This is a genomic window from Ruegeria sp. AD2(2025), assembly GCF_056542385.1.
The window spans coordinates 281,927-393,647 of the sequence record NZ_JBQFZS010000001.1 but is presented as its reverse complement, the minus strand read 5'-3'; the positions used below and the strand labels follow the sequence as shown (position 1 = coordinate 393,647).

General features: G+C 61.5%; 111 protein-coding genes and 2 tRNA genes (2 of these 113 cut by a window edge). 56 read left to right on the top strand and 57 right to left on the bottom strand.

Annotated elements, in window-relative coordinates:
* The 6 genes in view from ACR1XV_RS01900 to ACR1XV_RS01875 are tightly spaced (at most 54 nt apart) and all read left to right on the top strand, a layout consistent with a single transcriptional unit that may run on beyond the window.
* A protein-coding gene (locus tag ACR1XV_RS01900; RefSeq protein ID WP_480528587.1) for an acyl-CoA dehydrogenase C-terminal domain-containing protein crosses the window boundary here: on the top strand, window positions 1-404 show its final stretch. 1,378 nt of this gene lie to the left of the window's left edge; the window shows 404 of its 1,782 coding nt (coding positions 1,379-1,782); its start codon lies off the left edge, out of view; the stop codon is at window positions 402-404.
* Window positions 405-458: 54 nt separating this feature from the next.
* The gene (locus ACR1XV_RS01895; protein ID WP_480528585.1) at window positions 459-671 is read left to right on the top strand and encodes a hypothetical protein; all 213 of its coding nucleotides are present in this window, start codon (window positions 459-461) and stop codon (window positions 669-671) included.
* 31 nt (window positions 672-702) lie between these two features.
* The gene (locus ACR1XV_RS01890; protein ID WP_480528584.1) at window positions 703-1,341 is read left to right on the top strand and encodes a glutathione S-transferase family protein; all 639 of its coding nucleotides are present in this window, start codon (window positions 703-705) and stop codon (window positions 1,339-1,341) included.
* Between the two features lie 10 nt (window positions 1,342-1,351).
* Window positions 1,352-2,563: an acetyl-CoA C-acetyltransferase gene (locus ACR1XV_RS01885; RefSeq protein ID WP_480528582.1), complete on the top strand. Its 1,212-nt coding sequence runs from the start codon at window positions 1,352-1,354 to the stop codon at window positions 2,561-2,563.
* Window positions 2,563-3,051, top strand: a complete 489-nt coding sequence (locus tag ACR1XV_RS01880) for a cupin domain-containing protein (RefSeq protein ID WP_480528581.1) — start codon at window positions 2,563-2,565, stop codon at window positions 3,049-3,051. Before ACR1XV_RS01885 ends, ACR1XV_RS01880 begins: the two co-directional genes overlap by 1 nt.
* Window positions 3,044-5,245 (top strand): 3-hydroxyacyl-CoA dehydrogenase NAD-binding domain-containing protein, encoded by a 2,202-nt coding sequence (locus tag ACR1XV_RS01875; protein WP_480528580.1) that lies wholly within the window; start codon window positions 3,044-3,046, stop codon window positions 5,243-5,245. Before ACR1XV_RS01880 ends, ACR1XV_RS01875 begins: the two co-directional genes overlap by 8 nt.
* A gap of 46 nt (window positions 5,246-5,291) precedes the next feature.
* Here the strand turns inward: ACR1XV_RS01875 and ACR1XV_RS01870 are convergent, their stop codons facing one another.
* Window positions 5,292-5,987, bottom strand: a complete 696-nt coding sequence (locus tag ACR1XV_RS01870; RefSeq protein WP_480528579.1) for a Hint domain-containing protein — start codon at window positions 5,985-5,987, stop codon at window positions 5,292-5,294.
* A gap of 410 nt (window positions 5,988-6,397) precedes the next feature.
* Between ACR1XV_RS01870 and ACR1XV_RS01865 the strand changes: the two genes are divergently transcribed.
* Window positions 6,398-7,411 carry a hypothetical protein gene (locus tag ACR1XV_RS01865; protein ID WP_480528578.1) on the top strand — a complete coding sequence of 338 codons (1,014 nt, stop codon included), beginning with the start codon at window positions 6,398-6,400 and terminating at the stop codon, window positions 7,409-7,411.
* Between the two features lie 3 nt (window positions 7,412-7,414).
* Here ACR1XV_RS01865 and upp read toward each other — a convergent pair whose 3' ends face one another.
* From upp to ACR1XV_RS01830, 7 genes are all read right to left on the bottom strand, one after another.
* Entirely contained in the window at window positions 7,415-8,047 is a 633-nt protein-coding gene (gene upp / locus ACR1XV_RS01860; protein WP_480528577.1) for a uracil phosphoribosyltransferase, read from the bottom strand.
* Complete coding sequence (locus ACR1XV_RS01855) at window positions 8,044-9,030, bottom strand: adenosine deaminase (protein WP_480528576.1); 987 nt, start codon at window positions 9,028-9,030, stop codon at window positions 8,044-8,046. Before ACR1XV_RS01855 ends, upp begins: the two co-directional genes overlap by 4 nt.
* A complete protein-coding gene (locus tag ACR1XV_RS01850) occupies window positions 9,027-10,238 on the bottom strand; it encodes a phosphopentomutase (protein ID WP_480528575.1) in 1,212 nt (403 codons plus the stop codon). Before ACR1XV_RS01850 ends, ACR1XV_RS01855 begins: the two co-directional genes overlap by 4 nt.
* Window positions 10,235-11,542 carry a thymidine phosphorylase gene (locus ACR1XV_RS01845; RefSeq protein ID WP_480528574.1) on the bottom strand — a complete coding sequence of 436 codons (1,308 nt, stop codon included), beginning with the start codon at window positions 11,540-11,542 and terminating at the stop codon, window positions 10,235-10,237. Before ACR1XV_RS01845 ends, ACR1XV_RS01850 begins: the two co-directional genes overlap by 4 nt.
* On the bottom strand, window positions 11,543-11,959 hold the full coding sequence (locus ACR1XV_RS01840; RefSeq protein ID WP_480528573.1) for a cytidine deaminase: 417 nt from the start codon (window positions 11,957-11,959) through the stop codon (window positions 11,543-11,545). It abuts the gene before it with no gap.
* Between the two features lie 74 nt (window positions 11,960-12,033).
* Entirely contained in the window at window positions 12,034-13,131 is a 1,098-nt protein-coding gene (locus ACR1XV_RS01835; RefSeq protein ID WP_480528572.1) for a cupin domain-containing protein, read from the bottom strand.
* The gene (locus ACR1XV_RS01830) at window positions 13,100-13,798 is read right to left on the bottom strand and encodes a hypothetical protein (protein WP_480528571.1); all 699 of its coding nucleotides are present in this window, start codon (window positions 13,796-13,798) and stop codon (window positions 13,100-13,102) included. Before ACR1XV_RS01830 ends, ACR1XV_RS01835 begins: the two co-directional genes overlap by 32 nt.
* Before the next feature lie 175 nt (window positions 13,799-13,973).
* Here ACR1XV_RS01830 and ACR1XV_RS01825 point away from each other — a divergent pair, with 175 nt between their 5' ends.
* The 3 genes from ACR1XV_RS01825 (at window position 13,974) to ACR1XV_RS01815 (ending at window position 20,030) form a co-directional block, all read left to right on the top strand.
* On the top strand, window positions 13,974-16,247 hold the full coding sequence (locus ACR1XV_RS01825; RefSeq protein WP_480528570.1) for an NADP-dependent malic enzyme: 2,274 nt from the start codon (window positions 13,974-13,976) through the stop codon (window positions 16,245-16,247).
* 293 nt (window positions 16,248-16,540) lie between these two features.
* A complete protein-coding gene (gene prpE, locus ACR1XV_RS01820) occupies window positions 16,541-18,430 on the top strand; it encodes a propionate-CoA ligase PrpE (protein ID WP_480528569.1) in 1,890 nt (629 codons plus the stop codon).
* Between the two features lie 160 nt (window positions 18,431-18,590).
* Window positions 18,591-20,030: an amidase family protein gene (locus ACR1XV_RS01815; protein WP_480528568.1), complete on the top strand. Its 1,440-nt coding sequence runs from the start codon at window positions 18,591-18,593 to the stop codon at window positions 20,028-20,030.
* 253 nt (window positions 20,031-20,283) lie between these two features.
* Here ACR1XV_RS01815 and ACR1XV_RS01810 read toward each other — a convergent pair whose 3' ends face one another.
* The gene (locus ACR1XV_RS01810) at window positions 20,284-21,045 is read right to left on the bottom strand and encodes an NAD kinase (protein WP_480528567.1); all 762 of its coding nucleotides are present in this window, start codon (window positions 21,043-21,045) and stop codon (window positions 20,284-20,286) included.
* A 168-nt stretch (window positions 21,046-21,213) separates the two neighbouring features.
* On the opposite strand from ACR1XV_RS01810, the gene glyA reads away from it, so the two are divergent.
* On the top strand, window positions 21,214-22,509 hold the full coding sequence (gene glyA / locus ACR1XV_RS01805; RefSeq protein WP_480528566.1) for a serine hydroxymethyltransferase: 1,296 nt from the start codon (window positions 21,214-21,216) through the stop codon (window positions 22,507-22,509).
* Window positions 22,510-22,574: 65 nt separating this feature from the next.
* On the opposite strand, the gene ACR1XV_RS01800 is transcribed toward glyA, so the two are convergent.
* Window positions 22,575-22,949 carry a hypothetical protein gene (locus ACR1XV_RS01800; protein ID WP_480528565.1) on the bottom strand — a complete coding sequence of 125 codons (375 nt, stop codon included), beginning with the start codon at window positions 22,947-22,949 and terminating at the stop codon, window positions 22,575-22,577.
* A 47-nt stretch (window positions 22,950-22,996) separates the two neighbouring features.
* On the opposite strand from ACR1XV_RS01800, the gene ACR1XV_RS01795 reads away from it, so the two are divergent.
* A complete protein-coding gene (locus ACR1XV_RS01795; RefSeq protein WP_480528564.1) occupies window positions 22,997-23,797 on the top strand; it encodes an alpha/beta fold hydrolase in 801 nt (266 codons plus the stop codon).
* Here ACR1XV_RS01795 and ACR1XV_RS01790 read toward each other — a convergent pair whose 3' ends face one another.
* From ACR1XV_RS01790 to ACR1XV_RS01765, 6 genes are all read right to left on the bottom strand, one after another.
* Window positions 23,798-23,983 (bottom strand): hypothetical protein, encoded by a 186-nt coding sequence (locus ACR1XV_RS01790; protein WP_480528563.1) that lies wholly within the window; start codon window positions 23,981-23,983, stop codon window positions 23,798-23,800.
* Window positions 23,984-24,068: 85 nt separating this feature from the next.
* Window positions 24,069-24,461: a rhodanese-like domain-containing protein gene (locus ACR1XV_RS01785; protein WP_480528562.1), complete on the bottom strand. Its 393-nt coding sequence runs from the start codon at window positions 24,459-24,461 to the stop codon at window positions 24,069-24,071.
* A gap of 87 nt (window positions 24,462-24,548) precedes the next feature.
* Window positions 24,549-25,892, bottom strand: coding sequence for an HlyD family type I secretion periplasmic adaptor subunit (locus tag ACR1XV_RS01780; RefSeq protein WP_480528561.1), 1,344 nt, complete (start codon window positions 25,890-25,892; stop codon window positions 24,549-24,551).
* A 3-nt stretch (window positions 25,893-25,895) separates the two neighbouring features.
* Complete coding sequence (locus ACR1XV_RS01775) at window positions 25,896-28,205, bottom strand: type I secretion system permease/ATPase (RefSeq protein ID WP_480528560.1); 2,310 nt, start codon at window positions 28,203-28,205, stop codon at window positions 25,896-25,898.
* Between the two features lie 37 nt (window positions 28,206-28,242).
* Window positions 28,243-30,186: a type I secretion protein gene (locus ACR1XV_RS01770; protein WP_480528559.1), complete on the bottom strand. Its 1,944-nt coding sequence runs from the start codon at window positions 30,184-30,186 to the stop codon at window positions 28,243-28,245.
* A gap of 131 nt (window positions 30,187-30,317) precedes the next feature.
* On the bottom strand, window positions 30,318-32,747 hold the full coding sequence (locus ACR1XV_RS01765) for a beta strand repeat-containing protein (protein ID WP_480528558.1): 2,430 nt from the start codon (window positions 32,745-32,747) through the stop codon (window positions 30,318-30,320).
* A gap of 614 nt (window positions 32,748-33,361) precedes the next feature.
* On the opposite strand from ACR1XV_RS01765, the gene ACR1XV_RS01760 reads away from it, so the two are divergent.
* The gene (locus ACR1XV_RS01760) at window positions 33,362-34,123 is read left to right on the top strand and encodes a helix-turn-helix transcriptional regulator (RefSeq protein WP_480528556.1); all 762 of its coding nucleotides are present in this window, start codon (window positions 33,362-33,364) and stop codon (window positions 34,121-34,123) included.
* Window positions 34,116-34,613, top strand: coding sequence for a hypothetical protein (locus ACR1XV_RS01755; protein ID WP_480528555.1), 498 nt, complete (start codon window positions 34,116-34,118; stop codon window positions 34,611-34,613). The genes ACR1XV_RS01760 and ACR1XV_RS01755 overlap by 8 nt, the downstream gene beginning before the upstream one ends.
* A gap of 17 nt (window positions 34,614-34,630) precedes the next feature.
* On the opposite strand, the gene ACR1XV_RS01750 is transcribed toward ACR1XV_RS01755, so the two are convergent.
* Window positions 34,631-34,716, bottom strand: a tRNA-Leu gene (locus tag ACR1XV_RS01750).
* Between the two features lie 178 nt (window positions 34,717-34,894).
* Between ACR1XV_RS01750 and ACR1XV_RS01745 the strand changes: the two genes are divergently transcribed.
* The 9 genes from ACR1XV_RS01745 to ACR1XV_RS01705 all read left to right on the top strand — a co-directional run bounded on the left by ACR1XV_RS01745 (window position 34,895) and on the right by ACR1XV_RS01705 (window position 45,448).
* Window positions 34,895-35,926 (top strand): pyridoxal-phosphate dependent enzyme, encoded by a 1,032-nt coding sequence (locus ACR1XV_RS01745; RefSeq protein ID WP_480528554.1) that lies wholly within the window; start codon window positions 34,895-34,897, stop codon window positions 35,924-35,926.
* The gene (locus ACR1XV_RS01740) at window positions 35,923-37,068 is read left to right on the top strand and encodes a M24 family metallopeptidase (RefSeq protein ID WP_480528553.1); all 1,146 of its coding nucleotides are present in this window, start codon (window positions 35,923-35,925) and stop codon (window positions 37,066-37,068) included. Before ACR1XV_RS01745 ends, ACR1XV_RS01740 begins: the two co-directional genes overlap by 4 nt.
* Window positions 37,065-37,778 carry a maleate cis-trans isomerase family protein gene (locus ACR1XV_RS01735; protein WP_480528552.1) on the top strand — a complete coding sequence of 238 codons (714 nt, stop codon included), beginning with the start codon at window positions 37,065-37,067 and terminating at the stop codon, window positions 37,776-37,778. The genes ACR1XV_RS01740 and ACR1XV_RS01735 overlap by 4 nt, the downstream gene beginning before the upstream one ends.
* Window positions 37,779-37,910: 132 nt before the next feature.
* Entirely contained in the window at window positions 37,911-39,011 is a 1,101-nt protein-coding gene (locus tag ACR1XV_RS01730; protein WP_480528551.1) for an ABC transporter ATP-binding protein, read from the top strand.
* Window positions 39,012-39,113: 102 nt separating this feature from the next.
* Window positions 39,114-40,205, top strand: a complete 1,092-nt coding sequence (locus ACR1XV_RS01725) for an extracellular solute-binding protein (RefSeq protein ID WP_480528550.1) — start codon at window positions 39,114-39,116, stop codon at window positions 40,203-40,205.
* Between the two features lie 70 nt (window positions 40,206-40,275).
* Complete coding sequence (locus tag ACR1XV_RS01720) at window positions 40,276-41,550, top strand: ABC transporter permease (RefSeq protein WP_480528549.1); 1,275 nt, start codon at window positions 40,276-40,278, stop codon at window positions 41,548-41,550.
* Window positions 41,551-41,555: 5 nt separating this feature from the next.
* A complete protein-coding gene (locus ACR1XV_RS01715; RefSeq protein ID WP_480528548.1) occupies window positions 41,556-42,767 on the top strand; it encodes an ABC transporter permease in 1,212 nt (403 codons plus the stop codon).
* Window positions 42,768-42,927: 160 nt separating this feature from the next.
* Window positions 42,928-44,139 carry an aminopeptidase P family protein gene (locus tag ACR1XV_RS01710; protein ID WP_480528547.1) on the top strand — a complete coding sequence of 404 codons (1,212 nt, stop codon included), beginning with the start codon at window positions 42,928-42,930 and terminating at the stop codon, window positions 44,137-44,139.
* Window positions 44,140-44,269: 130 nt separating this feature from the next.
* Window positions 44,270-45,448, top strand: coding sequence for a S41 family peptidase (locus ACR1XV_RS01705; RefSeq protein ID WP_480528546.1), 1,179 nt, complete (start codon window positions 44,270-44,272; stop codon window positions 45,446-45,448).
* Between the two features lie 19 nt (window positions 45,449-45,467).
* Here ACR1XV_RS01705 and speB read toward each other — a convergent pair whose 3' ends face one another.
* Both speB and ACR1XV_RS01695 read right to left on the bottom strand, forming a co-directional pair.
* Entirely contained in the window at window positions 45,468-46,439 is a 972-nt protein-coding gene (speB, locus tag ACR1XV_RS01700) for an agmatinase (protein ID WP_480528545.1), read from the bottom strand.
* A gap of 87 nt (window positions 46,440-46,526) precedes the next feature.
* Window positions 46,527-47,603 carry a glycosyltransferase family 61 protein gene (locus tag ACR1XV_RS01695; RefSeq protein ID WP_480528544.1) on the bottom strand — a complete coding sequence of 359 codons (1,077 nt, stop codon included), beginning with the start codon at window positions 47,601-47,603 and terminating at the stop codon, window positions 46,527-46,529.
* 357 nt (window positions 47,604-47,960) lie between these two features.
* On the opposite strand from ACR1XV_RS01695, the gene ACR1XV_RS01690 reads away from it, so the two are divergent.
* Entirely contained in the window at window positions 47,961-49,025 is a 1,065-nt protein-coding gene (locus ACR1XV_RS01690) for a glycosyltransferase family 61 protein (protein ID WP_480528542.1), read from the top strand.
* 134 nt (window positions 49,026-49,159) lie between these two features.
* On the opposite strand, the gene ACR1XV_RS01685 is transcribed toward ACR1XV_RS01690, so the two are convergent.
* Window positions 49,160-49,235, bottom strand: a tRNA-Thr gene (locus ACR1XV_RS01685).
* Between the two features lie 179 nt (window positions 49,236-49,414).
* Here ACR1XV_RS01685 and ACR1XV_RS01680 point away from each other — a divergent pair.
* Window positions 49,415-50,290 carry a hypothetical protein gene (locus ACR1XV_RS01680; RefSeq protein ID WP_480528541.1) on the top strand — a complete coding sequence of 292 codons (876 nt, stop codon included), beginning with the start codon at window positions 49,415-49,417 and terminating at the stop codon, window positions 50,288-50,290.
* Between the two features lie 9 nt (window positions 50,291-50,299).
* Here ACR1XV_RS01680 and ACR1XV_RS01675 read toward each other — a convergent pair whose 3' ends face one another.
* A complete protein-coding gene (locus tag ACR1XV_RS01675) occupies window positions 50,300-50,566 on the bottom strand; it encodes a DUF2312 domain-containing protein (protein WP_480528539.1) in 267 nt (88 codons plus the stop codon).
* Between the two features lie 165 nt (window positions 50,567-50,731).
* Between ACR1XV_RS01675 and ACR1XV_RS01670 the strand changes: the two genes are divergently transcribed.
* On the top strand, window positions 50,732-50,950 hold the full coding sequence (locus ACR1XV_RS01670; RefSeq protein WP_480528538.1) for a hypothetical protein: 219 nt from the start codon (window positions 50,732-50,734) through the stop codon (window positions 50,948-50,950).
* 8 nt (window positions 50,951-50,958) lie between these two features.
* On the opposite strand, the gene ACR1XV_RS01665 is transcribed toward ACR1XV_RS01670, so the two are convergent.
* Window positions 50,959-51,174, bottom strand: coding sequence for a hypothetical protein (locus ACR1XV_RS01665; RefSeq protein WP_480528537.1), 216 nt, complete (start codon window positions 51,172-51,174; stop codon window positions 50,959-50,961).
* 242 nt (window positions 51,175-51,416) lie between these two features.
* On the opposite strand from ACR1XV_RS01665, the gene ACR1XV_RS01660 reads away from it, so the two are divergent.
* Genes ACR1XV_RS01660 through ACR1XV_RS01645 form a run of 4 tightly spaced genes read left to right on the top strand, consistent with a single transcriptional unit; the run spans window position 51,417 to window position 53,603 of the window.
* Window positions 51,417-52,280 carry an MBL fold metallo-hydrolase gene (locus tag ACR1XV_RS01660; RefSeq protein ID WP_480528536.1) on the top strand — a complete coding sequence of 288 codons (864 nt, stop codon included), beginning with the start codon at window positions 51,417-51,419 and terminating at the stop codon, window positions 52,278-52,280.
* A 25-nt stretch (window positions 52,281-52,305) separates the two neighbouring features.
* Entirely contained in the window at window positions 52,306-52,734 is a 429-nt protein-coding gene (locus ACR1XV_RS01655; protein WP_480528535.1) for a YeeE/YedE family protein, read from the top strand.
* Window positions 52,734-53,165, top strand: coding sequence for a DUF6691 family protein (locus ACR1XV_RS01650; RefSeq protein ID WP_480528534.1), 432 nt, complete (start codon window positions 52,734-52,736; stop codon window positions 53,163-53,165). Before ACR1XV_RS01655 ends, ACR1XV_RS01650 begins: the two co-directional genes overlap by 1 nt.
* Before the next feature lie 9 nt (window positions 53,166-53,174).
* On the top strand, window positions 53,175-53,603 hold the full coding sequence (locus ACR1XV_RS01645) for a protein tyrosine phosphatase family protein (protein ID WP_480528533.1): 429 nt from the start codon (window positions 53,175-53,177) through the stop codon (window positions 53,601-53,603).
* A gap of 5 nt (window positions 53,604-53,608) precedes the next feature.
* On the opposite strand, the gene ACR1XV_RS01640 is transcribed toward ACR1XV_RS01645, so the two are convergent.
* The 5 genes from ACR1XV_RS01640 to ACR1XV_RS01620 form a co-directional block, all read right to left on the bottom strand.
* Window positions 53,609-54,700: a FliM/FliN family flagellar motor C-terminal domain-containing protein gene (locus tag ACR1XV_RS01640; protein WP_480528531.1), complete on the bottom strand. Its 1,092-nt coding sequence runs from the start codon at window positions 54,698-54,700 to the stop codon at window positions 53,609-53,611.
* Between the two features lie 77 nt (window positions 54,701-54,777).
* Window positions 54,778-57,459, bottom strand: coding sequence for an ATP-binding protein (locus tag ACR1XV_RS01635; RefSeq protein WP_480528530.1), 2,682 nt, complete (start codon window positions 57,457-57,459; stop codon window positions 54,778-54,780).
* Complete coding sequence (locus ACR1XV_RS01630; protein ID WP_480528529.1) at window positions 57,447-57,767, bottom strand: hypothetical protein; 321 nt, start codon at window positions 57,765-57,767, stop codon at window positions 57,447-57,449. The genes ACR1XV_RS01635 and ACR1XV_RS01630 overlap by 13 nt, the downstream gene beginning before the upstream one ends.
* Window positions 57,764-58,144 carry a response regulator transcription factor gene (locus ACR1XV_RS01625; protein ID WP_480528527.1) on the bottom strand — a complete coding sequence of 127 codons (381 nt, stop codon included), beginning with the start codon at window positions 58,142-58,144 and terminating at the stop codon, window positions 57,764-57,766. Before ACR1XV_RS01625 ends, ACR1XV_RS01630 begins: the two co-directional genes overlap by 4 nt.
* Window positions 58,145-58,222: 78 nt before the next feature.
* Window positions 58,223-59,518, bottom strand: a complete 1,296-nt coding sequence (locus tag ACR1XV_RS01620; protein ID WP_480528526.1) for a short-chain fatty acyl-CoA regulator family protein — start codon at window positions 59,516-59,518, stop codon at window positions 58,223-58,225.
* 165 nt (window positions 59,519-59,683) lie between these two features.
* Between ACR1XV_RS01620 and ACR1XV_RS01615 the strand changes: the two genes are divergently transcribed.
* The 4 genes from ACR1XV_RS01615 to aat all read left to right on the top strand — a co-directional run bounded on the left by ACR1XV_RS01615 (window position 59,684) and on the right by aat (window position 62,905).
* Window positions 59,684-60,220 (top strand): helix-turn-helix transcriptional regulator, encoded by a 537-nt coding sequence (locus tag ACR1XV_RS01615; RefSeq protein WP_480528525.1) that lies wholly within the window; start codon window positions 59,684-59,686, stop codon window positions 60,218-60,220.
* A gap of 150 nt (window positions 60,221-60,370) precedes the next feature.
* Entirely contained in the window at window positions 60,371-60,865 is a 495-nt protein-coding gene (accB, locus tag ACR1XV_RS01610) for an acetyl-CoA carboxylase biotin carboxyl carrier protein (protein WP_480528524.1), read from the top strand.
* A gap of 9 nt (window positions 60,866-60,874) precedes the next feature.
* Window positions 60,875-62,224, top strand: a complete 1,350-nt coding sequence (accC, locus tag ACR1XV_RS01605) for an acetyl-CoA carboxylase biotin carboxylase subunit (RefSeq protein ID WP_480528523.1) — start codon at window positions 60,875-60,877, stop codon at window positions 62,222-62,224.
* 48 nt (window positions 62,225-62,272) lie between these two features.
* Window positions 62,273-62,905 (top strand): leucyl/phenylalanyl-tRNA--protein transferase, encoded by a 633-nt coding sequence (aat, locus tag ACR1XV_RS01600; RefSeq protein WP_480528522.1) that lies wholly within the window; start codon window positions 62,273-62,275, stop codon window positions 62,903-62,905.
* On the opposite strand, the gene ACR1XV_RS01595 is transcribed toward aat, so the two are convergent.
* From ACR1XV_RS01595 to ACR1XV_RS01570, 6 genes are all read right to left on the bottom strand, one after another.
* Window positions 62,869-63,228, bottom strand: coding sequence for a DUF2155 domain-containing protein (locus ACR1XV_RS01595; RefSeq protein ID WP_480528521.1), 360 nt, complete (start codon window positions 63,226-63,228; stop codon window positions 62,869-62,871). The genes aat and ACR1XV_RS01595 overlap by 37 nt on opposite strands.
* On the bottom strand, window positions 63,225-63,677 hold the full coding sequence (gene mlaD / locus ACR1XV_RS01590; RefSeq protein ID WP_480528520.1) for an outer membrane lipid asymmetry maintenance protein MlaD: 453 nt from the start codon (window positions 63,675-63,677) through the stop codon (window positions 63,225-63,227). Before mlaD ends, ACR1XV_RS01595 begins: the two co-directional genes overlap by 4 nt.
* 11 nt (window positions 63,678-63,688) lie before the next feature.
* Complete coding sequence (locus tag ACR1XV_RS01585) at window positions 63,689-64,072, bottom strand: NADH:ubiquinone oxidoreductase subunit NDUFA12 (RefSeq protein ID WP_480528519.1); 384 nt, start codon at window positions 64,070-64,072, stop codon at window positions 63,689-63,691.
* Window positions 64,073-64,151: 79 nt separating this feature from the next.
* Window positions 64,152-64,514, bottom strand: coding sequence for a RidA family protein (locus ACR1XV_RS01580; RefSeq protein WP_480528518.1), 363 nt, complete (start codon window positions 64,512-64,514; stop codon window positions 64,152-64,154).
* Window positions 64,515-64,718: 204 nt separating this feature from the next.
* Window positions 64,719-65,987: an ATP-dependent Clp protease ATP-binding subunit ClpX gene (clpX, locus tag ACR1XV_RS01575; protein ID WP_480528517.1), complete on the bottom strand. Its 1,269-nt coding sequence runs from the start codon at window positions 65,985-65,987 to the stop codon at window positions 64,719-64,721.
* A 135-nt stretch (window positions 65,988-66,122) separates the two neighbouring features.
* Window positions 66,123-66,755, bottom strand: a complete 633-nt coding sequence (locus ACR1XV_RS01570) for an ATP-dependent Clp protease proteolytic subunit (RefSeq protein ID WP_480528516.1) — start codon at window positions 66,753-66,755, stop codon at window positions 66,123-66,125.
* Window positions 66,756-67,051: 296 nt separating this feature from the next.
* Between ACR1XV_RS01570 and ACR1XV_RS01565 the strand changes: the two genes are divergently transcribed.
* Entirely contained in the window at window positions 67,052-67,393 is a 342-nt protein-coding gene (locus ACR1XV_RS01565) for an ArsR/SmtB family transcription factor (protein WP_480528515.1), read from the top strand.
* A gap of 6 nt (window positions 67,394-67,399) precedes the next feature.
* Here ACR1XV_RS01565 and ACR1XV_RS01560 read toward each other — a convergent pair whose 3' ends face one another.
* Complete coding sequence (locus ACR1XV_RS01560) at window positions 67,400-68,464, bottom strand: zinc ABC transporter substrate-binding protein (RefSeq protein ID WP_480528514.1); 1,065 nt, start codon at window positions 68,462-68,464, stop codon at window positions 67,400-67,402.
* 93 nt (window positions 68,465-68,557) lie between these two features.
* Between ACR1XV_RS01560 and ACR1XV_RS01555 the strand changes: the two genes are divergently transcribed.
* From ACR1XV_RS01555 to ACR1XV_RS01535, 5 genes are all read left to right on the top strand, one after another.
* Window positions 68,558-69,037: a Fur family transcriptional regulator gene (locus tag ACR1XV_RS01555; RefSeq protein WP_480528513.1), complete on the top strand. Its 480-nt coding sequence runs from the start codon at window positions 68,558-68,560 to the stop codon at window positions 69,035-69,037.
* A gap of 26 nt (window positions 69,038-69,063) precedes the next feature.
* Window positions 69,064-69,777, top strand: a complete 714-nt coding sequence (locus tag ACR1XV_RS01550) for a metal ABC transporter ATP-binding protein (protein WP_480529279.1) — start codon at window positions 69,064-69,066, stop codon at window positions 69,775-69,777.
* Window positions 69,777-70,580, top strand: a complete 804-nt coding sequence (locus ACR1XV_RS01545; RefSeq protein WP_480528512.1) for an iron chelate uptake ABC transporter family permease subunit — start codon at window positions 69,777-69,779, stop codon at window positions 70,578-70,580. The genes ACR1XV_RS01550 and ACR1XV_RS01545 overlap by 1 nt, the downstream gene beginning before the upstream one ends.
* 64 nt (window positions 70,581-70,644) lie before the next feature.
* On the top strand, window positions 70,645-70,782 hold the full coding sequence (locus ACR1XV_RS01540; protein ID WP_480528511.1) for an entericidin A/B family lipoprotein: 138 nt from the start codon (window positions 70,645-70,647) through the stop codon (window positions 70,780-70,782).
* A gap of 827 nt (window positions 70,783-71,609) precedes the next feature.
* Window positions 71,610-72,038, top strand: coding sequence for a type II toxin-antitoxin system Phd/YefM family antitoxin (locus ACR1XV_RS01535; RefSeq protein WP_480528510.1), 429 nt, complete (start codon window positions 71,610-71,612; stop codon window positions 72,036-72,038).
* Window positions 72,039-72,121: 83 nt separating this feature from the next.
* On the opposite strand, the gene ACR1XV_RS01530 is transcribed toward ACR1XV_RS01535, so the two are convergent.
* From ACR1XV_RS01530 to ACR1XV_RS01515, 4 genes are all read right to left on the bottom strand, one after another.
* Window positions 72,122-72,574, bottom strand: coding sequence for a hypothetical protein (locus ACR1XV_RS01530; RefSeq protein WP_480517861.1), 453 nt, complete (start codon window positions 72,572-72,574; stop codon window positions 72,122-72,124).
* Between the two features lie 454 nt (window positions 72,575-73,028).
* A complete protein-coding gene (locus ACR1XV_RS01525; RefSeq protein ID WP_480528509.1) occupies window positions 73,029-73,658 on the bottom strand; it encodes a hypothetical protein in 630 nt (209 codons plus the stop codon).
* 191 nt (window positions 73,659-73,849) lie between these two features.
* Window positions 73,850-75,649, bottom strand: coding sequence for a translation elongation factor 4 (gene lepA, locus ACR1XV_RS01520; protein ID WP_170782809.1), 1,800 nt, complete (start codon window positions 75,647-75,649; stop codon window positions 73,850-73,852).
* Window positions 75,650-75,709: 60 nt separating this feature from the next.
* Window positions 75,710-76,555: a DUF1963 domain-containing protein gene (locus ACR1XV_RS01515; RefSeq protein WP_480528508.1), complete on the bottom strand. Its 846-nt coding sequence runs from the start codon at window positions 76,553-76,555 to the stop codon at window positions 75,710-75,712.
* Between the two features lie 199 nt (window positions 76,556-76,754).
* Between ACR1XV_RS01515 and ACR1XV_RS01510 the strand changes: the two genes are divergently transcribed.
* From ACR1XV_RS01510 to ACR1XV_RS01500, 3 genes are all read left to right on the top strand, one after another.
* Complete coding sequence (locus ACR1XV_RS01510; RefSeq protein WP_480528507.1) at window positions 76,755-77,063, top strand: hypothetical protein; 309 nt, start codon at window positions 76,755-76,757, stop codon at window positions 77,061-77,063.
* Between the two features lie 66 nt (window positions 77,064-77,129).
* Window positions 77,130-78,071: a LysR family transcriptional regulator gene (locus ACR1XV_RS01505; protein WP_480529278.1), complete on the top strand. Its 942-nt coding sequence runs from the start codon at window positions 77,130-77,132 to the stop codon at window positions 78,069-78,071.
* Between the two features lie 254 nt (window positions 78,072-78,325).
* Window positions 78,326-78,805 (top strand): hypothetical protein, encoded by a 480-nt coding sequence (locus ACR1XV_RS01500; protein WP_480528506.1) that lies wholly within the window; start codon window positions 78,326-78,328, stop codon window positions 78,803-78,805.
* 122 nt (window positions 78,806-78,927) lie between these two features.
* Here ACR1XV_RS01500 and ACR1XV_RS01495 read toward each other — a convergent pair whose 3' ends face one another.
* Entirely contained in the window at window positions 78,928-79,377 is a 450-nt protein-coding gene (locus tag ACR1XV_RS01495) for a low molecular weight protein-tyrosine-phosphatase (protein WP_480528505.1), read from the bottom strand.
* 28 nt (window positions 79,378-79,405) lie between these two features.
* Between ACR1XV_RS01495 and ACR1XV_RS01490 the strand changes: the two genes are divergently transcribed.
* Window positions 79,406-80,110 (top strand): NAD-dependent deacylase, encoded by a 705-nt coding sequence (locus ACR1XV_RS01490; protein WP_480529277.1) that lies wholly within the window; start codon window positions 79,406-79,408, stop codon window positions 80,108-80,110.
* Between the two features lie 60 nt (window positions 80,111-80,170).
* Window positions 80,171-80,779, top strand: coding sequence for an HdeD family acid-resistance protein (locus ACR1XV_RS01485; RefSeq protein WP_480528504.1), 609 nt, complete (start codon window positions 80,171-80,173; stop codon window positions 80,777-80,779).
* Between the two features lie 68 nt (window positions 80,780-80,847).
* On the opposite strand, the gene ACR1XV_RS01480 is transcribed toward ACR1XV_RS01485, so the two are convergent.
* The 6 genes from ACR1XV_RS01480 to meaB form a co-directional block, all read right to left on the bottom strand.
* On the bottom strand, window positions 80,848-81,312 hold the full coding sequence (locus ACR1XV_RS01480; protein ID WP_480528503.1) for a copper chaperone PCu(A)C: 465 nt from the start codon (window positions 81,310-81,312) through the stop codon (window positions 80,848-80,850).
* Window positions 81,313-81,357: 45 nt separating this feature from the next.
* The gene (locus ACR1XV_RS01475; RefSeq protein ID WP_480528502.1) at window positions 81,358-81,720 is read right to left on the bottom strand and encodes a hypothetical protein; all 363 of its coding nucleotides are present in this window, start codon (window positions 81,718-81,720) and stop codon (window positions 81,358-81,360) included.
* Window positions 81,721-81,780: 60 nt separating this feature from the next.
* The gene (locus ACR1XV_RS01470) at window positions 81,781-81,924 is read right to left on the bottom strand and encodes a hypothetical protein (RefSeq protein ID WP_480528501.1); all 144 of its coding nucleotides are present in this window, start codon (window positions 81,922-81,924) and stop codon (window positions 81,781-81,783) included.
* A gap of 180 nt (window positions 81,925-82,104) precedes the next feature.
* Window positions 82,105-82,392, bottom strand: coding sequence for a 50S ribosomal protein L28 (gene rpmB, locus ACR1XV_RS01465; RefSeq protein WP_008756960.1), 288 nt, complete (start codon window positions 82,390-82,392; stop codon window positions 82,105-82,107).
* A 119-nt stretch (window positions 82,393-82,511) separates the two neighbouring features.
* A complete protein-coding gene (locus tag ACR1XV_RS01460) occupies window positions 82,512-83,705 on the bottom strand; it encodes a Hint domain-containing protein (protein WP_480528500.1) in 1,194 nt (397 codons plus the stop codon).
* Window positions 83,706-83,821: 116 nt separating this feature from the next.
* On the bottom strand, window positions 83,822-84,805 hold the full coding sequence (gene meaB, locus ACR1XV_RS01455) for a methylmalonyl Co-A mutase-associated GTPase MeaB (protein WP_480528499.1): 984 nt from the start codon (window positions 84,803-84,805) through the stop codon (window positions 83,822-83,824).
* Window positions 84,806-84,923: 118 nt separating this feature from the next.
* Here meaB and hrpB point away from each other — a divergent pair, with 118 nt between their 5' ends.
* From hrpB to ACR1XV_RS01440, 3 genes are all read left to right on the top strand, one after another.
* A complete protein-coding gene (gene hrpB, locus ACR1XV_RS01450; protein ID WP_480528498.1) occupies window positions 84,924-87,359 on the top strand; it encodes an ATP-dependent helicase HrpB in 2,436 nt (811 codons plus the stop codon).
* Between the two features lie 191 nt (window positions 87,360-87,550).
* The gene (locus tag ACR1XV_RS01445) at window positions 87,551-88,009 is read left to right on the top strand and encodes an NUDIX hydrolase (protein WP_480528497.1); all 459 of its coding nucleotides are present in this window, start codon (window positions 87,551-87,553) and stop codon (window positions 88,007-88,009) included.
* 90 nt (window positions 88,010-88,099) lie between these two features.
* Window positions 88,100-89,578, top strand: a complete 1,479-nt coding sequence (locus ACR1XV_RS01440) for an inorganic phosphate transporter (RefSeq protein ID WP_480528496.1) — start codon at window positions 88,100-88,102, stop codon at window positions 89,576-89,578.
* Window positions 89,579-89,638: 60 nt separating this feature from the next.
* Here ACR1XV_RS01440 and ACR1XV_RS01435 read toward each other — a convergent pair whose 3' ends face one another.
* Both ACR1XV_RS01435 and ACR1XV_RS01430 read right to left on the bottom strand, forming a co-directional pair.
* A complete protein-coding gene (locus tag ACR1XV_RS01435; protein WP_480528495.1) occupies window positions 89,639-90,613 on the bottom strand; it encodes a 2-dehydropantoate 2-reductase in 975 nt (324 codons plus the stop codon).
* A 63-nt stretch (window positions 90,614-90,676) separates the two neighbouring features.
* Window positions 90,677-91,642 carry a pirin family protein gene (locus tag ACR1XV_RS01430; RefSeq protein WP_480528494.1) on the bottom strand — a complete coding sequence of 322 codons (966 nt, stop codon included), beginning with the start codon at window positions 91,640-91,642 and terminating at the stop codon, window positions 90,677-90,679.
* Window positions 91,643-91,898: 256 nt separating this feature from the next.
* On the opposite strand from ACR1XV_RS01430, the gene ACR1XV_RS01425 reads away from it, so the two are divergent.
* Window positions 91,899-92,387 carry a peptidase associated/transthyretin-like domain-containing protein gene (locus ACR1XV_RS01425; RefSeq protein ID WP_480528493.1) on the top strand — a complete coding sequence of 163 codons (489 nt, stop codon included), beginning with the start codon at window positions 91,899-91,901 and terminating at the stop codon, window positions 92,385-92,387.
* A gap of 9 nt (window positions 92,388-92,396) precedes the next feature.
* On the top strand, window positions 92,397-92,990 hold the full coding sequence (locus ACR1XV_RS01420) for a ferric reductase-like transmembrane domain-containing protein (protein WP_480529276.1): 594 nt from the start codon (window positions 92,397-92,399) through the stop codon (window positions 92,988-92,990).
* Window positions 92,991-93,014: 24 nt separating this feature from the next.
* On the opposite strand, the gene ACR1XV_RS01415 is transcribed toward ACR1XV_RS01420, so the two are convergent.
* The 3 genes from ACR1XV_RS01415 to ACR1XV_RS01405 all read right to left on the bottom strand — a co-directional run bounded on the left by ACR1XV_RS01415 (window position 93,015) and on the right by ACR1XV_RS01405 (window position 95,564).
* Entirely contained in the window at window positions 93,015-93,362 is a 348-nt protein-coding gene (locus tag ACR1XV_RS01415; RefSeq protein WP_480528492.1) for a 5-carboxymethyl-2-hydroxymuconate Delta-isomerase, read from the bottom strand.
* Between the two features lie 12 nt (window positions 93,363-93,374).
* Window positions 93,375-94,301 (bottom strand): ornithine carbamoyltransferase, encoded by a 927-nt coding sequence (gene argF / locus ACR1XV_RS01410; protein ID WP_480528491.1) that lies wholly within the window; start codon window positions 94,299-94,301, stop codon window positions 93,375-93,377.
* A 75-nt stretch (window positions 94,302-94,376) separates the two neighbouring features.
* Window positions 94,377-95,564 (bottom strand): acetylornithine transaminase, encoded by a 1,188-nt coding sequence (locus ACR1XV_RS01405; protein WP_480528490.1) that lies wholly within the window; start codon window positions 95,562-95,564, stop codon window positions 94,377-94,379.
* Between the two features lie 288 nt (window positions 95,565-95,852).
* On the opposite strand from ACR1XV_RS01405, the gene ACR1XV_RS01400 reads away from it, so the two are divergent.
* Window positions 95,853-96,737 carry a DMT family transporter gene (locus tag ACR1XV_RS01400; protein ID WP_480529275.1) on the top strand — a complete coding sequence of 295 codons (885 nt, stop codon included), beginning with the start codon at window positions 95,853-95,855 and terminating at the stop codon, window positions 96,735-96,737.
* An 8-nt stretch (window positions 96,738-96,745) separates the two neighbouring features.
* Here ACR1XV_RS01400 and ACR1XV_RS01395 read toward each other — a convergent pair whose 3' ends face one another.
* The 3 genes from ACR1XV_RS01395 to ACR1XV_RS01385 all read right to left on the bottom strand — a co-directional run bounded on the left by ACR1XV_RS01395 (window position 96,746) and on the right by ACR1XV_RS01385 (window position 99,188).
* Complete coding sequence (locus ACR1XV_RS01395; RefSeq protein WP_480528489.1) at window positions 96,746-97,165, bottom strand: NusA N-terminal domain-containing protein; 420 nt, start codon at window positions 97,163-97,165, stop codon at window positions 96,746-96,748.
* Window positions 97,162-98,265: a Hint domain-containing protein gene (locus tag ACR1XV_RS01390; protein ID WP_480528488.1), complete on the bottom strand. Its 1,104-nt coding sequence runs from the start codon at window positions 98,263-98,265 to the stop codon at window positions 97,162-97,164. The genes ACR1XV_RS01395 and ACR1XV_RS01390 overlap by 4 nt, the downstream gene beginning before the upstream one ends.
* A gap of 119 nt (window positions 98,266-98,384) precedes the next feature.
* Entirely contained in the window at window positions 98,385-99,188 is an 804-nt protein-coding gene (locus ACR1XV_RS01385; protein WP_480528487.1) for an ABC transporter permease, read from the bottom strand.
* Window positions 99,189-99,313: 125 nt separating this feature from the next.
* Here ACR1XV_RS01385 and ACR1XV_RS01380 point away from each other — a divergent pair, with 125 nt between their 5' ends.
* Entirely contained in the window at window positions 99,314-99,874 is a 561-nt protein-coding gene (locus ACR1XV_RS01380; protein ID WP_480529274.1) for a GcrA family cell cycle regulator, read from the top strand.
* Window positions 99,875-100,677: 803 nt separating this feature from the next.
* On the opposite strand, the gene ACR1XV_RS01375 is transcribed toward ACR1XV_RS01380, so the two are convergent.
* Both ACR1XV_RS01375 and ACR1XV_RS01370 read right to left on the bottom strand, forming a co-directional pair.
* Entirely contained in the window at window positions 100,678-101,754 is a 1,077-nt protein-coding gene (locus ACR1XV_RS01375; RefSeq protein ID WP_480528485.1) for a DUF2235 domain-containing protein, read from the bottom strand.
* Window positions 101,732-104,023: a xanthine dehydrogenase family protein molybdopterin-binding subunit gene (locus tag ACR1XV_RS01370; protein WP_480528484.1), complete on the bottom strand. Its 2,292-nt coding sequence runs from the start codon at window positions 104,021-104,023 to the stop codon at window positions 101,732-101,734. Before ACR1XV_RS01370 ends, ACR1XV_RS01375 begins: the two co-directional genes overlap by 23 nt.
* 156 nt (window positions 104,024-104,179) lie before the next feature.
* Here ACR1XV_RS01370 and ACR1XV_RS01365 point away from each other — a divergent pair, with 156 nt between their 5' ends.
* From ACR1XV_RS01365 to ACR1XV_RS01350, 4 genes are all read left to right on the top strand, one after another.
* The gene (locus ACR1XV_RS01365; protein ID WP_480528483.1) at window positions 104,180-105,067 is read left to right on the top strand and encodes a phytanoyl-CoA dioxygenase family protein; all 888 of its coding nucleotides are present in this window, start codon (window positions 104,180-104,182) and stop codon (window positions 105,065-105,067) included.
* A gap of 83 nt (window positions 105,068-105,150) precedes the next feature.
* Window positions 105,151-108,204: a valine--tRNA ligase gene (locus tag ACR1XV_RS01360; protein WP_480528482.1), complete on the top strand. Its 3,054-nt coding sequence runs from the start codon at window positions 105,151-105,153 to the stop codon at window positions 108,202-108,204.
* 143 nt (window positions 108,205-108,347) lie between these two features.
* Window positions 108,348-109,511, top strand: a complete 1,164-nt coding sequence (locus tag ACR1XV_RS01355) for a benzoate/H(+) symporter BenE family transporter (protein ID WP_480528481.1) — start codon at window positions 108,348-108,350, stop codon at window positions 109,509-109,511.
* Window positions 109,512-109,550: 39 nt separating this feature from the next.
* Window positions 109,551-109,883 carry a DnaJ family domain-containing protein gene (locus ACR1XV_RS01350; RefSeq protein WP_480528479.1) on the top strand — a complete coding sequence of 111 codons (333 nt, stop codon included), beginning with the start codon at window positions 109,551-109,553 and terminating at the stop codon, window positions 109,881-109,883.
* Here the strand turns inward: ACR1XV_RS01350 and ACR1XV_RS01345 are convergent, their stop codons facing one another.
* Window positions 109,884-110,666, bottom strand: coding sequence for a crotonase/enoyl-CoA hydratase family protein (locus tag ACR1XV_RS01345; protein ID WP_480528478.1), 783 nt, complete (start codon window positions 110,664-110,666; stop codon window positions 109,884-109,886).
* A 66-nt stretch (window positions 110,667-110,732) separates the two neighbouring features.
* A protein-coding gene (locus ACR1XV_RS01340) for an SMP-30/gluconolactonase/LRE family protein (protein ID WP_480528477.1) crosses the window boundary here: on the bottom strand, window positions 110,733-111,721 show its 3' portion. 82 nt of this gene lie beyond the right edge of the window; the window shows 989 of its 1,071 coding nt (coding positions 83-1,071); the start codon falls outside the window, past its right edge; the stop codon is at window positions 110,733-110,735.

Genomic DNA, 111,721 nt, shown 5'->3' with positions numbered 1-111,721 from the left:
CGTTCTTCGAGATGGTCAAAACCTTCTGCAAAGAGAACGGCGGCAAGGATGAGAGCTATGACAAGGCCTTTATCGAACCACTGAAAGCCGCGTCGAAAGATCTGCAGGCCGCGGGCATGTACTTCATGCAGGAAGGCATGAAGAACCCCAACAACGCGCTGTCGGGTTCCTATGACTTCATGCACATGTTCGGTCACGTTTGTTTGGGCCTGATGTGGGCGCAGATGGCCAAGGCCGCACAAGACGCGCTGGACGGCGGTGCCTCGGACAAAGAGTTCTACGAGACCAAGATCAACACCGGGCGCTTCTACATGGCCCGTCGCCTGCCCGCGACCGCCTTGCATCTGGCCCGCATCCAGACCGGCGCGGACACGGTAATGGCACTGGACGCGGCGAACTTCTGATCTCAAAGTCTGGGTTCGGGCCAGACGGCCCGGGCCTGCCCCAGAGGAGACACGATGCCCAAACGCTTTCGCATGACCCGCCGTTTTCCGGTTGCCATGACCGAGGACGGATATCGCAAACTCCGCGGGTTTGCCCGCGAGGCAGGGTTGGACGAAGGCGAGGCGCTGTCGTTTCTCTTCGAAAACTTCAACAGCGTGATTGATCATGACAACCTGACGCACAGGCTCCGCATCTTCAATTCCGAGTTGGAAGCCAGAAAGCGCTAAACGCACAATACGCCTTGGGAGGGGCGCGCACATGACCATCAAACTGCATTGCTTCGGAGAAAGCGGAAACAGCTACAAGGCAGCGCTGGCGCTTGAGATGTCGGGGTTGGACTGGGAACCGGTCTTTGTCGATTTCTTTAACGGTGCAACACGCACGCCGGAATACCGCAGCGAAGTGAACGAGATGGGTGAGGCTCCCGTCATGATCGACGGCGATTTCCGCACCAGCCAATCCGGCGCGATCCAGGCCTATGTAACCGAGAAATCCGGAAAGTTCGGCGGCAAAGATCGGGATGAGAATTATGAGATTTTCAGATGGGTCCTGTGGGATAACCACAAGCTCAGCTCGGTCGCGGGCCTGACCCGGTTTCTGGTCAACTTCCTGCCCGAGCAGCACCGCAACCCCGATGTTATCGCCTTCAACCAGGGCCGCTTGAAGGCTGCCTACCAAACGCTGAACGCGCACCTTGAGGGCCGCGACTGGATCGTGGGCGACGGCGTGACCAACGCAGATATCAGTTGTTGCGGATACCTGTATTACCCCGAGCCATTCGGCTTTGATCGCGCCGACTGGCCCAATATCGACGCCTGGCTGACGCGCCTCAGCGAACAACCCGGCTGGAAACACCCCTATGACCTGATGCCCGGCAACCCGTCGGATCGCGCTTGAGGAGACCCCAATGACCGAAGCCTATATCTATGACGCCCTGCGTACGCCGCGCGGCAAGGGCCGCAAGGATGGCAGCCTGCACGAGGTGACCTCGGTGCGCCTTTCCGCCCTGACCCTGAACGCGATGAAAGAGCGCAATAATCTGGAAGGCCACGCCGTTGAGGATGTGATCTGGGGCAACGTCACCCAAGTCATGGAGCAAGGCGGCTGTCTCGCGCGCTCGGCTGTTTTGGCGTCCGATCTGGATCAATCGATCCCCGGTCTGGCGATCAACCGGTTCTGTGCAAGCGGAATGGAGGCCGTGAACCTCGCTGCAAACCAAGTCAGGGGTGGTGCAGGCGAAGCCTATATCGCGGGTGGTGTCGAGATGATGGGCCGCGTGGCCATGGGCAGCGACGGTGCCGCGATTGCGGTGGACCCGACGCTGGCAATGGAGACCTATTTTGTGCCGCAGGGTATCTCGGCGGATATTATCGCAACCGAGTATGGCTTCAGCCGCGATGACGCGGATGCCTTGGCTGTTGAATCGCAAAAACGCGCGGCAGCTGCATGGGAAGACAACCGGTTCGAAAAGTCGGTGATCTCGGTCAAGGATCAGAACGGGCTGACCATCCTGGACCGCGATGAATACATGCGCCCCGGCACCGACATGCAGTCTCTGGGTGCTTTGAACCCGTCCTTCGCCATGATGGGCGAACAGATGCCCGGTTTCGACAAGGTGGCGCTGCTGAAATACCCGCATCTTGAGCGGATCAATCACATCCACCATGCGGGCAACAGCTCGGGCATCGTGGATGGGGCCGCCGCGGTTCTGATCGGCAACAAGGAGTTTGGCGAGAAATACGGCCTGAAGCCGCGCGCGCGCATCAAGGCGACCGCCAAGATCGGCACCGATCCGACCATCATGCTGACCGGACCGGTTCCTGTGACCGAGAAGATCCTCGCCGACAATGGCATGAAGATCAGCGATCTGGACCTGTTTGAGGTGAACGAAGCCTTCGCCTCGGTCGTGCTGCGCTTCCAGCAGGCGTTCGACGTCGATCCGGCGCTGGTAAACGTCAACGGCGGCTCGATCGCGATGGGGCACCCTCTGGGCGCAACCGGCGCGATGATCATCGGCACCCTGCTGGATGAGCTTGAGCGTCAGGACAAAGAAACCGGTCTGGCCACGCTGTGCATCGCGTCCGGCATGGGTGCGGCAACGATTATCGAGCGTGTCTGATGCCCAAGATTGATCTTTCCAAAATCCCGTTCCGAAACGGGTCCGGCTATCCCGGCAAACTGGCGCACGCTGGCGATGACCGTTACGTGCAACCCTTGGGCGACGCGAACGGTCTGACGCAATTCGGGGTCAATATCGTGCGGCTGGAGCCAAACGGCCTGTCCTCGCTGCGACACTACCACATGGAGCAGGACGAATTCGCCATCATGCTCAGCGGCGAATGCACCCTGATCGACGATGATGGAGAGCACCAGATGCTGCCCGGCGATTGTGCTGCGTGGCCCGCTGGTGAGGCCAATGGCCATCACCTTGTCAATAGAACCGACGCGCCCGCGACATTCCTTGTGGTGGGCACGCGAACCCCGACCGAGACCGGCTATTACAGCGACATAGACATGATGGTGAAGTTCGACCCCGACGGTTTTGCTTTCACCCGCAAGGATGGCAGTCCTTTGACGGCTGACCAGATTGGAGAAGACAATGACTGACTTCACTCTGACCAAAGACGCAGATGGCGTCGCCTTCATCACCTGGGACGCCCAGGGCAAATCCATGAACGTGCTGACCCGCGAGGCCTTTCAGGAGGTCAGCCAACTGATCGATCAGGCCCTGAACGATGATGAGATCAAGGGGATCGTCATCACCAGTGGCAAAGAAGGCTCGTTCGCAGGCGGCATGGACCTGAACACGCTGGCGACGATCCGTCAGGAAGCAGGGGATGAACCGGCGCAGGCGCTGTTCGACTTTGTCATGGGCGGCCACCACATCCTGCGCAAGCTGGAACTGGCGGGGATGGACCCCAAGACCCAAAAGGGCGGCAAGCCCGTGGCATGCGCCATCAACGGCACCTGCGCGGGGATCGGAACCGAGATCGCGCTGGCCTGTCACCACCGGGTCATGACCAGTAATCCGAAATCCAAGATCGGCCTGCCCGAGATCATGGTCGGCATCTTCCCCGGCGGCGGCGGCACCATGCGTTACAGCCGTATGGTGGGTGCGATGGCGGCAGCTCCGGTGTTGCTGGAAGGCAAGATGATGGACCCGAAGAAGGCCAAAGGCGCGCAGCTGATCGACGCGGTGGAGGATGATCCGGTTGCTGCTGCGAAGGAATGGGTTCTAAACGCCAAAGACGCCGATCTGGTCAAACCGTGGGACGCCAAGGGCTACAAAATGCCCGGCGGTGCACCCTACCACCCAGCCGGATTCATGACCTTCGTAGGCGCCAGCGCGATGGTGAACGGCAAGACCCAAGGGGCCTTCCCGGCGGCCAAGGCCCTGCTGAGCGCGATCTACGAAGGCGCACTGGTCGACTTCGACACCGCTCTGCGGATCGAGGCGCGGTGGTTTACCAATGTCCTGATGAACCCCTCCTCGTCCGCCATGATCCGGTCGCTGTTCCTGAACAAGGAAGCGTTGGAGAAAGGCGCGGTGCGGCCCAAGGATGTGCCTGATCAGCGGGTCAAGAAGATCGGTGTTCTGGGCGCGGGCATGATGGGGGCCGGTATCGCCTTGGTTTCGGCGCAGGCCGGGATGGAGGTGGTTCTGATCGACCGTGATCAGGCCGCCGCCGACAAGGGCAAGGCTTATTCCGAGACCTACATGGACAAGGGCATCAAACGCGGCAAAGCGACGGCCGAGAAGAAAGAGGCCCTGCTGGCACAGATCACCGCGACCCCCGATCTGGAGCATCTGAAAGGTTGCGATCTGATCATCGAGGCCGTGTTCGAAGACCCCGGCGTCAAGGCTGAGATGACCAGACGCGTCGAGGCGATCATCCCCGAGGATTGCATCTTTGCCTCGAACACCTCGACCTTGCCGATCACCGATCTGGCCAAGGCGAGCGTGCGGCCTGAACAGTTCATTGGCATCCACTTCTTCTCTCCAGTCGAGAAGATGTTCCTGGTCGAGATCATCAAAGGCAAGGAAACCGGTGATCGCGCCGTCGCCAAGGCGCTGGATTATGTGCGCCAGATCCGGAAGACGCCGATCGTGGTCAATGATGCGCGCTTCTTCTACGCCAACCGCTGCATCATTCCTTACATCAACGAAGGTGCGCGCATGATCACCGAGGGCGTCAGCCCCATCCTGATCGACAACGCCGCGCGTCAGCTTGGCTTCCCGGTGGGTCCGATCCAGTTGACGGATGAAACCTCGATCGATCTGGGGGCCAAGATCGCGCGCGCGACCAAGGCGGCGATGGGGAATGCCTATCCTGAAAGCCCCTCGGACGATCTGATCTTCTGGATGGAGGAACAGGGCCGTCTGGGTCGCAAGGCCAATGCCGGTTTCTTCGACTATGACGAGAAGGGCAAGCGCGTCGAATACTGGAAGGGGCTGCAGGACCAGTATCCGCTGGCCGAAGATCAGCCCGACCTGATCGAGGTGCAGGAACGTCTGATGTTCGCGCAGGTTCTGGAAGCGGTCCGAGCGCTGGAGGAAGGTGTTCTGGAAGACATCCGCGAAGGCGACGTGGGCGCGATCCTGGGCTGGGGCTTTGCGCCTTGGTCCGGTGGTCCGCTGAGCTGGCTCGATATCATCGGCACACCCTACGCCGCCGAACGGTGCGATCAACTGGCCGCAGCCTATGGCGAGCGTTTCACCTGCCCGCCGTTGCTGCGCGAGATGGCCGAAAGAGGCCAAAGCTTCTATGGCCGGTTCAACCCCGAAGCGCGGGCCGCATAAACACATTGATACAGGCGCATGACACCATGCGCCTGTACACCTAAAGTCAGGCCATCCATTCAGGCCGCAGAAACAGCACGGGTGCGTTCGGACGCCCCGGTCGGCCCGGTCGGCGTATCCCCGACGGGGGCCGGATCGGAAAGATCGGTTCCTGCGGAATAGGTGCGGGCAACGCACCCAACGGGTTGGCAAAAGGCGAAATATCGCCCTTGATTGCAACCGCATCGATCAGCAGGCTGGCATCCTCGGCATCGGCGACCTCATAGACGCTGGTCCGCCCCACCGCTCCGATCATCCGCCCCGAGGGGCAATAGGCCTGAAACCCGCCTTCGATGAAAACCACCTCATCCTCATCGAAGAACAGCGACGTTACATCGAATGTCTGCGCCGGTGCCTGCGACTGCAGACGCCCCACACCGCTGAGCATCCGGGCGGGCACGATCGAGATCCCCTCGACCCCCAGCCCCAGCTTGCCCTGATCCAGCGCCATGCCCTGTTCCGGCATCAGCCAGACGGGCCGCCCGTTGTAGGCCGCGCGTGACGGGACAAGCACCGGCAGGTGCTCGGCCCGCCGCTCGTCCCCCGGCACCACGATGCGGTCGACGCAAACGCGCCGCACCTCCCGAAATCCATGATCCAGCGTCCGTACCAGATCACCCGCAACCAGCGTTTCGACCGGCTTCCAGCCGCCGGTGGTTGCAACCTTGGTTCCATGCAGCAAACCACCGCGGCGCGCTGACACAGACTTCCCCGAAAAGGCCTCTTGGCCTCTGTCTTCACGTTTCGAATACCCCGAAACACTCACTACTTCCAACACGTGCCGTCCCCCTTTTGGCACCTTCAAACAAACAGAAGGGTCCAACCGTTGTGCCTTACGAGGACTTAGTTTCGCCACATTTGAGGCCAAATCGGGCCAATTTCGCCGCATTTAACGCTCAATCCGCAAACAAACTCACGCGCCAGATCAGCTTTGAGCGCGCTACGGAAACGATCATCATCAAATTCATTAACAAAACCGGCAGCGAATCCCGGCGGCCCGGCCTTGATAGGCGGCCCGCGCCAAATTCGCCCCGCCAGACGGTTAGAGGTTTGCGCCACGGGAATTCAGCATGTTAAGCTTGCCGCAAAATAATATTCGAGCAGCCTTACCCGATGACCGCACTCAAACAGTACCAGCGGATCGAAGCCACCGGTCTGTGGCGCGCCACGCCCGACGAGCAGCGGCGCGAGGTTGTGGTGTCGATTGGCGAGGCCACGCTGACCATCTCGGACTTCAATGACCGGGCGCTGACCCATTGGTCTCTTGCTGCGCTGGAACGGCAAAACCCCGGCGCATATCCCGCGATCTTCAACCCCGATGGCGACCCCGGCGAGACGCTCGAGCTGCCGGAATCCGAGACCACGATGATCGACGCCATCGACCGGCTGCAACGCGCCATCGATCGGTCGCGCCCGCATCCCGGGCGTCTGCGCTGGCTCAGCGTTGCAGGCGTTGTCCTGGCTGTTGTCGTCCTGCTGCTGCTGTGGCTGCCCAGCGCATTGCAGCGCCATGTTGTCGCCGTCGTCCCCGAAATCAAGCGGCAAGAGATCGGCGACACGATCCTGCACCGGATCGAGCGGGTGTCGGGCAAGGCCTGCACCTCGACAGATGCGCAGGACTCGCTGGACCGGCTGGCGCGCAGAACGGGCGTGCGGCAGATCGTGATCCTGCCCGCTGGTTTGCCCGACAGCCTAAGCCTGCCGGGCGGCACCGTCCTGCTGAACCGGGCGTTGGTCGAGGATCACGAGGACCCCGCCGTCGCAGCGGGTTACGTGATCGCAGCGCGGGCACGAGCAGCGCAGCGCGATCCGCTTGATGACCTGCTGGACCGGACCGGCCCCACCGCCGCCTTCCGCCTGCTGACCACCGGCGAACTGACGCCGGACATCGTGGATGCCTATACCGAAGAGGTGCTGTCCCAACCGCGCCCTGCGATCACCGATGGCGACCTGCTGGCGATGTTCGCGCAAGCCGCCCTGCCCTCGACCCCCTATGCCTATGCGCAGGACATAACGGGCGAGACGGTTCTGGGCCTGATCGAGGCCGACCCGATGGCGGGCCGGACCCTCGAACACGTCTTGCCGGACCGCGACTGGGTTCGGCTGCAGAATATCTGCGGGCAATAGTGCTTATTTGGTGCCAAACATCCGGTCTCCGGCATCGCCGAGGCCGGGCATGATATACCCCTTCGAGTTCAGCTCACGGTCCAGCGCCGCCGTGACGATATGCACATCCGGATGCGCCTCTTTCATCCGCGCCACGCCTTCAGGTGCAGCCAGCAGGCAGAGGAACCGGATATCCACCGCGCCCGCCTGTTTCAGCAGATCAATCGCCGCGGCCGAGCTGTTGCCGGTGGCCAGCATCGGATCAACGGCAATCACCAGCCGATCCTTCAGCCCCTCGGGGGCCTTGAAGTAATACTGAACCGGTTTCAGCGTCTCTTCATCGCGGTAAAGCCCGACAAAGCCCACACGGGCCGAGGGGATCAGTTCCAGCACCCCGTCCAGCATCCCGTTCCCGGCCCGCAGGATCGACACCAGCGCCAGTTTCTTGCCCGCCAGAATGGGCGCGTCCATCTCCTCCATCGGGGTTTCGATGTGGCGGGTGGTCAGCGGCATCTCGCTCGTGACCTCATAGGCCAGCAGCAGCGTGATCTCACGCAAAAGCTGCCGGAACACGGCGGTCGAGGTGCCCTTGTCCCGCATGAGCGTCAGTTTGTGCTGCACCAGCGGGTGGTCGACGACGGTCAGATGTTCGCTCATGAGTTCTCCAGTCTTTTCTTGACCCGCGCGCGGGTGTCTTCATCACAGAATGCCGCGTTCAGGGCGTTCTGGTTCAATTCGGCAAAGTCTTCGGCCTCCCAGCCGAAGGCTGCGGCCAACATCTCATATTCGCGGCGCATTGTGGTGTGGAAAAACGGCGGGTCATCGGTTGAGACGGTGACCTTTACGCCCGCATCGCGCAGCTTGGCAATCGGATGGGCGGCAAAGTCGGGGAACAGACCCAGCACCACGTTCGAACCCGGACAAACCTCAAGCGTTACATCCCTATCGATGACTTCGCGGATCAGATCGGGGTCTTCAATGGCGCGCACGCCGTGCCCGACCCGTTCGACCCCCAGATCACGAATGGCATCCCGCACACTGTCCGGCCCACCGAATTCTCCGGCATGGGTGGTAAGGCGCAATCCGGCCTCGCGGGCACAATCAAAGGCCCATGCGAAATCGCCTTGCGTATGGACGCCTTCGTTGCCGCCCATGCCAAAGCCGGTGATCCAGTCGCCAGCCGTCTCAGCGGCACAAAAGGCGCTGCGCTTGGCCTGCTCGGGGCCGAAATGGCGCACGCAGGTCACGACCCCGCGCAGGGTGATGTCGAACTTGCGCTCGGCCTCGTCCGCAGCATCCTGAACGGCGGTCAGATAGTCCCGCCACGCATGCAGATCGCCACCGCCGCAGAAGTCGGGGCTGAGGAAGGTCTCGGAGTAGACCACGCCATTCGACGCGCTTTCTTCGAGGATCGCCAGCGTCAGGCGGCGGAAATCTTCGGGCGACTTCAGCACTTCGCAGGCCGCCTCATAGACGCTGAGGAAATGAGCGAAATCGCGGAAGTCGTAGGAGCCATCGGGCTTGAATATCCCGCTGAGATCCACTTTCTTTTCATGCGCCAGCTGGCGGATAAAAGCGGGCGGGGCCGCGCCTTCGTGATGCAAGTGCAGTTCGATCTTGGGCAGGTCGGCAACGGTCATAGAAAGCTCCGCCCCGGTCCTTGCGCGGGGATGTTCAGATGGTGCGCGATACTGGCAGCGACATCGGCAAAATTGATCTGGCCGATCTCGCCAGCACCCTGCCCGGCCACCAGCACCGGCACCTGTTCGCGCGTGTGATCGGTCCCGGTCCAACTGGGGTCATTGCCGTGATCTGCGGTCAACAGCATCAGGTCCCCTGGGCGCAGCTTTTGCAGGATCACCCCGATCTCACGGTCGAACCATTCCAGCGCGCGGGCATAGCCGCTGATATCGCGGCGGTGACCATAAAGGCTGTCGAATTCGACGAAATTGGCAAAGGTCAGGCTCCCTTCTTCGGCCTCATTCACCAGATCGGAGAGATGCCGCATCAGGTCTGCATCCGAACCTTTGCGCAGCGTATCAATCCCCTGCAACGAGAAGATGTCGCCGATCTTGCCCACCGCATGAACGCGATGGCCAGCGTCCTGCGCCCAGTTCGTCAGCACCGGCGCGGGCGGCAGGATGGCGAAATCCTTGCGGTTGGTGGTGCGGGTAAACCCATCCTCAGCCGATCCCACGAAGGGCCGCGCAATCACGCGCCCCACTTTCATCTCATGCAATTGCGGCGCAAGCGTTCGGCACATCTCCAGCAGCCGGTCGAGGCCAAAGCTCTCTTCATGCGCGGCAATCTGGAATACGCTGTCGGCAGAGGTATAGCAGATCGGCCAGCCGGTGCGCATATGCTCGGCTCCGAGGTCGGCGATGATGGCAGTGCCCGATGCGTGACAATCGCCGAGGATTCCGTCGGTTCCTGCAGCCTCGGCAGCGGCCCGGCTGAGATCATCGGGGAATGCGGGCTTGGTGTCTGGGAAATAGTGCCAGTCCCACGGCACTGGCAAACCCGCCAGTTCCCAATGGCCCGAGGGCGTGTCCTTGCCCGGCGAGTATTCCCGCGCACAGCCCCAGAGACCCGTTGGCGTGGCGTCCAGCCCCGGTGTTTCATCGCCCGAGGCCAGCCGCACCGCAGCCCCCAATCCCAGCGCATCGAGATTGGGTAAATGCAAAGGGCCCGAACGCCCGTCCTCGGCGCGTCCCTCAGCGCAGGCCTGCGCGATATGGGCCACCGTGTTCGCGCCGGTATCCGGTGCGGTGCCGTTGAAGAACTGATCGGCATCCGGTGCGCCGCCGATACCGACCGAGTCCATCACCACAAGGACAGCGCGGCTCATGCGCTGATCCTTTCATGCACATGCGGCGGCTGGTCCACGGGCGTATCGCTGATCGTCACGGCGTTCAGCACCGCCTGCGACGCCTGCCGCGCTGCGTCTTCGCGTGCGGCATGGACCACGGCCAGCGGTGCGCCTTTCTGGACCTTCTCGCCCAACCGTAAGATGCCGGACAATCCGACCGCCGGGTCAATCTCATCGCTTTCGACCTGACGCCCGCCGCCCAGCGCAACCACGGCAAGGCCCAGCGCTTCGCCATCAATGGCCGCGATATAGCCATCGTGTGGCGCGGGTACTTCCTGAATCACGTTGGCCTCGGGCAGGAACCGCGCCCATGTGTCGACGAAATGCACCGGACCGCCGACAGCGGCCATCATCCGGCCAAACCGTTCTGCGGCGCGGCCGTCACGGATTACTTCGGCGATCTGCGCCGTGCCCTCTTCAACCGAGGCGCACATTCCTGCATCCGCCATCAACACCCCGCCCAGTTCGGCAGAGATATGGGCCAGAGGCGAGTCCTGTCCGCTGGTCATGACCTGCATCACCTCGGCCACTTCCAGCGCATTGCCCAGCGCCGGGGCAAGCGGTTGGTTCATATCGGTGATCACCGCCGAGGTCTTGCACCCTGCCGCATTGGCCGTCTCGGTCAGCGCCTGCGCCAGCCTGCGCGCATCGTCGAGCGTTTTCATGAACGCACCGCTGCCCACCTTGACGTCCAGCACCAACGCATCGGGACTGGCCGCCAGTTTCTTGGACAGGATCGACGCCGTGATCAGATCGAGGCTTTCCACCGTCGCCGTCACATCGCGTATCGCATAGAGCCGCTTATCCGCAGGCGCGATCTGCCCCGTGGCCCCCACGATCGCGGCGCCTGTGTCTTTCAGGACCTGCGTCAGACGGCTTTGACCGATCTGGGTTGTCACGCCGGGAATAGCCTCAAGCTTGTCCAGCGTGCCGCCGGTATGGCCCAACCCGCGCCCCGAGATCATCGGCACATAGGCCCCGCATTCCGCCAGCGCAGGGGCCAGAACGAGGCTGACGCAATCCCCGACCCCGCCGGTGGAATGCTTGTCGATCACCGGGCCGTCCAGATCCCAGCGCAGCACCTCACCACTGTCGCGCATGGCACGGGTCAGGTCAGCCCGCCCCTGCGCGCCCAGCCCGCCCATGCAGACAGCCATGGCAAAAGCCCCCGCCTGCGCATCACTGACGCCTCCGTCCGCAAGGCCCTGCGCGAACCAGTGCAGTTCCTCGCCCGAGGGCACCTCGGACCGGCGCAGCTTGGCAATGATCGAGCGGGCGTCCATTCAGTTGCCTTCCATATGCGCTGCCCCAAAGGCACCGGGCAGCAGATCAGCAATCGTGGTGCGGGTTTCGACGCCGTCGACAGTTGCCATCGTGACCACAACATCGCCTTTGCCGAATTCGGCCAGTTTCTGGCGGCAGCCGCCACATGGCGGCACCGGCTGTGGGCTGCTGGCGACCACGTAGACCTCGGTCAGTTCGGTCTCGCCTGCGGCGACCATAGCGGCTATGGCCCCGGCCTCGGCACAGGTGCCTTCGGGATAAGCGACGTTCTCGACATTGCACCCGGAATAAACAGCGCCCGATCCTGACCGGATCGCGGCCCCGACCTTGAAATTGGAATAAGGTGCATGGGCGTTTTTCCGAACGGCGCGCGCGGCATCTTTCAGAGACATGGGCGATTCCCGATTTTTGATCACTTGGTCAGAATACAGCACCCTAAAGGAAATCGCCCGGGAATTTAAAGCCCCTGGGCGCGGTTATCCACAGGCTTCTAGCCCAGCGTGGTGTTGAACGTGCCGGGCAACGTGACCTCAAGTAGTTCGATGTCATCCGAAGGGTCAGACAACCGGGTCCGCATACCCGGCGGAATTACAAACGCATCGCCCTGTTCCAGCCGGAATGGGTCGCGCCGCTCGCCCTCCAACGTCACCTCGCCGTTCATCACAAAGGTGAAGTGAATATCCGTGTCATGGCTGGCCCACTCCGGGTCGCCCTGCCCTCGGCGCACAACCTGCACCCCGGCGACGCCCTTGGTGTTCTCGGCAATCGTCGTGTCGCGACATATGTAACCCGGCAGGCGGAAGGGCACCCATTCGGCATCCTTGGCCTTATTGTATACAAACCGTTGCCCCTGCCATTCGCGATCCGGGCGATAATGCGGGGTGGGCAATTCCATCTGATGGTCGATCTCGGTCACATGCTCGGCGGGCACTCCGATCTCGATCACCTGCACGTTGTCCGAGGCTTCCAGGACCCGGTGACGGATTTCCGGCGGTTGGATAAAGCAATCCCCGGCTGTCAGGCGCATCTTGTCGCCCTGATCCTCATAGACCACGTCGACCCAGCCATGGATGCAAAAGATCAGCTGAAACCCGACCTTGTGAAAATGCACCATATCCGGCACCGGGCCGCCATCCGGGATGCGGATATGGCTGGCAATGATCGAGCCGCCCAGCCGATCCGGCACCAGATCGCGATAATGCATCCCTGCGCGCCCGATGATCCACGGGGCCTGATCCTTGAGGCGGCGCACCACATAGGAATGCACCGTCTCGGGCATCACCATCGGCGGGTTCAGTTCCTCAATCTCGACCCGCGTGCCATTCGGCGCAACAAGGCTGCGCTGACCATCGGCAAACCCGTCCGGATCCTCGGTCAAAATGCGCAAGGTCCCTGCACCCTCGGGCGCGTCCTTTTCGATCCGCAGCCGCAGACCATGCCCCGAAAACACCGCCACCCGAGGGTCGTCGGCCGGATAGATCATATCCATCCGCATCCCCAGAACCTTGGTGTAAAACGGGATGTCGTCGCGCAGTTCCTGTGTTGGAAGGCGAATCTCAGCGCGTGTCTGGCTTTCGGTCGAGGTCATTTGGCATCTCTTCGGTCTTCGATTTTGGCCATCCGATCAGAACCGCAGCCAAAATGCCAACCGAAAAATACATCTCGAGCGTTTCTTCCAGAACAAATAACCGCGTCGCCATCGTGGCCGAGAGGCCGGCGTCGAAAAGGCCGCTCACCTCTTCAAGAAGCTGCGCAATCACCGCAACTGTCCCCGCCAGCAGAAAGATCAGCATGAACGGAGCCCTCTGCCTCAGCGCACGCCAGCCGTTGGGAATGCCATGCCAGACAACGCCCCCAACCACGATCACCGCTAGGACGATCCGGACCACCGTCATATCCAGTGCAGTATCCAGACCATTCAGCAAAGTGAATGGCAGGCTGCCTTCGGCATAGATGTCGGCCTCTAGCTCACGTTCGGCCAGCAGAAGGCAGACAAGGCCAATGTAAAGACGCGTAATCCCGCGATACCGGACAAGCGCCGCCAGCCCCGCAGCAAACAGGGCAGCAGCCGAGAGGGTCTCGATCAGCCCCCCTTCCTGATTGAACACCGATGCCTGCCGGGGCCAGATCGCTGCGGCACATATGAACAAGACGGCCAAAGCCAGCCCCACCCGGATGGCCGAGTGGCCCCAGCCAGCCGACGCCGATCGGGCAAGGCCGGTCGGCTCTGCTTGGGATTCATCTTTATAGCTCATGCTCGGGGCCTTGCCGCTTGTTGAAATCGCGGTGATTTTCGGAATTTGCGGAACGTAATAGTTTTGTGACAGAATTCAATAAACGTATCCGTGAGGCAGAACCTGACGTAGCGTAGCCAAGCCGCGAAAAATGGTTTAACGATCAAACAAATTCTGAAACGGAGTTGAATCGCCGATGTCTGACACACCCAGCCTGCGGCAGGCCGCCCTTGAATATCACGCCCATCCCAAGCCCGGAAAGCTCGAGATCAAAGCCACCAAGCCCATGGCCAATGGCCGGGATCTGGCCCGCGCCTACTCGCCGGGCGTGGCCGAAGCCAGCCTTGAAATCAAGGCCGACCCGGCCAATGCCGGGCTTTACACATCGCGCGGGAATCTGGTGGCTGTCGTCTCGAACGGCACCGCGGTTCTGGGGCTGGGCAATATCGGGGCCCTGGCCTCGAAGCCGGTGATGGAAGGCAAGGCGGTCCTGTTCAAGAAATTCGCGAATATCGACTGTTTCGACATCGAGGTCGATCAGCCCGACCCCGAAAAGCTGGCCGAGATCGTCTGCGCGCTGGAACCGACCTTCGGCGCGATCAACCTCGAAGACATCAAGGCGCCCGACTGTTTCATCGTTGAGAAAATCTGCCGCGAGCGGATGAACATCCCCGTCTTCCACGACGACCAGCACGGCACCGCCATCGTTGTCGGTGCCGCGGCCAAGAACGCGCTGCATGTGGCGGGCAAGAAGTTCGAGGATATCAAGATCGTCTCGACCGGTGGCGGCGCGGCGGGCATTGCCTGCCTCAGCATGTTGGTCAAGTTGGGCGTCAAGCGCGAGAATATCTGGCTGTGCGACATTCACGGGCTGGTCTACGAAGGCCGCGCCGAAGATATGAACCCGCACAAGGATCAGTTCGCGCAGAAAAGCGACCTGCGCACGCTGGACGATGTCATCGGCGGTGCCGATCTGTTCCTGGGGCTCAGCGGTCCAAATGTGCTCAAGCCGGAAATGGTTGAGAAGATGGCCAGCCGTCCGATCATCTTCGCGCTGGCCAACCCCACGCCCGAAATCCTGCCACAGGCCGCACGCGAGGTTGCACCGGACGCCATCATCGCAACAGGCCGCAGCGATTTCCCCAATCAGGTGAACAACGTTCTGTGCTTCCCTTTCATCTTTCGGGGCGCGCTGGACGCCGGTGCGACCGAGATTAACGATGCCATGCAGATCGCCTGCGTCGACGGCATTGCTGAAATGGCCCGGGCCACCACCAGCGCCGAAGCCGCCGCAGCCTATAAGGGCGAGCAGCTGACCTTTGGCCCCGACTACCTGATTCCGAAACCGTTCGATCCCCGCCTTGTGGGCGTGGTGTCCTCGGCGGTGGCAAAGGCCGCGATGGAAAGCGGCGTTGCCAAACACCCGATCGACGATCTTGAAGCCTATCGGGAACGCCTGAACCAGACCGTGTTCAAATCCGCGCTGCTGATGCGGCCCGTGTTCGAGGCCGCCGCGGCCGCCTCGCGCCGGATCGTCTTTGCCGAGGGCGAAGACGAACGTGTCCTGCGCGCGGCACAGGCCATTCTGGAAGAGACCACCGAGACGCCGATCCTGATCGGGCGGCCTGACGTGATCGAAAAGCGCTGCGAACGGCTGGGGCTGGTGGTGCGGCCCGGTCAGGACTTTCAGATCGTCAACCCGCATAACGACCCGCGATATTACGACTATTGGAATTCCTATCACCAACTCATGGAACGCCGCGGTGTGACGCCCGATCTGGCGAAGGCCATCATGCGCACCAACACCACGGCGATTGCCGCTATCATGGTGCATCGCGGCGAAGCCGACAGCATGATCTGCGGCACCTTTGGCGAATATCGCTGGCACCTCAACTATATCGAACAGGTTCTGGACGATGGTGATCTGCGTCCGCACGGCGCGCTTTCGCTGATGATCCTTGAGGACGGCCCCCTGTTCATCGCTGACACCCATGTGCGCCAGCTTCCTACACCCGCGGAGCTGGCCGAGGCCACCGTCGGGGCGGCCCGCCACGTGCGGCGGTTCGGGCTTGAGCCGAAGATCGCGTTCTGTTCGCAATCGCAGTTCGGCAACCAGGCCGAAGGCTCTGGCAAGCGGCTGCGGGCGGCGCTGGATATCCTCGATTCCGAGCCCCGCGACTTCATCTATGAGGGCGAGATGAACCTGGATGTGGCTTTGGACCCGGAGCTACGAGCGCGCATCTTCCCCAACTCGCGCCTGCAGGGTGCCGCGAATGTTCTGATCTTCGCCCACGCCGATGCTGCCAGCGGCGTGCGCAACGTGCTGAAGATGAAAGCCAGCGGATTGGAGGTCGGGCCCATCCTGATGGGTATGGGAAACAAGGCCCATATCGTGACCCCATCCATTACCGCGCGGGGTCTTCTGAACATGGCCGCAATCGCCGGGACGCCGGTTGCGCATTACGGATAGATCCAGCCATCAGAGCAAAGCCACGGAACGGCATGACCGGGCATCCATTCGGGTGCCCGGTTTGATTCTCTGCGCAGGTGTCACCGGTTTCAGCGAAAGTTTGCAGTTTTGCAGAACATGGAGTTTTGCGCTGCAAATGCCAGTCAACACGAGGTATTTGCAAAAATTTGCACCCCGGATCGCAACATTCTGCAAAGATTTTGCGATAAACTGACGCGCCGTCATTCGCATTGCTTGTCCGGTGCTCCCGAGATGCCTAACAAACTGCAAGGGAATTTCAGGAGGAGGCCGCAATGGCGTATCAGGACGTTTACGAAAGCTGGAAATCGGACCCCGAGGCGTTCTGGATGGCGGCTGCGAAAGGGATTGACTGGATCAAACCTCCGACCAAGGCCCTGTTTGACGACAACGCGCCGCTTTATGAGTGGTACAGTGACGCCAAGGTCAACACCTGCTGGAACGCGGTTGACCGGCATGTCGAAAATGGCCGCGGCGAACAGACCGCGATCATCTATGACAGCCCGATCACGCATACCAAACGCGAAATCTCATATGTTGAACTGCGCAACCGGGTTGCCAATCTGGCTGGCGCGCTGCGGGCCAAGGGCATCGAAAAGGGCGATCGGGTCATCATCTATATGCCGATGATCCCCGAAGCGCTTGAGGCGATGCTGGCCTGCGCCCGCCTGGGCGCCGTGCATTCGGTCGTGTTCGGCGGTTTTGCCAGCAACGAGTTGGCGGTGCGCATTGACGACGCCAAGCCCAAGGCGATTATCGCCGCGTCCTGCGGGATGGAGCCGGGGCGGGTCGTGCATTACAAACCCCTGCTCGACGGGGCCATCGACCTGGCCAGCCACAAGCCTGATTTCTGTGTGATCTTCCAGCGCGAACAGGAGGTCGCGAAACTGGTCGAGGGGCGGGACGTCAACTGGCACGGCTTCCAGTACGGCACCGAACCTGCCGATTGCGTGCCGGTGGACGGCAACGATCCGGCCTATATCCTTTACACCTCGGGCACGACCGGCGCACCCAAGGGCGTGGTCCGCCCAACCGCGGGTCATCTGGTGGCGCTGAACTGGACGATGAAGAACATCTATAACACCGATCCGGGCGATGTGTTCTGGGCGGCCTCGGATGTGGGCTGGGTCGTGGGGCATTCCTATATCTGCTATGCCCCCCTGATCCACGGCAACACCACCATCGTGTTCGAGGGCAAGCCCGTCGGCACCCCCGACGCGGGCACCTTCTGGCGCGTGATTTCCGAGCATAAGGTCAAAAGCTTCTTCACCGCCCCCACCGCCATCCGGGCCGTCAAGCGCGAGGATCCCAAAGGCGAGTTGCTGGCAAAATACGACCTGTCCGGCCTGAAGGCCGTGTTCCTGGCGGGCGAACGCGCCGATCCCGACACGATCACCTGGATGCAGGACGCGCTGAAGGTGCCGGTGATCGACCACTGGTGGCAGACCGAAACTGGCTGGGCCATCGCCGGAAACCCGCTGGGGATCGAAGAACTGCCGATCAAGCTGGGCTCGCCCGCGAAACCGATGCCGGGCTACGAGGTGCATATCCTCGATGAAGGCGGTCACGAGGTCAAAGCCGGAGAGCTGGGCGCGATTGCCGTCAAGCTGCCGCTGCCTCCGGGTACCCTGCCGACCCTTTGGAACGCAGAAGCCCGGTTCAGGAAATCCTATCTGGATCATTTCCCCGGTTACTATGAGACCGGCGACGCGGGAATGATTGATGAGGACGGCTATCTCTACATCATGGCGCGTACCGATGACGTGATCAACGTCGCGGGCCATCGCCTGTCGACCGGCGGGATGGAAGAAGTTCTGGCCGCCCATCCCGATGTTGCCGAATGCGCCGTGATCGGGGTTTCGGATCAGTTGAAGGGCCAGATGCCGGTCGGGTTCCTGTGCCTTAACGCGGGTTCGGACCGCAACCATGACGATGTGGTGACCGATGTGGTCAAGATGGTCCGCGACAAGATCGGCCCCGTCGCTGCGTTCAAGAAGGCGGTTGTGGTGGACCGGTTGCCCAAGACACGGTCGGGCAAGATTCTGCGCGGAACCATGGTGTCGATTGCCGATGGCAAGGAATACAAGATGCCTGCAACGATTGACGATCCGGCCATTCTGGACGAGATCACCTCGGCGCTGCGTACGATCGGGTATGCGCAGTAAAGTATGCGGTGCGCCTGACGGCGCGCCCGATTTGCGCTGACGCGCCTGTGCGAGGCTCTGCCTCGCGCTCCGGGATATTTTTGGCCAGATGAAGGTTCCCCGGTTTGCGGGCCTTGTCATTGGGGTTTGTCCGCCGCAGGTTGATGCGGGGAGGACGAACATGACGGATAAGGATATCTGGCGGCTGAGTGCGACAGAATTGGCCGCGCTGACCCGCGGGGGCGATCTGAGTGCAGAGGACGCGGTTCGGGGCGCGTTGGACCGGATGGATCAGGTGAACCCGGCCCTGAATGCGGTGGTTGAGGAGCTGAGCATTGAAGCGCTGGAGCGGGCCCGGGCGCTGGATCATGCGCGCGCGGGTGGTGCTACAGCAGGGCCGCTGCACGGGGTGCCGGTTACGATCAAGGTCAATGTCGATCAAAAGGACCATGCCACCACAAACGGCGTTGTTGCGCTGCGGGATGCCATTGCGCCCGATGACGCGCCGGTGGTTTCGAACCTGCAACGGGCGGGTGCCGTTGTGATCGGGCGCACGAACACGCCCGAGTTCTCGTTTCGGGCCGATACGGACAATATCCTTTACGGGCGGACGCATAACCCTTGGGGAGGCCATATCTCGCCAGGTGGATCATCCGGCGGGGCTGGGGCTGCTGTCATGGCCGGAATCGGTGCGTTGGCTCACGGCAATGATATCGGCGGCAGTCTGAGATTTCCGGCGGCAGCCAACGGCGCGGTTACGGTCAAGCCGGGGCTGGGGCGTGTGCCGGCGTGGAACCCGAGCCAGAAGGTCGAGCGCGGGCTGCTGGCCCAGTCGATGTCGGTTCAGGGGCTGATCACGCGGTCGACCGCCGATCTGCATCTGTCGATGCCATCCTTGATCGCGGGTGATCCGCGCGATCCGTTTCACGTTCCGATGCCATGGCGCGGGGCAACGCTGGACAGCCCCGTCAAGGTGGCGTTCACGAAGAATACGTTTGGGTATGAGCTTCACCCTGATGTGGACAAGGCGCTGGATACGGCGCGGGAGGCGTTAGCCGACGCCGGTTATCTGGTGACCGAGATCGACCCGCCGGATGTGTTCAAATGCGGGCGGCTGGGCTATCGCGCGTTGATGGGCGAAGTGCTGACGCTGATGAAAGATGATATCGAGGCGGCTGGTTCGCAGACGATACAGGATATCTTTGAGGTATATTTTCAGGAATTCCCGCCAATCACCGGCCCCGAGTTGATTCAGGCGCTGGCGCAACGCAGCCATTATGCCCGCGAATGGTCGCTGTTCCTTCAGGACTATCCACTGGTTCTGTCCCCTTTCCTGCCGCAGCCGTTCTTCAAGCCGGACCGCGATACCGAAGGGCCAGAAGGCGTGCATGAAGTGCTGGGCTGTGCGGTCTATTCCTATGCCATGAATTTCCTCGGGCTGCCCGCCGCCAGCGTTCCGGCGCGGCTGGCTGATCTGCAAAACGGTCCGCAGCCGATCAACGTCCAGATCACAGCCCGGCGCTGGCGTGAGGATATGGCGGTCGACGCTACCGCAGCGATTGAGGAACGGGTCGGCCAGATGGCTCCTATCCTTTGGGATAAGATGGCGTCAGGCACATAGATGTAAAAAATAGACCCCGGGGTTTTGTGCCCGGGGTCCGCATACTAAAATATGCCCGGATATTTGATGACGAGCGTAGCACCACCCACCCTCGCCAGCGCGGAAACTGCGCAATCATTCGAAAACACCGTTAGATGGCCACTCACTTCCACCTTGGCGTGTTCTCCGGGCCCTTTGAAGTTAACAAATGGTTGCGCGCACGCCTGTGAACTGGTTCACACAAATGGCATGAATTCTCTTGAACCACTCACGTTTACGTGAATTGCTCGGAGATCAGCCGTTCTTCCAGACCGTGCCCGGGGTCGAACAGAATGCGGTGCTGCACGCTGGGTTCCGACCTGATCTCGACCCAGTCGACGCCGGGAAAGGATACGGAATCGGCTGCGACGATGACGGGGCGCTTGTCGGGCTCGATCACCTCGAACCTGACCTTTGCCATCTTGGGCAGCAACGCCCCGCGCCAGCGACGGGGGCGGAAGGCGGCGATCGGTGTCAGGGCCAGAACATCCGCGCCGATGGGCACAATGGGGCCATGGGCTGAGTAATTATAGGCCGTCGACCCCGCCGGGGTGGACAGCAGCGCGCCATCGCAGACCAGTTCTGCCATGCGGACCCGGCCGTCAACACTGATCCTGAGGCGCGCGGCCTGCGGGCCGGCGCGCAGCAGCGACACCTCGTTGATGGCCAGCGCCGTGTGCTGTTGGCCCGACTGATCCATCGCGGTCATGCTGAGGGGGTTGATCACCTCTTCCTCGGCCTCGGCCAGCCGCGTCATCAGGTCGATTTCCGAGTATTCGTTCATCAGGAACCCGATCGTTCCCCGGTTCATCCCGTAGACCGGCGTGCCGAGATGCTGAACCCCCTGCAGCGTATGCAGCATGAAACCGTCACCGCCCAGTGCGACCACCACCTCGGCGTCGCGCGGTGCCGCGTTGCCGTATCGGGCCACCAGAGCATCCCGCGCGGTTTGCGCCACCTGGGCGTGGCTGGCCAGAAAAGCGATTCTCTTGGTCATCTGATGCGGTTTCCGGTGTTGCACATTTGGTTCCGAAACAAACACACCTTTCCACGTTAGACCAGAGTTGACGCCGCAGCGGGCCAATTCGTCGCTTTACAGCCTTTCTCCGGCAATCGGTTTCCGATAGGAAATCGACCAGATACACCCCAGCCATGCGGAGCGCACATGAACGCCAACCTTCGTGACACCGGTTTCTTCACCCAGTCCCTTGCCGATCGTGACCCCGAGCTGTTCGGCTCGATCACATCCGAGCTGGGCCGTCAGCGCGACGAGATCGAGCTGATCGCGTCCGAGAACATCGTCTCTGCCGCCGTGATGGAAGCGCAGGGATCGGTCATGACCAACAAATATGCCGAGGGCTATCCGGGTCGCCGCTACTATGGCGGTTGCCAATTCGTCGACATCGCCGAGAACCTGGCCATCGACCGCGCGAAGGAGCTGTTTGGCTGCGGTTTTGCCAACGTGCAGCCAAACTCGGGCTCTCAGGCGAACCAAGGCGTGTTTCAGGCGCTGATCCAGCCCGGCGACACCATTCTGGGCATGAGCCTCGACGCAGGTGGTCACCTGACCCACGGCGCGCGTCCGAACCAGTCGGGCAAGTGGTTCAACGCGGTGCAATACGGCGTGCGCCAGCAGGACAACATGCTGGACTATGATCAGGTTGAGGCGCTGGCGAAAGAGCATAACCCCAAGCTGATCATCGCAGGTGGTTCCGCCATCCCGCGCCAGATCGATTTTGCTCGTATGCGCGAGATTGCCGATATGGTTGGTGCCTATCTGCACGTGGACATGGCGCACTTTGCCGGTCTGGTTGCGGCAGGCGAGCATCCCTCGCCCTTCCCCCATGCGCATGTGGCCACCACCACCACGCACAAGACCCTGCGCGGCCCGCGCGGCGGCATGATCCTGACCAACGACGAAGATATCGCCAAGAAAGTGAACTCGGCCATCTTCCCCGGCATTCAGGGCGGCCCGCTGATGCACGTCATCGCAGGCAAAGCCGTTGCCTTTGGCGAGGCTCTGCGTCCCGAATTCAAGAGCTATATACAGCAGGTTATCACCAATGTGCAGGCGCTGTCGGATCAGCTGATCAAAGGCGGTCTGGACACCGTGACCCACGGCACCGACACCCACGTGGTGCTGGTCGACCTGCGCCCCAAAGGCGTCAAGGGCAACGCGACCGAGAAAGCCTTGGGCCGCGCGCATATCACCTGCAACAAGAACGGCGTGCCGTTTGACCCTGAGAAGCCGACCATCACCAGCGGTATCCGTCTGGGCTCGCCCGCAGGAACCACCCGTGGCTTTGGCGAGACCGAGTTCCGCCAGATCGCGGACTGGATCATCGAGGTTGTAGACGGTCTGGCCGCCAACGGCGAAGACGGCAACGCCGAGGTCGAGGCGAAGGTGAAGGCCGAAGTCGCCGAGCTGTGCGCGCGCTTCCCGATCTATCCGAACCTGTGATCCGTCTCAGGTCGTGAAACAGAAAACGGCGCCTCAAGGGGCGCCGTTTTTCTTTTGGGTTTGGCTCAAATATAGCCGCGCCAGCGCAAGACGATGACCGCCAGCGCTGCCAGCGCGATCAGCCCCAAAGCCAGCGAACCCAGAAAGCTGAGAAACCAGCCCAGGCGTCTGTCGGCCAGATTGATCCCGTTCAGATGGGTCTGAACCTCGTCAGACGCTTTCTCAAGCTTCGGCATATCCAGAACCATCCGCAGCTTTGGGTGTTCGGCCATCTGCTCGGCCCGGGCCAGCACCATGGCCTGTTTATAGACCTTGCGCGGTAAGCGCCGCTTGGCGCGCTTGACCGAGGCGATCAGCGTTTTGTCCTTCACCCCAAGCTTTTTGCGCAGCAACCGGATGGTCTGCGAAATCTGCGTCTGGATATCGATTTCCTGCGTCATCTGCGCCTCCTGACGGGGTAATCTAGCCCTCTGCCGCGCAGGCGACAATGGGGCTGGTTGTTCCGCCCGGCGACGCGTATCACAGGGATATGCTGAATACGATCATCCATGGCGACCCGACCGACCACCCGCCCCTGCTGATTGCCCATGGCCTGTATGGCTCGGCCCGGAACTGGGGCGTCATCGCGCGGCGGCTGTCTGACGAAAGACAGGTGATCGCGGTCGACATGCGCAACCATGCCTACAGCTTCTGGAACGATCAGCATGGCTATCCGCAATTGGCGCAGGATTTGGCCGAAGTCATCGACGACGTCGGAGGCCTGGCTGACGTGGTGGGCCATTCCATGGGCGGCAAAGCCTCGATGGTGTTGGCGCTGGAACATGGTGATCTGGTGCGCAAACTTGTCGTCGCGGATATCGCGCCCGTCACCTATGGCCACAGCCAGATGCCGTTCATCGAGGCGATGCGGGCAGTGGATATGTCCCGCGTCCAGCGCCGCTCGGGCGCAGAGGCGCAACTGGCCGATCTAGGCGTCGAAAAATCGCTGCAGAGCTTCTTCACGCAGTCGTTGGATGTTGAAGGCGGGCGCTGGCGGCTGAATCTGGACGTTCTGGCCAGCGAAATGCCCAAGATCATGGGGTTTCCCGAGGTTTCAGGTCATTGGGACGGCCCTACGCTGTTTCTGTCCGGTGCCGCGTCAGACTATGTCCTGCCCGAACACCGCGAGCAGATACGCGCCCTTTTCCCGTCGGCCCGATTCGCGAAAATCCCCGGCGCAGGGCATTGGCTGCACGCCGAAAAACCCCGTGAATTCGAAGCTGCCGTCAGGACCTTCCTGAACGCCTGATCACGCCCCTTGGTAGAGCCGTTTGGCCACCAGCCATGACGCAGGTGCGGCGACAACCGCCCCTGCAATAGCGGCGTAGATAATGGCCATCGCGCTAACCATCCCTGCCGCCAGAACGGCGATCACGGCGGTTCCGGCGAGGGCGGTGGCGATCAAAGAATATAGCATGGCTGCAAGGCGTATCATGGCCGGCTGTCCTGTTTGGTCACACTCGGCGATCACATTACAGGAATCGCATATAACTCGCTTTGACCTGTGTCAGATCAAACTCTTACATCCCCGGATCAACCGGTTCGACGGTATCACCGCCGCCGTTTACCCAATCCGAAAATCCGCCCATGTTGTAGACCTGCTGATAGCCCATGTCCTTCAGCAGCTTTCCGGCAAGCGCTGCCCGGCCACCTGACGCGCAGTGCAGGACAATAACGCGATCCTTGCGCAATTCTGGGTCATAGGATTGCAGGTCAGGGTCAGCCCGGAATTCAAGCATACCGCGCGGGATGTGATGCGACCCCACTGCCCGGCCCGTCTTTTCCAGCTCGGGCGCGTCCCGGATATCCAGCAGCAGCGCCCCCTGCGCCAGAAGCTCCTGCGCCCTGCCCGCGTCAATACGTTCGACCACGGCATTGGCGGCCTCCATCATCTCTTTGACTGTCAAAGCCATCCGCGCACCCTCCTGCAGATCGAATCTGCAAGAGGGTAACATGCGAAATTTGGAAGATGTAGCAGTTAACGTATGCGGCCCGTCACACTAATGTTCCCGGAACGCGCGTGACATGCTGTCGACCACAGGCTTGGCGATATAGGCCGCGAATGTGCGCTCTTCGGTCTGGATCATGATCTCGGCAGGCATGCCGGGCGTTGGCACGAAACCCCGCACTCGGTTCATCTCATCCGTGGTCAGTGAGATACGTGCCAGATAGACCTCTTGCGGCATACCGGCGGAATCTTCGACCAGCGAGTCAGCCGAGACATAGAACACCTCACCCTCAAGCACCGGGGTCGTGCGCTGGTTCAGCGCCACCAGACGTACCGTTGCAATCTGACCGGTCACGACGCTGTCGATCTCGGTGCGCGGGATTTGTGCCTCGATGATCAGCGGCGCATCGGCCGGCAGAATCTCGGCGATTTGCTCACCGGTTTCAATCACACCACCCGGCGTGTGGTGATGCAGGCGCACCACAGTGCCGGTGACAGGCGCGCGCACGACGGCGCGATCCAGAACGCTGCGGGCCTGACGGGCCTTTTCACGGACACTCTCCAGATCGGCCTCGATTACGCCAAGTTCGTCCAAAGCGGCTTCACGATACGCGGACCGGGTGCGCAGGATCTGTTCTTCGTATTTCAGCAACATCTGGTTGACCTCGGCCGTTTCGGCCTGCAGTCGGGCCAACTGACCCTCGGCCTCGGCCTGCACCCGGCGGATCGTGTTTAGATCGCCTTTGCGCACCAGACCCTTCTCGAACAGCGCATTCTTGGTGTCGTATTCCTCCTGCAGGATGTCCGAGCGACGCTGCATGCTGGTCAGTTGCGCCTCGAACCCCGTGGCGCGGATTCTCAGCGCCTCCATGTTCCGCTGCAGCAGGGCGATGTCGTTCAGCAGCGTCTTGCGCGATACGTCAAAGCTCAGTTTCTGGTTATCGAGGATGGTCATCACCTCGACATCATCAGAGGCATCCAGCAATGCCGCCGAGAACACCAGCTGTTCCTTTTCACTGTGCTCGGCCAGCAGCCGTTCGGTCATGGCCTGAAGGCGAATCTTGCGGATGAACAGTTCACGCTCGTTGGCCTCGGCCGAGGTCTGGTCCAGTGTCATCATGATCTGACCGGCCTGAACCGCCTCACCTTCCGCGACGAGGATGTTTTCGATGATCCCGCCCTCAAGGTGCTGCACGATCTTGTTGCGGCCGGTGGCGACAAAGCTACCCTGCGCGATGACCGCCGCCGCCAGCGGGGCGCGGAAGGACCAGACGCCGAAGCCGCCAAAACAGACGATCAGCATGACCAGACCGATCACGATGAACTTGGTGATCGAGCGCGGAACCTCGGCATACCACAGGCCGGGATCATCCTTGTGTACTACAAGCTCGTTCATGGCTTATCCCCCATTGCCCTGAATTTCAGGCGGCTGCTGTCGCGGGCCGTTCAGTTGCTGCAGGACCTGTTCGCGCTGCCCGAACAGCGCCACGCGCCCGTCGGTCAGCAGCATGATTTTGTCGACCACATTCAGCAGGGTCGGCTTTTGCGTGATCACGACCACGGTGATTTTGCTTTCCTTGGCCTGCTCGATCGCCCGTGCCAGCGCCTTGTCGCCCGCCACATCAAGGTTCGAGTTCGGCTCATCCAGAACCACCATCCGCGGGTTGCCAAAGAAGGCGCGCGCCAGCGCGATGCGCTGTTTCTGGCCGCCCGACAGCGGTGAACCATCTGCGGCCACCACCGTCTCATACCCCTGCGGGAGTGTCGCGATCATGTTGTGGACGTCGGCCAGAACAGCAGCGTCATGGATTTGCTCGTCGGTCGCATCCGCACGCATCCGGCCGATATTGTCCTTGATCGTACCGGGGAACAGCTGCACGTCCTGCGGCAGGTATCCGATGCTTTCACCAAACTGGCGCGGGTCCCAGTTGCGGATGTCCATCAGGTCCAGCCGCACGCTGCCCGAGGTTGGCAGGATCGAACCCACCAGCGTTTTGCCCAGCGTCGTCTTGCCCGCACCGGAATTGCCGATGATGGCCAGCGTCTCGCCGGGGTTCAGGGCAAAGGTGATCCCGTTCAACACCACCCGCTTGGTGCCGCCGGGCACGTAAAGCAGGCGTTCCACATCCAACCGCCCTTCGGGGCGCGGCAGGCGCAGTTTCTCGTATTGCAGAGCCGAGCTCGACAGCAACGCCTTAATCCGGCCAAAAGCTCCACGGGTCAGCAGGAAGGTGTTCCACCCCTCGATCGATCCTTCGATCGGGGCAAAAGCACGACCCGCGATGATCGAGGCCGCGATGACCATGCCACCGGTGATCTCGCCCTGCAGGGCCAGATAGGCGCCCCAACCCAGAATGCCGATCTGGGTCAGCAGACGCACGGCGCGAGAGATGGCGGCGAAGATCACGTTGCGATCCTGCGCCTTGACCTGCCATGTCAGCGATTGTGCGGTATCACGGCCCCAGATGCGCACCGCCTCAGGGATCATCGCCAATGCGTTGATGATCTGGCTGTTGCGTGACATCGAATCCAGATGCTGGTTGGCCAGCGACTGAGCCTGATTGGCCTTGGCAAAGGGTTTGGCGGTGAGTTTCTGGTTGACCAGCGCGATCACCATCAGGATCAGCGCGGTGGTCACAACGATCATGCCCAGCTGCGGATGCACCAGAAAGATCATCAGGATGAACAGCGGTGCAAAAGGCACATCGAGGAAGGAAATCAGCGTGCCCGAGACCAGAAAGCCCCGCACCTGCTGCAAATCGCCCAGCGTCTGATACTCGCGCCCGTTGCCGTGCAGCGAGGCATGGGCCGCCGCGCTCAGCACCGGGGCACCCAGACGGGCTGCCACCTCGACCGCCGTGCGCATCAGCATAAAGCGGCGCACCGCGTCGAAGGCAGCCTGAAAGATCACCGCGCCCGCAACAATTGCGGTCAGCATGATCAGCGTATCCAGCGAGCGGCTGGTCAGCACCCGGTCGCTGATCTGGAACAGATAGATCGGAATAGCCAGGATCAGAATATTGGTGGCACAGGTCAGCACCAGCACGAAGGCCAGATTGTGCCAGATCGCACGCAGCGAGGTGCGCAGCGTTTTCTGAAAATCCTCGGGTGGGGTGCGTTTGTGGAAGGTTTGGGGTGGCCCCTTGCCGTCGCCGCCGCCCGTCCCCGAGCGCATTAACGGTTCGTTCGCCTTGGCCTCGATCGTGGTGCCCATGCGGTCTTTGCCGCCAGCCGGCGCAGAGGGGGTCATGCGCGCAGTCGACTGGGCGGCGCATTCACGATCCGGGGTCTCAGCATCGGCCACCCCATTGTCGCTGCCCGCCGGATCCTGATCTTGCGCGGGCCGCGACGACGCGCGCCGAAGGGGAGAGCCAGCGCGCGGTTGTGACGTGGGATCTGTCTGCTGTGCGTGCCTCTGGCCGGTATAGTCCGGTTTCGGTTGTTCTTGGGGGGCCGTTGTCTGCGACTCCCGGTCCTTTTGGCCTTTCTCTGCCTCTTCATCAGCCAACGCGGCCGCTACGGGGCTGGGCTGAGAGTTCGGCAAGCGCATCTCCTTGGTCAAACGCAGCCGTGACAATAGCGCGGCGGCATCATCCTGTTTGGGTCTCACTCCCTGATCTTTGTCGTTCAGGGGCAAGGGACGCCCGCCTCCATGCCGGTCCAGCGGGCTGGCAAAGCGGGTTCGGCGCGACGAAAAAACGATCGACATAAATTAACCCTCGGGTCACTCGTAACATACAGGAAAATCAGGCCAGCATGGTTTGTAGGCCGTCAGAGGCACTCATCGCTTCGCTTGGTGTTAAGTCGTTGCCAGCCGGACCAATGCCATTCGCGTGATCGGGCATTCCGATCTCGTCCATCAGGGCTGCAATCGCCTCGTTGGTCATCTCGGCGATCTCTTCGTTGGTCGGCATATCGATCAGGCTGGCCTGATGCAGCAGCAGATCCGAATAAGACCCGTCCTGCGCCATGACGACCGAGTCCACACCGGCCTTGGTCACGTTTGCCGCATTCAGCAGCGCATTGCTGCCCGCGATCACCTCGGTCTCGTCCGCGTGCGGGCCGTGCAGGTGAACATCGTCCTGATCGGCGAGTATCGTCGATTGCTCGACCACATTCACCTGAAGCAAAGACCCATCAACCTTCAGAACGCGCATCTGCTCCATACCCGCAAACATGGGATCGTTCATCAGCGCATCTTCCAGCGCCTCCATGTCCGATTCACCCAGCGCCATGGCCTCGGCCATCGGTGCCTGCATGGCTTCGTGCGTATCCTCGCCTTCCTTGGTCAGAGACACCTGATTCATCACCAGATTCTCGTCCGACCCGTCAAGCGATTCATGCAGGCCACCGGTCACGATGTCATCATCCAGCAGGACCAACGTCTGCATGAAGGTATCAACGGTGATCATGTCTCCGTCGATCATCACCAGATCATAGTAACTGCCCAATTGCAGAATACTGGTGACATCCACCATTTCGTTATCGCCCAGCGCATAAAGCGTGGTCGACGCCGAAATCTCGGTTTCGATATGGTCGATATCGGTGGCGTCGATGGTCTGTTTGACGAAATTCGCCACGATCAGGTCGCCATGAATCCAGTCGACATGCACAAGACCCGGCGCATCCTCGCCGCCCTCGCCGATCCAATGGGCGGCATTTCCTTCGACCTCGATCGATGAGGACTGAACCACGTTGGTGCCCGAACCGCCATGGGTGCCTTCATCCATGTCCGACACAACCGCGACCTGACTGACCATGGTCAGCTCGATCGACTTGCCGCCAACCGCGATATAGGGGGCATCAACCCAGGCAACGGTCGCTGCCACTTCGTTGATTGCCAGATTGCCGCCGGCGATTACCGTGTGGCCATCTGCATATTCGGGGCCATCGTCCTGATCCCATTCCGCGGGCAGCGGGTCGGGGCCGGCCTCTTCGTCGTCTTCTTCCTCGGTCTGATGATGTTCCGGAAGAAGATCGTCCCAGACCGGAGCTTCATGCACATACTCACCATTGACGATCACGCCCGTCGCGTCCTCGCCGTGAAACTGGTAAACGGTTGCGCCTTCGACCTCGACCTGGATCGGGACGAGCATCTCTTGGGCCATTGCCTCGACATATTCGACCGACAGGTAGTCCGAGATATTGAAGGACGGGGCCGACAGCCCATGCATCGAGGTCGCAACCTGCGCCGCCGCCTCGGCCTGTGCCATCAGTTGACCGGTATCGCGGAAGTCGCCTTCGCCGACCACATCATTGTCACGCAGATAGATCGACTGGAACGTATAGGTCACAGCCGATCCGATCAGTTCGGTTACAATCTGGGGTTCAAGGATAATTACATTCTGGGCGGCCTCTGCCAGATCACCATCAGGCAGCGGCGGACCAAGGGCCGGAGGCGGCCCAAGTGCGACGACCGTCGGAATAGGCGGACCGTCGGGTGCGGGTGGAAGTCCAGGAGTGGCGGGGGGGGTGTCAAACAGATAAGATAGCGGACCGTACTTGCCGGGATCCAGGTCCAGATCGGCCTTGATCTGGATCTTGGTGGGATCTTCCAGTTCGTCCAGTTCCGCCTTGCGCCGCATGGCGGTGAACTCTTCGTACTGATCCCTCAGCCGGGCTTGCTCAATCGTAAGATCAAAGGTTCCAATAAAGTGTGCAATCTTTTCGGTAACACTATCGAATGACATTTCGATGATCCCTTACCCCCTTACCGGCCAGAAATTTCCGGTTCGGGATTTGCTGGGCCGGGGCCACTGGATCGCGGCCCCGGCGTTTTCATTGGAACGGGGGCCGCTAATTCGGCCCCCGAGAGGTTGACTTATACGTCGGTGTCGTCGCTCGAGTAGGACGAGGTCATCGAACCACCAACCATGGTCGTATCGACCGAGTTACCAAGCACGTTGGCACCCATGACGATCGACTGATTGAAGGCCGAAGTATCGACCACAGCGGCTGCCGAGGCATAGGACTCGCCGTTGACGATACCGTCGCCACCGTTGTCCGAACCCCAGGTACCGGCGTTCCCGCCTGCACCGCCTGCGCCAGAGTTGGCACCCGATGCTTCACCGCCGGTGTTCATCGCACCATTGGTTTCGCCACCGGTCGAGCTGCCCATGACCGCGCCGCTGGTTCCACCAGCCGCGGTTCCGGCACCACCGGCACCACCTGCACCGGACATCGCCGAGCCCGTCGCGCTGCCAGTTCCGGTCGAGGTCGCGTCGTTATCCGACGCCGCCGCACCACCGTAACCTGCAATCGCTTCGGCCAGGCTGTCAGCCGATCCGTCGGTTTCCGCAGTTGACCAGACCTGGCCCGCACCACCGGCACCTGCCGTGTTGGTCGCATCCACTGAACCCGCGCCGCTTCCGGCCGAACTGGACGTCGGCGAGGTCGTACCACCTGCACCACCGGTACCGTCAGCAGTACCCGAACCCGAACCCGCGCCCGAAGCCGCGCCGTTGGTCGAGTTGCTGCCGCCCATTCCACCGGAACCATCGGTGTCCTGGTCGTTGTTGGTCGTACCGTTGATGTCGCCGGATGTCTGATCGACATCAGCTGCACCAGCTGTCTGGTCTCCAACGCCCTGTGCTGCAGCATCGGTGTCGACGAAGCCGCCACCGGCACCACCGGAGCCGCTGCCGCCAGTACCCGTACCACCGGTACCCGTACCGCCAGTACCTGTGCCACCTGTACCGGTGCCACCAGTACCCATGCCGCCAGAGCCCATGCCGCCAGTACCTGCGCCACCGGTTCCGCCGTCGCCGCCGTCACCGTTCGCATTACCGCCGCCACCTTCTTCGGCAACTTCCTCTTCTTCCTCAACCGGGTCCAGTCTCAGGAACGGGAAGCCAGCTTCTTCGGTACCGGTGTTGCCACCGATTCCGTCGCCGCCATCGGCGCTACCGCCCGAGCCGCTGCCACCAGAGCCGCTGCCACCAGAGCCGCTGCCACCAGAGCCGCTGCCACCAGAGCCGCTGCCGCCCGAGCCGCTGCCACCGGAACCGCTACCGCCGGAACCGCTGCCACCATCGGCATCATTGGCACCCAGCGCGCCTGCGCCGGCCAGACCCAGACCCAGATTGGTGCCACCGGTCGTGCCATCTGCCTGGTTGCCGCCAGAGCTGGTGTTGTCCGACGAACCGGTGTTGTCCGCATCGCCGTCACCGCCATTGGCGTTGCCAGTTGACGCGTCAGTACCGGCCAGGCCAAGACCTGCCCCCAGCGCGCCCGAAGCCTGGCTACCGCCATTGGCGTCGCCATTAGCATTCGACCCTGACAGACCAAGACCAAGACCAAGACCAAACGATCCTGCGTCTCCGCCTTCACCGCCGGTGCCCGTGCCGCTTGCACTGGACGAGCCCGTGTTGCTTGCGCTCGACGAACCAGACGCGTTACCGCCATTACCGCCGGTGTTGTCACCGTCAGCATGTGCGCCTGACAGTCCCATGCCGAAGCTTGAGTTACTCGCAGCACCCGAGGCCGCTCCGCCACCGCCGTTCGCCGCGGCGTCCGCGCTGCCAGAATGTCCGCCAAATGCCAGCGAGGTGCTGCCATGAGTCGATCCTGATGCGGCACCGCCATGGCTGGTTCCGCCATTGCCCGAGGCACCGCCGTCCGTATTGACGTCAATACCGTCTTCTGCGTAGGCGTGACCGCCATTCGCATCACCGCTCTGCGAGAAGCTACCGCTATTCGAAACGGTCGCGCCGTTCAGCGTGTCACCGTCGTTCAGGCTGGCATACTGGCTGTTGATTGAGGCAAAGTCGTTGCCGGGGCCATCCAGTGAGATATCGATGTTGATATCGTCGCCCGGATCGTAGTCCAGATCGTCGCCAGCGGTGATCACGTCACCAACATCGCCATCAACATCGTTGATATCGACGTCAACCTTGTCGTTGTCGCGCGGTACCCATTCACCTTCACCAAAGTCGAAATTCACGGTGTTGGTGTTCGAGTTGTCGTTGGTGTTGCTGTCATCACCACCATTGGTGTTGCTGTCATTGCTGTTGTTGATGTTGCGGTCATCGCCACCGTTGGTGTTGCTGTCGTCGCCGCCATTGGTGTTGCTGTCGTTACCGCCGTTGGTGTTCGAGTTGTCACCCTGCTGCTGCTGTTGCTGCTGTTGCTGCGCGTTGATGTCCTCAACGTCCAGAACGACCTCTTCTTCCAACTCGGGTGCGTCTACGACAGGATCCTGATCATCGATAACTTCTTGAACGTCAGTGATAGGAGCATTTCTGCGTACCATAATAAATTCCACTTTTACTGAAGCACCGGACCGCCATTCATCTACAAAGCGGTGACAGGCGCGGTTAAAAACAGATTTTACGCACAAAGCGTCTAAACGGACGCTTATGCGGCAGTTCTCGTCTTCTGTCTGGTCAGCCCCCCTTTCTCGGCTTAGCCGATTCCATGACCACAGAAATTTCGCCGAAATACGCGGGCTGCGGTCATGTCAGGTTCAAGATCACTTCGCCAATTGAAGCAGGATCATGGTTGCAGCGATGCGGGGGTGTGCATAGCTGGCCGAAAGCATTAAATGTGGCAACTCTTTGTTAAAAAGTGGGTTTTTTCAATAATTGCCTTAAGGTTGGGCTGAACGATCAAAAAACGCACCCACCTCAATTTGATAACTTTTTAGCTTAATGATTTCATAATCTTACAAGACATCATAATTCTATAGACCTAACCGAACGCTCTATAACGCAATGCCCGAATTGTGGCGTTCTATTGCTGAAACACATACTTTCAGCTATGATGGTCTTCTAATTTGATTGATTAAGTTACCGTTTCGCGCCGCCTGCCCCTGTACCGTATTAGGACCTCAGAAGGTGGTGCCAGTATTAGTGAGGAATAGCGACTGTGAATATTCCATTGCAAGACGACGCCCATGGTCAAATTGAATATGCAGAAGAATTGTCGATCATTTTTATTGGCAAGGAATTGTTTTATTCGAACCAGACCCTCAGAACCGTCCAAACCGAATTCGGCGTAGACGCCAAACGTTTCGAAAACCTCGATGCCCTGTTGGCCAAGGCTGATCTGAGCGCCGCGGCAGAGCGCATCATCGTCGTCGACCAGATGATGATCGAGGACCTGCTGAGCCGACCGACCGAATACACCAGCCTGGCGCAGGCCGGTTGTCTGGCTTTCGCCTATCGCAAGCAAAGCTCGGCCCGGTTTCTGTTCGAACACTGGGATCGGGCACAGTTTGGCGATATCGGATATCTGCCAATGAATGTGGCCCCCGACGTCTGGCGCGCAATTCTGCGCCTGCTGATGCATGAGGAACTGCACCTGCCCTGCTTCCTTGCGGACTGCCTGCCCGCAACGCAGACCACCGTGACCGAGGCGACAGAAAAGCGCCCAGCCGTCAGGACCCATTCGCCCGAAAAGTTGATGCTGTACTCCAAGCTGACGCGTCGCGAAAAACAGGTCCTGCGGCTGGTCTCGCAGGGCAAAAGCAACAAGACGATCGCATCCAAGCTGGGCATAACCGAGCACACGGTGAAACTTCACATGCACAACGTCTCGGGCAAGCTTGACGTCAGCAACCGAACCGCCGCGGCCCATTTCTATTTCGAGGTCGCGCCCCCCGAAGCGCGCAGCGCCTCCGTTGGATGAAGCCTTCGAAACCCGGTTTGACCGGCTCATCCTTCTGGTGGGTCGGCTCAACTATATGTGGACCAACACCGAAAGCCTGCTGATTCACCTGATCGCGGGGCTGACGGGGGCCAACAAGGACGTGGCGGTCATCATCTTCCTGACCCTCAACACCACCCGCGCCCGTATCGACCTTGTCGAGCGCCTGGCCAAGATGGAAGGACGCCCTGCAGCGATCCGGGACCCGATTCTGCAACACACACAGCGGTTGTCGCGGCTTTCGTCGATCCGGAACAAGTACAACCACTGCATCTACTCGTTCGATCAGGAAAGCGGGAACCCCAAAACCATCCTGATGCGGATTGCGGACCGCAAGACAGACATCAAGCTGGGCCGGGAGGACACGGTCGACGAAAAAGCCATGAAAGAGATTGAAGATGTCGTAGCCCAGCTCTCAGCCGCGAACGCGGACATCTGGGCACTTATCAGGCAACTGGATTTCCCGGTCTGATATGATCATCAGAACATTGGTACGGGCGGTGGGACTCGAACCCACACGGCACTAAGGCCTTCGGATTTTAAGTCCGATATGTCTACCATTCCATCACGCCCGCAGCCCTGTCGACGTGGCACAGAAGGCCAGAACCGACAGGATCGGGACACACTTACAGCCAACCCATTCGATTGAAAAGACGCTCGTTCATGTGATCCTGCAGGCCGGACGCGGAAGGCCGCGCTTGACAGTGCGTGTGCATTCCGCTCACGTCGGCGCATCAGGGAAAGGAGCGTGCGATGAAGTTGATCAGCAATCCACATCGGAAAGGATCAAAGCTTGCGGATCAGGCACCCTACCCGTCTACTGATACTGCGGGATTGGGCCGACACCGGCTGTTTTGTCCTGACTTCACCGAAACACCGCTGGTGGAAGCGGCAGCGCTGGCTCCGGTCGCAAAACTCTGGGTCAAGGATGAGCGGCCCCGGATGGGCCTTGGCTCGTTCAAGGCGCTTGGTGCAGCATATGTCATTGCGTGTCAGGCTGATGAGGCTACGGATACCAGCCTCGAGGGGTGCACCTATGTCACCGCCAGCGCAGGCAATCACGGGATGAGCGTGGCCGCAGGTGCGCGCGTGTTCGGGGCCGATGCGGTGGTCTATATCGCCGAGACCGTGCCCGAAAGCTTTGCCGACCGCCTGCGCGCGCAGAATGCGCAGGTTGTGCGCGACGGGATCGACTATGCCGCCAGCATGGAAGCCGCCGCGCAGGCGGCGCAGCAAAACGGCTGGACCCTGCTGTCCGACAGTTCGTGGGAGGGCTATACCGACCTGCCGCATCTGCTGATGGAGGGGTATTTGCAGATGGCCGTGGAAGCGGCGGAACAATGCCCCGAAGTGCCCACCCATATCCTGCTGCAAGCCGGTGTTGGCGGCATGGCCGGAGCGGTGGCCGCCTATGCCCGCAAGGTCTGGGGCGATGCGCCCCGGATCGTGGTGGTCGAACCCGATGCGGCCCCGGCGTTGCAAGCCAGCGTCGAGGCCGGACATTGCGTTTTCGCCGATGGCCCTGACAGCATCATGGGGCGTTTGGATTGCAAGGAACCCTCGCTGATCGCTTTGAACGGGCTGGCGCGCGATGCCGATCTGTTCCTGACGCTCAGCGACGATGAGGTGGCCGCGCAGCTTCCTATGATGGCCGAGGCCGGTCTTGAAACCAGCCCCTCGGGCGGGGCGGGCATTGCGGCGGCGATGAATCCAGCGGCGCGCGCAGCGATGGGGATCGACGCACAATCACGCGTCCTGTGCATGTTGACCGAGCAACCCGCATGAGCGGTTTCGCGCCCGAAGAGTTTCAGGCGCGACTGGACCGCGCGCAACAGCGGATGGCTGAGGCGGGCTTGTCCGCCCTGCTGCTGACCACCGAGCCCGAGATACGTTATTTCACCGGCTATCTGACCCGCTTCTGGGAAAGTCCGACGCGGCCTTGGTTCCTGATCGTGCCCGCCTCGGGCAAGTCGGTGGCAGTGATCCCCTCGATCGGCGCGGCTTTGATGGCGCAGACTTGGGTCGACGATATCCGCACCTGGAGCGCGCCCGCTCTTGAAGATGACGGCGTTAGTCTGCTGGCGGATACGTTGACCGAACTGACCCCGAACGGTGCCGCAATCGGCTGCCCGGACGGGCATGAAACCCATGTGCGGATGCCACTGGCCGACCTGAAGCGCCTACAGACCGGAATTGACACCCGCCGCATCACCGGTGATCACGGCATCCTGCGCGCCCTGCGCATGGTGAAATCCAAGGCCGAGGTCGCCAAGATACGCACCGCCTGCCAGATCGCCGCCCGCGCCTTTGCCCGCGTGCCCGAGATCGCCGCCGCCGGTGTGCCACTGGATCAGGTCTTCCGCCGCTTCCAGATGCTGTGCCTTGAGGAAGGGGCCGACTGGGTGCCCTATCTGGCCGGAGGGGCCGAACAGGGCGGATATACCGACGTGATCTCGCCTGCCACCCAGACGCCGCTACGGCCCGGGGATGTGCTGATGCTGGACACCGGCCTCGTGCGCGACGGGTATTTCTGCGACTACGACCGCAACTGGTCGGTTGGCCCGGCCAGCACGCCGGTGCGGGACGCACATGCCCGGCTGATCGAGGCCTCGGATGCCGCATTCGAACAGGCCCGCCCCGGTGCCACTGTCTTACAGCTGTTTCACACCATGAACGCCATCCTGACCGACGGCGGCGCGGGCACCGACGCCGGGCGGCTGGGCCACGGGCTGGGCATGTCGTTGACCGAGTGGCCCTCGCTCATCCCCGGTGACCATACTGAGTTACAACCGGGGATGGTGCTAACGCTTGAGCCGGGCATCGCGGTGAATGGCAAGATCATGGTGCACGAGGAAAACATCCTGATCACCGAGGGCGCGCCTGAGTTCCTCAGCCCCCGCCTTGGACCCGAGATCGCCGAGATATGACCACGCTGCCCTATACGCTGGACCCGGATGATCCCACCGCCGTGCCGATGGGCCTGATCGTGCTGCAAACGGATGAAACCATCGAGCCCGAGTTCCGCGCTCTGTTCGCCGGTGACAAAAGCCCGCTTTATGTCAGCCGTATCCCGAGCGGCGCGGAAGTCAGCACCGATATGCTGGCCAAGATGGAAACCGCCCTGCCCGCCGCCGCTGATCTGCTGCCCAAGGCGCGGCCCTATCGGGTGGTGGGCTATGGCTGCACCTCGGCCAGTTCGGTGATCGGGTCCGAGCGGGTCGAGCAGATGGTCAAACAGACCTGCGATGTCCAGATTGTCACCAACCCTCTGCGCGCCGCCGCGGCCTGTGCGGCGGATCGCGGTGTGTCGAAATTCGCGCTGCTGTCACCCTATGTGGAAGAGGTGAACACGTCGCTGCGGCGGGCCTTCGCTGCACAGGGTATCTCGATGGATGTGTTCGGCACGTTTGGTGAGGCCGAAGAGGCAAAAGTTGTCCGTATATCAACCGATTCGGTGGTCGAGGCCGCAACCCGGCTGGGTGCCGATTCAGCCGTCGATGCGGTGTTTTTGAGCTGCACGAACCTGCGCACTCTGGCCGCTATCCCTCAGATCGAGGCAAGGATTGGCAAACCGGTTCTGTCGAGCAATCAAAGTCTGGCCTGGCATATGAATCACCTGAACGTGTCGCAAATTTAGGCAAAAGTGACGTTTTAGATAACCCACTCGCTTTACGGGCTTGCGACCATTTGTTAGCCTCGGCATCAATGCACGAGAAGATCAATGAAATCCGGAGCAACCGGATAATCATTTGACGCAACAGGGGGTCTTGTGACCGACAAAAATAACGACGCCGCGTTTGTTGAATTTCAGCGCGTTCAAAAATCTTATGACGGCGAGAATCTCGTCGTTAAAGATCTTAACCTGGCAATGCCAAAGGGCGAATTCCTGACCATGCTCGGGCCGTCCGGATCGGGCAAGACAACCTGCCTGATGATGCTTGCCGGATTCGAAACTGCCACCCATGGCGAGATTCTATTGGATGGCAAACCCATCAACAACATTCCACCGCACAAGCGCGGCATCGGGATGGTGTTCCAGAACTACGCCCTATTCCCGCACATGACGGTGGCCGAGAATCTTTCGTTCCCGCTGGAGGTCCGCAAACTGGACAAATCCACGCGTGAGGAAAAGGTCAAGCGCGCGCTGGACATGGTGCAGATGGGGGCCTTTGGCAACCGCCGCCCGGCGCAGCTTTCGGGCGGGCAGCAACAGCGGATCGCGCTGGCCCGCGCGCTGGTGTTTGAACCGGAACTGGTGCTGATGGACGAACCGCTGGGTGCGCTGGACAAACAGCTGCGCGAGCATATGCAGTTCGAAATCACCCGACTTGCACATGAGCTGGGCATCACCACAGTCTACGTGACCCACGACCAGACCGAAGCGTTGACGATGTCAGACCGTGTGGCGGTGTTCGACGACGGCCGCATTCAGCAGCTGGCCCCGCCGGATCAGCTGTATGAAGAGCCCGAAAACAGCTTCGTCGCGCAGTTCATTGGCGAAAACAACACGCTGGAAGGCGTGGTGAAATCGATCGACGGCGACACCTGTCTGGTGCAGCTGGATGACGGCTCGGAAATCGATGCGGTGCCGATCAACGTGCACAATCCGGGCGAACGCACCAAGGTTTCGATCCGCCCCGAGCGTGTGGAGTTCAATAAAGACCGCCTGCACGCCGATGCGCATACGCTGAAGGCCACGGTGAAAGAGTTCATCTATATGGGTGACGTGTTCCGCTTCCGCATGTCGGTGGCGGGCAATGACGAGTTCATCGTCAAGACGCGGAACGCCCCCGATGCCATCCGCCTGAAACCCGGACAAGAGATCGAGATCGGCTGGCTGGCACAGGATTGTCGCGCGCTTGACGCATAGATCAAACCGCGCGGCACAAGCGCGGTTTTTCTGAGGGACCGGCTGGCGAAAACCCGTGCGCCAGCTGACAAGACAACAAACGGGAAGTACTGGGAGTAACACATGAAACCAACCAAAACCCTGCTGACGGCAGCTGCTCTTGCGACGGCGGCCGGTGGCGTATCCGCCGAAGAGATGACCATCGTCTCGTGGGGCGGCGCCTATTCCAAATCGCAGCTCAAGGCTTACCACGAGCCCTATTCGGAAAAGACCGGCGTCACCATCCTGAACGATGACAGCTCGAACGAGGCCGTGGCCAAGCTGCGCGCGATGAACGAAGCGGGCAACATCACCTGGGACGTGGTCGATGTTGTGGCCTCGGACGCGATTCGTCTTTGCGACGAAGGTCTGGCGATGGAAATCGACTTTGACACTCAACTGGCCCCGGCTCCGGATGGCACACCTGCGTCGGAAGACTTCGGCGAGTTGCTGGTCAGCGACTGCTTTATCCCGCAGATCGTCTATTCGACCACCTTCGGCTATCGCACCGATCTGGTCGGTGACACCCCGCCCAGCGATATCTGCGCCGTGTTCGATCTGGAAACCTATCCCGGCAAGCGTTCGCTGGAGAAGCGCCCGATCAACAACATGGAATGGGCGCTGCTGTGCGACGGCGTGGCCAAAGAGGATGTCTATGACGTTCTGGGCACCGCCGAAGGTCAGGATCAGGCGCTGGCCAAGCTGGACACCATCAAGGACAGCGTTGTCTGGTGGTCTGCCGGAGCGGACACGCCGCAGTTGCTGGCTGACGGCGAAGTCGTGATGGGTTCGACCTATAACGGTCGTCTGTTCAGCGTGATCGAAGAGCAGAAGCAGCCCGTCGCCATGCTGTGGGACGCGCAGGTGTTCGATCTGGACGGCTGGATCATCCCCGCCGGTCTGAGCGACGAGCGCAAGCAGCGCGCGCTGGACTACATCATGTTCGCCACCGACACCCAGCGTCTGGCGGATCAGGCCAAGTACATCTCGTACGGCCCGGCTCGTGCCTCCTCGGCCCCGCTGGTTGGTCAGCACGCAGATCTGGGTATCGACATGGCGCCGCACATGCCGACCGATCCGGAAAACGCCAAGAACACGTTCCTGTATAACTACGAGTTCTGGGCGGACTACCGCGACGACATCGACGCCAAATTCCAGGCGTGGCTGGCGCAATAAGCGTCTGATTTCATGATACAGTCGGGGGCGGTGCACCGCCCCCGAACCAAAGAAAACCCAAGGGGTACCGATGACTGACGCAAGCCAAAACGCCGGACCTATGCTGGCCGCGGACGGAACGCCGCTCAAGCAATCGCTGGCACGTTCGTTGCGGCGGCAAAAGCTGCGCGCGCTGATGCTGGTGGCCCCTCTGCTGCTGTTCGTGCTGTTCTCGTTCATCGTGCCGATTGCAGCGATGCTGTTCCGCTCGGTGGAAAACAGCATTGTGCAGGAAACGCTGCCCCTGACCGTCGAAGCCCTGCAAAGCTGGGATGAAACCAGCGGCGAGCTGCCTGATGAGGCAGTCTACGACGCCTTTGTCCGCGACATGGTGGTCGCCGTTGACAACAAGACACATACCCGGCTGGGCTCGCGTCTGAACTACGAAGAAACCGGCATGTCTTCGATGTTCCGCCGCTCAGGCCGGAAAATGGGCAAGCTGGACCCCGAAACCGATGGACCATTCAAAGATCAGGTGATCGAGATTCACGAGGGTTGGGGAGAGCCGCAGACATGGGCGGTGATCAAGACCCACTCGCCCGCTGTCACCAACGGCTACTTCCTGAACGCGGTCGATATGCGCCGCACGCCCGAAGGCGCGCAATCACAGCCCGAGGACAAGCAGATCCTGATCAAGCTGTTCGGGCGCACGTTGTTCATGTCGCTGGTGATTACCGGGGCCTGTATCCTGTTGGCCTATCCGGTGAGCTACCTGCTTGCGACCCTGCCGATGCGGGTGTCGAACCTACTGATGATCCTTGTCCTGTTGCCCTTCTGGACCTCGCTTCTGGTGCGGACCTCGGCATGGAAGGTGATGTTGCAGCAACAGGGGGTGATCAACGAAACGCTGGTCTGGCTGGGGCTGGTGGCCGATGACGCGAGACTGGTGATCATCAACAACCAGATCGGCACGATCACCGCGATGACCCATATCCTGCTGCCGTTCATGATCCTGCCGATGTATTCGGTGATGCAGACCATTCCGCCATCTTACACCCGAGCCGCGAAGTCCATGGGTGCAACCAACTGGACGACGTTCTGGCGCATCTATTTCCCGCAATCCATTCCGGGCATCGGCGCGGGCTCGATCCTCGTGTTCATTCTGGCGATTGGCTACTACATCACGCCCGAAATCGTCGGCGGCACCAAGGGTGTCTTCATCTCGAACCGGATCGCCTATCACATTTCGTCCTCGCTGAACTGGGGACTGGCCGCGGCATTGGGGACGATCCTTCTGGGCGTCGTACTGCTGCTCTATTGGGTCTACGACAAGATCGTCGGCATTGACAACGTGAAGCTGGGATAATCGACATGGCCGCACTTACTCCGATTTCCCGCAAACCTCTGTCCATGGTCCTGCCAAGCGTCGCGCTGGCAGGGGCCTTCGCCGGCGTCTTCGTCGGAGCGGGCAATGGCTCGGTCTTTCTTGGCATCATCGGCGGGGCCGTCCTGATCGCCGCGCTAGCCTGGCTTTACATCACCGTTCTCAAGAACGAGAAGCTGGCCCGCTGGATCACCATTCTTGGCTTTGGCATCGCAGGTTTTCTGTTCTCCGGCCCAATGGGCGGCGTTCTGGGCCTGCTGGGCGGCTGGTTCTTTTCGTGGTTCATCTATTGGCTGTATGAAGGCCGCTATCGCCGCAAACTGCTGCCCTATCTGACCCCGAAGCAGGTGTTCTATCATTACCTGTTCCGGGTCATCTGCGGTGCGATCTTTGTCTTCCTGATCACACCGATCCTTGTGGTACTGCCGCTGTCGTTCAACGCGCAGGACTTCTTTACCTTCACGCCGGAGATGCTGCGGCTGGACCCCGAGGGGTATTCGCTGAAGCATTACCGTGACTTCTTCACCAACAATGAATGGCAGCGCAGCTTCAAGAACTCGCTGATCATCGCCCCGATTGCGACGGTGATCTCGGTTTCGCTGGGCACGCTGGCGGCCATCGGCCTCAGCCAGAGCCACGTTCCCGGTCGCCGTGCCATCATGGGCATCCTGATTTCGCCCATGATCGTGCCGCTGATCATCTCGGCCACAGGCATGTTCTTTTTCTACAGCGATATCGGCCGCTTCATGGAAGGCACGCTGGGCATGAACAAGAACTTCGTGGGCTATGTGAAAGTGATCCTTGCCCACGCTGTTCTGGGTATCCCCTTCGTCATCATTACCGTGACCGCAACGCTGGTGGGCTTTGACCGCTCGCTTACACGGGCGGCGGCGAATATGGGTGCAGGTCCGGTGCGGACGTTCTTTTCGATCCAGATGCCGCTGATCCTGCCGGGCGTAATCTCAGGCGGACTGTTTGCCTTCATCACCTCTTTTGACGAGGTGGTCGTGGTGCTGTTCGTCGGTTCCGCCAGCCAGAAAACGCTGCCATGGCAGATGTTCACCGGCCTGCGTGAACAGATCAGCCCGACTATTCTGGCCGTGGCGACGATCCTCGTCGTGATCTCGATCGCGCTGCTGACCACGGTGGAACTGCTGCGCCGCCGGTCCGAGCGTCTGCGGGGCCTTTCCCCCGCTTGACGCAAGCGCGCGCCTGATCTAACGATTTAACCGTTCATCCCAGCCGCGATGGCGTCGCGGACGCTCTGGGATGATCGGCTCTCGGACCCCGAGACCGCCTGTCCTGAACGCCGGGACAAGTGGCCGGGTTTGCCGCCCGGCAAAGATGAGAGACCAGACAATGACAAATCGCCCCGAATTCTTCACCTGTCACAATGGCGACAAAGCGCCCCTGCCCTTCAGCAAGGGAGAATATGACCGCCGTCTTAGCAAACTGCGCGCCATCATGGCAGCGCGGGATATTCCCGTGGTCTTGCTGACCTCGATGCAGAACATCGCCTATTACTCGGGCTTCCTCTATTGCTCGTTTGGCCGCCCCTACGGCTGCGTTGTCACGCAGGACGCCTGCACGACCGTTTCGGCCAATATTGATGCGGGCCAGCCCTGGCGCCGCTCGGTCGAGGACAACGTGATCTATACCGATTGGAAGCGCGACAATTATTGGCGCGCGGTGGCCCGCCTGATCGGTGGCGCGAAACGCATCGGTGTTGAGAATGATCACATGACACTGGCCGCCCGCGACACCGCGCTGGCGATGCTGGGTCAGCCCGAGTTGGTCGACATCGCGCCCGACACCATGGCGGCCCGGATGGTGAAATCCGCCGAAGAGATCGAGTTGATCAAAGGTGGTGCCCGCACCGCCGATGTCGGCGGGGCTGCCATCCACGCCGCCATCCGTGAAGGCGCAACCGAGATCGAGATCGCCATGGCCGGTCGCGACGCGATGGAGGCCGAGATTGCCAGCGCTTATCCCGACGCAGAATACCGCGACACTTGGGTCTGGTTCCAATCCGGCCTCAACACCGATGGCGCGCATAACCCAGTCACAAAACGAGCGCTGCAAAAAGGGGATATCCTGTCGCTGAACACCTTCCCGATGATCTCGGGCTATTACACCGCGCTGGAACGCACCCTGTTTCTGGGCGAACCCGACGCCGAAAGCCTACGCATCTGGAAGGCCAACGTCGCCGCGCATGAGCTTGGCCTGAGCCTGATCAACCCCGGCGCGACCTGTTCCGGCATCACCGCCGAGATCAACCGCTTCTTCGAAGATGAGGGCCTGCTGCAATACCGCTCCTTCGGCTATGGCCACTCTTTCGGCGTCCTCAGCCACTACTACGGGCGCGAGGCCGGTCTGGAACTGCGCGAAGACATCGACACCGTGCTGGAACCCGGCATGGTCGTCTCAATCGAGCCGATGCTGTGGATACCCGAAGGCCAAGCCGGTGCGGGCGGATATCGCGAGCACGATATCCTCGTGGTCGGCGAGGACGGAGCCGTGAACATCACCGGCTTCCCCTACGGTCCCGGCCACAACATCATTGGTGCCTAAGAAAGCCCGCAGGATCCAAAGCCAGTCCCTGGCCGCAAGTGGTGCAGGTCGGCGACAACAACGCTCGGGGCGCATTCTCCGCCCCGAGCGCAATCTGGACATTGATCAGCGGCTATGCGCACCGTGAAACATGTCGCTCACGGAAGACCTGAACCAAATCTTAGAAACTGCGCTCCGAACTGACCCCAGCTTTCAGCGGGTTGAAAAGGCCGTGTTGGACAGCTGCATTGGTGACTGCCGGCGATACGCCCTGGAGGGCTCCTCTGTCGAAGCCTTCCTGATGTCTGCGATGCGTCTATTGGCACTTCCAGACAATGGGCACACACGAGTGATCCCCAATGACGCGATTTCGGTGCTGCCCCTGAGGTTCGTGAGCGTGGGGCGTTTCGTGCACGTCATTGGGTCGGCACCGGGGATAACTGCGCCGCGAGGAGAGTTGATAACCGTCAATGGTGCAGCTTTGAGCCAAATAGATGCCACCGCGGAGCAATTCCTTGCAGGAACGCGCCAAAGGAAACGGGTCATCGGGCCGATTCTTCTGGCTTGGCCATACGCTTTGGCACGTTTGGGGTTTTCATCGAACAACGATACGACCGAGTATTGTCTGCGAGACGAAGATGGGCAGATTACCAATCTGAAAATGGCAAATGGAAATACTGTTCCTGCGTCGACGCTCTACCCAAGAAACGAGCATGGCAAAGCCGATCCAGCTTGGGAACCCGAGACCTTCGTGGAAATACAGGACTGGCAGGGGCTTGGGCTATCAATAGCGTTGCCAAGCTTCTTTGATCCGAGCGAAACTGCGCTGTCTAAGGCCATCTCAGATGCGGCAGACCGCGTGCGCGCCTGCTCAAACGAAACACTCCTAATTGATGTTCGCGGCAACACTGGTGGCGACTTTATTCTGACGATGCCTCTGATCGACGCGATTTCACAAAGCGCAAACAAGCAGGTTGTTGTGCTTGTCAATAAATTCACGTTTTCTGCAGCGATCGTGTTTGTAGCCATCCTTAAACATCGTTTGGGAAATAGGCTCAAACTCCTGGGGGAAGAAATGGGGGACGGGTTGACGTTCTTTGCCGAAGGTGGGCTGCTCAAGTTGCCGACGAGCGGAGCAGTCGTTCGATACTCGTCAGCCTATCACGACTGGAAGAATGGAACGACTGACGACACCACACCGCCCGAGATCGCACGGCAAATCATCCCCGCCGGAGCGCTGAACCTGGATCGAGAGTGGGTCGAAAGACCTAGTACCGAAGATGCACAAGGCGCGTTCTATCAACGCGTACTCAAAAGCGTGGGCGAATAGACGAAGGGGGGCAAGCCCCCTACCGCTGGGCTCGTTCGTAAAAGATGAACCCCAGAAAGTTCAGCAACAGCTGCGCCGCCAAGATTTGGGTACTTTCGGTTGGGTCATACGCAGGTGCGACCTCAACCAGATCGATGCCCACAACATCACCGCGCGTGGCTAACCCCTGCAGGATTTCCAGCACATCGTAATAGAGAAACCCACCATGGCTGGGTGTTCCGGTCCCCGCGGCAATCGACGGGCAAAACGCGTCGATATCAATCGTCACATAATACCGCGCGCCCTGTGGGATGCGCGCCAAGACCGCCTCGGTCCCCAACTTGCGCACCTGCCGCACCGACAGGATGTCCGACCCGCGCGCACGGGCGTCCTCATACCCTTCCTTCGCAGTCGACGAGACATTGCGAATGCCGAGCTGCGTCATGCCCGAAACATAGTCCTTCTCGATCGCCCGCCGCATCGGGTTGCCGTGCCCGGCAGTCACCCCGTGACGTTCATCAACAAAATCCAGATGCGCGTCGATCTGAACCACATGGATCGGCCCGTTCTGCGCGCAATCCCCGGCAAATGCGTTGATGCAGGGGATATTGATTGAATGATCCCCGCCAATGGTGACGGGTAAAGCCCCCGCCTGCAGGATCTTCTCGACCCCGAGCTGAATATTGGCATGGCTCTCATCGGTCTTGGTGTGGATGATATCCGCGTCCCCCAGATCAACCATCCGCACCGAGCCATCCAGATATGTTGCGTCATCCTCGTGATCATAGGCCCCCGCGTGACCAAAACTGAACAGCGTCGAAGCCTCACGCACGGCCCGCGGCCCAAAGCGTGCCCCGGGTCGCCATTGAGTGCCAAAATCGAACGGCGCGCCCAGCACAGCGACATCTGCCTCAATCTGATCCCAATCCGCGACGTACGGCGACTTGGCAAAGGTCGAAATCCCGACAAACGGCAGATTCAGCCGTCCCGCTTCATAGCCATGATCCTGCATTCAACCTCCTGTCATGCTCTGAGTGACCGAGTTGCGATGCCGCCGAGTTGATCTCGCCTCCGACAATTGACCCGGGCCTTCCGGGGATCAAACATCGCTATTCTGCACAAGATCGATAGTCCGCAATATCTCGTCCGGATTGATGTGATAGTCTTCCCCCCGCCCCTCACCAACGACAAAGCCATATTTCATGCCCAGACCATCAGCATAGTCTTTCATCATGTTGTTGAGCCGCCATGGCGGAAAAAGCATAACCAAAGACGTACCTGGGGCCATGGCGAGCATTCCATGGGTCATACCGCTCCCCTCGACACCAACCAATACTTGCGCGCCCCGGGCCCGGGCGACGATCTGATCCACGGTCAAATGACGGGGGTCGATGATCTCGTACCCCTGCGCTGCAAAAAAATCTTCGAGTTCGGCCTCATTTGCAGGCGCGCGCTGGGCGCCCCATCCCCGCCGACGGATGAAAATGCCATGCCCTTCGCGAGTTCCTGGCAAAGCACGCACCCGGGCACTCAGATTTTCCAGACGCGCAGTCTTGTGGCTGTTCATGCCTCTATCTTCAAAAATCCAGGCATGGCGAATTCGCACGTCGCTGACCGCCGAGTACGACAGCCCGAAAATGTCCCAATACCGCGATACATGCCCGGCCATGTCGGCTGCAACTTTGGTATCAACATAGCTCTGGCCAAAATCTGGCGCCATCAGCGCCGTCGCGCCCCCGTCAAAAATCATGTGGCCGAAATACATCGTGGCAAAACTGGAAAGCGGCAACACAGCTGTATCCAGCTCCGCGGTCACTTTTGCAAACGGTCTGGTTCTTTGGGGGCCACCCTGATCGTGCCGCGTCCGGTTGGTAAAAAGCCGGCCGCTGGAAAAGACCGCGTCATCTATTCTGTAAGCGATCGTCGCCACGTCTAGGCGATCACGACCAGCGATGCGTAGATTTTCGAGCTCAAAAGAAGAGTAGGTATCCACACCCGTCACACGATCCAACTGGCCATCCAGATAGCTTGCCTGCGTCACGCGATTGCGTTCCTCGGGGCAGATAACCACCTTCTCGGAAGCGGCTTCTTCACAGGATTTTGCAAGGCCTAGGTGGCGCATTACGAACTGAAGCGTCGGCCTGGTGCTAATTCTTCCGCCGAAGACCGTATTCATTGATCAGCAACCCAAGCGCCCGGAACGTGTTTCAAAATAACCTCTTGTACGACATTTGATCGTAGTCTCAGCCCACGCCCCCGGCAATGACAAAATCACATTCAGAACGTTCTGCGCCTTAAACACCGGGCCGGTTGACTGATCTAACACGGCTCCGGCCTTCTTACTGGCCAGCCCGCCATAGATCGTGGAACGGTGCCGAAGCACGCAAACCCTCTCTTCGACACCGAGGGGCCAGACCGCCCCCAACCGGGGCACACCGGGGGCATATTTCAGATATTTGTGGATAAATCGGCCGAATTCGTCTATCTTTCTTGGTTGTTTAGTATCGAGTTCTGTTTTTAGTGAGTAAAACCAATGAATTGGTCTTTTGCACCCGTTGCAGGCCGATTGTGGCAGAAAATTCGAGGATACCGTCCCCTCGAAGAACTTTCTGATCGCAAGGTCTCAATTTCATCTCTCGAAGTAACCCCCCTTACCGAGGCAGTTTTCCTTCCGGGTGAACTGGAGCGGATAAACGGGGCTCATTCGATGGCCGCCAGCATTTCAGATGAAATCGAGCAAACCCTCGCCCCGAACCTGACCAACATTGAAACGCGCGCCTATTTGATCCGGAATGCCGTCATTGCCGACAATCGGGTCAGTACCTGGGCCGGTTTCAAGGACATCTCTCTTCGCAGTGCCCGCACAAGACCTGTCCGTATCACCGAGAAACTCGAAACTGCCGCATTGTGCTCATCATGGCAGGGCAACGACTACTTCTCTCACTTCTTGCTTGATGACGCCGCAACCCATTCCCTGGCGGGCAGATTTGGCGATCCGTTCTTTTCGGGCGCCGGCACATCCAGAAGCGCACATTGCCTCGACTACCTGTCGCGCTTCGGTATCGACTACAAGGAAAAGCAGAACATACTGGTCCGTAAGCTGTGGCTTTTTAGGGACTTTTCACTGAGCACAGACAAACGCCGCCGATTGAAGGACATGGCGGAACGCGCCAAAACACTGATATCCGGAGGGTCGCCGCACCCCGGAGCCTTCATCCGCAGAGGCGTTACCGGCCAGGTGCGAACCCTCGATAACGCCGACGAGATTGAGGCGTGGTGCGCGTCCCAGGGTTTTGCGATCATCGACCCCGAGCACCAATCCGTCGACGACATATGCGCTGCACTCCACGGTGTCCCTCTTGTGATCGGAGTCGAAGGCAGTCATTTGACGCACGCGTTGTTCGCGATGCGGCGCGGAGGCACACTGATCTGCATCCAGCCGCCAGATCGTTTCAACGCTATTTTCCGTCATCTCTGCGCAGCGTTCGGCATAGGCTGGGGTTTTGTGGTTGCAAAAGGCACTGTCGAAGGGTTCTCGGTTGAGCTGGACCGTTTGAAAGCGACGATAGATCTAGCTCAGATGCAGCCCGCTTCGTAGATCAACCGCACCCGCTGGGAGCGCTTCGGTGTAGCATGTCCATCGCGGGCTCTCAGGGATAGAGATATGTACGGTTTAGAATGCAGGCGCCAAGGGCGCCCAGGGTATCTTGGATATCAGTTTTTCTGACTCTGTGGTGCCCCCACACGGACTCGAACCGCGGACCTACTGATTACAAATCAGTTGCTCTACCAGCTGAGCTATAGGGGCACTGGGTTCCGATTAATGTCTCGTACCGGCGACTGCAAGCCCGAATTTTAGTTCGATCTTAACGCCGGATGTTTTGCATGGGGCCCGGGTCCGGGTAATTGCGCGCGGGTCGATTTGACTGCGCCGGGCGCAGCCTGTAACCCAACGGGCAAGACACCGGATGGAAGGACGGAATTGACATGCAGGTGGCCATCCACGCCGGCGCGCTTTTCACGGACGAAGGTCGGCTGGAGAAGCTGCTGCAAACCAACGCAAAAGCGCTTCGGCAGAATGGCGCGGCCTATTGGGGGTTTCGGGCGTATAAGAACATATTCCGGCCTGCTCTGGGATCGGTGAATGACCGACCCGCCGCCGAGGATACGCGGGCCAAATTCCAGAGCCTGATGCCACCGCGGCGCGTGCTCAGCCGGGCGATCCTGTCCAGCGCCGAATATATCGGGGAACAGGCGGCGGTCATCATGGACGGGCAGTTTTATCCGCAAGCCGGGCGTCGGATGGCCTATCTCGATCAGGTGTTCGGCGAGGCAACGGTTGAATTGTTCGTGGGACTGCGCAATCCGGGCAGTTTCATTCCCAAGGTTCTGATGTCCCTGTCCGCACCGGAACGTCAGCACATCCTCGGATCGACCGATCTGAGCTGCCTGAGCTGGCTGGCGATGATCGAGGACATCCGCGACCTTGCCCCCGACGTGAACATAACGCTTTGGAGCAACGAAGAAATCCCGCTGCTCTGCGGCGACATCGCATGCGCCCTTGCGGGGCTGCCCGCCGACGTGCCGCTTGACGGCGAATTTGCACTGTTGTCGTCACTGGTATCAGAGGAAGGGAAGCAGGAACTCGACAGCCTGACCCGGCAGGACCTGTCACGCAGCGATGCATCCTTCAGGGACGGGCTGGCCGCGATCTTTCACCAGCACGCGCTGCCGGATGCTATCGAGGAAGAAGTCGACCTGCCCGGATGGAACGACGATGTGGTCGCCGCATTCACCGAGCTTTATGAGCAGGATCTGGCCCGGCTGCAGACCATGCCGGATATCCGCTTTCTGAAACCCTGACCGGTCGGGTTACATGCCCAGCGCTTCTTTGTACATCTCCAGAACCGCCTCTTCTTCGGCGATGTCATCCTTGTCGCGCTTGCGCAACGCGATGACCTTACGCATCACCTTGGTATCGTAGCCGCGGGCTTTCGCCTCGGCCATGACCTCTTTCTGCTGGTCAGCGATGTCCTTCTTTTCAGCTTCAAGACGCTCGAGCCGTTCGACAAACTGGCGCAACTCGCCTGCGGTCACACGGTAGTTGGCCGCGGCCTGGTCTTCGGTGATGTCTTCCATCTGCATCTCTCCCAAGGGCTGAAAATGAGGCACCGGATCACCGGCCCCGTGCCGGATACAGTGCCGTCCGCCCGACCGCAAGCGCACATTCGGACCAGCGGGCTTGTCTGATGTGCGCCGATCCGTTAAGCGCGGTGGCAATTCTTGGGATGGGCGTAGGAAACCATGTTCGACATCATCGTCTGGGGCGGGGCGGCCCTGTCTCTGGCCGGGTTAATCGGTCTTGTCTGGTGTATCCTGCGCGTGATGAAGGCGCGGAAATCCGGCCTGTCGGATGACGAGTTGCGCGCCGCTGTTCAGGGCGTCCTGCCCTGGAACCTCGCCTCGCTGTTCCTGTCGGTTCTGGGGTTGATGCTGGTCATCCTCGGAATATCCTTTGGATAACCCACCAGTCAGATCGGCATGTTGTCAAACCGCGCTTCAAGCGCATCTTCGCACAGCGCTGCATCCAGCCGCCGCAACCGCGACGGAATCTGAACGCCCTGCGCCCGCATTTGATCCAGCACCTTGCTGACGCTGGGCTGCAATGCCAACCGGGTTTCCAGACCTGCACCGTCCAGTTTCTGTTCAAGCTGCTCCGCTTCGATATAAAGATCCTGAGCCGTCATTTGCATCCTCCCACATATGACCAGTCTGACCGATTTTAGTAACAACATTAAGACCAGCACGAGACCCGGTTAACGCCTCGCGGTTTCTTGCCTATGCTGGGAAAAAGCCGACCATGCGTCGCGGGTCGCACAAGACTTATACGAAAAACGGACGAATTGCCTTGACGGACATCAACTCGTGATTTGGAACTTGCGTCACATTCCGCTATCACTATATGAAATCACCGGGCGCGGAGGACCCCATGACACCCCTTGTGAAAGCCTTTTTCGACCCTCAGACCTTTACCGTATCCTACGTCGTGCAAGAGCCCGAAGGCCAGACCTGCGCCATCATCGACAGCGTGCTGGACTTTGATCATGCATCAGGGCGCACGGATACGGCCTCTGCGGATCAGATCGTGGATTATGTCATGGCGCAGGGGCTCAAGGTCGAATGGATCCTGGAAAGCCATGTGCACGCCGATCACCTGTCCGCTGCGCCCTATCTGCAGGAAAAGCTGGGGGGAAAGATCGGGATTGGCGAGAATATTGTGGTGGTGCAGGACACGTTCGGCAAGGTCTTCAACGAAGGGACCGAGTTCCAGCGCGACGGCAGCCAGTTCGACGCGCTGTTTTCCGAGGGATCCAGCTTTCACATCGGGCAGATGCGGGGCGATGTTCTGCACACGCCCGGCCACACTCCGGCCTGCATGACATATGTCATAGGCGATGCCGCATTCGTGGGCGATACGCTGTTCATGCCGGATTTCGGCACCGCGCGCTGCGACTTTCCGGGCGGGTCGTCGGCGGACCTTTATGCCTCGATCCACAAGATCCTGTCTCTGCCGGATGAGACGCGCATCTTTGTCGGCCATGACTACAAAGCCCCCGGCCGGGATGAATATGCCTGGGAAACCACGGTCGGAGAGCAAAAGGCCCTGAACATCCATATCGGTCAGGGCCGCAGCATCGAGGAATTTGTCGAAATGCGCGATGCCCGCGATGCCACGCTTTCGATGCCACGCCTGATCCTGCCGTCGCTGCAGGTCAACATGCGGGCCGGGCAGATGCCGCCTGCAGACGAACAGGGCGATGTGTTCATGAAGCTTCCCGTCAACAAGCTGTGACGCACGGATAAGAGAGGACCGCGCTATGATGATCGAGTGGTTTTGGGGCTTGGCCGGAGGGCTTCTGATCGGCCTGGCCGCCGCCGTTTACCTGCTGTGCAATGGACGCATCATGGGGGCCAGCGGAATTCTCGGCGGGCTGCTGGAACGCAGCGACCGCAGCATCCTGACCGAGCGTCTGGCCTTTATGGCCGGGCTGATCGGGATGCCGTTTCTGCTGCGCCCCTTGATCGCACCGCAGGCGGAAACCCACCTGACCGGCGATCTGGCCATCGTGATCCTGGCCGGGCTTTTGGTTGGCGTCGGCACACGCATCGCCAATGGCTGCACGTCGGGGCATGGGGTCTGCGGCATCTCGCGATTCTCGCTGCGCGGCATCGTGGCCACGATGTTCTACATTCTGGCGGGCGGGCTGACCGTTGCACTGTTTCGCCATGCTCTGGGGGTGATCTGATGCGCGGTTTCTTCGCATTCCTTGCCGGTTCGCTGTTCGGCACCGGGCTTTTGATTTCGGGCATGACCGACACCACAAAGGTGCAGGGCTGGCTGGACGTTTTCGGCAACTGGGACCCAACACTGGCCTTTGTCATGGGCGGAGCGATCCTGCCCATGCTGATCGCCTGGCGCCTGACCCGTCACGGCGCGCCGGCGACTGGCGGACACTTCCCCGCACCACCCCGGGTCGAGCTTGACCGGCGGCTGATCGTCGGTTCGGTCCTGTTCGGGATCGGCTGGGGGCTGGCGGGGCTATGCCCCGGACCCGCGATGGCCTCGCTCGGCTATGGGGGTGCTGGCGGGATTGTGTTCCTGATTGCGATGATTGCAGGCATGTTTGCTGCCCCCAAGCTGGGCGCACAACTGGACAGGATGGCCAACCCGGCCTAAGCAATTGTCATGGAGATTCGACCAATTACCCCCCGCTACGCCGTCTCGCCGCAAATCACTGTCGAGGACATACCAGCCATCGTCGAGGCCGGTTTTGTCAAGGTGATCTGCAACCGCCCCAATACCGAGGTGCCCCCGGACCAGCAGTCCGACGCGATCGGTCAGGCCGTCCGCGACGCCGGGCTGGAGTATGAGGTTCTGGAACTGACCCACCAGACCATGACACCCGAAAATGTCGCCCTTCAGCGCGATATGGCCGAGAGCTGCAGCGGGCCCGTGCTCGCCTATTGCGCCTCGGGGACGCGGTGTTCGGTGGTGTGGGCGCTGGGGCAATGCGACCGGCTCAGCACCGATGACATCCTGGATGCGACCAGCAAGGCAGGCTACACGCTGGACAATCTGCGCCCCGCCTTGGATCAGATGCGCAAACAGGGGTAAGGCACTCAGACCTCCTCATCCGTTTCCGGCAGCCCCGCAAGCTGCGAAATCTCGGAAACCATCTGCACCGAGTCAATCGGCAGCAGATCCCCAGCCCCCATGACAGGATCGGGCAGGTTCGGGTCCTCCATGACCTCGCCCACGGCATGCAAAGGTGGTTCATCAGGCACGTGAGACGGTCCCGAGGGGCTGGCCAAAAACGGTTGTGGCTCGGCATAGGTCAGCGCGGTCGCGGGTTGATGTTCGTTGACCCGAACCGCACGCATTCCACAGCATTGACCCAGTCGCCCGATGGCCATCCGCGCCCGGTCGATGCTGACCACTTCAACCTTATCCAGCTTTGATCCGCTCAACGGCAGGACATCCCCGACCGCCAGATCGGACAGGTTCGTCAACGGCAGGGACATGCGGCCAAGCACGGCCGTCAACTCGGCCCGCATCACGCCCGAGGCCTGATCCAGATTTCGGCCCGAACTGGTTTCCGGCCCGGCCTGATCAGGCTCTGCCAGAGGCGGATCGGGCAGCAGAATGCACATCTCTGCCTGCCGCGCGCCCCCCGCCAGTTCCACCGTCAGGTCAATGACCCGATAGCTGTCCTCAACCATCGCCAGCATCAACGTCCGCACGTCGTCAGCCCGCGAGGCATATTCATATCCCGAAAGGCAGGCCACATCCGCCGGACCTTCGACCAGCCCGCGCGCACGGCCCAGCATATCCTCAAGCAAGGGCGCGGCCATCGCGGCATCCGTGCCGGTAAAGGCGCGCTCGGGCGGCGGGTCGGCAGACACCATTCCGATCGTCTGCTGCTGCACGATGGCCGAGACGCATCCCGAATCCAGACAGATCGCCGCAGCACCCGCCTGCTCCGACACAAAAAGCAACAACAGCCATCCATCCCGCACCCGGTCGGCCAGTTCCGGTTGCGTCCGCCGGGCCTGCTTGGCCCCGATCACGGATAAGGTCAGCCCCGCCCCCTCACCCGCCGCGCGCGCCAGCCCCAGCCGCAGGGCCCGCAGAATCGAGCGGGGCGGCTCGGGCACTCCCTCCCGCCCTGCCGAAAGCTTGCGCGCCAATGCTGCGTTGGCCTGAACTGTCATCGTCCGAATCCACCATTTGCCGATGTTTCGACCCTTGGTGTAGCCCGGCGACCGTTACGAATGTCTTTATGCCCGTATCATTGCGCGGCCTGCCGATAGGCCAGCGGCAGGCTGACTCGGAACCCAGCCCCGCCCTGCCCCGGCAAATAGGCGATCTCGCCGCCAAGGCGCTGCATGATCTCGCGGCAGATCGCCAGCCCCAGACCGGCCCCTCCGGCCTTGTCCGACCCCACCCGGGCGAATTTCTCGAACACCACCGATTGCGCCTCGGGCGGGATGCCGCTGCCATTGTCGATGAAGTCGATCACCACCTGCTCGCCCACATCATGGGCCGAGATCGTCAGGACCGGCTCGGCCGCATCGCAATATTTCTGCGCATTCGAGATCAGGTTGATGAACACCTGCCCCAGACGGTCCAGATCGGTGTGCAACTGAATGCGCTCGGTCGCTCGGACGCGCTTTACGCTCAGCGCACGGTCCCCGCCTGCCAGCGCGCTGGACACGGCGCGATCCAGCACCATCCGCAGCGTCCCGTCCCCCATATTCAGGCTAACCTGACCGCTTTCCAACACGCTGAGATCCAGCAGATCGTCCAGCAACCGCGTCAGGCGCAGCGCTTCATCATGGATGATCGCGGCATAGCGGGTTTGTTCCGTCCCGCTCAGCCCCTCGGTATCGCGCATGATCTCGGAGAAAGCGCGGATCGAGGTCATAGGCGTGCGCAATTCATGGCTGACCTGACTCAGGAACGCATCCTTCTGCATCGAAACCTGCGTCAGCCTTGCGTTGACATCCCGCAACTGGCGCGCGGTGCGGCTCAGTTCGGCAGATTTCGCCTCAAGCTGGCCGGAGTATTCCAACAACTGCGCGGATTCGTCCGCCACCGCCAGCAGATCCTCGACCGAGACAGACGCTCCACCCACAATCTGCCCGATCATCGCATGGGCCGTTGCGGCCCCGACCGAGCCGCTCAGTTCCCGTTCCAGCCGCTCGAGAAACCCGGGCGTGGGCTCGGGCAGGCGCCCGGGGCGGCCCTTCTGGCGCTCGACCTCGGCCTGAAAGAATTCCTGCGCCGGAGCGGTGCCCAGAATGCGCTGCGTCATGATCATCAGGTCTTCGCTCTGCGCCACTGACCCAGTCCAGCCGCGCAGGGCTGTGGAATGATCGAACACATTGACGAACTGCGCGCCCTGCAAACGCTCCAGCGGGCTGGGAAAACTCAGCATAGAGGCGACGCAGAAGGCGATGGTATTCAGCGACAGCGACCACATGACCGTGTGCACCATCGGGTCGATCCCCTCGACCCCGAAAAGCGCCTGCGGACGCAGCCAGCCCCAGCCAAAGGGACCGTTTTCGATCACCGAGGCGGGGATGACACCACCGCCCATCCCGGGCAACAGCATGGTGTAAATCCACAGGAAAAAGCCGACGCTGAGGCCGACCAGCGCCCCCGTTCGCGTCGCGCCACGCCAGAACAGCCCGCCCACCAGCGCAGGCAATATCTGCGAAATCCCGGCAAAGGCCACCAACCCGATCGAGGCCAGCGCCGCCCCGCCCCCCGACAGGCGGTAGTAGAAATAGCCCAGCGCCATGATCACCGCGATCGACACCCGCCGCGCCATCAGCACGATGGTCCGCACATCCCCCGAAACCGAGCCGCGGCGTTCATGAGTGCTGAGCCAGATCGGCATGACCACGTGGTTCGACACCATCGTCGACAGCGCCATGGCGGTGACAATCACCATCGACGTGGCCGACGAAAAGCCGCCGATGAACGACAGCATCGCCAACCCTTCGTTGCCTTGCGACAGCGGCACCGTCAGCACGAACAGGTCGGGGTTCGACCCTTCGGGCAGCAGGTCCAGCCCGACAACGGCAATCGGCACCACAAACAGGCTCATCAGCAGCAGATACAGCGGAAAAGCCCAGGCGGCGGTGCGCAGGTGGCTTTCGTCGTCATTCTCGACCACCATGACCTGAAACATCCGCGGCAGGCAGACAAAGGCCGCCGCCGACAGGAATATGAGCGTCGTCCAACGCCCCGCATCCACATGCCACCGACCGATTTCCGAGCTGTCAATCCGGTCCATCATCGGCCCCAACCCGCCTGCGATGCCCCAGACCACGAAGATGCCGACCGCAAGCAAGGCGAACAGTTTGACCACCGATTCCAGCGCAATCGCGGTCACGACGCCATGGTGACGTTCGTTCGCATCCAGATTTCGTGTGCCGAACAGGATCGCAAAGACCGCCAGTCCGGCGGCCACCCAGAAGACGCTGGACCCCTCACGATATAGGCCCGTCGGGTCCGCCTCGGCAAAGATCGAAAAGGACAGCGTGATCGACTGCAACTGCAGCGCGATATAAGGCGTGCCGCCCAGAACCGCCAAAATGGTCACGCAGACCGCCAACGTGTTAGACTTGCCATAACGGGACGAGATCAGGTCCGCGATCGAGGTCACCCGCTGGCTGCGCCCGATCCGCACCAGCTTGCGCAGGCCCCACCACCAGCTGATCATCACCAAGGTCGGGCCCAGATAGATGGTGACGAATTCCAGCCCCGACCGCGCCGCGCTGCCGACGGCACCGTAGAATGTCCAGGCTGTGCAATAGATCGACAGCGACAGCGTATAGACCAAAGGAGAGCGCAGCCATTTCCCGCCCCCCGCCGCCGCCAGCCGATCCGCCGCGAAGGCCACGCCGAACAACAGCACAACATAGCCCAGACAGACCAGAATCAGGATGTTCAGCGTTGCCATGGCTCGGCCTCGGGCTCGGCATTCTCGCGCGCCACCATGCGGCGTGCGGCGAAGCCAAAGATCAGGCTGATCAGGATCAGAACACCCCAGCAGGCGAAGATGTAGAATATGGCCGACGATAGCGGCAGCGCCTCGGCCCCGGCGCTGCGGTCAGGCCAGAGCAAGGGCAGCGCCAGCATCGCCGCACCCAGAAACGGCAGCAGCCGCGCCGCATCGGCCAGCCTGCGCCGGCGATAGCTTTGACGCTCCAGAAACAGCGACGGCCGGACCGGCAGGGTCGTGTCCCGGCCCTCGTCCCCGGCGCTCATGACCGCGAGGCCTGCGCGTGCAGGTCACGCACCGCCGTCAGAACCTCGGCATTCGAAAACGGTTTGGTCATGAAGCGGCTGACCCCGGCCTGTTCAGCCATTTCGCGGTCGCGGGATTGCCCGCGCGCGGTCAGCATCAGGACCGGCAGGCCCTGCATCTCATGGTGTTCGCGCAGGTCACGCAAAATATCCATCCCACTTTTGCCCGGCAGCATCACATCAAGAATGACCAGATCAGGTCGGGCTGCCAGAACAACCTGCACCGCATCCGTGCCATCGGCGTGGGTTTCCACCTGCCACCCCTCGCGCGTCAGCAGAAACCGGATCGCCTCGGTGATGTTGGGCTCATCCTCGATCAGCAGAACCTTGCGGCTCATATTTGCAATTCCTCCCCATGACCGGTCGCACGTCCGGCCACCTGTCCTGCACAGATTAAGCGCTGTGTCAGGAAACTGTCAAAACCCTTCGCTCAGGATCGACGGCTCACGCCGCGCGGGACAGTCCCGTTTCGGGCAAACCCGGCAACTGGCCCCAACCTGCGCCGAGGTCCCGGCAGGCTGCGCCGAGTTTTCGACCGGCAGAACCAGCATGACGGACCGATACACGGGTTCGTCCCCGAACCCTGCAGCGGGCTGAGGCCACGCGATCGCAAAACACTCGAACTCTGCCGCCGTCCGGCCCAACTGAACCACGCGTTTGCGGATCGGCACCAAAGGGCGGTTCAACGCCGAGAACAACGGCCAGAGCGGGCAAGCCTCGCCATGGCGCGGCAGGGCGAAGCCCGGGGTCGGCTTGCAGAACAGCACACTGCCCGAGGCATCGCAGATCACCAGCCCCGCAGGCCGCGCCAGGGCCCCTTCGGGCAGGAAGGCCAGCCGTCGCAACACGGTCGCCAGATCAACCGAAAACGCCGCAGCAAGCGCCAGCGGGTCAGGGTTGGCCGGGTCCAGTGCCTCCAAGACCTGCTCCAGCGGCATGGCCCGGGCATCTGCCGCATAGGCGTCAAGGACGTCGGCAGCCACGGTTTTGGCAGCTGTCGATTCAAGTTGATCCAGAGCCACGTCAGGACCGCCCCCTCCGGCCTCTATCTGAGGGAAATGGAACCCCTGCTCGGCGAAAAACGCCTCGACTGCATCCAGAGGGGCGCCGCGCAAATCGCCCTGCCCCTCGCTGTCATCCAGATAGCTCACCAGCGCCTTTGAACTTTCGGCCAGCCGTTCCGCATCCTGATGCAGGTTGTTGTGAAAGCGATCCCGCCACTCGGCCTCGATCTCGCCGGGTTCAGCAAGAATGGCGGCAGTCGAGCGGATCGCCGCAGCGGTCGACAGCACCTCATGCATCGACGCCGCCAGATGCGGGTCGTGGGTCAGCCGGTCCGACAGGGTCTCGACCGTCCGTTCCAGCGAGATCACCCGGCGGTGCATCTGCGCCAGGACCCCCGACCAGCCGGGGAAGCGTCCGGCGAACTCTTCAAGCGCGTCCTGCTCGGCCTTTTGGCCGACCGCATCCGCAGCCGCCTCTCGCAGGGCAGAAATCAACGTCTCTTCGATGCCTTGCGTCAGCAGCGAGGGTTCAACCGACAGGGCCCCCGCGATATCGACCAGCAACTTGCCCCCGATGCGGCGGCGATTGTGTTCGATCAGGTTCAGATACGAGGCCGAAATCCCCACCTGCCGCGCCAGTTCGGCCTGACGCAACCCCGAAATCTGCCGCCTTTCACGTATCCGGCTGCCGGTCAGAGTGTCTCGCATCGTCATTAAACCTTTGGGTGTTTCGCGTGATTTTTCAGAATTACCCGGTGATTTTTATCAGTTGCCGATTTGTTTTCAAACAAAGTTTACAACCTTCACAAATCCCGACGGGTGAAATCGCCGCCTCCCCTTCTCTTTCCGCGCAATACGCGTCACCATAGGTATATGAGCGATCCCGCCTTCGAATACGCCCCCGTCGGCCTTGTCGAACTGGAAAACCGGATCATCCGCCGCTGTAATCTGCAGTTCGCGCGGACCTTCGGCGGGGCCGAGGCCGACTATCGCAATATGCCGCTGCTGCATCTCTACCCCTCGGTCGCCGACTGGGAACGCATCGGCGCGCGCAGCCTGCAGGTGATGCGCGATACCGGATATTACACGGATGAAAGGGTCATGCGCCGCCGCGACGGCGACCTGTTCTGGTGCCGCGCGCGCGGGCGGTCACTGACGCCGGATGACCCCTTCCGCCATGGGATCTGGAGCTTTTCGGATATCTCGGAAGAACGTCCCCTGGTCGAGCTAACCACCCGCGAACGCGAAGTGGCCATCCTGTCCTGCCGAGGCCTGTCCGCAAAGGAAATCGGGGCCGAACTGGGCCTCAGCTATCGCACGATCGAGGCCTACCGCGCCCGGCTTCTGGAAAAATTCGGGGCCCGAAAGCTGCCCGAACTGGTGGCCAAATTGTCGGGTATGCCGCTATGAGGCCCCTCGTGCCGGAAATACGGCGCAAAGTCCCCGGATTTACAGGCTCAAACGGCGCTTTTCATGGCCGACAGCATGGCTTATAACCCTGCGTAATCAGACCAAGCCCGCAGGAACAGACGGGCCATAGGGGAACCTTCGAGGACACTCATGACAGATACCAAACACGAAGCGGATGTGGCGTTCATCAAGGCACTGGCCGAACTGCTGCGCGAGAATGATCTGACCGAATTGCAGGTCAAGCGTGAATATGGCGAAGAAGACAGCCTGAATGTCCGCGTCAGCCGCATGTCGCAGACCGTCGCCGCTCCGGTTCAGGTGGCCGTGCCGGCCGCCGCGCCCGCAGCGCCTGCCCCTGCGGCGGCTCCCGCGGTCGAAGCCCCCGCCGCGGCCGACGACCCGGCCAGCCATCCCGGCGCCGTGACCTCGCCCATGGTCGGCACGGTGTATATGCAGCCCGAACCCGGCGCCCCCGCCTTTATCAGCGTCGGCGCGTCCGTTTCCGAAGGCGACACGCTGCTGATCGTCGAGGCGATGAAGACCATGAACCAGATCAACGCCCCCAAATCGGGCACGATCAAACGCGTTCTGGTCGGTGATGGCGATGCTGTGGAATTCGGCACCCCTCTGGTCATCATCGAGTAGGGCGGGCCCATGTTCGACAAGATCCTGATTGCCAACCGGGGCGAGATCGCCCTGCGCGTCATCCGCGCCGCGCGCGAGATGGGGATTGCGACCGTCGCCGTGCATTCCACCGCCGATAGCGACGCGATGCATGTACGCATGGCCGACGAATCGGTCTGCATCGGCCCTCCGCCCAGCCCGCAAAGCTATCTGTCGGTGCCCGCGATCATCTCGGCCTGCGAGATCACCGGCGCGCAGGCGATCCACCCCGGTTATGGCTTTTTGTCCGAGAATGCCGAGTTTGTGCAGATCGTCGAGGACCACGGCATCACCTTCATCGGCCCCACCGCTGAACATATCCGCGTCATGGGCGACAAGATCACCGCCAAGGACACCATGAAAGCGCTTGGCGTTCCCTGCGTGCCCGGCTCTGACGGCGGCGTTCCCACGCTGGCTGATGCCAAGCGTATCGGTGAAGAATTCGGCTATCCGGTCATCATCAAGGCCACCGCCGGCGGCGGCGGGCGCGGGATGAAAGTGGCCAACAGCGCCGCCGAGATGGAAAGCGCCTTCATGACCGCCCGCGCCGAGGGCAAGGCCGCCTTCGGCAATGACGAGGTCTATATCGAGAAATACCTGACCACACCGCGCCATATCGAGATTCAGGTCTTTGGCGACGGCAAGGGCAAGGCGGTCCATCTGGGAGAACGTGACTGCTCGTTGCAGCGCCGCCACCAGAAGGTGTTCGAAGAGGCCCCCGGCCCCGCCATCAGCCCCGAAGAACGCGCCAAGATCGGCAAGATCTGCGCCGACGCGGTGGCCAAGATCAACTATATCGGCGCGGGCACCATCGAGTTCCTTTACGAGAACGGCGAGTTCTATTTCATCGAGATGAACACTCGTCTGCAGGTCGAACACCCCGTCACCGAGGGCATCTTCGGCGTCGATCTGGTGCGCGAACAAATCCGCGTCGCCGCTGGCGAAGAGATGTCCTTTGGCCAGGATGATCTTGAGATCAACGGCCACGCTATCGAGGTTCGGATCAACGCTGAGAAACTGCCAAACTTCTCGCCCTGTCCCGGCAAGATCACCGCGTATCACGCGCCCGGTGGTCTGGGTGTGCGGATGGATTCGGCGCTTTATGACGGCTATTCGATCCCGCCCTACTACGACTCGCTGATCGCCAAGCTGATCGTGCAGGGCCGCGACCGGGCCGAAGCTCTGGCGCGCCTGCAGCGTGCTCTGGGTGAGTTGATCGTCGACGGCATCGACACCACCGTGCCCCTGTTCGACGCGCTACTGCAGGAGCCCGATCTGCACAGCGGCGACTATAACATCCACTGGCTGGAGCACTGGCTTGCGGAGAATATGGCTCAATAACAACACGGGACCGGACGGTTGCGGCCTTCCGGTCCCACAGCATCCCGTATGAGCCTGTCCACCGAACTTTTGCTGCATGGCTATTCGATCGGCATCTTCCCGATGGCCGAACATCGTGACGACCCCGAGCTGTTTTGGGTCGACCCCAAGTTCCGGGGCGTGTTCCCGCTGGACGGTTTCCACATCTCGCGCAGCCTTGCCCGCCGCATCCGCAGCTGCGGGTTCACCATCAGCATCAACCGCGATTTTGCAGGCGTCGTAGACGGTTGCGCCGACCGCGCCGACACCTGGATCAACCCCGAACTGCGCCGCCTGTACCAAGAGCTGCACCAGACCGGCCGCGCCCATTCGCTTGAGGTCTGGGACGATGAGACGGTGGTCGGCGGGGTCTACGGCGTGGTCCTGGGTGGGGCATTCTTCGGCGAAAGCATGTTCTCACGCCGAACCGACGCGTCAAAGATCGCGCTGGCATATCTGGTGGACCGATTGCGGCAGACGGGTTTTGCCCTGTTCGACACGCAGTTCCTGACGGCCCATCTGGCCTCGCTAGGGGCCATCGAAATCCCACGCGCTGCTTATCATCGAGAATTGCAACAAGCCCTTGAGGTCAGCGCCGATTTCACCGCTGATGTGCGGCAGAGCCCTCAGGGCGTCATACAGCGGATCACCCAGACGTCGTAGCGCGCATGATCCAGCGCGTTCAGCGCGGGCGAGGTCGCGATCATCCAGCCATCAAACAACTGCTGCGCCTTGCCCTGCTCCCAGATCGTCAAATAGGCAAACGCGTCACCCGTCGGGTTCGCAGCCGGATAGCGGCAATCACCCAGGGCCACGTCCAGCCCAAACACGGCCGCCGTCTGCCCGTTCTGAACCTCAACGTCAACGGTCTGACCGTTGACCTTATCCAAGCCGCGCAACATGGCACCCGGCCCGGATTCGACCTTCTGCTGAGCTGCTGCGATGCTGCCCGACAGCAGCAACGCCATCAAAGCGGCGCGTATCATTCGCCGCCATCCCCGGCGACGAATTTCACCAGCAATGAGATCAGGCTGACCGCGCCTTGAGTATCCTCAATCTCATCCCCCGGCTCGAAATAGAACGGCGAGCCACCGGGCATCACTTCGACAAAATTGCCGCCCAATAGGCCTTCGGATGAGATCACGATCGCGCTGTCATCCGGGATGAGAATTCCATCCGCCACGGAAAACTGCGTGTCCGCGCGATAGGTGTCAGAGTTCAGCATGACGCTCGTCACTGTCCCGATCTTCACGCCGGCAAGACGCACATCGGTACCAACCCCAACCCCCTCAAGCGAACGGAAAGACGCGCCCAATTCATACCCGAGCCGGGTCTGAGACAGGCCGGTGGACTGACTGGCATAGACGCCAAACGCAACGGCACAGGCCAGTACGACGCCGCCGACAATGACTTCGGTTTTGGTGTGAGTAGACATCCTGGCCTCGCCTATTCCGGGCTCCACGCCTCGTAGTCGCTGCGGTCAACCGGATCAGGACGCCGCAGAGACCCGGCGGGCGCATAGGCCAGCGCAGTTCCCGTCAGGTTCTCCTGATGAGGTTTTTCCCAGGACTTATGCGGCAAAGGCTTATCGCTCGGCGGCTCGTCCCACGTGCGGTGCAGCCAGCCATGCCAGTCCGGATCAATACGGCTCGCCTCAGCCTCACCGTTGAAGATTACCCAGCGTTTGCTGTCATCAGCGTTGCGATAAAACACATTGCCTTCATCGTCTTCACCGACTTTGACGCCCTTCCGCGCGGTATAGAACTGCGTGTTCAGGGTGGCCCCGTTCCACCAGGTCACGGCCCGCAAAAGATTGTTCAGGATTCCCATCGGCTGCCTCCGGCATTTCTGTCCCCGCAGATATGGACCAAAGGCACGGCAAGGTCCAGTGTCTCGGGCACCGTCTGCGTCAATCCGGCAGAAACGCGGTCACTTCAATTTCAATCCGGTATTTTGGATCAATCAATCCACACTCAATCATCGTCGCGGCCGGCGGGTTATCTCCGAACACCTCGGCCAGCAGCGGCCAGCAGGACGCAAATTCAGAACGATCCGGCAGCATATAGGTCACACGCACAACATCCGAGAACGACGCCCCCGCCTCGACCAATGCCTTTCCGATGATCTCAAGCGCGGACCGGCATTGGTCAACGACCGTCTCACCTTGCCCAACGGTTCCGGCCACATGCACCCATCCGCCGGCCACAACCGCCCGGCAATAGCCTGCCTTGGCCTCAAATTCACCCCCGGAAGATATACGCCTGATCGTCATGATCTTCTTCTAACCGACTGCCGTTCTGTTTGGAAACATCCGCCTTTTGCGAGGCTCTGCCTCGCGCTCCGGGATATTTATAGCCAGATGAAGCAGGGGATCCGCACTTCATCTGGCCAGAAATATCCCGGGGGAGTCGCAGCTTGCTGCGGCGGGGGCAGAGCCCCCTACACCTGAGCAATCTGGTGCAATGTTCGCGCAGGATCACCCTGCCGAAGCAGATTCCTGAGCCGCGTCCGCGTAGATGATCAACGGCTGCGTATCTGAGGTCACGGCCTCTTCATTCACCACGACCTCGGTGACGTTCTTAAGCCCAGGCAGTTCGAACATGGTGTCCAGCAGGATATCTTCGAGGATCGACCGCAAGCCGCGAGCCCCAGTCTTCCGCTCGATGGCCTTTTTGGCGATAGCCTTCAACGCATCGTCGGTAAAGGCCAGCTCTGCATCTTCCAACTCGAACAGGCGCTGATATTGCTTGACCAGAGCGTTTTTCGGGCTCGTCAGGATCGTCACCAACGCGTCTTCGTCCAGATCTTCCAGCGTCGCCAGAACCGGCAGGCGACCAACGAATTCCGGGATCAGACCGAACTTCAGCAGATCTTCGGGTTCGAGATCCTTGAAAATCTCACCCACGCCCCGTTCATCATTGTCGCGCACATCAGCGCCAAAGCCCATGGCCGAGCCCTTGCCGCGCTGCGCGATGATCTTATCGAGCCCCGCAAAGGCCCCACCGCAGATGAACAGAATGTTTGTGGTATCCACCTGCAGGAATTCCTGCTGCGGATGCTTGCGCCCACCTTGCGGCGGAACGCTGGCCACGGTGCCTTCCATCAGCTTCAGCAGCGCCTGCTGCACACCCTCGCCCGAAACGTCGCGCGTGATCGAGGGGTTTTCGGACTTGCGTGTGATCTTGTCGACCTCGTCAATATAGACGATGCCGCGCTGCGCGCGTTCGACATTGTATTCGCTGGCCTGCAGCAGCTTAAGGATGATGTTCTCGACATCCTCACCAACGTAGCCGGCCTCGGTCAGCGTGGTTGCATCCGCCATGGTAAACGGCACATCCAGAATCCGCGCCAGCGTCTGCGCCAACAGCGTCTTACCGCAGCCGGTCGGGCCGATCAGCAGGATGTTGGACTTCGCCAACTCGATATCGCTGCCCGCCTTCTGGGCATGATTCAGACGCTTGTAGTGGTTATGCACCGCAACCGACAGAACCCGCTTGGCGGTGGCCTGGCCGATCACATAATCGTCCAGCACCTCGCAGATATCCTTGGGCGTCGGCACCCCGTCCGAGGATTTCAAGCCGCTGGCCTTGGTCTCTTCACGGATGATATCCATGCAAAGCTCGACACACTCGTCGCAGATGAACACGGTCGGACCCGCGATCAGCTTACGCACCTCATGCTGGCTTTTGCCGCAGAAGCTGCAGTAGAGCGTATTCTTGCCGTCACCACCAGAATTGGTCGCCATGATTTACCCCTCGGGCTCCGTCTCAGCGACCCCGCCCGGGGCCGCGTTTGCCGTACATGCCTGCAGCTTAGGCCAGCGTTCTGGCAGCTACAATCTCAAAATCACCCCTCACGCCGGAGGCGCGCGGGTTTGAACTCAGCCTTCATCACCGTCCATCTTGGCCCGGTTTTCGACGATTTCGTCGATGTGGCCCCAATCCTTGGCCTCTTCCGGGCTCATGAAATTGTCACGATCCAGCGCCTTTTCAACCGCCTTTTTGGTCTGTCCCGTATGACGCACGTAAATGTCATACAGGCGATCTTTCAGCTTTTGCGTCTCGGCCGCGTGGATCATGATGTCGCTCGCCTGACCCTGATAGCCGCCGCTGGGCTGGTGCACCATGATGCGGCTGTTGGGCAGCGAGAACCGCATTCCCTTCTCGCCCCCGGCCAGCAGAACCGACCCCATCGAGGCCGCCTGACCGATCACCAATGTGGAACATTTCGGCTTGATATACTGCATTGTGTCGTAAATCGACAAACCGCTGGTCACCACGCCGCCCGGAGAATTGATGTAGATCGAGATCTCTTTGCTGGGGTTTTCAGCCTCAAGATGCAGCAGCTGGGCCACCACCAGATGGCTCATCCCGTCATGGATCGGGCCGTTGATGAAAATGATCCGCTCTTTCAGAAGGCGTGAGAAGATGTCGTATGCACGCTCACCCCGGCTGGTCTGTTCGACGACCATGGGGACGAGCGTGTTCATGTATGTGTCAACTGGATCGAACATGGGGGACCTGCCTGCTTTGCTATGGATCGGGACCTTACCCGAAGAAGTATTACACAAGTCTTAGTCCCGCCACCGGGGGGCTGCAAGGGGGGCCGCGCCCTGATCGGCTTTTGTCGCCTGACCGGTGACCTGGGTACCCCCCCGTTCACGGCCAGCCCGCAATTTCGTGTTCCAAACATCACGCTATTTTGATCCGTGCATATAGAAAAAAAGGCCCAAAACCTGTACCAAGATAGCCCGCCACCGGGTCACCTGTTTCGCTCGGTCCGGGTGGAAAGATACGAGGAAAACAAAACATGGCCCTGCCCCAGCTGACCACGGATATGTCGCCCAACGATCTGGACCAGATGGTCGAAAATGCGACCCGGGCGTCGAATTTCCTGAAGGCGATCAGCCATGAGGGGCGTCTGATGATCCTCTGTCACCTTGTCTCGGGCGAAAAATCGGTGACCGAGCTGGAGCAGCTTTTGTCGGCGCGCCAAGCCGCCGTTTCACAGCAGCTTTCGCGGCTCAGGCTGGAAGGGCTGGTCATGCCCCGGCGCGAGGGCAAGGCGATCTACTACCGGCTGGCAGATGATCGCCCGCTGCGTATGCTCGAGGTGGTTTACGAGCTGTTTTGCACCCCCAAGCCCGGCTGATCGCTTCTAGCCCCCGGCAGAGCAGCGGCTAAAGCTGTCCGCCATCGCCTGCAACATCTGCTGATACTGGCCAGCCCCCGGGGTCAGGTCGATGCCGATCGGATCGATTGTCTGAATACCCGCACCGCTGCCTTCGATCGCGGCCTCGACAAGCCGAGTGTCGAACTGGGGCTCGGCAAAGGCGCAATCAATCCCGTCTGCTTCAATCCGCGCGCGCAACGCAGCCAGCCGGGCCGGGCTTGGTTTTTGCGCGTCGCTCAGGCTGACGGTGCCCGAGCTTTCCAGGCCAAAGCGCTTCTCGAAATACTGAAAGGCGTCATGGAACGTGACAAAGCCCAGCCCCTGCGCCCCGGCCAGCTGCTCGGTGATCTGTGCCTGCACCGCGGCAATCTCGGCATCGGCGGCGGCGGCATTGCTGGCATAGGCTTCAGCGTTGTCGGGGTCTGCTTCGGCCAGTGTCGCGGCAATCACCTGAACCCAGATGCGGGCGTTCTCGGGGTCGAGCCAGGCATGAGGGTCGACACCTTCGTGGTGATGGCCATGGGCATCCGCGTGGTCTTCGTCATGTTCGTCGTGACCGTGGTCATCATGCTTTTCCTCTGCATGATCGTGCTGAGCGGCATGATCATCATGGTCGTCATGACCATCATCTGCATGATCGTCGTGGTCGTCATGCCCATGGTCATCGTGGCCATGATCGTCATGATCGTCGTGATGTTCCTCCGACAGATCACGGAACTCATGCAGGGTCAGCCCCTCTGCTTCAAGCAGTTCGACTTGTTGTGCACCTTGCGCCAGCGCGCCCAGCGGCTTGGTCATCCAGGGCGTCAGGTCCTCGCTGACCCAGAACACGATATCGGCCGATTGCAGCGCGCGCGCCTCGGACGGGCGCATGGCGTGATCGTGCGGCGACGCTCCGGGCGGAATGATCAAAGCGGGCTCTCCGACCCCGTCCATCACGCGCGTGACCAGCGAGTGAACCGGCGCGATATCGGCGGCCACAATCGGGCTGTCCGCCATGGCCTGACCGGCCGCAAAGAGTGCTGTCGCGCACAGGAGAGAGCGGTGCATGGGAACCTCGCAATGATATGTTATTACATTTCTCACGCGCTTGATATGCTGGACGTTATAACATATCAAGGCCAAAATTCACCGGAGCGCCCCATGACCACCATCGGCTTCAGGCATCATGATCACAGAACCTGTGTGCAAACCGCGCTGTCTCAGGCACAGGCGAAATGCACCGCGCGCAAACTGCAGTTCACCCCCGTGCGCCGCCGGGTCCTTGAGATTCTGCTGGAAAAACATCAGGCTATGGGTGCTTATGACATCCTCGCCGTACTGGCGGCCGAGGGGATGGGCTCGCAACCGCCCGTGGCCTATCGAGCGCTGGACTTTCTGGTGCAACATGGCTTTGTCCACCGGATCGAGCAGATCAACGCCTATGCGGCCTGTGCGCATCCCACACATGACCATGTCCCCGCCTTTCTGATCTGCCGGATGTGCAAGGCCGTGGCCGAGGCCGAGACCGAGTTGACCCAAGGCCGACTGGGGGCCGCAGCAGATGTATCGGGCTTTCAGATCGAGCGGATCGTAGTCGAAGCCGAAGGGCTTTGCCCCGATTGCGCCGGAAATCCGCTGTGACCAACCCTCTGATTTATATAAAGGATATGTCGATCCGCGTCGATGGGCGGACGATCCTTGAACGCGTCAATGCTTCGGTCTCGGCCGGAGAGATCGTCACCATCGTCGGCCCCAACGGTTCGGGCAAATCGACGCTGCTGCGCGCGATGATCGGGGCTCTGTCGCCGTCCGAGGGTTCGGTCCGGCGCGCGCCCAACCTGCGGGTGGGATATGTGCCGCAAAAGCTGGCGCTGGATGCGGCGCTGCCGATGACCGTCCAGCGTTTCATGGGCCTGCCCCGCCGTATCTCGGCGCAGGCAGCGGTTCAGGCGCTTGATCTGGCGGGGGTGCCGGATCTGCGAAACCGGCAAATGACACAACTGTCCGGCGGGCAGTTTCAACGCGTTCTGCTGGCCCGCGCGCTTCTGGATTCGCCTCAGCTGCTGTTGCTGGATGAGGCAACGCAGGGTCTCGATCAACCGGGTGCGGCTGCATTTTACCAACGAATAGAACAGGTTCGCCGAGATCTGGGCTGCGCCATCGTCATGGTCAGTCACGATCTGCACGTGGTCATGGCGGCCTCGGACCGGGTGCTGTGCCTGAACGGGCATATCTGCTGCGAAGGCGCGCCTCACACGGTCGCCGATGCCCCGGAATACCGCGCGCTGTTCGGGTCGGGCACCAAGGGCACCATGGCGCTGTATCAGCACCAGCACAGCCATTCGCACGATCACGACCATTCGCAGGACAAGGCCCACTGATGCTGGACGACTTCATGGTGCGTGCGGCGCTTGCCGGGCTTGGCGTTGCCATTGCAGCGGCCCCGCTGGGCTGTTTCGTGGTCTGGCGGCGCATGGCCTATCTGGGCGAGGCCACCGCCCATGCCGCCGTTCTGGGTGTGGCGCTCGCGCTCAGCTTTTCGCTGCCGCTGCTGCCTGCGATCATCACCGCGGCGCTGGCGATGGGGCTGACGGTGACGCTGCTGCGCGGGCGCGGTTATGCGATGGACACGTTGCTGGGCGTAATGGCCCATACAGCGTTGGCTGCAGGGCTTGTGACGGTGGCCCTGCTGGCCGATGTGAGGTTGGATCTGAACGCCTTTCTGTTCGGTGATATTCTGGCAGTGACCCGCGGCGATCTGGCCACGATCTGGGGTGGGTGCGCGCTGATTTTGTCAGTGATGACATGGCGTTGGTCGGCTTTGCTGGTGGCGACGCTGAACCCCGATCTGGCCCACGCCTCGGGCACTGATCCCCGGCGAGAGGAGCTGTGGCTGACGCTGGCCATGGCGCTGGCGGTGGCCGTCGCGATCAAGGTGGTCGGCGTGTTGCTGATCGCCGCGCTGCTGGTCATCCCCGCTGCCGCCGCGCGCCCTCTGGTGCGCACGCCCGAGGCGATGGCGCTGGGTGCTGCGATCATCGGATCTGCGGCGGCTTTGGGCGGTTTGGGCGGGGCCTATTGGGCCGACACACCGGCGGGACCCAGCATCGTTTGTGCGGCCGCCCTGATCTTTGCCATCACCGCTCTGCTGGGGCCGCTGATGCGTAAGACACGCGCGCGTTAAAACCTGTGGCCGCGCCGTTGGAAAGCTGCTAATCAAAACGAAACAAGCACTTATGGAGTTCCCAATGATCCGCGCATTCATGATTGGCCTGGCCCTGTTCACCCTGACCGCCTGCGAAACCGCAAAAGGTGCCGGCAAAGACATCGAAAAGGCCGGCGACGCCATTCAGGGCGCGGCCACGGACGTTCAGGAAAGCCTCTGATCGACCAGCATATTGCGGTGATCCAGCGGCGCGCCGCAATATATTGTTGCGCCTTGACCTGTAACCAGCTAGGCTGATCGCACAGGTGCATAGACGCGGCATTGCAGTCCTGACAGTTTAACGGGGTTCTTTTGCGCAAGCGAAAGAACCCCGTTTCCGTTTGAACGGTGACCTGTGGCAGCCTGTATAAAACCTTGATTCAAAAAAGGAAAAGGCGTCAGGTGCGCAGACGCGGTCTTTGCATGTATCCTTGCGGACACCCCTGACGCCTTGCCGGTCCGATCCGCCCGAGGGGCGTTTCGATCCAGTTGCCGCCGCCCCCGGAAGGAGCCTTGGCCGCTGCGCCGTGCGCTGTGTCACATCGCAGCACGCATAGACCTTCTGAGAGGCTGACCAACTGATCCGAACACGAAGCTCAGATCACCTGATCCACCACCGGTAAGCCATTGCAACAAAGAACAAATCCTAAAATCTGCCTTCGTCACTCGGGCCCCCTTGGCCTTTGCGTCCCGCCCCGTTTCCGAAGATCCGTTGCGGTGACCTGACTGTTGCATCTGCCCCGGCGCGGAACAAGAAAATAGCACTGCAGCATGAAAATGAGACGGGGATAAGCTGTTGATATCCCCCGGGAGAGCGATGTGGATATCTCGGGAAACCGCGCCACACCGCAGGGTTGTGAGGGGAAAACCGCGGACATAAGAATTCGCGCCCGATTTTGCCGTTTTCTGCACCTGCGAAGGCCCGCGCGCCGCGTTAAGGGCGAATTGTTCGGTTTGTACAACACTCAGACCCCCAATCTTTCGTTTTGTACAACCGGAGATTCGCCCATGCGACTCACCATTTCGAACGCCCGCGCCCGGCTGGGCGATCTGGTCACCCTCGCGCAGGACCCGCGCGAGGTGATCGTCCTGACCCGCCATGGCAAACCGCTGGCCGCGCTGGTCTCGATGGCCGAGGCCAAGCGGATCTGGCACCTGCAGGACGATGAAAGGATCGGACGCAAACACCCGCTCAGCGGGCTGCGCGGGTGGTGGTCGAACGGGCGTGGAATTGCGGGGATGGAACCGGGGCCGGACGGCACATACCTCACCGCGCGCGACGCCGCGCTGAAGGTCCGCGAGATCCAGATGACCCGTGCCGAGGAACGCCGTATCCTCAAACGCGGGGGTCTGGACCCTGTCGCGGGCGGCGAGATCGCCGCCCGGCCCGTCGCCTCCCTGTGGAGACGTGTCTTTATGAGAAGCGCTCCGACCTGACCGGGGTACCTACTACTCCATGCCGCAGTCACAAATCTCAGCGGCAATGACCCCCTTTAACAACCGGTCAGGCCGAAGACGCTTCAGTTCACCTGACGTTCCAGAACGGTGCTGTAGGCCGTTCCCCGACGCAGGCTACGGAAATCCGCGTAAATCTTGCCGTCCTTGTAATAGGCATCGACGATGGCGTTGACGCCCACATCCGGATCGGCCGAGCTTTCGACCAGCCCGATCTTGCCCGAGCCATCCAGACTGATGGTGCCGGTGGCATCAAACACGCGCCAGTCGGCATCGGCGTTCGGACGCCACTTGCTGGGCCCCCAGAACAGGTTGTCCTGCTGCTGCTGGATGTCCAGCAGCCATTCACCCTGATGAAAGCGCGGCGCATCCCCGGTGGCAGTGCGCGAGGGCGAGACCTTGGTATAGGTCCCCGTCCATGCACCGCGCAGGTCCGGCGTGGTGTCGGCCATCGCGGCCGTGGCGAGGGTGAGGCTCGTGGCCAGAGCGGCTGCTCCGGCAGTCATATATCTGGTCATGGTCTCTCCTCCTGAATGCGACCCTTTGGAGTTCAAATGCGAACATCCCGTGCTGTGGGATACAGATTGGGAGGAGGTGCGGGGCTTACAAGTTTTCTAAAGGATTGTTCATGTGGGGTTCATGTTGGAGCGGTGAGGCCCGTCTCGGAAACGGTCCAGTGGAGTGAGAAAGCGTCCCGGAAACCATCCAGTGGATGATTTCGCTTTCGAACAGGCGGAGCCCTCAGGGCCGAACGGGCGGAGCCCCGGGGTGCATGATGGGTGTGAACACCCATCCTACGGTTTATGAATACCGGTCGATCAAAAGAACTGAGGGCAGCGCCGACCCGAGGGGTGGCGCAAACGCGCCGCCCCATGGGGGCGGGTCGGCGCGGCCCGGCGGTGCCGCCGGGCGAACCACACCAATTTTGCCCAACATTAAGAGAAGAAAGGGATCAACCTAGCATTATCGCTTTCAGTTTTCGGAAAACTTCATTTCAACACGAGGAGCAGGGTGCTTCTGAAAAAATCGTTCAACCAAGTCCTCACCACCCCAAAACAAACCAACTGCAAAAACGACTTGGTGCCCATCAACATCAAGCCATAGGTAGCTTCCTGTATGCGAAACAATTTCTTTGTTCGCAGAACTGAGTACAACTACCGCAATCAGAGCGAACACAAGATTTGTAGGGAAGTGTATCCGACCTTCGTCGAAGTTGAAATTCCAACCAACATACGACCCCTTTTGTTGTTCAGAGAATACAAACTTGTCCGATATCTCGTGGCCATGCTGAGAAGCGTTGCGATAACAGTGGTAGACTATGTCAGCCACGTCTGGTCGAACTAAGATCTTGTCATCATCCGTTTCGATATGAAGATTTGGAAACTTGGTAGTCTCCATATTCAAGCCAGTCAGACTAAAACGCTCCAGTAGAGAATATTTGGATCTCAAAAAGTCTTTATACTGCTTGCCTGAAATTTTGTTTTTTCCGATATCTTTTCTGGCCGTGGCTTCTATGGCTGGGCAAATAACGTCCAATGCTTGGTCCCAACGCTTCTTTGAGCAGGCATTTAGCGCGGACTCAACGCGCTCTTCAATCTTCATCCATTAATTCCTTGTGCAAAAACAAATCCTTCTCACCACCTTCCATGCTGCGTTAGCGATCAGGTGATTTCAAGAAATTCGTGTAGATCGGCGATGCGCCTTGGGGTCGCGACCGCTGTTTTCCACAAGTGTGGGCACGCAGTTGGCTGCGCCAACCGCTTTCGCCCACCCGCCGTAAAAATGGCCAGCTTTTAGCTGTCCATTTTTAAGGCGCTAATAAACGCCTCCTGCGGGATATCGACCTTCCCGAACTGGCGCATCTTCTTCTTACCCGCCTTCTGCTTGTCCAGCAGTTTGCGTTTCCGCGTGGCGTCGCCTCCGTAGCATTTGGCGGTCACGTCCTTGCGCAGGGCCGAGAGGGTCTCGCGGGCGATGACCTTGCCTCCGATGGCGGCCTGGATCGGGATTTTGAACATATGGCGCGGGATCAGGTCCTTGAGTTTTTCGCACATCGCGCGGCCCCGCATCTCGGCCCGGTCGCGGTGAACCATGGTTGACAGGGCGTCAACGGGTTCGTCATTCACCAGCACCGACATCTTGACCAGATTATCCTCGGTATAACCGGTCATCTGGTAGTCAAAGCTGGCGTAACCTTTTGTTACCGATTTCAGTCGATCATAGAAATCGAACACAACTTCGTTGAGGGGAAGGTCGTACACAACCATCGCGCGGGAGCCCGCATAGGTCAGGTCAAGCTGGATGCCGCGGCGGTCCTGGCAGAGTTTCAGCACGTCGCCGAGGTATTCGTCGGGCACCAGAATGGTCGCCTTGATGCGCGGCTCCTCGATATGATCGACCTTCGACGGATCGGGCATGTCGGCGGGGTTGTGCAGCTCGATCATCTCGCCGTCTTTCATGTAGACGTGATAGATCACCGAGGGCGCGGTGGTGATGAGCTCGATATCGTATTCGCGTTCGATGCGGTCGCGGATGACCTCTAGGTGCAGAAGGCCAAGGAAGCCGCAGCGGAAGCCAAAGCCAAGTGCGGCGGAGGTTTCCATTTCAAAGCTGAAGCTGGCGTCGTTCAGGGCCAGTTTGTCGATCGCATCGCGCAGGTCTTCGAATTCGGAACTGTCGACGGGGAAGAGGCCACAGAACACCACCGGCTGCGCGGGTTTGAAACCGTCCAGCGCGTCTTCCGTGCCGTTGCGGTCGTTGGTGATGGTATCCCCGACGCGGGTGTCGCGGACCTGTTTGATCGAGGCGGTGAGAAAGCCGATTTCACCGGGGCCGAGGCTGTCCACCATCTCCATCTCAGGGCGGAAGACGCCGACGCGGTCGACATGGTGCAGGGTGTTGTTCGACATGAACTTGACCCGCATCCCCTTTTTCAGCGTGCCGTCCATGATGCGAACCAGAACGATGACGCCGAGATAGGCGTCATACCACGAATCCACCAGCATCGCTTTGAGCGGCGCGTCGAGATTGCCCTGCGGAGCGGGCAGTTGCTGCACGATGGCTTCCAGAGTTTCGTGGATGCCCTGCCCCGTCTTGGCGGAGACCTGAATGGCGTCGGTCGCGTCGATGCCGATCACATCCTCGATCTGTTCGGCCACGCGGTCACAGTCGGACGCAGGCAGGTCGATCTTGTTCAGCACCGGCACGATCTCATGATCGGCGTCGATGGCCTGATAGACATTCGCCAGCGTCTGCGCCTCGACCCCTTGGGTCGAGTCCACGACCAGCAGAGAGCCCTCGACCGCGCGCATGGACCGGCTGACCTCATAGGCAAAGTCCACGTGGCCGGGGGTGTCGATCAGGTTCAGCACATAAGCCTCGCCATTGTCGGCGGTATAGTCGATGCGAACCGTGTTGGCCTTGATGGTAATGCCACGTTCACGCTCGATATCCATGCTGTCGAGCAGCTGTTCCTTCATGTCGCGATCCTTGACCGTTCCGGTCTCTTGGATGAGCCGGTCAGCAAGGGTGGATTTGCCATGGTCGATATGCGCGACGATGGAGAAATTGCGGATATGAGCGAGGTCTGTCATGGGTTGGGGATATGTAGAGGAATCGTGGGTTGGTCAAGGTGAGTTCGTTCGGCGTGGCAGCTATCTTTCCGTCAATGTCACTTGATCGAACCGGCGCTGCCTTAGGTGTTCTTCTTCGATCCAGAATGTCAGTATCGCGCACGCATGTTCGAAGTCGATATCCGGATCATCTTCCAACGTCAGAAGCGGGATCCTGCCTCGAGCCGCTTTAATGTCAGAGCCGCCGAACATGAAACTAACTTTTGGATTAGGGGCTGGACGGCGACAGGCGGGATCGGCTGCAAATCCATCTATCAGCGACTGTTTTAGACCCTTGTAAATATCGACTGTTCTATCCAACAAGGCCTGTTCGGCATTTTGGTTGAACTCGCCACGATTGATACCTTCAAACACACGAAATGAAATATTCCAGCGCCGGTACCTTTTGGTTGGGCGGTCAGCATACCAATGCGACACTGATGAAGTTTCGTCGACTTCAGGCATCTCAGGTGTTGAGCGAAGGGGAACGCCACTCACGTCTTCCGCGACATAGATCACCTTTGATCCGCCGCGATCCAACCAGCCAAGCGGGGCATAGATCGTGTCATAGAAGAAAAACAGAGTTCCAGATTCAGGCAATCCCAGTTCAGCCGCTTCCGGTGGCAACTCAGCAAGATTGATCTGGGCAAGAAAGTGCATCGGAGCGAGAGAAACCCCGTTTTCTTCGAAATAGGGCCAGTCTATTTCCGGCGGCAAGTTAGGTTCACCACCAAGCCAACATCCCGGTGCCCCCGCCATCTCTCTGTTGGGCGATTTAACCAGCAAGATACCCGTTCTCTTTGCATCATCTAAAACTGCCTTGAGTTCGGATTCTGAAAGTTCACGGGTCCATTCGGCGTACAAAGCCTCTTTGTCTGCTTTCTGCATCAAGGTTATTTCCGCCTCTAAACAACTATGTTGTCAAATTTCTCCGAGTTCGTATCGCCGCACAAAACGCGACATTCCCAACCCGTGCAATCACTTTTTCAAACCACCCAATTGATCCCGAATCCACTTTGATTCATACTCCCGCGCAGACCGAGAGGGGCAGAAGACCCGTCCGGGCAGGCAAAAACGAGGCTCGAGTATGAAACAGTTCCTCCTAATCGCATGTTGTGCGGCGTCGCTGACGGCGGTTGCTCCGGTTGCAGAAGCGGCCAAGATCAAGCAGGCGTGTTTGGCATCAGATCGTGAGGCGGCGACGCGGGCGCGGTGTTCTTGCATTCAGCGCGTGGCGGATCAGGCGTTGACGCGCAGCGATCAGAAGACCGTCTCGAAGTGGTTCGAAGACCCCCATCAGGCGCAGCAGTTGAAGATGTCGCAGACCGCGCGCGATGATGCGCTGTGGGATCGGTATCAGAACTTTGGCCAGATGGTGCAGGCGATCTGCAGCTAGCCTCAGGCAAATCCTTGACCTGATGCCCGCTGCGCCTCAGAAATGGCGCAGCGAAAGGTGTATCTGATGGTGATGAAAGGGCTGACCCTGCGGGGCCTTGAGGTGTTCGAGGCGCTGGCACGGACCGGATCGGTGGCGCAGGCGGCCGAGATCACGGGGCTCAGCCAGCCCTCGGTTTCGCAGCAGTTGCGCAATCTGGAAAAGGCTTTAGGCACCGATCTGGTGGATCACGGACGGCGGCCGATGCGGTTGACGCAGGCCGGGCGCAGTTTTCTGGCGCGCACGCAGGCGGTTTTAGGTGAGTTGCAAGTGGCCCAAAGCGAGCTGGCGGTGATGGATCTGGGGCACCTGACCACGCTGTCCATCGGGTTGATCGACGATTTCGACAACGACCTGACGCCGCGCCTGGCGACCTTGCTGGCGGACAGTCTGACACGGTCAAAATTCAAGCTGACCACGCTGCCCAGTCTCGAGATTTTCGAGGCGCTGGTGGAACAACGGCTGCATCTGGCGGTCTCGGCCCATTCGGGCGAGGTGCTGGAGGGGGTGGTCGAATACCCTCTGGTTCAGGATCCGTTCATTCTGGTCGCGCCCAAGGGGGCCAAGCAGCCGACCCAGCACCTGCCCTTTCTGCGCTACGCCCGCGAGCAGTTGATCAGCCGCCAGATCGAAGGGCATCTGGCCCGTCAGCAGATGGAGTTCGAGGAACGGTTCGAGATCGGCTCGCATCTTGCGCTGATGGCGATGGTGGCGAGGGGCTTGGGCTGGGCGATCACCACGCCGCTGGGGTACATGCGCGCGGCCCGGTTCCACGACGGGATCGAGGTGCACCCCTCGCCCTTTGGTGAATTCTCACGGATGATCTCGCTGTTCACCCGCACCGACTGGTCCGATCAGGTGCCGCAGGAGGTGGCGGACATGATCCGGCGGCTGATGCAGAGCCAGATCGTTGATCCGGCGGTGGCGCAGTTGCCGTGGCTGGGCGGGCAGTTGAAGGTGATGGGGTAGTTTGGGGCCGAGGGATCAGCTCGACGGGTATCTCTGACCTTGCTGATTGCTGTGTAGCCCCGCGGTGCGGGACGGGCACCTGCGGGCGGTCTGAAAGCGAGGGGCCAAGCCCTTGTTAATGGTGACATCCACCAGACTTGATCATGCTGACGGATAAACCTTTCTTAACTTGCAATCACAGGGCAATTGATCTCATAAATTGATAACCGGAGATTGTTTCGGCCAAGACAGCGGCCTCGCTAAAGGAGAATATTGTGAAGTTCGACTTACTCGGAACAGGAATTATTGCAGGCCTTGTCGCTTGTACCTCTGTAGCTGCCGCGGACGAATCCAAAAGCTGGCTGTTTATGGAAGTCGCCAATTCTGCGACGCTCGCCGATGGCAAGTTGGTGCTTGAAGGCATTGACGATCAGATCGTTCTGTTCACGGACCGCCCCTATCGCGAGGCGCTAGATGCGCCCCTGCAGGTGGTCATCAAGAACTGGGACAGGGGCGACGACAGTTTTGCGGTGGACCCGCCCAATGCGGCCCTGACCGGGATGAGCGATGGGAAGCAGGTCGGGCTGATCGTCACCCTCAGCAATCCGAAGCTGGAGGGCGGTACCCTGCAGTTTGACTATCAGACCGTGAACGGGGTTGACGCCAGCGCGCTTGAATCGGTGTCGCTTGTGATCGACAATGCTCTGAAGTATCCCATTGAATGCATTATGGATAATCCCGCCTGCAGATGGTAGGGCGGCAACGCCCCAAGGCTGGTGTGGCGACCTGAGCTGTGCCGTTGGGGGCGGACCTCAGGCACAGCAATATGGTCATTTGGGCTGACGAGTGCGGTCGGGCGATGCTCGACCCGCTGCGTCTAGAATTTCGCGCCCAGATGCGCGTCGAGCCCCGCGACCGCCTGTTCAATCAAATCCAGCGCGCCGTCGAAATCTCGGGTGTAGTACGGGTCGGGCACGTGATCCGCGCCGGTATGGGGTGCGAAATCGGTCAGCAGGCGGACGGGGGTGTCGTTGCCCTCGGGGCGCAGGGCCTCGATTGCGGCGATGTTGTCGGCATCCATGCCGATGATCAGGTCGAAACGGGTGAAATCCCGTGCCACGAACTGGCGCGCGCGCAGGTCGCCAAGGTCGATGTCGCGCGCGCGGGCGGCTTGTTGCATGGGCCCGTAGGGCGGTTTTCCGACATGCCAGCCCGCCGTTCCGGCGCTGTCGGTTTGGTGGTGCGGGGCGCGGGTGCGGAAAGCACCCTCGGCCGCGGGTGAGCGGCAGATATTGCCGAGGCAGACGAATAGGATACGGTGTGTCATGGCAAAGGGTCTAACGCGTGAGGCGGGTATGGGAAAGATCGTCATTCTGACCGGGGCCGGGATTTCCGCCGAAAGCGGGCTGGGCACGTTCCGCGACGAAGGTGGCCTGTGGGCGCAGCACCGGATCGAGGATGTGGCCACGCCCGAAGGTTTTGCCCGCGACCCGGCGCTGGTGCATGGGTTTTATAATGCCCGCCGGGTGCAGGCGGCCAAGGCGCAGCCCAACGCGGCGCATCGGGCGCTGGCGCGGTTGCAACGGGACTGGCCCACAGAGGTGATCATCGTCACCCAGAATGTCGACAGCCTGCACGAGGCCGGAGGGGCCGCGCGCGTGATCCATATGCATGGCACGCTGGCGGGGGCTTTGTGTGCGGCCTGCGGGCATCGCTGGACCTCACCGCCCGAGATGGAGGTGGGCGAGCCCTGCCCGGCCTGTAAGCAACCCTCGGCCCGGCCTGACGTGGTGTGGTTTGGCGAGATGCCCTATTTCATGGATGAGATATTCGACCATCTGACAGAGGCCAGCCTGTTTGCCTCGATCGGGACCTCGGGTCAGGTCTATCCGGCGACGGGGTTCGTGCACGAGGCGCGGGCCGTGGGCGCGCGGACGGTCGAGCTGAACCTTGAACCCTCGGCCGGGGCGTCGATGTTTGACGAGGCCCTGCTGGGGCCTGCATCCGAGGTGGTGCCGCGCTGGGTGGACGGGCTGCTGGCGCAGGGTGACACGCGATAGGGGCAGACAGCAGCGCAGTTTCCCGTCTATGGTGCTGAAAACACGAAACGAGTGAGTGATATGACTGATCTACCGCCCCAAGACGGGGAAATCCTTGATGATGCCAGCATCAACGCCCGCGATACGCTCAGCGACAATCTGGCCAGCCTGTGGTGGACCTTCTTGCTGCGCGGGATACTGGCCGGTCTGATCGGGATCGCGGCGCTGTTCTGGCCGACCGGCAGCATCGCGGTTCTGCTGCGGCTGGTGGGGGTGCTCCTGATCCTCGATGGCGCGCTGACATGGCTGGGCTTCGGACGGCGGGGGTTGATCGGAGGCGTGGGCATCGGCACGGCGCTGATCGGGCTGGTGCTGCTGATCTGGCCGCAGGGGGTGGCGTGGCTGGCATTTACGCTGATGGGGGCGATGGCGCTGTTTGTGGCCATTGGATCGTTCATGGCGCTGCCGCAGATGCACCCGCAGGACCCCGAGCGCGCGACGGTGCGCAATTCGGGCATCGTGGCGCTGATCATCGGGCTGGTGCTGATCTTCTGGCCCGGCAGCGGCATGGTGGCGCTGGGTTGGGCGATTGCGTTCTTTGCGCTGACCTCGGCGGTGGTGATGTTCTTTCTGGCAGCGCGGTTCAAAAAGGCCGGCGACCGGTTGGGTATGAAAACCGTCAACCGCTAAGGCAACAGGCCGGGCATTGCCCGGCCTGACGCATGGATGACGGCTGCAAAGCAGCCCGAAGACAGGCGTCAGTTCGAATGCCCGTGGCCGCCCTGACGCTCAAGATCGACGGGGATCTCGACCAAAACCTCTCCGGCGTTTTCAAAAATCAGCGTCACCGGCACGGTCGCGCCCTGTTCGAACGGCGCTTTGAGGCCCATGAACATGACATGATCGCCGCCACGTTGCAGCATGTGGGTTTCTCCTGCGGGGATGGCAAAGCCTTCCTCGACATGCACCATCTTAGCAACGCCGTTTTCGTCGACCTTGTGGGTGTGCAACTCGACCCGGGCGGAAACATCCGAGGTCACGCCGATCAGGCGGTCATCGGTGTCGCCCTGGTTTTCGATCATCATGAAGGCCGCACCCGCCTTGGCGGCCTTGCCGCCCGAGCGGGCATAGGCGTCACCGATCACGATGGTGTCGGCAGCCAGCGCGCCCGAGGCGAGCGCAATGGTGGTCAGGGTGGCAAGCAGGGTGGATTTGAGGGTCATAGTAACCTCTCCTTTGTAACAGTCTGATTTTCCTTGGGATGGGTGTTACAAAGGCACGGGCGGCGCGCGGGCCGGTTGGCGGGGCTGCGGGGCCGCGATCAGGTTATCGGCGCGCAACAGCGGCGCAGGCAGGGCCCGGGACGGGGCCGCAGGCAGCGCCGCCGGGGCCGGATCGACCGCCCCCAACAGGCTGAGCGCATAGTCCGGGCAATAATGCGGCGCGCGCGTCGGCTGGCCGTCTTCGTCCATGTAGACGACGACCGGCCCGGTGCCGGTACACAGCACCATCTGCCCCACCGCGCGGTCAACCCCGCGCGACGCGGCCAGCCCCTGCCCGGTGAGGATCACCAGCAGCGATAGGGCATAAGGCAGATATGTGCGGAAAAAGCCCGACATCTCAGCCCGCACTTAACTCCGTCCCCCGGTATGCTTCAAGCGGAAAGGCGGGGCTGAGACAGTATGACAGGCTCAGGGTTTGGGGGGCCGCTGCGTCTGGGTGTTCATCCCGGTGTGCAGGCGGTTTACCCGGCGCTGCATCCGGGTGCAGCGGGCGACGACCGTGGCAATACTGGTCGGTAACAGGAAAAGAAAATTGGCAACTTTGAAAGGCATTATGAACCCTCCACAATGATGATAAGCGTGAAGATAGCTCGTATTCAGCGCCGCGTATGTGAACAACATCACCAATCCGGGCGTTTTATGGTCGATTTGGGAACAATCGACGCGAGGATGCGCAACGAAAAAGCCCCGCACCGGAAGGTGCAGGGCCGTAATCTCGGGTGAGAAAAGGGTTTAGGCCGAGGCTTGTGCCTTGGCGATTTCCTTTTTCACTTTCAGGGCGTTTGCCGACAGCTCATCGTCCTTGGCTTTGGCCAGGAACGCGTCCAGACCACCACGGTGGTCGACCGAGCGCAGGGCAGCCGCCGAGATGCGCAGCTTGACGCCACGACCCAGAGTCTCGGACTGCAGGGTCACATCGTTCAGGTTGGGCAGAAAACGGCGACGAGTTCTGTTTTTGGCGTGGCTGACATTGTTGCCAGTCATCGGGCCTTTTCCGGTCAGTTCGCAACGGCGCGACATGGTTTCTTCCTTTGTTTCTGGAGGCCGGGTCCAGGACCCACGGCCAAATCACAAGAGGCGCAACCCGAAGTCGCGCCCGAAAACTGGTTGGATGCGTGTAGTGGGAATCGCCCGAAGGGTCAAGACGGGTGCGGCGAAATCTTTGCGCGCCCGTCGAATTCCTTTGTGGCGCAGGGCGCGGGGGTCTGCAACAGGGGTTTGTTGTTCTTCAAATGGCGCGAGATCAGCTGCGCCTGAAGCCGCCCGCGCGGGATCGGGCGGGCCGGGTCGGCGGCGTGATCCATATCCATCAGCTCGGGGAAAATCGCGAAAATCTCTTGCCGCGCCGCCGGGCTGAGCGATTTCAGCGCCTCGGGGCCCGTGAACAGGCTTTCGGTGGGGGCGTCTTCGGCAAAGATCACCTGATGGCGGTCGAACAGCAGGTGGAAATACTCGACGCTATCGACGGTGTCGTCGACATAGATCCCCGGCAGCGCGGTCAGTTTGATGGCGGGGATCAGCACTTCGGCGGCCCCGAACATGCGCTGGGCGATCTTGGACTGCACCAGCATCCGGTGCTGGCGCGAGACCAGAAGATCGCGCTGTGGCAGGCCCCGGCCCAGCGCGCCTGCCAGAATGCGTACCGGCCAGAGCCGGGGGTTGGCCTGCAACGTGGCGCAGTCGAACCGCCGTCGACCGATCCATCGAATCGGCTGAGGCCCCTGCCCCAGCGTGGAAATCAGGTCTCCGGCCTGCAGGGACTGAACCGGGGCAGGCCCCTGTCCGGTGGCAATCAGCGTGTCGCGGGTGAAACAGGGGATGCCTGCGCCGCCATCGAACGAGCGATAGCTGACCGTCGACCCCGAGGGCAGCGTAAACGAACCGGTCGACAGAGAATAGCTGACGCCCTCCTCGACCGTGAAGGTGCCGAAATTGTTGTCGGTGACGACCGTCCCCACCGGCAGGTTCAGGGTATCGGTGCCCGCCCCGCCGCGCAGGTCACCGCTGACCGTGGTGCTTTGAAAATTCAGCGTGTCGTTGCCGCCGCCCAGTCGAATACTGTCTACGTCGGACCCGCGCACCGTCACGGTGTCGCTGCCGCTGCCACCGGCGATCAGGCCGCCGACGGTGCTGCTGGTGATGACAATATCGTCGTTATCCTGATTGCCGCGGATGCTGCCGGTGACGGTGCTGCCGGTGACGGTGATCGTGTCATCGCCCGCCTGTCCGCTGATATTGTCGATCGGAGACCCTTGCGGCGTCCCGTTCAGGGTGCCGGAGTCATTTGTGACTTCAATATCGTCATCGCCATTCGTGCCGTTGATATTGGGCATATGCGGCGGCTCCTGAACACTCGGTCAGCGGGTGTAATGCCCTATCGTATCACGATTTTCGCCACCGGTCAGCCCGGGATACAATCGGAGGGTTAACCGTTGCCAGGCCGGTACACCTAGGCCTGTTCCGGCATCAGCGCGCGCAGCATCTGATCGGCGGCAGCCGAGGGGCTGAGCCGTCCGGTGGTGACCTCACTTCCCAAACGCTCCATCTCGGCGCGGGCCTGCGGGGCCGAAAGGCGCGCCAGCAGGGCCTGCCGGACCTCTTGCTCGAACCAGTATTGCGCCTGTTGCGCCCGGTTGGCATCCCAGTGCCCGGCCTTGCGCCGCGCGGCGCTGAGCGCCTGCATCTCGTCCCAAGCCTGTTCCAGCCCGTGTTCTTCGACCGCCGAGACGGTCATGGCCTTGGGGAACCCTTCGGGGTCCTGCGGGCGTTTGCGCAGCAGGCGCAGCGCCCCGGCATAATCGGCGCAGGTGCGGGTGGCGGTGGCTTTGAGGTCGCCATCGGCTTTGTTGATGAGGATCATATCCGCCATCTCCATGATGCCGCGCTTGACGCCCTGCAACTCATCGCCGCCCGCCGGGGCCAGCAGCAGCAGGAACAGGTCGGACATCTCGGCCACAACGGTTTCCGATTGGCCGACGCCAACGGTTTCGATCAGCACGACGTCAAAGCCCGCCGCCTCGCACAAAGCGATGGCCTCGCGGGTGCGGCGGGCGACGCCGCCGAGGTGACTCTGACTGGGAGAGGGGCGGATGAAGGCGTTTTTCTCGCGGCTCAGGCGTTCCATCCGGGTCTTGTCGCCCAGAATGGACCCGCCGGAACGGGCCGAACTGGGATCGACGGCCAGAACCGCGACGCGCAGCCCCCGCCCCGTCAGCATCATGCCGAAGGCTTCGATAAAGGTGGATTTGCCGACGCCCGGCGTGCCCGACAGCCCGATGCGCAGCGCCTGCCGCTTGGCCCCGGCCAGTTGGTCCAGCAAGGCGGCGGCCTGCGCCCGGTGATCGGCGCGGCCGCTTTCGACCAGCGTGATCGCGCGGGCCAGCGCCCGGCGGTCTTGGTTCAGGATACGGTCGGCAAGTTCGGTGCTGGTCATGCGGCCCCCGGGGGTGAAATCAGCCCTAGATGAAGGCTGATGCCGGGATTTGTCCAGCCCCAAACCTGCAGCGCGGTCTGGCGCTGGACCTTGGCCGGGGCTTTGGCGATAAGGCAGTATGACCCGCCTGCCCATTGACGATGCCATCCCTGAATTGCTGGACGCCCTGCGCGCCCAAGGCCGCGCGGTGCTGCAGGCACCTCCGGGCGCGGGGAAAACCACGCGGGTGCCGCTGGAGATGTTGCAGGCGGGGCTGTGCGACGGGCGTATCGTGATGCTGGAGCCGCGGCGGCTGGCCGCGCGCGCCGCGGCCGAGCGGATGGCCGAGACCTTGGGTGAGCCCGTGGGCCAGACCGTCGGCTACCGTGTTCGGGGCGAGGCGAAAGTGTCGAAGGCGACCCGGATCGAGGTGGTGACCGAGGGCATCCTGACCCGGATGCTGCAATCGGACCCCGACCTGCCGGGCGTTGGTGCGGTGATTTTCGATGAATTCCACGAACGCTCGCTGAATGCCGATCTGGGGTTGGCGCTGTGCCTTGAGGTGACCGGCGCGCTGCGCGATGACCTGATCCTGCTGGCGATGTCGGCGACGCTGGATGCCGAGCCCGTTGGGCGGCTGATGGATGCGCCTTTGGTGACCTCCGAGGGGCGGAGTTATCCGGTCGAAACCCGCTGGCTGGACCGGCCCTTGGGGGCGCAGGCCCGGCGGCTGGATGCGCTGGTCGATCTGGTCGTGCGGGCCGCGCGCGAGACGACGGGCGGGATGCTGGTCTTCCTGCCCGGCGAGGGTGAGATACGCCGCGCCGAGGCGGCTTTGGCCAGCCGTTTGCCCGGCACATGCACGGTGCGACCCCTGTTCGGCGCCCTGCCCTTTGCTGCCCAACGCGCGGCGATTGCGCCGGTTGAGGCCGGGCGCAAGGTGGTGCTGGCGACGTCGATTGCCGAAACCTCGCTGACCATTCCCGATATCCGGGTTGTGGTGGATATGGGTCAGGCGCGGCGGGCGCGGTTCGATCCGGGCTCGGGCATGTCGCGGCTGGTCACCGAACGGGTGACGCGGGCCGAGGCGACCCAGCGCGCGGGCCGTGCGGGGCGGGTGGCGGAGGGTGTGTGCTATCGGCTTTGGTCCAAGGGCGAAGAGGGTGCATTGGCCGCCTACCCGCCCGCCGAGATTGAAGCGGCGGACCTGACCGGGCTGGCGTTAGAGCTGGCGCTGTGGGGCGCGGAGCCCGGTGATCTGGCGTTCCTGACGCCGCCGCCCGAGGGCACGATGGCCGAGGCGCGGACCTTGCTGGGGATGTTGGGCGCGCTGGATGGCAAGGGGCGGATCACCGACCATGGCCGGGCGCTGGCGGCGCTGCCGCTGCATCCACGGCTGGGGCATATGCTGGTACGCGCGGGGCCGGATGCCGCGCCATTGGCCGCGCTGATGGCAGAGCGTGATCCGCTGCGGGGCGCTCCGGTCGACCTGTCCCTGCGGTTGGAGGCGTTGCGCGATGTGCGGGCGTTTCAGCGCAACCGGGTCTGGCAGGTGAACATGGGCGCGCTGGACCGGATCAGGGCCGAGGCGAAGCGGTTGCGCTCGAAAGGCGCGGCAACCGATCTGAGCCCGGCGGCGATGGCTGCGCTGGCCTATCCCGACCGGATCGGACAGCGGCGCAAGGGCGATGTGCCGCGCTATGTGCTGTCGGGCGGCAAGGGCGTGGTGCTGGAAGGCGGCGATACGCTGGCCGCCGCGCCCTATCTGGTGGTCACGGATACGGATGGGAATCCGCGCGAGGCGCGGGTGCGGATGGCAGCGCAGATCTCCGAGGGCGAAATTCGCGATCTGTTCGGGGATCAGATCGCATGGGTCGACAGCTGCGACTGGTCCAAGCGCGAGCGCCGCGTGGTGGCGCGGCGGCAAGAGAGGTTTGGGGCGATCACGCTGGATGACCGCATCTGGAAGGACGTGCCCGAGGACAGGATCGCGCGGGCGATGCTGGACGGCGTGCGCGATCTGGGGGTGCGGCTGTCCGGGGCCTCAGCGCGGTTGGCGGCGCGGGTGGAACTGGTGCGCGCGGGCGGGACCGATTTGCCCGATTTCTCGGATCAGGGGTTGATGGACGCGCTTGAGGACTGGCTGCTGCCGATGCTGAGCGGGGTGCGCAATGCGGATGAGTGGAAGCGGTTCGACCTGATGCCCGCCCTGCGCGCGCGGCTGGACTGGGCGCAGACGCAGGAACTGGACCAGCGCGCGCCGGGGTCGTTTGTGACACCTCTGGGCCGCAAGGTGCCGATCGAGTATGGCGGGGCGGTGCCCGAAATCTCGGTGCGGTTGCAGGAGATGTTCGGGGTGACGCAGCATCCGGTTATCGGGCGCGAGGCGCTGAAGGTCACGCTGTTGTCCCCCGCACAGCGGCCTATTCAGATCACGCGCGATCTGCCCGGGTTCTGGGCGGGCTCTTATGCGGATGTGCGCAAGGATATGCGCGCTCAGTACCCCAAACATCCCTGGCCCGAGGACCCGACACAGGCCGACCCGACCCTGCGGGCGAAGCGGCGCAAGGGCTGAGATACCACGTCAGGTCGGGGAATTCTCCACGAATTTTTAGGAAATATGAGGCATCAAATGCCAAATCTGAGGGCGAAACCACCGAAATACGGTCAAATATGACCATTTCCGAACCGAAACGTTGCGCAATCGGTCATAAATGACTAATTAAGGTTTATAACAAAGAATAATGACGTCCGAGCAGGCAACAGATGACCAAATGGCTACGTAATATCTGGGAAGAGGTCGCCAGACCGATGATCCTGCGTCCGCGCCGGGTGCAGGTGGCGGCGCTGTGTACCCGTGCCTCGGACAGCGGGCCGGACGTTCTGCTGATCACCAGCCGCGATACCGGGCGCTGGATTATCCCCAAGGGCTGGCCGATTGATGGGCTGGACGGGGCCGAAACCGCGCGGCAGGAAGCCTGGGAAGAGGCCGGTGTGCGGGCCGCCGATGGGACTGCTGAGCCGATCGGGGCGTTTTCCTACCACAAGGTCCTCAAGGACGGCTCGGCGCAGCAGGTCGTCACCAGCGTCTATCATATCGAGGTTGCCGAACTGGCCGATGATTATCCCGAGGCCGATCAGCGCAAACGGTGCTGGGTTTCGCCCAGCGTTGCCGCAGACCGGGTGCAGGAGCCCGAGTTGCAGGATTTGCTGCGGCAATTGTAACAATTATGTAAAACTTTTATGACACAGGTTGCCGCCCCTTCCGGAAAGGAGTAGCGGCGGGCGTCAAATCATACAGGCCCTGCAAAACCGATGTCTGATCCGACCCCCAAGTCCCGCTGGCACGCGCTGGACAGCGACCTTCACCGGCTGTCGCGCGTCGAACATGCCAGCACCCATGTGGCCCGCCCGTTGCAGGCCCCGGGCATTGCGCTGGCGTTTATCGTGCTGGCCGGACTGGTCGCCGCGGCGCTGTTCGGGCGCGCCGAGGGTGGGCTGATCGTGGCCGCCGCGGCGGCGTTCGGGGCCTACATGGCGATCAATATCGGTGCCAATGACGTGGCCAACAACATGGGGCCGGCGGTGGGCGCCAATGCGCTGACCATGGGGGGCGCGATCCTGATCGCCGCCATTGCCGAAAGCGCCGGCGCGCTGTTGGCGGGGGGCGATGTGGTCTCGACCATTTCCAAGGGGATCATCGACCCGGCCTCGGTCCAGAACAGCAATGTGTTCATCTGGGCCATGATGGCGGCGCTGATTTCCTCGGCCATGTGGGTCAATCTGGCGACCTGGGTCGGCGCGCCCGTCTCGACCACGCATTCGGTCGTGGGCGGCGTGATGGGGGCCGGTATCTCGGCCGCGGGACTGGGCGCGGTCAGCTGGGGCACGATGGGGGCGATCGCGGCCAGCTGGGTGATCTCTCCGGTTCTGGGCGGGGTGATTGCGGCACTGTTTCTGGCGCTGATCAAGTCGAAGATTCAGTATCAGGACGACAAGATCGCCGCTGCGCGCAAATGGGTGCCCGTTCTTGTGGCCGTGATGGCCGGGGCGTTTGCAACCTATCTGGCGGTCAAGGGGTTGAAGCGGATCGTCAAGGTCGATCTGCAGATGGCGCTGCTGATCGGGCTGGCCTTTGGTGGGCTGGTCTGGGCGGTGACGGTGCCGTGGGTGCGGCGCAAATCCGAAGGGTTGGAGAACCGCACCCGGTCGCTGAAGACGCTGTTCGGGCTGCCGCTGGTGATTTCGGCCACGTTTCTGAGTTTTGCGCACGGGGCCAATGATGTGGCCAATGCGGTGGGGCCGCTGGCGGCGATTGTTCATGCCGCTGAATTTGGGGACTTTGCCTCGAAAGTGTCGATCCCGTCATGGGTCATGGTGATCGGGGCGTTTGGGATTTCCTTTGGCCTGTTCCTGTTTGGCCCCAAGCTGATCCGGATGGTGGGCAGCCAGATCACCAAGCTAAACCCGATGCGCGCCTTCTGCGTGGCGCTGTCGGCGGCGATCACGGTGATCGTGGCCAGTTGGCTGGGGCTGCCCGTAAGCTCGACCCATATTGCGGTGGGAGCGGTGTTTGGCGTGGGCTTTTACCGCGAATGGCACGCGGACCGGCGGTGGAAGCTGTCGAACCGCCAGCGCCCCGCCGAGCTGCGGCTGGCGCGCGAGGAGCATCGGCGGCGCAAGCTGGTCCGCCGGTCGCATTTCATGACCATCGTGGCGGCTTGGGTGATTACGGTGCCGGCTGCGGCGGTGATGTCGGCGGTGATCTTCCGGGTGCTGACGGTGTTCGGCTGAGGGATTTTGCGAGGCTCTGCCTCGCGCTCCGGGATATTTATGGCCAGATGAAGCAGGGGATCAGGGGATAATCTGGTCCGGTTGCAGGGGCGTGGTCGGGGCCTTGTGGATCAGGCTGGATACCTTTTCGTTGATGGGGGTCGGGATGTTGTGGGTGCGGCCCAGGCGGATGATCTGCCCCTGCAGGCTGTCGATTTCGGTGGGGCGGCCTGCCATCAGGTCATAGGCCATTGAGGTGCGCGCGCTGGGGTCGATGGTGAGCATCTTTGCGGCGATCCGGGTGAACAGTGGCGTAGGCAGGCGCAGGATATGCGGCGTCACCCAGGCCGGTAGCGGCGTCGTGGAGGCGACGGGTTTGTGGGCTGCTTTGAGGACGGCCAGCGCCTCGGCCATCTGGTCGGCCATCAGGCGGCGCCAGTTGCGGTCGCGCAGTTGCGCCTGCAGCGTCAGGCCCGACAGCGCGTTCAGTGCGTTGTTGAGATTGAGGACCAGTTTACCCCATTGCACCGCCTCGATCCGGTCGCTTTCCGAGATCGGCAGGTCGGGGGTGCTTAGGTGGGTCGCCAGCGCCTTGGGGCCTGTTTCGATGATGATCTCGCCCGAGGTAGCGCGGTGATAGCTGGCCTCGGCCCTCGGGACGACGTTGAACGGCACCATGCCGGCGCGGATATCGCGCCCGGGCAGCGTGGTGCGCAGGGTTTGGGCGTTGTCCATGCCGTTTTGCCAGGACAGAACCGGGGTTTTGTCGCTTGCTTGGGCAGCGATCAGGGCGGCCATGTCGGCCGTTGCGCCCGATTTGACGGTGACGATGATCAGGTCGGAGTTCTGCAGGCAGGACGGGTCTTCGGTCAGGGTCAGGAGATCGGCGGGAATGGTGCGGGCCCTGCCGGTGAAATCCGTCGCTGTCAGCCCCTGCGCGCGAATGGGATCCAGCACGCGGGCTCGGCCCAGCAGGGTCACCTCGTGGCCCGCTGCGGCCAGATGTGCGCCGCAAAAGCAGCCGATGCTGCCTGCGCCCGCTATGGTGATCTTCATGATGAACCCTCCGTCCCGCGAAGGATCACCGGGATCCGGTGCTAGGGCCAGCGTGACGTCAGGTCAGACGCGGGCGCGGCGGGGCTTTGTGCGTTCCAGTTCCTCTGAGATCGGCGTGAACTCGTGATCGTCGCCGGGAGGTAAGTGGAAGGCTCCGTTCGCCCAGTCGGCGGATTTCCATTCGCGGGTGGCGGTTTCGATCTTTTCTTTTGAAGAGGAGACGAAATTCCACCAGATATAGCGGTCCTCGTTCAGGGTTGCGCCGCCCAGCAGCATCAGGCGGGCGCCTTGGGGCCCGGCCTTGACCGACAGACGGTCGCCGGGGCGGAACACCATCATGCGGCCCACGTCAAAGCTGTCGCCTGCGATTTCGACCGCGCCTTGGGTGACATAGACGCCACGATCTTCGTGATCGTCGGGCAGCGGGAAAGACGCGCCGGGGGCGAGTTGGACGTCGAGATAGAAGGTCTCGGACAGCATCGTCACGGGGCTGGTTTCGCCATAGGCCGAGCCCAGGATCAGGCGGGCGCTGACGCCGTGGTCGGTGATATGGGGCAACGCGGCCTGTTTGTGGTGTTCGAAATCGGGGGCCATATCCTCATGCGCTTCGGGCAGTGCGATCCAGGTCTGGATGCCGAAGAGGCTGTGGTTTTGGCTGCGGGTTTCGGCGCTGGTGCGCTCGGAATGGGTGACGCCGCGACCGGCGACCATCCAGTTGACCTCGCCCGGGTAGATCATCTGATGGGTGCCGAGGCTGTCGCGATGCTCGAATTCGCCCTGATACAGATAGGTGACGGTGCCCAGCCCGATATGGGGGTGCGGGCGGACGTCGATGCCCTGTTGGGTGAGGAATTCGGCAGGGCCCATCTGGTCGAAGAAGATGAACGGGCCGACTAGCTGGCGTTTGACCGATGGCAGGGCGCGGCGGACCTCGAACCCGCCCAGATCGCGGGCGCGGGGGATGATCAGGGCGTCGAGTGCCGGGTTTTTGGAGGTATCTTCGGGGCTGTGGGTGGGGTTCCAGCTCATGCCTGCTCTCCGGGTTGGGTGTGGTTTAGGGTGCGCTCGTGCAGAATATAGCGCCGCGATTTCAAAATCTATTTGCACAATCGCACAGAAACGGTGCGTCTTGCACGTTATGATATCTCATAACGACTCTCATTGGGGGCCTCTGATCGTTCAAATCTGCCGGCGCGGGCTCGGAATGGGGGGCAATCATGCTATCTTTGACAGGCATGAAGGCCCGGTATCGGTCCGGGGCGTCACCTGAGGAACAAAGCTTGCCATGACCGGTCATTCAACCTCTCGCCGTTCACTGATTGCCGCCGGGGGTGCGGTGCTTATCACCGGGGCATCCGGCCTTGTTGTGCCCGCGCGGGCCAAGGGCGTGGCCCCGACGCCGACAATGCGGGGCGGGGCCAACAACTATCGCCCCGGCGCACCGATTGTTGAGCGGATCGGTGGCGGCGGGTTCTGGATGACCGGTACCGTGCGGCGCGCGGGTGACGGAGCCCCCCTGCCCGGTCAGCGCATCCAGATCTGGGCGCATACGACCGAAGGGCATGAGCGCGATCAGCGCAGCCATGGGGCGACGCTGACCGACGCCAATGGGGAATTCCGGCTGGAGATGCCGCAAATCGTGCCCGCCTTTGGACAGGCGCATGGGCATCTGGCCTATGACAGCGGCGATTTCGAGACGGTGTTCCTGCGGCCCGTGATGGCCAGTTCACGGGACAAGACGCTGGCCGCGCATTTCGTGTTGCAGCCTGTCTGAGCCTTGGTGCTGCGCAATGGTCTGATCTGGACTGCGCTGGTCGTGGCCGTCTTGGTGCCGTTTTTCGCGGCGGCGTTCAGTCCATTGTTGGCGTGGCGGCAGCCGGTTTACATCGTGGCCGGGTTTGCCGGGATCATTGCGATGTGCTTGCTGCTGATGCAGCCGTTGCTGGCCGGGCGTTGGTTGCCGCTGTCTGCGATGGCCAGTCGTCGCTGGCACCGGGTTTGCGGGCTGATGCTGATCGCGGCAATTGTAGTGCATGTGGTCGGGCTGTGGCTGACCAGCCCGCCGGATGTTGTGGATGCGTTGCTGTTTGTCTCCCCTACACCGTTTTCCGTCTGGGGTGTGACGGCCATGTGGGCGGCGTTTGCCGCCGTGTTGCTGGGGATATATCGGCAGCGGCTGGGCGCGCGGTTTCGCATCTGGCGGCTGGGGCATGTGGGGCTGGCGCTTGTCACCATATCGGGCAGCGTCGTGCACGCGCTGCTGATTGAGGGCACGATGGAGATCATGACCAAGGTGGTGCTATGCATATTGGTTGTGTTGGCGAGCGCCGCAACAGTGATCAAACTTCGCATCTGGCAGATCGGGCGGCGCAGGTGATTGTGGCTGCGCCACCGGGGCTGGCTATACTCTGGCCAGCCGTTTGGCATAAGAGGCTGGGTTCATCTGAACATCCTGCACCGTGATGCTGCCGACCTGCGGCAGGGCGTTGGCCAGAACATCAAGAACAAGGGCGTTGAGCGCCGTGCGCGTCGCCTCGTCACGCCCCTGCATCAGCAGAAGCGTGGCGTGGACAAAGCTTTGGGGCTCGGACCCGATGCGGTAATACGCGACCGGGGTGGCGCGGATTTTGATCGTATCGGCGTCGAATTCCGGATGATCCGCCAAGACCTCGAACAGCCGGTCGCAGATGGCCTGAACATCATGGGCCTGTTCAATGCCTTGCGAAAACTCCAATGTCACATGGGGCATGGTGTGGTCCGCTCAGACACCCAAACACCAACGCATCACCGCCTTTTGCGCGTGCAGGCGGTTTTCGGCCTCGTCAAAAATGACCGAGTTGGGGCCGTCCATGACTTCGGATGTGGCCTCCTCCTCGCGATGCGCGGGCAGGCAATGCATGAACAAAGCGTCCGGTTTGGCGTGCGACATGAGCTCGGCGTTGACCTGATAGGGGCGCAGCATGTTGTGGCGGCGTTCCTTGGCGGATTGGGAATCGTGCATCGAGACCCATGTATCCGCGACCACCAGATCGGCCCCTTCGACTGCTTTGAACGGGTCGCGTTCGATGGCGATGGTCGAACCCTTTTGGCGGGCGAAGCCGATGAATTCATCCTCGGGGTCGAACTGGGCGGGGCCGGTGAAAGTCAGGTCGAACCCGAACTGGCCAGCGGCGTGAAGGAATGAGGCGCAGACATTGTTGCCGTCGCCGGTCCAGACCACCTTTTTGCCTGCGATGGGGCCGCGGTGTTCTTCGAACGTCTGGATATCAGCCATGATCTGGCAGGGATGGGTGCGGTCGGTCAGGCCGTTGATGACGGGCACGTCCGAGTATTCGGCCATCTCGGTCAGGATGGTCTCATCGAAGGTGCGGATCATGATCATGTCGACATAGCGCGACAGGACACGGGCCGTGTCCGCGATGGTTTCACCATGGCCCAGTTGCATGTCCTTGCCGGACAGAACCATGGTCTCGCCGCCCATTTGCCGAACGCCGACATCAAAGGAAACGCGGGTGCGGGTGGAGGGTTTTTCGAAGATCAGCGCCACCATGCGGCCTGCCAGCGGTTGTTCGTCGTCCGGGGCAGCTTTAGGGTGGCCAAGGCGCGCCTGCTTCATCGCGGCGGCCTGGTCGATCATGGACCGCAGGGCGGTGGCGTCGGTTTTGTGGATATCAAGGAAGTGGTTCATATCGTTTCGCTTTTGGTTAAGGTCGCGTGGGGGCCAGCCCCCACACCCCCGAAGTATTTTTGAACAGAAGAAGGGTCAGGCGGTTTCGAGATTGGCCTCGATCTGCTTTGCAGCTTTGTCGAGGCGGATCAGGGCCTGGGCGATGTCATCCTCGGTCAGGGTGAGCGGGGGCAGCAGGCGGATGACGTTGTCGGCGGCGGGGACCGTGATGACCTGATTATCGTAGCCTGCGTTGACCACGTCGATATTGGTGGGCTTGCATTTGAGGCCCAGCATCAGGCCGGTGCCGCGCACCTCTTCGAAGACATCCGGGTGGTCGGCGATCAGGCCTTCGAGTTTCTGACGCAGGAGGCCCGCCTTACGGTTGACGCCTTCGAGGAAAGCCGGCGTTGCGACCTGATCGATCACCGCGCAGCCTACCGCGCAACCCAGCGGGTTGCCGCCATAGGTCGAGCCGTGGGTGCCTGCGGTCATGCCAGAGGCGGCCTCTTCGGTGGCCAGCACCGCGCCGAGCGGGAAGCCGCCGCCGATGCCTTTGGCGACCATCATGATGTCGGGTGTGATGCCGGCCCATTCATGGGCAAACAGCTTGCCGGTGCGACCGACGCCGCATTGCACCTCATCAAGGATCAGAAGCAGGCCGTGTTCATCGCAGATCTGGCGCAGGGCTTTGAGTTCGGCGTCAGGGACGGGGCGGATGCCGCCCTCGCCCTGCACCGGTTCGATCAGGATGGCCGCCGTCTGGTCGGTGATGGCGTTGGTGACGCCGTCGAGGTCGCCGAATGTCAGATGCACGAAGCCCGGTAGCAGCGGGCCGAAACCTTTGGTCATCTTCTCGGACCCGGCGGCGGCGATGCCTGCGGAGGAGCGGCCATGGAAGGAGCCGTCGAAGGTGATGATTTCGACCCGCTCGGGTTGGCCTTTGTCATAGAAATACTTGCGGGCCATTTTTACGGCCAGTTCGCAGGACTCGGTGCCGGAATTGGTGAAGAACACCGTGTCGGCAAAGGTGTGCTCGACCAGCTTGTCAGCCAGCGCCTGCTGCTGCGGGATGTGGTAGAGGTTCGAGACATGCCACAGCGCGTGGGCCTGTTCCGTCAGCGCCGCGACCAGTGCCGGGTGCGCGTGGCCCAGCGCGTTCACAGCAATCCCTGCGCCGAGGTCAAGGAAACGTCGGCCATCCGCCTCGATCAGCCAGGCGCCTTCGCCCTTCACGAAGGTCAGGGGCGCGCGGTTATAGGTCGGCAGAACGGACGGGATCATCGGATCATCCTTTTTACGTAGCTTGAGCCCAAGTGAGTGATACACCGGGGCCGGGTTCGTCAACTGATTTGGCAGGGAATGCGCCGTTTTGCCGGGCGCAAAGGGATCAAACGGGGCCGGTTACGCGGTCAGGCGTCGGCGTCGAAGGATATGTTGGCGTTTGATCATGCGGGCCGTATAGCGGGCCGAGCGCCGTCTGGGAAGCCGGAAAATCGGCTTGCGGGAAATTTCAGGGGCCGGGTGCATTTCCCGCTTGCCATTTGTCGCGCCCTGCCCCACCGCTGGGCCATGTTCGTTGCCAAGGCCCACAACCCGCCGCTTGCGGCACTGCTGATCGTTGCCGCCAGCGCCTTTATCGCGGGCACGACGCTGTTGGCCAAGGCGCTGGGGACCGACACGCTGGGACCGGCGCTGCATCCGATGCAGATCAGCCACGGGCGGTTTCTGTTTGCCTTTCTGGTCATCCTCGGCGCGGTCGGCGTCCTGCGTCCGCGCCTCAGCCGTCCGCATTGGGGCCTGCATGTGGGGCGGACAAGCTTTGGCTGGATGGGGATCACGCTGATGTTCGCCTCGGTCGCCTTTATCCCGATGACGGATGCCACGGCGATATCCTTCCTGAACCCGGTCTTTGCGATGATGCTGGCGATCCCGCTGCTGAAAGAGGGCGTCGGCCCGTGGCGCTGGCTGGCCGCCGGTGTGGCCCTGGCGGGGGCGCTGGTGCTGTTGCGGCCCACGCCCGACAGCTTTCAGCCCGCCGCTCTGCTGGCGCTGGCCGCCGCGATGTCGATCGGGATGGAGCTGATTTTCATCAAGAAGCTCTCGGGCCGGGAAATGCCGATCCAAATCCTGCTGGTCAACAACGCGATGGGTCTGACCATCGCCTCGGTCGCGGTGAGTTTCGTGTTTCAGTGGCCGACGCCCGCACAATGGGCCGCGCTGGCGGGGATCGGCGTACTGATGGCCTGTGCGCAGGCCTGTTTCGTCAACGGCATGGCGCGGGCGGATGCGTCCTTTGTGGCGCCCATCAGCTATGCGGCGCTGATCTTTGCGGCATTCTATGATTTCGCGGTCTTCAGCGTGGTTCCCGATGGGATCAGCCTGATCGGATCAGCCATCATCCTGACCGGCGGGCTGATCCTTGTCTGGCGCGAGGCGCTTGCCAAGCGGGCCTGATCGCCGTTTCAGCGACCCGCGACCCGGATATTGCGGAGCGTGGTTTGGCGCGGCTGCAACCACTCGGCGATGTGGGCCGGATGTACCGGCGCAACCGGGTTGACGATGAATGCGCCAAGCCTTGCATCGGGGTGGCTGTCCGACAGGTCGCCCAGCGCCACCTCGCGGCGTTCGTCCCGCATCACTTCGACGATCTTGAGCACCTGCGCCACAGCGATCGAGCCATCGGGTTTCACCCGCACCCAGAACGTGTAATCGGGCCCATATTCGGCCTCGGCAGCGCGGATATAGGCGGCCTCGATCTCATCCACCGCCTGCTGGCGGGGGATGCCGTGGGTGTCGGCCAGAAACCCGGCCAGCGACAGCAGGGTCCGGTCACTGTCGAGCACGAAAGGCCCCGGCGTCTCAAGAAGAAGGTCCTGCGTCATAGGCCAAGATCCACCACGGGTTTGTCATTTCGGATCAGGCGTTGGCACAGCCTGTCGATATGTTTGCCCCCCGAATGCAGCGGGCGCGCCGGGGTCGCGACCCCCTGCCCTTCGAACAGGTCGGGGAACAGGAATTTCAACTCTTCCACCGCCTCGGGGCTGAGCATCTTCAGCGCCTCGGGCCCTACATAGAGCGACTCGGTATAGGCCTGATCGGCCATGACGACCGAGTGCTGTTCGAGCGCGAAATGGAAGTATTCGACCGCGTCCCAGCTTTCGATCACCTCGACCCCCGGCAAGCTGGTGAGTTTCTTGGCCGGGACCAGCGCCTCGATATCCCCCAGAACCCGCTGCGCCACTTTCGAGCGCACCAGCAACCGGTGCTGGGGCGAGACCACAAGATCGGCCCCCGGCATCCCGTCGCCCAGCGCGCCCTTGCGGATCAGAACCGGCCGCATCCGGGGATTGAGCATCAGGTCAAGCGGCCCCAGTTTCCGGGACCCGATCCATTTCAGCGGCTGCGGCACACCCTCGATGGTCGAGACCAGATCGCCCACTTTCAAATCCTCGACCGGAACCTCGCCCTTGGGGGTCTGAATGCCGGTCCCGGCGGCAAAGCAGACCATCAGCGAGACATTGTCGAGAATCGTGCCAAGGCTGTTATTGAGCCCCTGTTCGGTAAACCGCAGCGTATAATCGCCAGCATCGCCAAAGGCGAATTCGAATTCAAACGTCTCGAAGCTGCCAGCGGTTGTGGGTGTCACGATCTGAGTGAAGATAACGGTGCCGCTGTCGTCCAGAACCTCGACCAGAACCGGATCTGCCGCGCCGCCGCTTGTGACCCGCGCGCCGATATCAAAGCTGAGCGTTGCGCCCTGATTGTCGCGGGGCACGGTAAAGCTTTGCTCGACAACGCTGATTTCATCGTCCGTGCCGTCAAGCTCGACAGCAAGGTTGGTGCGGTCCCCGCCCGGGAAATACAGCTGTTCCTGGCCCACTTCGATCTCGGTGCCGGTCCAGCTGCCGTAGGAGTCGAATATCTGAAACCCACCCCGAACCCCGGGAGACTGGAAATCGCCACCGACGATAAGTTCCTGCATTGGCACTGTTCAACCTTCACTCGTTAGGCATGTGACACTGACACCATAGGGGACATTGCACACCAAATTCCTAACCCGCGCCTGCTGTCGGGCCAACAAAAAACACTGAGTCGCGTCTATTACGCCTTGAGCCGGTAGCCCGTGCGCAACATCTGCCATGTCAGCGCGCCCACCAGCAGCGTCGCACCTGCGCAGATCACCATGCCCAGCCAGGGCGAGCTGTCCGAGACACCGATCATGCCATAGCGCAGCCCGTCGATCAGATAGAAGACCGGGTTCACATGGCTCAGCCGGTTCAGCACCGGCGGCAGAGCTTGCACCGAATAGAAGGTGCCCGACAGGAACGCCAAAGGCGTGACGATGAAGTTGGTAATCGCTGCCATCTGGTCGAACTTGTTGGCAAATATCCCGGCAAAGAGGCCCAGTGCGCCCATGAACGCGCCGCCCAATACCACGAAGATCAATGCGATCAGCGGGTTCTGCGGCACGATGCCCAGCACCAGCGCCAGCGCGACTGCCACGACCAGAGCGATCAGAACGCCGCGGGCGATGCCGCCTGCCAGATAGCCCAGCAGAATCTCCAGCGGTGACAGCGGCGGCATCAGCGTGTCGACGATGTTGCCCTGCACCTTGGAAATCACCATCGAGGACGAGGTGTTGGCAAAGGCGTTCTGGATCACCGTCATCATCATGATGCCCGGCGCAAGGAAGGTCAGGAACGGCACGCCCATCACGTCTGACCGGCTGGGTCCGATGGCGATGTTGAAGATCAGCAGGAACAGGCCCGCCGTGACCAGCGGCGCCAGCAGGGTTTGCGTCCAGACCGCCAGAAAGCGCAGGGTTTCGCGCTGCGCCAGCGTGTAAAGGCCCATCCAGTTGACCGCCCCGAAACGGCGCGCATCGTGATCGGTGAGATTCTGCATGATCTGCCTCATAGCTGATTCGAAGTCGCTTGTAACTCGGGGCACAGTGATTAGAATAGGGGGCTGAGACGAATTCCCAAGGCGGCCCGAATCCGGGGCCGCTTTCCGCTTTTGAAAGGCAAATGATGTCCTGGACTGACGAGCGTGTAGAGCTGCTGAAAAAGATGTGGGGCGAGGGCCAGTCGGCCAGCCAGATCGCCAAGGAACTGGGCGGCGTGACCCGCAACGCGGTGATCGGCAAGGTCCACCGTCTGGGCCTGTCGAACCGCGCCACCGGCGCAAGCCCGGCCAAGGCCGAGCCCAAGGAGAAACCGGCCCCCGCACCCAAGGCCGAGGCCAAGCCCAAACCCGCACCCAAAACCGAACCGGCGCGCCCTGCCCCCGCGCCCGAGGCCAAACCGGCCCGCCGTCAGATTATTCCCGCCGGTCAACCGCTGCCGCCGCAGCCGTCGGCCAATGAGATCAGCCCCGAGGCGCTGGCCAAGGTCAACGAGGTTGAGAAGAAAGCCAAGAAGCTGACGCTGATGGAACTGACCGAGAAGACCTGCAAATGGCCCGTGGGCGATCCCGCGACCGAGGATTTCTGGTTCTGCGGCCTGCCGGTTGAGGCGGGCAAGCCCTATTGCGAGGCGCATGTGGGCGTGGCGTTCCAGCCGATGAGTTCACGCCGGGATCGGCGGCGGTAGTTGGGAGCGCCAGAACCTAAATCTCTATTGTGGAATGTGGAAAGGGTGTAGGCGTTTCCCGAAGCCCCTTGTCGGACGTGTTACAAAATCAAAGATAGCCGCAAGGTGTAACGGGCTCCTGCGAGGAAAACACCCTCGCTGAAAGCTGCGAGGGTGTTTCAGACCAGAGCGTCGGCTGTTGCAGGACAAACGGACATAGGGCGGCTGAAATCACTGAGGGCGGGCGCACTGGATTGTCGCAAGTCTAGGATGTAGATAGACGCACTAGGGAACCTACGGCAATTTCACGGCAAAGACGGGCCGGACATTACAGTCGAGAGAGAATGTTGAGTTCAAACAAGTGGGTAATATTCACTGTCTATCTAGTCGCCGTAACTTTGCTTTTCGGTTTTCATACAACTTGGTGGCAGTTCGTCAGTATCTGGGATGCGCTCTGTGCGGCCATTCTGGTTGCAATAGGATACTACTACTACATTGTTTGGGAGCGAAAATAGCTTGATGCCCCAACCACAAAAAAGCCTAGATAGTCAACAAACCGGAGCGTTGGAGCCGTGAAATCTGAGGCCACCAAGAACTCATGGATGCTCGCGCTAGCTTTGGTTGCAATTCTTCTCTTTGTTTATTCAGACAAGATCGGTTTACTGCTTGTTGCAGCGATTAGTGTTGGTTCGTACTTTGCCGCGATTGTGGTTAGGTGGATGAATGACAGAGGTAAATAGCGAGAAGAGCCGGTGTCTGCCATAGGCTCGAACCTGACATTAAGGTGTCGGCGATCTTGGAGCCGCCGGCACATGATCAGCCCCTCACTGCGCCGGATGCGACGGCAAATCCGGCATCGGCACCCAGCCGGGTAGCTCGTCCGGCGCGATTGAGACGTGCAGGCGTTCGGACCTGTCCCGCCCGACCTTCCGGTGCTTACGCAGCAGGAAAATCTTGCCCCAGCCGCGCCATGTGCCGACCGAGCGCGCGTGGGTGTCGGTCGGGAAGCGGTCGCGCCAGCCTTCGGGCAGCGGCAACCCGTGCAGCTCGGCCTTGTCCAGCATCCAGATCAGGGAGATGTTGCTGAGGGGGCGGGCCTCTTCGAACCCGTTCAACTGGCCGCCGACATCGCCGTGGGTGCCGCGGAACCAGACCTGTTCCACATGGCCTTTGAAATCGGGGGTACATTTCCACAGCACCGGCTCGAACACTTCGCGGGTCTCGTCCAGTGCCATGGCGTGATAGCCGTGGCGGGTGGCGGGGCCAAGCTGGTGGTTGTGGAAGGCGTGGCGTTCCTCGGCCCAGCGCCACAGCAGCGGCAGGCGCAGGCCCAGCGCCTTGACCGTATCCCAGACGCCAACCATCTCGATGGCGACATCTTCGTGACAAAACTGCTTCCGGAACTCGGCCGCCGCCGCGCCGTTGGCGGTGCATTCATAGTGGCGATAGGCCTGTTTGATATTGCGAACGGTGGCGTGTTCAGCCTTGAGCAAACCAATCGCGTCGATCACGCCCGCAAGGCTGCGCACGCCGTATGCGCCGCGCGAATAGCCGATGAAGAAGATCTTGTCGCCGGGTTTATAGCGCGACGCTAGATAGCCATAGGCACGGCGGATCTGGCGGTTGATGCCCCGGCCCATCATCACGTCCAGCGAGGATTTCCAGCTGTCCCACTGAACCCCGGCCTCATAAAAGACCGAGACCTTGCTGCCCATTTCGCACGCCAGACGCAGGGTCTGGCCCGCATGGGTTTCGCGGCCCGGCTCAAGCGTCGACATGGTGCCGTCAAGGATGATGACATGGCTGATCGGTTCGCGGTGGCGCGTTTCACCTGAGTGCTCGGACCGTAAGGGCCGTCCGAGCCATCCCAGTACCTTTCTACTCAGCCGCGACAGAACCATGTGTCAGCAATTCCCATACTTTATGAGGGGTGAACGGCATATCCGCCTGTCGCACCCCGTAATCCCAGAGCGCGTCCTGAACCGCGTTTGCCACCGCAGCCAGAGCGCCCACGGTGCCAGCCTCGCCACAGCCTTTCATCCCCATGGGATTGGCGGTTGACGGAACCGGCGCCGAGGTAAACTTAATGATGGGTATCCCGGCGGCGCGGGGCAAGGCGTAGTCCATCAACGAAGCCGTGAGCAGTTGCCCCTCGGCATCATGCACCACATGCTCGGTCAGGGCCTGTCCGATGCCTTGCGCTACGCCGCCATGCACCTGCCCTTCGGCCAGCATCGGGTTGATAAGGTTACCGAAATCATCAACCACCGTATAGCGGTCGACGCGGGTTTCGCCGGTGTAAGAATCGATAACAACCTCGGCAACATGCGCGCCATTGGGATAGCTGCGCGCGTCCAGATCGGCGCGCGCCTCATGGCGCAGCAGATCGGTACGGCCATCGGCGCGGGCCATGTCTGCGGCCTCGGTCAGTGTGGGGGTCAGGTTCGACCCCGGCGCGCGGAAGGTTTCATGATCGAAACGCACGTCGTCCTCCTTGACCCCCATCTTATCGGCCAGATAGGGCGTGAATGCGGCAATCATCACGTCGATTGTGGCCAGAGTGGCCGTGCTTTGCACAGTGACCGACCGCGACCCGCCGGTGCCGCCGCCATGGGACAGGCGGTCGGTATCGCCCTGCACCACGTTGATGAGGTGCGCCGGGACACCGGTCTGATCCGACAGGAACTGGGCATAGACCGTCTCGTGCCCCTGCCCGTTCGATTGCGTGCCGACATAGAGGTTGACGGTGCCATCTTCGCAGAACTCGATCTTTGCGTTCTCAGACGGGTCGCCCAGAATGCTCTCGATGTAATAGCACAGGCCCTGCCCCCGGATCAGGCCGCGTTCGGCATCGGCGACCTTGCGGGCGGCAAAGCCCCGGGTCTGGTCCTGTGCACGGCTCAGCACCATGTTGAAATCGCCCACGTCATAGGTCTCGTCCGTGGCGGTCTTGTAGGGGAAGGCCTCGGGCCGGATGAAGTTGCGGCGGCGCAGGTCCCACGGGTCCACGCCCAGTTCGCGCGCGGCGCGGTCCATGACGCGTTCAAGGACATAGATCGCCTCGGGGCGGCCCGCGCCGCGATAGGCGTCGACCTGCGTGGTATTGGTGTAAAAGCCCTCGACCCGCAGATCGGTGGTCTGGACATCATAGGGCCCCATCAGCACGCGGCTGAACAGGTTGGTCTGGATCGCTTGCCCGAAATGGCTGTTATAGGCTCCGAGGTTCACCTTGCTGTGCACCCGGTAGGCGGTGATCCTGTTGGTTTCGTCAAAGGCCAGTTCCGCGCGCGAGGTCAGATCGCGGCCATGGTGATCGGACAGCATCGCCTCGGACCGGTCGGACATCCAGTGGACGGTCCGGCCCAGTTTCATGGCGGCGACCGAGACGCAGAAATATTCGGGATAGGGCATGACCTTCATGCCAAAGCCACCGCCCACGTCGGGGGTGGTGACGCGGATCGCCTCGGGCGCGAGCTTTAGCTTCTGCGCCAGTTGGGCGCGCATCGCCCAGACGCCCTGCCCGCCATAGGCAAAATGCAACCGCCCCTCGGCCCAGCTGGCCTGACAGCCGCGCGGCTCGATCGGGGCCACGATGACCCGGTTGTCATGCACATCCAGCGCCACGGTATGCGCGGCGGCGCGAAAGGCGGCCTCGGTCGCGGAGGCGTCGCCCATGTGCCAGTCAAAGGCGCGGTTGTCGGGGGCCTCGGCGTGCAGCGGCTCGCCCCCCGGCGCGACATCGGTCTTGGCGGGCAGGTCGCGGGTGCCGAGCCCGATCTGTTCGACCGCATCGCGGGCCTGCAGCAGCGTATCGGCGATGACGACCGCCACGGGTTCGCCCACAAAGCGGACGCGGTCCCGCGCCAGCACATGCCGTGCAGGCGCGGCCCCTTGCGAGCCGTCCCGGTTGGGCACGACGGTGGCATCCATCCTGGTCTCAATCCCGGCCGCCTTCAGATCGGCCAGCGTCAGGATCAGCCGCACGCCCGGCATCGCCTGCGCGGCCTCAAGGTGCAGCGCGGTGATCTCGCCATGCGCCACAGGGCTGCGCAGGAAGGCCGCAAACAGCGCGTTCTGCGGCACGCTGTCGTCCATATAGCGCCCCTGTCCGGTCAGAAAGCGTTGATCCTCGGCCCGCTTGACGGGCTGGCTTTGGCCGAATTTCTCCATGGGGGCGATCCTTTGGCTTGCCTGTGATGGCGAGCCTAGCCCGCTGCTTTGTGATGTCCAGTGGCACCGGGGGCGACGCCCATGTCGCAAATGGCGCAGAATCGGGGTGCGGGGGCTTCGTAGGCTTGCTGGAACATCAGCCTGCCCGGAGGTCTCATGCCCGCTTCTATCCCGCTGACGAATGGCCGTCTGAATGCCGATACGGTCGAGGCCTACTGGCAGGACGGCTTTGCCTTTCCCATCACCGTCTTTCCCCCGTCCGAAGCCGCCGGGTTCCGCGCCGAACTGGAACAGATCGAGGCGACCTGGGGCACCGCAGATCTGCCGCTGCCCCTGAATATGTATAAGCGGGTGAATGCCCATGTGGTGATGCCTCTGGCCGCGCGGATTGCGCTGGATGCGCGGGTTCTGGATGTGGTCGAGGGAATTCTGGGCCCCGACCTGCTGCTGTGGTCGGCGGAATTGTTCATCAAGGAACCGCGCACGACGCAGGTGGTCGGGATGCATCAGGACCTGACCTATTGGGGCATGGGCGAAACCGCCGATCAGCTGACTGCATGGATCGCGCTGTCGCCTGCCACGGTCGAAAGCGGCTGCATGGATTTCGTCAAGGGCAGCCACAAGAACCCGATCCTGCCGCATACAGATACGTTTTCCGACAACAACCTGCTGTCGCGCGGGCAAGAGGTCGCCGTGGATGTGGCCGAGGCGGACAAGACCCATATCGTGCTGCAGCCCGGCCAGATGTCGCTGCATCACGGGCTGACGATCCACGGCTCGGGGCCCAATGCCTCGGACGACCGGCGTATCGGGCTGGCGATCCGGTATCTCAACCCCAACGCGCAGCAGAAAGTGGCCGATTGCGACTATGCCGTTCTGGCCCGCGGCACTGACCGGGTGGGCAACTTCATCCACATCCCCGTACCCGAGCGACTGTTTGCCCCCGAGGCGCTGGAACTGCACGCCCGCATCCGCGCCGATCAGGCCAAGGCGATGGCGCAGGGGGCGACCGAGAGCCTGAACCTCTATCAGTCGCAGGGTTGAGGCGCGCACAGGCCCTTTCCCTTGCCTCGCGCATTCGTTATTGCAGGCGCTGACCCTCAATTCGAAGACGCAGGACGCACCCGATGGCGATGGAAAAGACATTCAACGCGGCCGAGGCCGAGGCCCGTATCTACAAGGCCTGGGAAGAGGCCGGAGCCTTCAAGGCAGGCGCAAACCGCTCGCGCGATGAGAGCTTTACCATCATGATCCCGCCGCCCAACGTGACGGGTGCGTTGCACGTGGGCCACGCCTTCAACAACACGCTGCAGGACATCCTTACCCGCTGGCACCGGATGCGCGGGTTCGACACGCTCTGGCAGCCCGGTCAGGACCACGCAGGCATCGCCACGCAGATGCAGGTGGAAAAGATGCTGATGCTGACCCAACAGCCGGGTCGGCGCGAGTTGGGGCGTGAGAAGTTCCTTGAGAAGGTTTGGGAATGGAAAGGCGAATACGGCGGCACCATCATCGAGCAGTTGAAGCGTCTGGGATCGTCCTGCGACTGGTCGCGCAATGCCTTCACCATGGCTGGTGCGGCGGGTGATCCGCGCACGGGCCACGAAAATTCTGCGAATTTTCACGACGCGGTGATCAAGGTTTTCGTCGATATGTACGAGAAAGGTCTGATCTATCGCGGCAAGCGGCTGGTCAACTGGGACCCGCATTTCGAGACCGCAATCTCGGATTTGGAAGTCGAGAATATCGAAACGCCGGGCCATATGTGGCACTTCAAATATCCGCTGGCCGGGGGCGAGACCTATACCTATGTCGAAAAGGACGAGGACGGGAATATCGTGCTTGAGGAACAGCGCGACTATATCTCGATCGCCACGACACGCCCTGAAACCATGCTGGGCGACGGCGCGGTTGCGGTTCATCCGTCGGATGAACGCTATGCACCAATCGTCGGAAAGCTCTGCGAAATCCCGGTTGGCCCGAAAGAGCATCGCCGTCAGATTCCGATCATCACCGATGAGTACCCTGATCCGGATTTCGGCTCGGGTGCGGTGAAGATCACCGGCGCGCATGATTTCAACGACAACATGGTCGCCAAGCGCGGCGGCATTCCGATGTACCGCCTGATGGACACCAAAGGCGCTATGCGGGGTGATGGTGCACCTTACGCCGAAGAGGCCGGCAAGGCACAGGAATACGCGCGTGGGCGTGAATTCACCGAGAACGAGATCGACGCGATCAACCTGATCCCCGACCACCTGCGCGGCCTTGACCGGTTCGAGGCGCGGGCGAAGGTCGTGGAAGAGATCACCGCTGACGGTCTGGCCGTGACGACCCGCGCGGATGATCCGCGTCTGGGTGTAAAGCTGTGTGAAGATGACGACCCGGCAGCGCCGGTGCCTCTGGTCGAGAGCAAACCGATCATGCAGCCCTTCGGCGACCGCTCCAAGGTCGTGATCGAGCCGATGTTCACCGACCAGTGGTTCGTGGACGCCGAAAAGATCGTCGGCCCCGCGCTGGATGCGGTCAAGGACGGCACGGTCAAGATCATCCCCGAGTCGGGCGAGAAGACCTATTACCATTGGCTGGAAAACATCGAGCCCTGGTGCATCTCGCGCCAGCTGTGGTGGGGGCATCAGATTCCGGTTTGGTTCGGCCCCGAGAAAGAAAAATGGCAACAAACCACAAATATTGCGGATTTCACAGTTCAATTCTGTGGAGCTACAGAAGAGGAAGCTCTGCAAAAAGCACGCGCATACTACGGAGACGCAGTAACAAATGTTGTTGCCGCAACCGATTGGAACGATGCATTCGGAAAGAACTGTTTCGAGGGCGATGAAAGCAACACGGTTGCAATCTATCGCGACCCCGACGTCCTCGACACATGGTTCTCCTCCGGCCTCTGGCCCATCGGCACGCTGGGCTGGCCCGAGCAGACCGAGGAGCTGGAGCGCTACTTCCCCACCGACGTTCTGATCACCGGTGCGGATATCCTGTTCTTCTGGGTCGCCCGGATGATGATGATGCAACTGGCCGTGGTCGATCAGATCCCGTTCCACACCGTCTACCTGCACCAACTCGTCCGCGACGAGAAGGGCAAGAAGATGTCCAAGACCACCGGCAACGTCATCGACCCGCTGGAGATCGTGGACGAATTCGGTGCCGACGCGCTGCGGTTCACCAATGCCTCGATGGCGGCGATTGGCGGCGTGCTGAAACTGTCGCGTGACCGGATCACCGGCTACCGCAACTTCGGCACCAAACTGTGGAACGCCGTCCGCTTTGCCGAGATGAACGAGGTCTTCACCGACGCCGTTCCGCAACTGGACGTGGCCGACCTGAAACCCAAAGCCGCCGTGAACCGCTGGATCATCGGCGAAACCGCCCGCGTGCGGGCCGAGGTTGACGCGGCGCTGGAAAGCTATCGCTTCAACGATGCCGCCAACGGTCTGTACGCCTTTGTCTGGGGCAAGGTCTGCGATTGGTATGTCGAACTGTCGAAACCCCTGCTGCAGGGCGACGATACTGAGGCGCAGGCCGAAACCCGCGCCACCATGCGCTGGGTTCTGGATCAGTGCATGATCCTGCTGCACCCGATCATGCCGTTTATCACCGAAGAACTCTGGGGCCTGACCGGCAACCGTGCCAAGATGGTCGTCCATGCCGACTGGCCGACCTACGGCACCGAATTGGTCGATGCCGAGGCGGATCGTGAGATGAACTGGGTGATCTCGGTGATCGAAAACACCCGCTCGGCCCGCGCGCAGATGCGGGTTCCGGCTGGCCTCTATGTCCCAATGCTGGTGACCGAGATCGACGCCAACGGCCAAGCCGCGTGGGACCGCAACGAGGCGCTGATCAAACGTCTCGCCCGCATCGACAGTCTGACCAAGGCAGATGAACTGCCCAAGGGCACCATCTCGATCGCCGCCCCGGGTGCATCGTTCGGCTTGCCGCTGGCGGACATCATCGACATCGGCGCGGAAAAAGAACGGTTGGAGAAAGCCAAGGGCAAGCTGGCCAAGGAACTGGGCGGCCTGCGCGGGCGTCTGAACAACCCCAAATTCGTGGCCTCGGCCCCGGAGGAGGTGGTTGAAGAAGCCAAAGCCAACCTCGCCGCCCGCGAAGAAGAAGAGGCGAAACTGAACGAGGCGCTCGCTCGTTTGGCCGAAATCGCCTGATCTTCTTCTCGTTCCAGATACGGAAATCCCAGCCTCACCGCCCTTGCCTGCGGTGAGGTTTTTCTTTGCTCTCAAAGCTTTCCCCTTGTTCGCGCCACCCGCTGCTTGTTAGCACTTCAGCACAGCAATCCTCTGAGGCTCTGATGGCGCGACCTCTCCCTCCGATGCAGACCGTCTCAACCGGGTTGGTTGTGGCCATTGTCGGGTTCTTCAGTTCCTTCCCCATCGTCCTGCAAGGGCTGGGCGCAATGGGCGCATCACCCGCGCAGGCCGCATCCGGCCTGATGAGCGCGGCGGTCGCCATGGGGCTGGCGGCCATCATCCTCAGCCTGCGCTACAAGATGCCCATCAGCGTCGCCTGGTCCACGCCGGGAGCCGCGCTGCTGGCCGTGTCCGCCGCCCCGGTCGGCGGTTATTCCGCAGCTATCGGAGCGTTCCTGTGTGCCGGGGCGCTGACGGTTGTCGCGGGCCTATGGAAACCACTTGGACGGTTGGCGGCAGCGATCCCCACCACTCTTGCCCAAGCGATGCTGGCGGGCGTGCTGTTGCCGCTGTGTCTTGTGCCGTTCAAGGCTGCGGTCGAGATCCCGTGGCAGGGATTGCCGGTAATCCTGACTTGGTTCATTGCCGGGCGGTTCAACCGGCTGGTTGCCGTTCCGGCAGCGGTGGTGGCAGCAGCCATTGTCGTCGCTCTGAACGCCGGTGAGACACAATTGATGCCCGACCGGCTGGTTGCTGCCCCGATCTTGACCATGCCCACCCTCTCGTTCGCCTCAGCCATCGGGATCGGTGTGCCGTTGTTCATCGTCACCATGGCCACGCAGAACATCCCCGGCGTCGCGGTGATGCGCAGCTTTGGCTATGACCCTGCGCCCGGAAAGCTGTTCTCAGCCGTCGGAGGTGCCAGCCTGCTCTCGGCCCCGTTCGGAGCGCCAGCGACCTGTCTGGCCGCCATCACCGCCGCGATGTGTTCGAACGAAGACAGCCATCCCGATCCGGCTCTGCGTTATTGGTCCGCAATCATGGGCGGCGTATTTTATTGCCTGTTCGGCATCTTTGCGGTGGCGATTACCAGCTTTGCCGCCCATGCCGATCCGCTGTTGATGGGAACCTTGGCCGGGGTGGCCCTGATCGGAGTTATGGCCAACGCCATCCACGCAGCGCTGGATGTACCCGCCGAGCGCGAGGCGGCCATTCTAACGCTCGCCATCACCGCATCCGGTATCACCGTCTTTGGTTTGGGCGCAGCGGTGTGGGGGCTTTTGGCGGGTGGCATCGTGTATCTGGTCACAAGCAGAATGCGTTAACCGCTTTCGCCCAATCATCACAGACGGTATAATCGCGGCATGTTCGGATCGCTTGGAAAACTGGTGGAACGCCAGATCAAGAAGGCTCAGGCCGAAGGGCAACTGCAGGGTCTGGAGGGCGAAGGCGCGCCCCTGCCTGATCGTTCCTCCGAGGCGCAAAGCGATCCGGCCATTGCCGCGGGTCACCGGATCATGGCGCAGGCGGGCGTGCTGCCGGAAGAGTTCGACATCAAGAAACAGCTGGACGCGGCGCGCAAGGACTATGCCACGCTGACCGACGTTGAAACCCGCAAGGCCGCGATGGCAAAAATCGCCGATCTTGAGATGCGGTACAACATGGCCCGCGATGCGCGGCGGGCATTTATGCGCTGATCATTTAAACTCGGGCTTGCGGCCCTGCATCTGCGCCATTACGACCTCCATCTGATCTGGCTTGCCGATCAGGTCCACTTGTTCCGAGGACTCAGCCAGCAGCACATCGGCGCGGTCGCGGGTTTCGGCCGCATCGATCAGCCGCTTGGCCGCCCGGATGGCCGAAGGGCTTTTGCCTGCAATATCTTCGGCCAACGCCAGCGCTTCGGTCAGGGGGTCATCGGACAGCTTCGTCACCAGCCCCCAATCGGCGGCCTGCTGCGCGCCGATGGGACGGGCCGTGTAGGTCAGCAGGCGCAGCACGTCCGAGCGCACGAGCTCGGGCAGCAGCACCATGCCACCCATGTCGGGGATGATACCCCATTTCATCTCCATCACCGCCAGCTTGGCCTCGGGGTGGGCGATGCGGATGTCTGCGCCCAGCGCGATTTGCAGCCCGCCGCCATAGGCCACGCCCTGAATGGCGCAGATCACCGGTACGGGGACGCGCCGCCAGATCAGGGCAAGCTCCTGCATTTCGTTGGCGTCCTCGTGGCTGCGGGTCATCAGCCATTCGGTCGGGTCGGTGTGGGCCATACTCGCAAAGCTGGCCATGTCGAGCCCGGCGCAAAAGCTTTTGCCCTCGCCCGACAGTACCACGGCGCGGATATCGGCGGCGGCGAGTTCTTGCCCCGCGGACAGGATCGCCTTGATCATTGCGTCATCCAACGCGTTCATCTTGTCGCCGCGTGTCAGCGTGACATGCGCGATGTGGTCTTTGTAGTCGATGGAAACGCGAGACATGGGGACCTCCGGCCAGCTGTGTTGCGCCAACCCTGCCAGACCGCTGGCCCAAGCGCCACCGCGACGTCAGGGCAGATCAGCGACAGGGATACGCCCAAACCAGGGTGAATCCAGCGTCATGACGTAGAGTTGGTCCCCAACGATCTGGCCCGCCGTGGTGATCCCCAGACGGCCGTCCGGGTCCTGAAGGGTACGCAGAATGGTGCCATCACCATCGAATTGCACCAGCATTCCCCGATGGATCGGCGCGGGGCGCACCAAGGGACCCAGCCGCCAGATCACCTTGCGCAGGAAGGGATAGGGCATCAGCTTTTCTGCGGGCACGCGCGGGCTGGCGAAAGCCATCCAATAGGTGCCGTCACCCTGCGCCTTGATGTTGTCGGGATAGCCCGGCAGGTTGTCCAGCAGCATCTCTTGCGTGTCCGCCTTGGGCCCGGTGAGCCAGAGTTTATGCACCCGTGCTCGACCTGTTTCGGCGATCAGCAGGAAATCTTCGTCCGGTGAAAGGGCGATGCCGTTGGTATAGACGAACCCTGTGGCAATTTTCTCGGCGCTGCCGTCGGGGGAATAGCGGGCGACGTATCCTGTCGGCGATTGTTCCCATATGGTCAGGACCGAGGTGGGTTTGGTCCCGCCCATGGTTTCGGGGTCGAACCGATCTGACGAGTTCGAGAAATAGACCGTACCATCCTGCGCCACGTCGAGATTGTTGGCATAGATCACCGGCGCGCCGTCGATCTCGGAAACCAGTGTTTCCAGCTCTTCAGGCCCGGTCCAGCGCATCAGTCCGCGAAAGCTGTCCGAGATGTAAAGCGCGCCATCCGGCCCTGCCCGCAGGCCAAGGGGGCGACCGCCCAACTGGTCGATCGCGACCGGCTGATCACCGTCGATACGGTAGAGGATGCCCGACAGGCTGGTGGTATAGATCGCGCCGTCAGGCAGTATCGCGATGTCCTCGGGGCCAATCTCGGCGTCCGGCAGGGTGATCAACGCCGCCTTGTCGAGCGCGTTGTTCTCGGCAAACTCTCCGGTGAAACCGGGGGCTTCAGGGGGCT

Bases quoted from the DNA above. Each gene is read 5' to 3' on its own strand.
- ACR1XV_RS01535 (WP_480528510.1), top strand. From the start codon at position 71,610: ATGCGACTCACCATTTCGAACGCCCGCGCCCGGCTGGGCGATCTGGTC.
- ACR1XV_RS01675 (WP_480528539.1), bottom strand. From the start codon at position 50,566: ATGGAAGACATCACCGAAGACCAGGCCGCGGCCAACTACCGTGTGACC.
- upp (WP_480528577.1), bottom strand. From the start codon at position 8,047: ATGAGCGAACATCTGACCGTCGTCGACCACCCGCTGGTGCAGCACAAA.
- ACR1XV_RS01655 (WP_480528535.1), top strand. From the start codon at position 52,306: ATGATGATCGAGTGGTTTTGGGGCTTGGCCGGAGGGCTTCTGATCGGC.
- ACR1XV_RS01885 (WP_480528582.1), top strand. From the start codon at position 1,352: ATGACCGAAGCCTATATCTATGACGCCCTGCGTACGCCGCGCGGCAAG.
- ACR1XV_RS01560 (WP_480528514.1), bottom strand. From the start codon at position 68,464: ATGCACCGCTCTCTCCTGTGCGCGACAGCACTCTTTGCGGCCGGTCAG.
- ACR1XV_RS01710 (WP_480528547.1), top strand. From the start codon at position 42,928: ATGACAAATCGCCCCGAATTCTTCACCTGTCACAATGGCGACAAAGCG.
- ACR1XV_RS01770 (WP_480528559.1), bottom strand. From the start codon at position 30,186: ATGTCATTCGATAGTGTTACCGAAAAGATTGCACACTTTATTGGAACC.
- meaB (WP_480528499.1), bottom strand. From the start codon at position 84,805: ATGACCAGCACCGAACTTGCCGACCGTATCCTGAACCAAGACCGCCGG.
- ACR1XV_RS01405 (WP_480528490.1), bottom strand. From the start codon at position 95,564: ATGATCCCGTCCGTTCTGCCGACCTATAACCGCGCGCCCCTGACCTTC.
- ACR1XV_RS01490 (WP_480529277.1), top strand. From the start codon at position 79,406: ATGGGAAAGATCGTCATTCTGACCGGGGCCGGGATTTCCGCCGAAAGC.
- rpmB (WP_008756960.1), bottom strand. From the start codon at position 82,392: ATGTCGCGCCGTTGCGAACTGACCGGAAAAGGCCCGATGACTGGCAAC.
- ACR1XV_RS01795 (WP_480528564.1), top strand. From the start codon at position 22,997: ATGGGGCTGGTTGTTCCGCCCGGCGACGCGTATCACAGGGATATGCTG.
- ACR1XV_RS01645 (WP_480528533.1), top strand. From the start codon at position 53,175: ATGGAGATTCGACCAATTACCCCCCGCTACGCCGTCTCGCCGCAAATC.
- ACR1XV_RS01515 (WP_480528508.1), bottom strand. From the start codon at position 76,555: ATGCAGAAAGCAGACAAAGAGGCTTTGTACGCCGAATGGACCCGTGAA.
- ACR1XV_RS01835 (WP_480528572.1), bottom strand. From the start codon at position 13,131: ATGACCTCGACCGAAAGCCAGACACGCGCTGAGATTCGCCTTCCAACA.
- argF (WP_480528491.1), bottom strand. From the start codon at position 94,301: ATGAACCACTTCCTTGATATCCACAAAACCGACGCCACCGCCCTGCGG.
- ACR1XV_RS01380 (WP_480529274.1), top strand. From the start codon at position 99,314: ATGTCCTGGACTGACGAGCGTGTAGAGCTGCTGAAAAAGATGTGGGGC.
- ACR1XV_RS01815 (WP_480528568.1), top strand. From the start codon at position 18,591: ATGACGGATAAGGATATCTGGCGGCTGAGTGCGACAGAATTGGCCGCG.
- ACR1XV_RS01480 (WP_480528503.1), bottom strand. From the start codon at position 81,312: ATGACCCTCAAATCCACCCTGCTTGCCACCCTGACCACCATTGCGCTC.
- ACR1XV_RS01845 (WP_480528574.1), bottom strand. From the start codon at position 11,542: ATGGACGCCCGCTCGATCATTGCCAAGCTGCGCCGGTCCGAGGTGCCC.
- ACR1XV_RS01460 (WP_480528500.1), bottom strand. From the start codon at position 83,705: ATGCCCAATATCAACGGCACGAATGGCGATGACGATATTGAAGTCACA.
- ACR1XV_RS01435 (WP_480528495.1), bottom strand. From the start codon at position 90,613: ATGAAGATCACCATAGCGGGCGCAGGCAGCATCGGCTGCTTTTGCGGC.
- ACR1XV_RS01585 (WP_480528519.1), bottom strand. From the start codon at position 64,072: ATGGGAATCCTGAACAATCTTTTGCGGGCCGTGACCTGGTGGAACGGG.
- ACR1XV_RS01360 (WP_480528482.1), top strand. From the start codon at position 105,151: ATGGCGATGGAAAAGACATTCAACGCGGCCGAGGCCGAGGCCCGTATC.
- ACR1XV_RS01530 (WP_480517861.1), bottom strand. From the start codon at position 72,574: ATGACCAGATATATGACTGCCGGAGCAGCCGCTCTGGCCACGAGCCTC.
- ACR1XV_RS01780 (WP_480528561.1), bottom strand. From the start codon at position 25,892: ATGAACGAGCTTGTAGTACACAAGGATGATCCCGGCCTGTGGTATGCC.
- ACR1XV_RS01745 (WP_480528554.1), top strand. From the start codon at position 34,895: ATGAAGTTGATCAGCAATCCACATCGGAAAGGATCAAAGCTTGCGGAT.
- ACR1XV_RS01540 (WP_480528511.1), top strand. From the start codon at position 70,645: ATGATCCGCGCATTCATGATTGGCCTGGCCCTGTTCACCCTGACCGCC.
- hrpB (WP_480528498.1), top strand. From the start codon at position 84,924: ATGACCCGCCTGCCCATTGACGATGCCATCCCTGAATTGCTGGACGCC.
- ACR1XV_RS01825 (WP_480528570.1), top strand. From the start codon at position 13,974: ATGTCTGACACACCCAGCCTGCGGCAGGCCGCCCTTGAATATCACGCC.
- ACR1XV_RS01395 (WP_480528489.1), bottom strand. From the start codon at position 97,165: ATGACGCAGGACCTTCTTCTTGAGACGCCGGGGCCTTTCGTGCTCGAC.
- ACR1XV_RS01630 (WP_480528529.1), bottom strand. From the start codon at position 57,767: ATGAGCGCCGGGGACGAGGGCCGGGACACGACCCTGCCGGTCCGGCCG.
- prpE (WP_480528569.1), top strand. From the start codon at position 16,541: ATGGCGTATCAGGACGTTTACGAAAGCTGGAAATCGGACCCCGAGGCG.
- ACR1XV_RS01855 (WP_480528576.1), bottom strand. From the start codon at position 9,030: ATGACCGTTGCCGACCTGCCCAAGATCGAACTGCACTTGCATCACGAA.
- ACR1XV_RS01400 (WP_480529275.1), top strand. From the start codon at position 95,853: ATGTTCGTTGCCAAGGCCCACAACCCGCCGCTTGCGGCACTGCTGATC.
- ACR1XV_RS01365 (WP_480528483.1), top strand. From the start codon at position 104,180: ATGCCCGCTTCTATCCCGCTGACGAATGGCCGTCTGAATGCCGATACG.
- ACR1XV_RS01505 (WP_480529278.1), top strand. From the start codon at position 77,130: ATGGTGATGAAAGGGCTGACCCTGCGGGGCCTTGAGGTGTTCGAGGCG.
- ACR1XV_RS01550 (WP_480529279.1), top strand. From the start codon at position 69,064: ATGTCGATCCGCGTCGATGGGCGGACGATCCTTGAACGCGTCAATGCT.
- ACR1XV_RS01890 (WP_480528584.1), top strand. From the start codon at position 703: ATGACCATCAAACTGCATTGCTTCGGAGAAAGCGGAAACAGCTACAAG.
- ACR1XV_RS01880 (WP_480528581.1), top strand. From the start codon at position 2,563: ATGCCCAAGATTGATCTTTCCAAAATCCCGTTCCGAAACGGGTCCGGC.
- ACR1XV_RS01440 (WP_480528496.1), top strand. From the start codon at position 88,100: ATGTCTGATCCGACCCCCAAGTCCCGCTGGCACGCGCTGGACAGCGAC.
- ACR1XV_RS01830 (WP_480528571.1), bottom strand. From the start codon at position 13,798: ATGAGCTATAAAGATGAATCCCAAGCAGAGCCGACCGGCCTTGCCCGA.
- ACR1XV_RS01510 (WP_480528507.1), top strand. From the start codon at position 76,755: ATGAAACAGTTCCTCCTAATCGCATGTTGTGCGGCGTCGCTGACGGCG.
- aat (WP_480528522.1), top strand. From the start codon at position 62,273: ATGAGCCTGTCCACCGAACTTTTGCTGCATGGCTATTCGATCGGCATC.
- ACR1XV_RS01665 (WP_480528537.1), bottom strand. From the start codon at position 51,174: ATGACGGCTCAGGATCTTTATATCGAAGCGGAGCAGCTTGAACAGAAA.
- ACR1XV_RS01555 (WP_480528513.1), top strand. From the start codon at position 68,558: ATGACCACCATCGGCTTCAGGCATCATGATCACAGAACCTGTGTGCAA.
- ACR1XV_RS01580 (WP_480528518.1), bottom strand. From the start codon at position 64,514: ATGACGATCAGGCGTATATCTTCCGGGGGTGAATTTGAGGCCAAGGCA.
- ACR1XV_RS01680 (WP_480528541.1), top strand. From the start codon at position 49,415: ATGCAGGTGGCCATCCACGCCGGCGCGCTTTTCACGGACGAAGGTCGG.
- ACR1XV_RS01775 (WP_480528560.1), bottom strand. From the start codon at position 28,205: ATGTCGATCGTTTTTTCGTCGCGCCGAACCCGCTTTGCCAGCCCGCTG.
- ACR1XV_RS01350 (WP_480528479.1), top strand. From the start codon at position 109,551: ATGTTCGGATCGCTTGGAAAACTGGTGGAACGCCAGATCAAGAAGGCT.
- ACR1XV_RS01690 (WP_480528542.1), top strand. From the start codon at position 47,961: ATGAATTGGTCTTTTGCACCCGTTGCAGGCCGATTGTGGCAGAAAATT.
- ACR1XV_RS01570 (WP_480528516.1), bottom strand. From the start codon at position 66,755: ATGTTCGATCCAGTTGACACATACATGAACACGCTCGTCCCCATGGTC.
- clpX (WP_480528517.1), bottom strand. From the start codon at position 65,987: ATGGCGACCAATTCTGGTGGTGACGGCAAGAATACGCTCTACTGCAGC.
- ACR1XV_RS01810 (WP_480528567.1), bottom strand. From the start codon at position 21,045: ATGACCAAGAGAATCGCTTTTCTGGCCAGCCACGCCCAGGTGGCGCAA.
- lepA (WP_170782809.1), bottom strand. From the start codon at position 75,649: ATGACAGACCTCGCTCATATCCGCAATTTCTCCATCGTCGCGCATATC.
- ACR1XV_RS01765 (WP_480528558.1), bottom strand. From the start codon at position 32,747: ATGGTACGCAGAAATGCTCCTATCACTGACGTTCAAGAAGTTATCGAT.
- ACR1XV_RS01415 (WP_480528492.1), bottom strand. From the start codon at position 93,362: ATGCCCCATGTGACATTGGAGTTTTCGCAAGGCATTGAACAGGCCCAT.
- ACR1XV_RS01595 (WP_480528521.1), bottom strand. From the start codon at position 63,228: ATGATACGCGCCGCTTTGATGGCGTTGCTGCTGTCGGGCAGCATCGCA.
- ACR1XV_RS01650 (WP_480528534.1), top strand. From the start codon at position 52,734: ATGCGCGGTTTCTTCGCATTCCTTGCCGGTTCGCTGTTCGGCACCGGG.
- ACR1XV_RS01625 (WP_480528527.1), bottom strand. From the start codon at position 58,144: ATGAGCCGCAAGGTTCTGCTGATCGAGGATGAGCCCAACATCACCGAG.
- ACR1XV_RS01545 (WP_480528512.1), top strand. From the start codon at position 69,777: ATGCTGGACGACTTCATGGTGCGTGCGGCGCTTGCCGGGCTTGGCGTT.
- ACR1XV_RS01525 (WP_480528509.1), bottom strand. From the start codon at position 73,658: ATGAAGATTGAAGAGCGCGTTGAGTCCGCGCTAAATGCCTGCTCAAAG.
- ACR1XV_RS01875 (WP_480528580.1), top strand. From the start codon at position 3,044: ATGACTGACTTCACTCTGACCAAAGACGCAGATGGCGTCGCCTTCATC.
- ACR1XV_RS01470 (WP_480528501.1), bottom strand. From the start codon at position 81,924: ATGCCTTTCAAAGTTGCCAATTTTCTTTTCCTGTTACCGACCAGTATT.
- ACR1XV_RS01850 (WP_480528575.1), bottom strand. From the start codon at position 10,238: ATGAGCCGCGCTGTCCTTGTGGTGATGGACTCGGTCGGTATCGGCGGC.
- ACR1XV_RS01485 (WP_480528504.1), top strand. From the start codon at position 80,171: ATGACTGATCTACCGCCCCAAGACGGGGAAATCCTTGATGATGCCAGC.
- glyA (WP_480528566.1), top strand. From the start codon at position 21,214: ATGAACGCCAACCTTCGTGACACCGGTTTCTTCACCCAGTCCCTTGCC.
- ACR1XV_RS01495 (WP_480528505.1), bottom strand. From the start codon at position 79,377: ATGACACACCGTATCCTATTCGTCTGCCTCGGCAATATCTGCCGCTCA.
- ACR1XV_RS01660 (WP_480528536.1), top strand. From the start codon at position 51,417: ATGACACCCCTTGTGAAAGCCTTTTTCGACCCTCAGACCTTTACCGTA.
- ACR1XV_RS01800 (WP_480528565.1), bottom strand. From the start codon at position 22,949: ATGACGCAGGAAATCGATATCCAGACGCAGATTTCGCAGACCATCCGG.
- ACR1XV_RS01640 (WP_480528531.1), bottom strand. From the start codon at position 54,700: ATGACAGTTCAGGCCAACGCAGCATTGGCGCGCAAGCTTTCGGCAGGG.
- ACR1XV_RS01385 (WP_480528487.1), bottom strand. From the start codon at position 99,188: ATGCAGAATCTCACCGATCACGATGCGCGCCGTTTCGGGGCGGTCAAC.
- ACR1XV_RS01725 (WP_480528550.1), top strand. From the start codon at position 39,114: ATGAAACCAACCAAAACCCTGCTGACGGCAGCTGCTCTTGCGACGGCG.
- ACR1XV_RS01720 (WP_480528549.1), top strand. From the start codon at position 40,276: ATGACTGACGCAAGCCAAAACGCCGGACCTATGCTGGCCGCGGACGGA.
- ACR1XV_RS01785 (WP_480528562.1), bottom strand. From the start codon at position 24,461: ATGGCTTTGACAGTCAAAGAGATGATGGAGGCCGCCAATGCCGTGGTC.
- accC (WP_480528523.1), top strand. From the start codon at position 60,875: ATGTTCGACAAGATCCTGATTGCCAACCGGGGCGAGATCGCCCTGCGC.
- ACR1XV_RS01790 (WP_480528563.1), bottom strand. From the start codon at position 23,983: ATGATACGCCTTGCAGCCATGCTATATTCTTTGATCGCCACCGCCCTC.
- ACR1XV_RS01705 (WP_480528546.1), top strand. From the start codon at position 44,270: ATGTCGCTCACGGAAGACCTGAACCAAATCTTAGAAACTGCGCTCCGA.
- ACR1XV_RS01565 (WP_480528515.1), top strand. From the start codon at position 67,052: ATGGCCCTGCCCCAGCTGACCACGGATATGTCGCCCAACGATCTGGAC.
- ACR1XV_RS01740 (WP_480528553.1), top strand. From the start codon at position 35,923: ATGAGCGGTTTCGCGCCCGAAGAGTTTCAGGCGCGACTGGACCGCGCG.
- ACR1XV_RS01715 (WP_480528548.1), top strand. From the start codon at position 41,556: ATGGCCGCACTTACTCCGATTTCCCGCAAACCTCTGTCCATGGTCCTG.
- ACR1XV_RS01425 (WP_480528493.1), top strand. From the start codon at position 91,899: ATGACCGGTCATTCAACCTCTCGCCGTTCACTGATTGCCGCCGGGGGT.
- ACR1XV_RS01895 (WP_480528585.1), top strand. From the start codon at position 459: ATGCCCAAACGCTTTCGCATGACCCGCCGTTTTCCGGTTGCCATGACC.
- ACR1XV_RS01375 (WP_480528485.1), bottom strand. From the start codon at position 101,754: ATGGTTCTGTCGCGGCTGAGTAGAAAGGTACTGGGATGGCTCGGACGG.
- ACR1XV_RS01430 (WP_480528494.1), bottom strand. From the start codon at position 91,642: ATGAGCTGGAACCCCACCCACAGCCCCGAAGATACCTCCAAAAACCCG.
- mlaD (WP_480528520.1), bottom strand. From the start codon at position 63,677: ATGTCTACTCACACCAAAACCGAAGTCATTGTCGGCGGCGTCGTACTG.
- ACR1XV_RS01620 (WP_480528526.1), bottom strand. From the start codon at position 59,518: ATGCGAGACACTCTGACCGGCAGCCGGATACGTGAAAGGCGGCAGATT.
- ACR1XV_RS01345 (WP_480528478.1), bottom strand. From the start codon at position 110,666: ATGTCTCGCGTTTCCATCGACTACAAAGACCACATCGCGCATGTCACG.
- ACR1XV_RS01865 (WP_480528578.1), top strand. From the start codon at position 6,398: ATGACCGCACTCAAACAGTACCAGCGGATCGAAGCCACCGGTCTGTGG.
- ACR1XV_RS01615 (WP_480528525.1), top strand. From the start codon at position 59,684: ATGAGCGATCCCGCCTTCGAATACGCCCCCGTCGGCCTTGTCGAACTG.
- ACR1XV_RS01670 (WP_480528538.1), top strand. From the start codon at position 50,732: ATGTTCGACATCATCGTCTGGGGCGGGGCGGCCCTGTCTCTGGCCGGG.
- accB (WP_480528524.1), top strand. From the start codon at position 60,371: ATGACAGATACCAAACACGAAGCGGATGTGGCGTTCATCAAGGCACTG.
- speB (WP_480528545.1), bottom strand. From the start codon at position 46,439: ATGCAGGATCATGGCTATGAAGCGGGACGGCTGAATCTGCCGTTTGTC.
- ACR1XV_RS01370 (WP_480528484.1), bottom strand. From the start codon at position 104,023: ATGGAGAAATTCGGCCAAAGCCAGCCCGTCAAGCGGGCCGAGGATCAA.
- ACR1XV_RS01390 (WP_480528488.1), bottom strand. From the start codon at position 98,265: ATGCAGGAACTTATCGTCGGTGGCGATTTCCAGTCTCCCGGGGTTCGG.
- ACR1XV_RS01445 (WP_480528497.1), top strand. From the start codon at position 87,551: ATGACCAAATGGCTACGTAATATCTGGGAAGAGGTCGCCAGACCGATG.
- ACR1XV_RS01355 (WP_480528481.1), top strand. From the start codon at position 108,348: ATGGCGCGACCTCTCCCTCCGATGCAGACCGTCTCAACCGGGTTGGTT.
- ACR1XV_RS01735 (WP_480528552.1), top strand. From the start codon at position 37,065: ATGACCACGCTGCCCTATACGCTGGACCCGGATGATCCCACCGCCGTG.
- ACR1XV_RS01695 (WP_480528544.1), bottom strand. From the start codon at position 47,603: ATGAATACGGTCTTCGGCGGAAGAATTAGCACCAGGCCGACGCTTCAG.
- ACR1XV_RS01635 (WP_480528530.1), bottom strand. From the start codon at position 57,459: ATGGCAACGCTGAACATCCTGATTCTGGTCTGTCTGGGCTATGTTGTG.